The organism is Bacillus sp. AFS002410, from assembly GCF_002556365.1.
GTDB lineage: Bacteria > Bacillota > Bacilli > Bacillales > Bacillaceae_G > Gottfriedia.
Map to the genome: position 1 here is coordinate 115,344 of NZ_NUEU01000002.1, position 115,343 is coordinate 230,686.

Annotated in this window: 102 protein-coding genes and 2 pseudogenes (2 of these 104 cut by a window edge); 10 read left to right on the forward strand and 94 right to left on the reverse strand. The window is 33.7% G+C overall.

Features of this window, described 5'->3' with window-relative positions; translation table 11 throughout:
- From CN692_RS02555 to ppsA, 5 genes are all read right to left on the reverse strand, one after another.
- Window positions 1-1,529, reverse strand: partial view of a DNA translocase FtsK gene (locus CN692_RS02555; protein ID WP_098117455.1) — the 5' portion only. Its footprint begins 871 nt before the window's first position; only the first 1,529 of its 2,400 coding nucleotides appear in the window; the start codon lies at window positions 1,527-1,529; its stop codon lies off the left edge, out of view.
- A gap of 123 nt (window positions 1,530-1,652) precedes the next feature.
- On the reverse strand, window positions 1,653-1,865 hold the full coding sequence (locus tag CN692_RS02560; RefSeq protein WP_098117456.1) for a YlzJ-like family protein: 213 nt from the start codon (window positions 1,863-1,865) through the stop codon (window positions 1,653-1,655).
- A complete protein-coding gene (locus CN692_RS02565; protein ID WP_257131817.1) occupies window positions 1,862-2,545 on the reverse strand; it encodes a ClpP family protease in 684 nt (227 codons plus the stop codon). Before CN692_RS02565 ends, CN692_RS02560 begins: the two co-directional genes overlap by 4 nt.
- A 168-nt stretch (window positions 2,546-2,713) precedes the next feature.
- On the reverse strand, window positions 2,714-4,372 hold the full coding sequence (locus CN692_RS02570; RefSeq protein WP_098117765.1) for a ribonuclease J: 1,659 nt from the start codon (window positions 4,370-4,372) through the stop codon (window positions 2,714-2,716).
- A 797-nt stretch (window positions 4,373-5,169) separates the two neighbouring features.
- A complete protein-coding gene (gene ppsA, locus CN692_RS02575) occupies window positions 5,170-7,782 on the reverse strand; it encodes a phosphoenolpyruvate synthase (RefSeq protein WP_098117457.1) in 2,613 nt (870 codons plus the stop codon).
- A gap of 415 nt (window positions 7,783-8,197) precedes the next feature.
- On the opposite strand from ppsA, the gene CN692_RS02580 reads away from it, so the two are divergent.
- Window positions 8,198-9,730, forward strand: coding sequence for a multicopper oxidase family protein (locus tag CN692_RS02580; RefSeq protein WP_098117766.1), 1,533 nt, complete (start codon window positions 8,198-8,200; stop codon window positions 9,728-9,730).
- Window positions 9,731-9,787: 57 nt separating this feature from the next.
- On the opposite strand, the gene dapA is transcribed toward CN692_RS02580, so the two are convergent.
- From dapA to CN692_RS02610, 7 genes and pseudogenes are all read right to left on the reverse strand, one after another.
- Window positions 9,788-10,681 (reverse strand): 4-hydroxy-tetrahydrodipicolinate synthase, encoded by an 894-nt coding sequence (dapA, locus tag CN692_RS02585; RefSeq protein WP_098117458.1) that lies wholly within the window; start codon window positions 10,679-10,681, stop codon window positions 9,788-9,790.
- Between the two features lie 20 nt (window positions 10,682-10,701).
- On the reverse strand, window positions 10,702-11,931 hold the full coding sequence (dapG, locus tag CN692_RS02590) for an aspartate kinase (RefSeq protein WP_098117459.1): 1,230 nt from the start codon (window positions 11,929-11,931) through the stop codon (window positions 10,702-10,704).
- A gap of 25 nt (window positions 11,932-11,956) precedes the next feature.
- Window positions 11,957-13,000 carry an aspartate-semialdehyde dehydrogenase gene (asd, locus tag CN692_RS02595; RefSeq protein ID WP_098117460.1) on the reverse strand — a complete coding sequence of 348 codons (1,044 nt, stop codon included), beginning with the start codon at window positions 12,998-13,000 and terminating at the stop codon, window positions 11,957-11,959.
- Between the two features lie 183 nt (window positions 13,001-13,183).
- Window positions 13,184-13,366, reverse strand: a pseudogene (gene spoVFB / locus CN692_RS25975) (dipicolinate synthase subunit B); the annotation flags it as partial.
- A 144-nt stretch (window positions 13,367-13,510) separates the two neighbouring features.
- Complete coding sequence (locus tag CN692_RS02600) at window positions 13,511-14,044, reverse strand: hypothetical protein (protein WP_098117461.1); 534 nt, start codon at window positions 14,042-14,044, stop codon at window positions 13,511-13,513.
- A gap of 596 nt (window positions 14,045-14,640) precedes the next feature.
- Entirely contained in the window at window positions 14,641-14,832 is a 192-nt protein-coding gene (locus tag CN692_RS02605; RefSeq protein ID WP_098117462.1) for a hypothetical protein, read from the reverse strand.
- 44 nt (window positions 14,833-14,876) lie between these two features.
- On the reverse strand, window positions 14,877-15,053 hold the full coding sequence (locus CN692_RS02610) for a cell division protein FtsZ (protein ID WP_098117463.1): 177 nt from the start codon (window positions 15,051-15,053) through the stop codon (window positions 14,877-14,879).
- Between the two features lie 129 nt (window positions 15,054-15,182).
- Here CN692_RS02610 and CN692_RS02615 point away from each other — a divergent pair, with 129 nt between their 5' ends.
- Window positions 15,183-16,679, forward strand: a complete 1,497-nt coding sequence (locus CN692_RS02615) for a recombinase family protein (RefSeq protein WP_098117464.1) — start codon at window positions 15,183-15,185, stop codon at window positions 16,677-16,679.
- 30 nt (window positions 16,680-16,709) lie between these two features.
- Here the strand turns inward: CN692_RS02615 and dpaB are convergent.
- From dpaB to CN692_RS02900, 57 genes and pseudogenes are all read right to left on the reverse strand, one after another.
- A pseudogene (dpaB, locus tag CN692_RS02620) lies at window positions 16,710-17,135 on the reverse strand (dipicolinate synthase subunit B); the annotation flags it as partial.
- Window positions 17,135-18,034, reverse strand: coding sequence for a dipicolinic acid synthetase subunit A (gene dpaA, locus CN692_RS02625; protein WP_098117466.1), 900 nt, complete (start codon window positions 18,032-18,034; stop codon window positions 17,135-17,137). The pseudogene dpaB and the gene dpaA, both read right to left, overlap by 1 nt.
- Before the next feature lie 216 nt (window positions 18,035-18,250).
- Window positions 18,251-19,492, reverse strand: a complete 1,242-nt coding sequence (locus CN692_RS02630) for a M16 family metallopeptidase (protein WP_098117467.1) — start codon at window positions 19,490-19,492, stop codon at window positions 18,251-18,253.
- 99 nt (window positions 19,493-19,591) lie between these two features.
- The gene (locus CN692_RS02635; RefSeq protein WP_098117468.1) at window positions 19,592-20,572 is read right to left on the reverse strand and encodes a polysaccharide deacetylase family protein; all 981 of its coding nucleotides are present in this window, start codon (window positions 20,570-20,572) and stop codon (window positions 19,592-19,594) included.
- Window positions 20,573-20,858: 286 nt separating this feature from the next.
- A complete protein-coding gene (gene pnp, locus CN692_RS02640; protein WP_098117469.1) occupies window positions 20,859-22,973 on the reverse strand; it encodes a polyribonucleotide nucleotidyltransferase in 2,115 nt (704 codons plus the stop codon).
- Between the two features lie 231 nt (window positions 22,974-23,204).
- Window positions 23,205-23,474: a 30S ribosomal protein S15 gene (gene rpsO, locus CN692_RS02645; RefSeq protein ID WP_025568545.1), complete on the reverse strand. Its 270-nt coding sequence runs from the start codon at window positions 23,472-23,474 to the stop codon at window positions 23,205-23,207.
- A gap of 135 nt (window positions 23,475-23,609) precedes the next feature.
- Window positions 23,610-24,554 (reverse strand): bifunctional riboflavin kinase/FAD synthetase, encoded by a 945-nt coding sequence (gene ribF / locus CN692_RS02650; RefSeq protein ID WP_098117470.1) that lies wholly within the window; start codon window positions 24,552-24,554, stop codon window positions 23,610-23,612.
- 72 nt (window positions 24,555-24,626) lie between these two features.
- Window positions 24,627-25,538: a tRNA pseudouridine(55) synthase TruB gene (gene truB, locus CN692_RS02655; RefSeq protein WP_098117471.1), complete on the reverse strand. Its 912-nt coding sequence runs from the start codon at window positions 25,536-25,538 to the stop codon at window positions 24,627-24,629.
- Between the two features lie 71 nt (window positions 25,539-25,609).
- A complete protein-coding gene (gene rbfA / locus CN692_RS02660; protein ID WP_025568543.1) occupies window positions 25,610-25,957 on the reverse strand; it encodes a 30S ribosome-binding factor RbfA in 348 nt (115 codons plus the stop codon).
- Window positions 25,958-26,143: 186 nt separating this feature from the next.
- A complete protein-coding gene (gene infB, locus CN692_RS02665) occupies window positions 26,144-28,318 on the reverse strand; it encodes a translation initiation factor IF-2 (RefSeq protein ID WP_098117472.1) in 2,175 nt (724 codons plus the stop codon).
- A gap of 23 nt (window positions 28,319-28,341) precedes the next feature.
- On the reverse strand, window positions 28,342-28,641 hold the full coding sequence (locus CN692_RS02670) for a YlxQ family RNA-binding protein (RefSeq protein WP_098117473.1): 300 nt from the start codon (window positions 28,639-28,641) through the stop codon (window positions 28,342-28,344).
- On the reverse strand, window positions 28,638-28,907 hold the full coding sequence (gene rnpM, locus CN692_RS02675; RefSeq protein WP_098117474.1) for an RNase P modulator RnpM: 270 nt from the start codon (window positions 28,905-28,907) through the stop codon (window positions 28,638-28,640). The genes CN692_RS02670 and rnpM overlap by 4 nt, the downstream gene beginning before the upstream one ends.
- Window positions 28,908-28,915: 8 nt before the next feature.
- Complete coding sequence (nusA, locus tag CN692_RS02680; RefSeq protein WP_098117475.1) at window positions 28,916-30,040, reverse strand: transcription termination factor NusA; 1,125 nt, start codon at window positions 30,038-30,040, stop codon at window positions 28,916-28,918.
- Window positions 30,041-30,056: 16 nt separating this feature from the next.
- Window positions 30,057-30,530, reverse strand: coding sequence for a ribosome maturation factor RimP (rimP, locus tag CN692_RS02685; protein ID WP_098117476.1), 474 nt, complete (start codon window positions 30,528-30,530; stop codon window positions 30,057-30,059).
- Between the two features lie 233 nt (window positions 30,531-30,763).
- A complete protein-coding gene (locus tag CN692_RS02690) occupies window positions 30,764-35,071 on the reverse strand; it encodes a PolC-type DNA polymerase III (RefSeq protein WP_098117477.1) in 4,308 nt (1,435 codons plus the stop codon).
- Between the two features lie 161 nt (window positions 35,072-35,232).
- The gene (locus CN692_RS02695; RefSeq protein WP_098117478.1) at window positions 35,233-36,930 is read right to left on the reverse strand and encodes a proline--tRNA ligase; all 1,698 of its coding nucleotides are present in this window, start codon (window positions 36,928-36,930) and stop codon (window positions 35,233-35,235) included.
- 156 nt (window positions 36,931-37,086) lie between these two features.
- On the reverse strand, window positions 37,087-38,343 hold the full coding sequence (rseP, locus tag CN692_RS02700; protein WP_098117479.1) for an RIP metalloprotease RseP: 1,257 nt from the start codon (window positions 38,341-38,343) through the stop codon (window positions 37,087-37,089).
- A gap of 13 nt (window positions 38,344-38,356) precedes the next feature.
- The gene (dxr, locus tag CN692_RS02705; protein ID WP_098117480.1) at window positions 38,357-39,508 is read right to left on the reverse strand and encodes a 1-deoxy-D-xylulose-5-phosphate reductoisomerase; all 1,152 of its coding nucleotides are present in this window, start codon (window positions 39,506-39,508) and stop codon (window positions 38,357-38,359) included.
- Window positions 39,509-39,541: 33 nt separating this feature from the next.
- A complete protein-coding gene (locus CN692_RS02710) occupies window positions 39,542-40,330 on the reverse strand; it encodes a phosphatidate cytidylyltransferase (RefSeq protein ID WP_098117481.1) in 789 nt (262 codons plus the stop codon).
- A gap of 17 nt (window positions 40,331-40,347) precedes the next feature.
- The gene (locus CN692_RS02715) at window positions 40,348-41,127 is read right to left on the reverse strand and encodes an isoprenyl transferase (RefSeq protein WP_098117482.1); all 780 of its coding nucleotides are present in this window, start codon (window positions 41,125-41,127) and stop codon (window positions 40,348-40,350) included.
- A 188-nt stretch (window positions 41,128-41,315) separates the two neighbouring features.
- Window positions 41,316-41,873, reverse strand: coding sequence for a ribosome recycling factor (gene frr / locus CN692_RS02720; protein ID WP_098117483.1), 558 nt, complete (start codon window positions 41,871-41,873; stop codon window positions 41,316-41,318).
- 2 nt (window positions 41,874-41,875) lie between these two features.
- Entirely contained in the window at window positions 41,876-42,598 is a 723-nt protein-coding gene (gene pyrH, locus CN692_RS02725; RefSeq protein WP_098117484.1) for a UMP kinase, read from the reverse strand.
- A gap of 91 nt (window positions 42,599-42,689) precedes the next feature.
- Window positions 42,690-43,574 (reverse strand): translation elongation factor Ts, encoded by an 885-nt coding sequence (tsf, locus tag CN692_RS02730; protein ID WP_098117485.1) that lies wholly within the window; start codon window positions 43,572-43,574, stop codon window positions 42,690-42,692.
- 127 nt (window positions 43,575-43,701) lie between these two features.
- Window positions 43,702-44,400 carry a 30S ribosomal protein S2 gene (gene rpsB, locus CN692_RS02735; RefSeq protein WP_056470859.1) on the reverse strand — a complete coding sequence of 233 codons (699 nt, stop codon included), beginning with the start codon at window positions 44,398-44,400 and terminating at the stop codon, window positions 43,702-43,704.
- 599 nt (window positions 44,401-44,999) lie between these two features.
- Window positions 45,000-45,764 carry a FliA/WhiG family RNA polymerase sigma factor gene (locus CN692_RS02740; RefSeq protein ID WP_098117486.1) on the reverse strand — a complete coding sequence of 255 codons (765 nt, stop codon included), beginning with the start codon at window positions 45,762-45,764 and terminating at the stop codon, window positions 45,000-45,002.
- Window positions 45,765-46,802: 1,038 nt separating this feature from the next.
- Window positions 46,803-47,582, reverse strand: coding sequence for a GTP-sensing pleiotropic transcriptional regulator CodY (gene codY / locus CN692_RS02745; RefSeq protein ID WP_098117487.1), 780 nt, complete (start codon window positions 47,580-47,582; stop codon window positions 46,803-46,805).
- A gap of 34 nt (window positions 47,583-47,616) precedes the next feature.
- Window positions 47,617-49,008, reverse strand: coding sequence for an HslU--HslV peptidase ATPase subunit (gene hslU / locus CN692_RS02750; RefSeq protein WP_098117488.1), 1,392 nt, complete (start codon window positions 49,006-49,008; stop codon window positions 47,617-47,619).
- Between the two features lie 11 nt (window positions 49,009-49,019).
- On the reverse strand, window positions 49,020-49,565 hold the full coding sequence (hslV, locus tag CN692_RS02755; protein ID WP_098117489.1) for an ATP-dependent protease subunit HslV: 546 nt from the start codon (window positions 49,563-49,565) through the stop codon (window positions 49,020-49,022).
- A 47-nt stretch (window positions 49,566-49,612) separates the two neighbouring features.
- The gene (gene xerC / locus CN692_RS02760; RefSeq protein WP_098117490.1) at window positions 49,613-50,512 is read right to left on the reverse strand and encodes a tyrosine recombinase XerC; all 900 of its coding nucleotides are present in this window, start codon (window positions 50,510-50,512) and stop codon (window positions 49,613-49,615) included.
- Window positions 50,513-50,576: 64 nt separating this feature from the next.
- A complete protein-coding gene (gene trmFO / locus CN692_RS02765; protein WP_098117491.1) occupies window positions 50,577-51,881 on the reverse strand; it encodes an FADH(2)-oxidizing methylenetetrahydrofolate--tRNA-(uracil(54)-C(5))-methyltransferase TrmFO in 1,305 nt (434 codons plus the stop codon).
- Window positions 51,882-52,004: 123 nt separating this feature from the next.
- The gene (gene topA, locus CN692_RS02770) at window positions 52,005-54,080 is read right to left on the reverse strand and encodes a type I DNA topoisomerase (RefSeq protein ID WP_098117492.1); all 2,076 of its coding nucleotides are present in this window, start codon (window positions 54,078-54,080) and stop codon (window positions 52,005-52,007) included.
- Between the two features lie 239 nt (window positions 54,081-54,319).
- Window positions 54,320-55,204 carry a DNA-processing protein DprA gene (gene dprA, locus CN692_RS02775; RefSeq protein ID WP_098117493.1) on the reverse strand — a complete coding sequence of 295 codons (885 nt, stop codon included), beginning with the start codon at window positions 55,202-55,204 and terminating at the stop codon, window positions 54,320-54,322.
- 58 nt (window positions 55,205-55,262) lie between these two features.
- Window positions 55,263-56,177 carry a succinate--CoA ligase subunit alpha gene (sucD, locus tag CN692_RS02780; RefSeq protein WP_098117494.1) on the reverse strand — a complete coding sequence of 305 codons (915 nt, stop codon included), beginning with the start codon at window positions 56,175-56,177 and terminating at the stop codon, window positions 55,263-55,265.
- A gap of 16 nt (window positions 56,178-56,193) precedes the next feature.
- Complete coding sequence (gene sucC, locus CN692_RS02785) at window positions 56,194-57,354, reverse strand: ADP-forming succinate--CoA ligase subunit beta (RefSeq protein ID WP_098117495.1); 1,161 nt, start codon at window positions 57,352-57,354, stop codon at window positions 56,194-56,196.
- A gap of 1,596 nt (window positions 57,355-58,950) precedes the next feature.
- Window positions 58,951-59,727 (reverse strand): ribonuclease HII, encoded by a 777-nt coding sequence (locus CN692_RS02790; RefSeq protein WP_098117496.1) that lies wholly within the window; start codon window positions 59,725-59,727, stop codon window positions 58,951-58,953.
- Window positions 59,728-59,784: 57 nt separating this feature from the next.
- Window positions 59,785-60,684 (reverse strand): ribosome biogenesis GTPase YlqF, encoded by a 900-nt coding sequence (ylqF, locus tag CN692_RS02795; protein ID WP_098117497.1) that lies wholly within the window; start codon window positions 60,682-60,684, stop codon window positions 59,785-59,787.
- Window positions 60,685-60,730: 46 nt separating this feature from the next.
- The gene (lepB, locus tag CN692_RS02800; protein WP_098117498.1) at window positions 60,731-61,285 is read right to left on the reverse strand and encodes a signal peptidase I; all 555 of its coding nucleotides are present in this window, start codon (window positions 61,283-61,285) and stop codon (window positions 60,731-60,733) included.
- 156 nt (window positions 61,286-61,441) lie between these two features.
- Complete coding sequence (rplS, locus tag CN692_RS02805; protein ID WP_025569026.1) at window positions 61,442-61,786, reverse strand: 50S ribosomal protein L19; 345 nt, start codon at window positions 61,784-61,786, stop codon at window positions 61,442-61,444.
- A 129-nt stretch (window positions 61,787-61,915) separates the two neighbouring features.
- The gene (gene trmD / locus CN692_RS02810) at window positions 61,916-62,662 is read right to left on the reverse strand and encodes a tRNA (guanosine(37)-N1)-methyltransferase TrmD (protein WP_098117768.1); all 747 of its coding nucleotides are present in this window, start codon (window positions 62,660-62,662) and stop codon (window positions 61,916-61,918) included.
- Complete coding sequence (rimM, locus tag CN692_RS02815) at window positions 62,662-63,177, reverse strand: ribosome maturation factor RimM (RefSeq protein ID WP_098117499.1); 516 nt, start codon at window positions 63,175-63,177, stop codon at window positions 62,662-62,664. Before rimM ends, trmD begins: the two co-directional genes overlap by 1 nt.
- A 117-nt stretch (window positions 63,178-63,294) precedes the next feature.
- Window positions 63,295-63,522 (reverse strand): KH domain-containing protein, encoded by a 228-nt coding sequence (locus CN692_RS02820; RefSeq protein ID WP_025569023.1) that lies wholly within the window; start codon window positions 63,520-63,522, stop codon window positions 63,295-63,297.
- Window positions 63,523-63,536: 14 nt separating this feature from the next.
- On the reverse strand, window positions 63,537-63,809 hold the full coding sequence (rpsP, locus tag CN692_RS02825; RefSeq protein WP_025569022.1) for a 30S ribosomal protein S16: 273 nt from the start codon (window positions 63,807-63,809) through the stop codon (window positions 63,537-63,539).
- Window positions 63,810-63,944: 135 nt separating this feature from the next.
- Window positions 63,945-65,288 carry a signal recognition particle protein gene (ffh, locus tag CN692_RS02830; RefSeq protein WP_098117500.1) on the reverse strand — a complete coding sequence of 448 codons (1,344 nt, stop codon included), beginning with the start codon at window positions 65,286-65,288 and terminating at the stop codon, window positions 63,945-63,947.
- A gap of 16 nt (window positions 65,289-65,304) precedes the next feature.
- The gene (locus CN692_RS02835) at window positions 65,305-65,637 is read right to left on the reverse strand and encodes a putative DNA-binding protein (protein WP_098117769.1); all 333 of its coding nucleotides are present in this window, start codon (window positions 65,635-65,637) and stop codon (window positions 65,305-65,307) included.
- Window positions 65,638-65,820: 183 nt separating this feature from the next.
- Window positions 65,821-66,816 (reverse strand): signal recognition particle-docking protein FtsY, encoded by a 996-nt coding sequence (gene ftsY / locus CN692_RS02840; RefSeq protein ID WP_098117501.1) that lies wholly within the window; start codon window positions 66,814-66,816, stop codon window positions 65,821-65,823.
- A 14-nt stretch (window positions 66,817-66,830) separates the two neighbouring features.
- Entirely contained in the window at window positions 66,831-70,403 is a 3,573-nt protein-coding gene (gene smc, locus CN692_RS02845; RefSeq protein WP_098117503.1) for a chromosome segregation protein SMC, read from the reverse strand.
- A 240-nt stretch (window positions 70,404-70,643) separates the two neighbouring features.
- Window positions 70,644-71,387, reverse strand: coding sequence for a ribonuclease III (gene rnc, locus CN692_RS02850; protein WP_098117505.1), 744 nt, complete (start codon window positions 71,385-71,387; stop codon window positions 70,644-70,646).
- A gap of 95 nt (window positions 71,388-71,482) precedes the next feature.
- A complete protein-coding gene (gene acpP / locus CN692_RS02855) occupies window positions 71,483-71,716 on the reverse strand; it encodes an acyl carrier protein (RefSeq protein WP_025568936.1) in 234 nt (77 codons plus the stop codon).
- A 67-nt stretch (window positions 71,717-71,783) separates the two neighbouring features.
- Window positions 71,784-72,527, reverse strand: a complete 744-nt coding sequence (gene fabG / locus CN692_RS02860; protein ID WP_098117506.1) for a 3-oxoacyl-[acyl-carrier-protein] reductase — start codon at window positions 72,525-72,527, stop codon at window positions 71,784-71,786.
- Window positions 72,521-73,471: an ACP S-malonyltransferase gene (fabD, locus tag CN692_RS02865; RefSeq protein ID WP_098117508.1), complete on the reverse strand. Its 951-nt coding sequence runs from the start codon at window positions 73,469-73,471 to the stop codon at window positions 72,521-72,523. The genes fabG and fabD overlap by 7 nt, the downstream gene beginning before the upstream one ends.
- A 13-nt stretch (window positions 73,472-73,484) precedes the next feature.
- The gene (plsX, locus tag CN692_RS02870) at window positions 73,485-74,480 is read right to left on the reverse strand and encodes a phosphate acyltransferase PlsX (RefSeq protein ID WP_098117509.1); all 996 of its coding nucleotides are present in this window, start codon (window positions 74,478-74,480) and stop codon (window positions 73,485-73,487) included.
- Window positions 74,481-74,493: 13 nt separating this feature from the next.
- On the reverse strand, window positions 74,494-75,060 hold the full coding sequence (fapR, locus tag CN692_RS02875) for a transcription factor FapR (protein WP_098117511.1): 567 nt from the start codon (window positions 75,058-75,060) through the stop codon (window positions 74,494-74,496).
- Between the two features lie 103 nt (window positions 75,061-75,163).
- Window positions 75,164-77,212 (reverse strand): ATP-dependent DNA helicase RecG, encoded by a 2,049-nt coding sequence (gene recG / locus CN692_RS02880; protein ID WP_098117513.1) that lies wholly within the window; start codon window positions 77,210-77,212, stop codon window positions 75,164-75,166.
- A complete protein-coding gene (gene sdaAA / locus CN692_RS02885) occupies window positions 77,212-78,093 on the reverse strand; it encodes an L-serine ammonia-lyase, iron-sulfur-dependent, subunit alpha (protein WP_098117515.1) in 882 nt (293 codons plus the stop codon). Before sdaAA ends, recG begins: the two co-directional genes overlap by 1 nt.
- Before the next feature lie 16 nt (window positions 78,094-78,109).
- Window positions 78,110-78,772 carry an L-serine ammonia-lyase, iron-sulfur-dependent subunit beta gene (gene sdaAB / locus CN692_RS02890; protein ID WP_098117517.1) on the reverse strand — a complete coding sequence of 221 codons (663 nt, stop codon included), beginning with the start codon at window positions 78,770-78,772 and terminating at the stop codon, window positions 78,110-78,112.
- A gap of 297 nt (window positions 78,773-79,069) precedes the next feature.
- Window positions 79,070-80,758, reverse strand: coding sequence for a DAK2 domain-containing protein (locus CN692_RS02895; RefSeq protein ID WP_098117519.1), 1,689 nt, complete (start codon window positions 80,756-80,758; stop codon window positions 79,070-79,072).
- Between the two features lie 22 nt (window positions 80,759-80,780).
- On the reverse strand, window positions 80,781-81,143 hold the full coding sequence (locus tag CN692_RS02900; protein WP_088069388.1) for an Asp23/Gls24 family envelope stress response protein: 363 nt from the start codon (window positions 81,141-81,143) through the stop codon (window positions 80,781-80,783).
- Window positions 81,144-81,481: 338 nt separating this feature from the next.
- Between CN692_RS02900 and rpmB the strand changes: the two genes are divergently transcribed.
- Window positions 81,482-81,670: a 50S ribosomal protein L28 gene (gene rpmB / locus CN692_RS02905; protein WP_025568947.1), complete on the forward strand. Its 189-nt coding sequence runs from the start codon at window positions 81,482-81,484 to the stop codon at window positions 81,668-81,670.
- Between the two features lie 92 nt (window positions 81,671-81,762).
- Here the strand turns inward: rpmB and spoVM are convergent, their stop codons facing one another.
- The 16 genes from spoVM to CN692_RS02985 form a co-directional block, all read right to left on the reverse strand.
- Window positions 81,763-81,846 (reverse strand): stage V sporulation protein SpoVM, encoded by an 84-nt coding sequence (gene spoVM, locus CN692_RS02910; RefSeq protein ID WP_098117521.1) that lies wholly within the window; start codon window positions 81,844-81,846, stop codon window positions 81,763-81,765.
- A gap of 95 nt (window positions 81,847-81,941) precedes the next feature.
- The gene (locus CN692_RS02915) at window positions 81,942-82,583 is read right to left on the reverse strand and encodes a thiamine diphosphokinase (protein ID WP_179874356.1); all 642 of its coding nucleotides are present in this window, start codon (window positions 82,581-82,583) and stop codon (window positions 81,942-81,944) included.
- Between the two features lie 73 nt (window positions 82,584-82,656).
- Entirely contained in the window at window positions 82,657-83,301 is a 645-nt protein-coding gene (rpe, locus tag CN692_RS02920) for a ribulose-phosphate 3-epimerase (protein ID WP_098117525.1), read from the reverse strand.
- 2 nt (window positions 83,302-83,303) lie between these two features.
- On the reverse strand, window positions 83,304-84,185 hold the full coding sequence (rsgA, locus tag CN692_RS02925) for a ribosome small subunit-dependent GTPase A (protein ID WP_098117527.1): 882 nt from the start codon (window positions 84,183-84,185) through the stop codon (window positions 83,304-83,306).
- Between the two features lie 20 nt (window positions 84,186-84,205).
- The gene (pknB, locus tag CN692_RS02930; RefSeq protein WP_098117770.1) at window positions 84,206-86,191 is read right to left on the reverse strand and encodes a Stk1 family PASTA domain-containing Ser/Thr kinase; all 1,986 of its coding nucleotides are present in this window, start codon (window positions 86,189-86,191) and stop codon (window positions 84,206-84,208) included.
- A gap of 8 nt (window positions 86,192-86,199) precedes the next feature.
- The gene (locus CN692_RS02935; RefSeq protein WP_098117530.1) at window positions 86,200-86,952 is read right to left on the reverse strand and encodes a Stp1/IreP family PP2C-type Ser/Thr phosphatase; all 753 of its coding nucleotides are present in this window, start codon (window positions 86,950-86,952) and stop codon (window positions 86,200-86,202) included.
- 4 nt (window positions 86,953-86,956) lie between these two features.
- Window positions 86,957-88,048: a 23S rRNA (adenine(2503)-C(2))-methyltransferase RlmN gene (gene rlmN / locus CN692_RS02940; protein ID WP_172445262.1), complete on the reverse strand. Its 1,092-nt coding sequence runs from the start codon at window positions 88,046-88,048 to the stop codon at window positions 86,957-86,959.
- A gap of 2 nt (window positions 88,049-88,050) precedes the next feature.
- Window positions 88,051-89,397, reverse strand: a complete 1,347-nt coding sequence (gene rsmB, locus CN692_RS02945; protein ID WP_098117533.1) for a 16S rRNA (cytosine(967)-C(5))-methyltransferase RsmB — start codon at window positions 89,395-89,397, stop codon at window positions 88,051-88,053.
- 1 nt (window position 89,398) lies between these two features.
- Complete coding sequence (gene fmt, locus CN692_RS02950) at window positions 89,399-90,343, reverse strand: methionyl-tRNA formyltransferase (RefSeq protein ID WP_098117535.1); 945 nt, start codon at window positions 90,341-90,343, stop codon at window positions 89,399-89,401.
- Window positions 90,344-90,351: 8 nt separating this feature from the next.
- Window positions 90,352-90,825, reverse strand: coding sequence for a peptide deformylase (gene def / locus CN692_RS02955; protein WP_098117537.1), 474 nt, complete (start codon window positions 90,823-90,825; stop codon window positions 90,352-90,354).
- Between the two features lie 369 nt (window positions 90,826-91,194).
- Complete coding sequence (gene priA / locus CN692_RS02960; protein WP_098117539.1) at window positions 91,195-93,594, reverse strand: primosomal protein N'; 2,400 nt, start codon at window positions 93,592-93,594, stop codon at window positions 91,195-91,197.
- Window positions 93,591-94,796 carry a bifunctional phosphopantothenoylcysteine decarboxylase/phosphopantothenate--cysteine ligase CoaBC gene (coaBC, locus tag CN692_RS02965; RefSeq protein ID WP_098117541.1) on the reverse strand — a complete coding sequence of 402 codons (1,206 nt, stop codon included), beginning with the start codon at window positions 94,794-94,796 and terminating at the stop codon, window positions 93,591-93,593. The genes priA and coaBC overlap by 4 nt, the downstream gene beginning before the upstream one ends.
- Before the next feature lie 374 nt (window positions 94,797-95,170).
- A complete protein-coding gene (rpoZ, locus tag CN692_RS02970; RefSeq protein WP_098117543.1) occupies window positions 95,171-95,383 on the reverse strand; it encodes a DNA-directed RNA polymerase subunit omega in 213 nt (70 codons plus the stop codon).
- 3 nt (window positions 95,384-95,386) lie between these two features.
- On the reverse strand, window positions 95,387-96,004 hold the full coding sequence (gene gmk, locus CN692_RS02975; RefSeq protein WP_098117545.1) for a guanylate kinase: 618 nt from the start codon (window positions 96,002-96,004) through the stop codon (window positions 95,387-95,389).
- 151 nt (window positions 96,005-96,155) lie between these two features.
- A complete protein-coding gene (locus CN692_RS02980) occupies window positions 96,156-97,025 on the reverse strand; it encodes a YicC/YloC family endoribonuclease (RefSeq protein ID WP_098117547.1) in 870 nt (289 codons plus the stop codon).
- Window positions 97,026-97,172: 147 nt separating this feature from the next.
- Complete coding sequence (locus CN692_RS02985; protein ID WP_098117549.1) at window positions 97,173-99,842, reverse strand: calcium-translocating P-type ATPase, SERCA-type; 2,670 nt, start codon at window positions 99,840-99,842, stop codon at window positions 97,173-97,175.
- 438 nt (window positions 99,843-100,280) lie between these two features.
- Here CN692_RS02985 and CN692_RS02990 point away from each other — a divergent pair, with 438 nt between their 5' ends.
- A complete protein-coding gene (locus CN692_RS02990) occupies window positions 100,281-101,981 on the forward strand; it encodes an Rqc2 family fibronectin-binding protein (protein WP_098117551.1) in 1,701 nt (566 codons plus the stop codon).
- 701 nt (window positions 101,982-102,682) lie between these two features.
- The gene (locus tag CN692_RS02995) at window positions 102,683-102,898 is read left to right on the forward strand and encodes a hypothetical protein (protein WP_098117553.1); all 216 of its coding nucleotides are present in this window, start codon (window positions 102,683-102,685) and stop codon (window positions 102,896-102,898) included.
- Window positions 102,899-102,919: 21 nt separating this feature from the next.
- Here CN692_RS02995 and CN692_RS03000 read toward each other — a convergent pair whose 3' ends face one another.
- Window positions 102,920-103,114, reverse strand: coding sequence for a hypothetical protein (locus tag CN692_RS03000; RefSeq protein ID WP_098117554.1), 195 nt, complete (start codon window positions 103,112-103,114; stop codon window positions 102,920-102,922).
- Window positions 103,115-103,236: 122 nt separating this feature from the next.
- Window positions 103,237-104,010 carry a glutamate racemase gene (gene murI / locus CN692_RS03005; protein WP_098117556.1) on the reverse strand — a complete coding sequence of 258 codons (774 nt, stop codon included), beginning with the start codon at window positions 104,008-104,010 and terminating at the stop codon, window positions 103,237-103,239.
- A gap of 316 nt (window positions 104,011-104,326) precedes the next feature.
- Here murI and CN692_RS03010 point away from each other — a divergent pair, with 316 nt between their 5' ends.
- A complete protein-coding gene (locus tag CN692_RS03010; RefSeq protein WP_098117558.1) occupies window positions 104,327-104,956 on the forward strand; it encodes an NUDIX hydrolase in 630 nt (209 codons plus the stop codon).
- 170 nt (window positions 104,957-105,126) lie between these two features.
- On the opposite strand, the gene CN692_RS03015 is transcribed toward CN692_RS03010, so the two are convergent.
- From CN692_RS03015 to CN692_RS03025, 3 genes are all read right to left on the reverse strand, one after another.
- Complete coding sequence (locus CN692_RS03015; protein WP_098117560.1) at window positions 105,127-106,899, reverse strand: ABC transporter ATP-binding protein; 1,773 nt, start codon at window positions 106,897-106,899, stop codon at window positions 105,127-105,129.
- Window positions 106,896-108,635 (reverse strand): ABC transporter ATP-binding protein, encoded by a 1,740-nt coding sequence (locus tag CN692_RS03020; RefSeq protein ID WP_098117562.1) that lies wholly within the window; start codon window positions 108,633-108,635, stop codon window positions 106,896-106,898. Before CN692_RS03020 ends, CN692_RS03015 begins: the two co-directional genes overlap by 4 nt.
- Before the next feature lie 284 nt (window positions 108,636-108,919).
- The gene (locus tag CN692_RS03025; RefSeq protein WP_098117564.1) at window positions 108,920-109,465 is read right to left on the reverse strand and encodes a DUF1572 family protein; all 546 of its coding nucleotides are present in this window, start codon (window positions 109,463-109,465) and stop codon (window positions 108,920-108,922) included.
- 331 nt (window positions 109,466-109,796) lie between these two features.
- Here CN692_RS03025 and CN692_RS03030 point away from each other — a divergent pair, with 331 nt between their 5' ends.
- Complete coding sequence (locus tag CN692_RS03030; RefSeq protein ID WP_098117567.1) at window positions 109,797-110,132, forward strand: TM2 domain-containing protein; 336 nt, start codon at window positions 109,797-109,799, stop codon at window positions 110,130-110,132.
- Between the two features lie 5 nt (window positions 110,133-110,137).
- Window positions 110,138-110,533: a hypothetical protein gene (locus CN692_RS03035; RefSeq protein ID WP_098117569.1), complete on the forward strand. Its 396-nt coding sequence runs from the start codon at window positions 110,138-110,140 to the stop codon at window positions 110,531-110,533.
- Between the two features lie 190 nt (window positions 110,534-110,723).
- On the opposite strand, the gene CN692_RS03040 is transcribed toward CN692_RS03035, so the two are convergent.
- Window positions 110,724-111,506, reverse strand: coding sequence for a class I SAM-dependent methyltransferase (locus CN692_RS03040; protein ID WP_098117571.1), 783 nt, complete (start codon window positions 111,504-111,506; stop codon window positions 110,724-110,726).
- A gap of 371 nt (window positions 111,507-111,877) precedes the next feature.
- On the opposite strand from CN692_RS03040, the gene CN692_RS03045 reads away from it, so the two are divergent.
- Complete coding sequence (locus CN692_RS03045) at window positions 111,878-112,240, forward strand: Clp protease ClpB (RefSeq protein ID WP_098117573.1); 363 nt, start codon at window positions 111,878-111,880, stop codon at window positions 112,238-112,240.
- Window positions 112,241-112,508: 268 nt separating this feature from the next.
- Complete coding sequence (locus tag CN692_RS03050; RefSeq protein ID WP_098117575.1) at window positions 112,509-112,988, forward strand: PaaI family thioesterase; 480 nt, start codon at window positions 112,509-112,511, stop codon at window positions 112,986-112,988.
- Between the two features lie 222 nt (window positions 112,989-113,210).
- Here the strand turns inward: CN692_RS03050 and CN692_RS03055 are convergent, their stop codons facing one another.
- The 3 genes from CN692_RS03055 to pyrE all read right to left on the reverse strand — a co-directional run.
- Complete coding sequence (locus tag CN692_RS03055; RefSeq protein ID WP_098117577.1) at window positions 113,211-114,047, reverse strand: protein-glutamine gamma-glutamyltransferase; 837 nt, start codon at window positions 114,045-114,047, stop codon at window positions 113,211-113,213.
- Window positions 114,048-114,582: 535 nt separating this feature from the next.
- Entirely contained in the window at window positions 114,583-114,771 is a 189-nt protein-coding gene (locus tag CN692_RS03060) for a hypothetical protein (protein ID WP_098117579.1), read from the reverse strand.
- Between the two features lie 90 nt (window positions 114,772-114,861).
- Window positions 114,862-115,343, reverse strand: the 3' portion of a protein-coding gene (pyrE, locus tag CN692_RS03065) for an orotate phosphoribosyltransferase (protein ID WP_098117581.1). 157 nt of this gene lie beyond the right edge of the window; only the last 482 of its 639 coding nucleotides appear in the window; the start codon falls outside the window, past its right edge; the stop codon is at window positions 114,862-114,864.

Genomic DNA, 115,343 nt, shown 5'->3' on the forward strand with positions numbered 1-115,343 from the left:
TCGATTAACATAAGTTTTACTTCAGAAGGTTTCGCATTCATTAGGATACTAACTATGATTCCATTTATACATACACTTTTCCCACTACCTGTTGCTCCAGCTACTAATAAGTGCGGCATTTTATTAAGCTCTGCAAACACAGCATCACCGGCAATATCTTTACCTAGCGATACTGCTAATGGATTTTGTAATTTAGGATTTTTCGCTTCGAGAACTTCTCTTAATAAAACCGTCGTTATACTTGTGTTAGGCACTTCAATTCCAACCGCTGATTTTCCAGGAATTGGAGCTTCAATTCGGATATCTTTGGCAGCAAGCGCAAGTGCTAAATCATCACTTAAATTGACAATTCGACTAACTTTTACACCTGCTTCAGGGTATACTTCATATTTCGTAACAGCTGGTCCATGATGTACTTTTGTTACAGCTGCTTTTACGCCAAAGCTTTGAAATGTTCTTTCAAGCTTGTCCGCATTTTCCTTTAATTTTGATTCATTTTCTCGTTTTTTAACGCCTTTTGGGTATGCCAATAAATCCAATGAAGGTAAAACATAATCTACTTTATCATCCATCCCAACTTCGGCGACTGGCAAGTCTATTGATTGATCATCTTCTTCAGCAAACTGTGCTTGAATCTGATTTGAATCACTTGCTACGGTAAATTTTGGCTCTTTAGGAGGCTGATATGTAGGAGAATATTCAATTTGAATTTCTTTTTTCGGTTCAACAGCCTCATTTTCATATGTATGATCAATATGATAATTCGGAATACTATTGTTTGGAACCTCTTCCTCAGTTTCTTCATATGAATCTTTTCTCGATTTTCTTTTTTGCTTTGCTTCAGCTCGTCTACTAGTTGTTGTTTTTTGTTCCCTTCCTCGCTTCCAGAAATTTGCAAAATCCTTCCAACTATCTGAAATAGTATTTCTTACTTTTGGCATCATATATTGATATAAATAACCGCCAAGTGGTTTTCCAGTAATAAACAATATCCCAGCAACAACAGCAATTATTCCAAAGAGAATCGCACCAGTTCGATCGAATAAGAAATATAATACTGCAAAAAGTAGCGCTCCAATCATCCCTCCACCAAGATCTACCGTACTAATTTTACCTTTAGCTTCGATAAGGAATAAATCTAGTGTACTCTTTATGACAGATTGATCTTTAAATTGATTATTTTTTGCTAATAAATCAAATAGAGTAACATGACTAAACATCAATATACTAAAGAAGATTAACAATCCGCCAATCGTTATACTCGAAACAAATGGAGGTCTTTTCCGGTAAATAATACTATATGCAGATAAACCGATAATAAATAAGAAGCTAAGCATATACCATTCGCCAAAGAAAAATCTCAAGAATAATACAAAGACCTTACCGACTATCCCAAGCTTTAAGATTGTGACAATCGAAAGTGCTAAAAATATTAATCCACTAATTTCATACCATATTGAGCCATGTCCCTTTGCTTGTCCATTTGATGACTTTCGAGCTTTTGACTTTTGCTGCTTCTGCTTTGCCATGTAATTCACCCCCATCTAAATTTGCAGATTCGCCAAAGAAAGCAGCCTTTTGGCTGCTTTCTTAAATTGAATTTATTATAACATATCAGAACATATGTTTACCATGTATTGTTAATAATTACCTCAAGATGGAAAAACTAAAATTCTTTGACCTGGTGAATATTGCATATAATGCTCTGGATCGGTACTGACAATTCTTCTAATTTCAAAAGCTGTCCCCCCAACACTATCAACTAACATAGGAACACCATTGTATTCCATAAATTGCTGTGAGGCATATTCTTTTTGATCAACAGGATAAATCGATTCAAGTGGCATAATTGTATAAAGAATCAAAATTCATTCTCCTCTTTAGTTGATTTTTCTTTTCTTTCATCAATTAATTCCTGTAATTTACCAAGTGCTTGCCCAATTCCACCAACATCGTCAATTAATCCATATTTTACTGCATCTCCACCGACTACATTTGAGCCGATATCTCTAGTTAAATTACCTTTTGTGAACATTAGTTCCTTGAACCGCTCTTCAGTAATATTTGAATGCTTCGTAACAAATCGAGTTACTCTTTCCTGCATTTTATCAAGATATTCAAACGTTTGTGGTACACCAATTACGAGACCTGTTAAACGAATTGGATGAATCGTCATTGTAGCTGTCTCAGCAATATATGAAAAATCAGTACTTACTGCAATTGGTACTCCAATACTATGTCCTCCACCTAAAACGATTGAAACAGTAGGTTTTGTTAAGGATGCAATCATTTCTGAAATTGCAAGTCCTGCTTCAACATCTCCACCAACTGTATTTAATATGATTAATAATCCTTCAATTTTAGGATTTTGCTCAATCGCTACTAATTGAGGTATCAAATGCTCATATTTAGTCGTCTTATTCTGAGGTGGTAATGCAACATGTCCTTCAATTTGCCCAATGATCGTTAAACAATGTATTTTTGAATCATTACTAGTCGGAACATTTGTTTGTCCTAACTGTTGAATTTTTTCAACGATACTCATGTCCTTTTGATCATTTGGCTTTGGAGGTGCTTCTTCGTTTGGTATTGGCGTTTCATTATTTGAATATGTCACAACGGTTCCCCCTATCATTTTCATACAAGTTAGTATGTGAAAATAATAAGGAAATCATACCCATCTTTGGAATATGAAGCGCTTAACCTTTGAAATTTATACTTCCATTAAGATTGGAAGAATCATCGGTCTTCTTTTTGTTTCTTCATATAAATAAGCACTTAATCCGTCTCTAATTGAATTTTTCAATAATGTCCATTCAATTTGATCGTTTTGCAACATTTTTTCAGTAATGTTTTTTACAATTTCAGTTGATCTCGTTATTAATTTTTCTGACTCACGAACATAAACAAATCCGCGAGTAATAATTTCTGGACCAGAGATAATCACTCTTTTTTGTTTATTAAATGTGACAACTACAATCAGTATGCCATCTTGAGACAGTAGTTTACGGTCACGCAATACAATATTTCCAACGTCTCCAACACCAATTCCATCTATTAGAACGTTCCCAGCTTCAACTCTTTCTGTTCGAGTAGCTTGGCCATTGTGAAATGAGACAATGTCACCTTTTTCAACAATAAATATATTTTCTTTTGCGATTCCTACTTCTTCTGCAATATGTGAATGTGCTTTTTGCATTCTAAATTCACCGTGAACTGGTATGAAGTAAGTAGGTTTCATCAACTCTAGCATCAATTTCAATTCTTCTTCATAACCATGGCCAGATACGTGGACTTTTTTATAACCATAAATCACATTCGCTCCAGCTCTAAATAATAGATTAACAGAAGACGCTACTAACATTTCATTACCTGGAATAGGCGTTGATGCCATTATTACAGTATCACCTTTTCGTATTGAAACTTGTTTATGTGTACCTTTTGCGATTTTAGAAAGTGCTGCCATTGGCTCGCCTTGAGTTCCAGTTGTTAAGATTACAATATCTCTTTCTTTAAAATTATCAGTATCGACTACAGAAATCATTAAATCCTCTGGAATTGTTAAATAGTCTAATTCCTTCGCTATTTCAATTGACTTCATCATACTACTTCCGACAACTGCTAATTTTCGCTCAGCTGCAACACATGCATTCATAACTTGTTGAATACGATAAATATTTGAAGAAAAACAAGCTACTAATACTCTTCCCTTCGCATACATTATTTCTTTTTTAATCTCTTCGGCTACTTTCTTCTCTGAACCTGAGAATCCTTGTCTTTCTGCGTTTGTACTATCTGAAAGTAAACATAGAACTCCTTTATCCCCGATAATTGCAAGTTTACCTAAATCAGCACCAGCAAAAGGACTTTTCGATTGATCAAATTTGAAGTCCCCGGTATAAACTACCGCTCCTTGAGCTGTATTTACACAAAAACCAAATGAATCTGGAATACTATGAGTAACTCTAAAAAAGCTAATAGAACTATTCTCAAATGTAAATAAGCTATTTTCATCATATAGTTCAAATTGCTCAAGGTTCTTTATTCCTTTTTCACTTAATTTTTCTCTAATAAATAAATAAGCTAATTTATTTGTATAAAACTTTACTTGAGGAAGCTTATTCATAATATATGGAATCGCACCAATATGATCCTCATGTCCATGTGTTATAAAAACTCCAACAATTTTATGAGCATTCTTCTCTAAATAACTGACATCAGGTATAACATGATCTATTCCGTACATTTCTTGCTCAGGAAATTTCAAACCCGCATCTAGCACGTATATCAAATCTCCTACTTCGACTATATACATGTTCTTCCCGACTTCACCTACCCCACCAAGGGCAAAAACTTTTACTTGTTCTTTCATTTCGTTCACCACAACCTGTTCCTCCTACATAATTCTTTAAATTTACAGACCGTTCAAAATCTTACAATTATTATATCCTAGTCCGAACAGGTAAAACAAGATACATTCTTCCTTATATAGGAAAATCGAATTACAAATGGTATGAAAAATGAACATGATGATGATCTTTTAAAGTGTAGAAGATTGGGGTAATGAGGGATGTGGGTACGTATAACAGCATGATGGTCAAAAACACTTAAAGGGGCATTATATCAGCGTAATTCTCAAAAACTCTTACTCATAACAGCTTCATGCGTAACTATATCAGCTAAATTCTCTAAAACACTTACTCATAAAGAGTTCATGAGTAACTAAATTAGCTAATTTATCAAAAACTCTTACTCATAAAGGGGTCATGAGTTACTATATCAGCTAAATTCTCAGAAACACTTACTCATAACAGCTTCATGAGTTACTATATTAGCTAAATTATCAAAAACAATTACTCATAACAGCTTCATGAGTAACTATATCAGCTTAAATATCAAAAAACGTACTCATAACAAATGCATGAGTACGTAAAAAATACAAGATGATTAAACAAACTAACTCTTAACAGACCGTAGTGGAAGCCCACTACTACCAACATTACTTACCTATGATTATGTTTGGCCCATATTTCAACAAACTGACCCCCATAATAATGGGGGCAGGCTGTCGAAAAGGTCGAGAGCATTTTCTTTTCGTAGTTATCAAATTCTAGGGCTGAAATGACATTTACAAAATTGAAAGAACAACAAAATGAAGTAGTTCAGCCATTATAATAATTCAATATATCCATCTGTTCCATTTACTCGAATTCGTTGTCCATCTTTTATAAGTTTTGTGGCACTTTCGACACCGACAACCGCAGCTAAACCATACTCACGAGCAATCACTGCCCCATGAGTCATTAGTCCACCAACTTCGGTTACGAGGCCTTTTATGGAAACAAATAATGGTGTCCAGCTAGGGTCGGTAAATGTCGTGACTAATATATCACCATCTTCTAAATCGGCATCTTCCATGTTTAAGATCACGCGAGCGCGTCCTTCAATAACCCCTGAGGATACGGCCAGACCTGGGATGGCATCAGGTGGAAGATTTTCTCGTTTATACTCACCTGTAATAATTTCACCATCAGATGTGATTACTCTTGGTGGCGTTAGTTTATTATAAAATTTGTACTCTTCTATTCGTTTGCTAATGATTTCATAATCAAGTTTATTTGTACGCACTACTTCGCAAAGTTCTTCAAAAGTTAGATAGTAAATATCTTCTTTATTATTAATGACGCTAGCTAAGGCCAGTTTTTCGGCTTCTTTCAATAAAGCCTGTTTATAAACGAAATAGCGATTAATCATGCCGTATTTTGGATATTCACGATAACCGATAAAATTTCGAAGTATGCTGATAACTCGTTTTGTTTCTTCTGCTTTCCTTTCACCATCTGGTAATAGCATTAATCGCTCAATTAGCTCATTTTCTTTTTTTAAGGCTTTTTGTTGCCCTTGCTCAAATTTCTGTTTGCTTGCATTAGGCTCAAAATTTTTAATATTATTTAAAATCATCGGAATAAGTGTAGTTGGTTTTTCGATCCAACGCGTTTTTGTAAGATCGATTTCTCCAGCACATCGCATTCCGTACTTGTTTAAATAATGATTGATAGCGTCTTTTGTTTCCTTCCCTCCATTAAACTTAATCAGTTCATCTAAAAAGTTTTCATCTTTTACATGTTGTAGAAAATTTATGATTTCAGGATATGGACGAATTACATCTGCAACATCCATTAACGAAAGACCCATTTCCGAAGTAATATTGTTAGAAACCGATAAAGATAATGTATCTGCTACGTTTTTTTCCCCTAACCACTTACTCATATTTTCATTAATCCAAGATGAAGCATCCATCCCAGTCCTAATTACTCCTGAGCTTTGTGGGTCAAATAGGATCGCCTGTAATGTTTGGATATCTTCTAAAATAAACTCTAATAAATTTGAACCTGATTTCGATTTAATGTTTTGCTTTAGCTCTTCGATTGATGCTTGATTCTTATTAATTAACTTAGTTATAAGCGTAGGATCGTTTTCTATTTGCGGTTTAAATTCGGTAGACGATAAATCTTTATTGTTTGGTTTTGGTATCGGTGCGTTATTTTCAACTGATGTCAATTTAATAAAATCACGTTCAACAACATTTAATAACGCGCCCTTTACAAGTGGGTCTGAGTTTCCTGCTACATCAATAAGCATTTTTCTGGCGGTAGGTGAAGCAAGATTGCGTGTAATATCAACAAACAACCTCCCTCCTGCTTTACGCATTGGCGCCTTAGTCGTTAACATAAAAAAAGACAATCCCAATGGTTTCATTGGATCAGTCATCATTTGATTATGGCCAACTGAAAGATAAACGTGATTTTCTTGATCATCCGCTTCAGGAATTGGGTATAGTGTTGTAATTGGTCTGCTTTGGACAATGTAAAATGTGTCATCAACAAGACACCATTCAATATCTTGTGGTTTACCAAAATAAGATTCTATATTTCTTCCTATATTTGCTAGTTGCAGTATTTGTTCGTCAGTCAAAGTTTGATTTTTTTGCTGTGCCGGTTCGATTGGTTGTGTTATTGTTCCTCCTTCAGGTCGCCCATAGATTGCTAATTTTTTGGTTGTTACCCTTTTATCAACGATTTCACCTTCACATACTTTATAACAGTCTCCAGAAACGATCCCTGAGACAAGAGCTTCACCAAGTCCAAAACTGGCATCAATTGATACTATTTTCCGGTTTGATGTAACAGGATCAGCAGTAAATAAAATCCCTGAAGCATGTGGAAAAACCATCTTTTGAACGATGACGGATAAATAAACTTGGCTATGGTCAAATCCATTTTGAATACGGTAAATTACTGCACGGTCTGTAAACAAGGATGCCCAACATTTGACAATATGCTGTAAGATTGCTTCTTTGCCGATGATATTTAAATAAGTGTCTTGTTGGCCAGCAAAAGACGCATGTGGTAAATCTTCAGCAGTTGCACTAGATCGAATTGCAAAGGCTTGATTTTCTTCATACTCGGAAAGATAGTTTGTAATTGCTGATATAACATCAGAAGGAATTACTGCCTCGAGTATGATTTCTCGAATTTCCCTGCTGATTTCTCCAATTTTATCTCGATCTGCTACTTTTACCATGTTTAGTTGTTCTAACAAAGTATGATACAATTCATTTTTTTCTATCGCTTTTTGAAAGCTAGCTGTTGTAATACAAAAACCTTTTGGGACATTTATTCCTTGAATTTTTGATAATTCTCCTAAATTTAACCCTTTACCTCCAACATGAAAAAGCTGATTTTTTTCAATTTCTAGAAAATCGAGAATAAAAGAACTCATTACACATCTCTCCTAACCAATTTTGTTATTTGATTTTAGCAGTAGTAAGGGAGAATAAACAGTCTATTTTAACTTGATATAAAATGGTATAATTAAAGTAGGAAGAGAAAATAAAATTAATGAGCACTCTGTTAGATGACTATACAGGGTGCTCTTTTTCATTTTTAAAAAACGATTTCAACTTTTTTACTGTTTTATATTTCCCCCTCTAATGAATAGCTAATCTCTCTTTTGAACTTTTATTTATCGAATGTAATTTTTAGATAAGAAAGGAATATGAATAATTTAGGAAGGGAGGTAATGCATGAATATAAATAACAGTGAGTCACATGATTTGAATCATTTTTCCGATAAACAACGTACTAATCCTCGAATAAATAACCAATCGATCAGTAATAACGTACGTTCAAATAAAATCAGCCTCTCTAAATTTGTTGATGAACTCCCTATTCCACCTATTTTAAAACCTCTTTGGAAGGATCAGTTTTATACTTATTATGAAGTAAGAATGACGGAGTTCAAGCAATCTCTTCATAGTGAGTTAGATGATTCAACTGTTTGGGGATACGAGGGTAGTTACCCAGGACCTACAATTCAAGTTGAATCAGGTGAAATAGTGTTTATTAAATGGATCAATCATCTTCCTGATCGGCACTTATTCCCCATAGACTATACAGTTCACGGTGCACATATGGATCTACCTGAAGTCCGTACGGTAGTACATGTTCATGGTGCTTGTGTTGAATCAGATAGCGATGGTTATCCTGAAGCTTGGTTTACTAGGGACTTTATTCAAGTTGGGCGTTATTTTAAAAAGCAAGTTTATCGTTATGATAATTGCGATTGTGCCTCGACACTTTGGTACCATGATCATACACTTGGCATTACTAGACTCAATGTTTATGCTGGATTAGCAGGTTTCTATTTAATAAGTGATCAAAATGAGCATTTATTCAATTTACCTAGTGGGAAGTATGATGTTCCACTTATGATACAAGATAAAAGTTTTAATCATGATGGATCACTTTTTTATCCAAATCAACCAGATAAACCAATCAAGGAATTGCAGACGTCTATTCTCCCTGAATTTATTGGAGATACGATTGTTGTTAATGGTAAAGTGCATCCCTATTTTAATGTTGAACCAAGAAAGTATCGATTCAGATTACTAAATGCTTCGAATACACGCTTTTTTCGATTTACGCTTGATTCTGGTCAACTTATGTATCAAATCGCAACAGAAGGTGGGTTCATGCAGCACCCTATTGGAATCAATGAACTTATGTTATCTCCTGCGGAACGTACAGAAGTCATCATTGATTTTACGAATCTTGAAGGGAAATCTATTATTCTAAAGAACGATGCCCCCGCCCCATTTCCAGATGGAAATGCCGTTAATGAAAATACAGGAACTATCATGCAGTTTAGAGTTACTTTGGCTTTGTCAAATATTGATACTAGTATGATCCCAGGTTATATGATGAGTATTCCAAAAATAAATGAACGGTCTGTTTCAATGGAGCGGTATCTCACATTAAATCACGAGATGGATCAATACGGACGAGAAATTATGTTATTGGATAACAAACACTGGGATGCGCCGATTTCTGAAAACCCGAAGTTAGGCTCGACCGAAATATGGTATTTAATTAACTTAACGCCTGATGCTCATCCAATCCATCTTCACTTAATTGATTTCCAAATAGTAGACCGAAGAAATTTTGATGTAGAAAAATATAAGAAAGAAAGGATCATTCATTACACAGGACCAGCTATCCCACCAAAACCACAAGAAAATGGATGGAAGGACACTGTTCAGTCTAATCCAAACCAAGTAACTAGAATCATAATGAAGTTTGGACCTTTCACAGGATTATATGTTTGGCACTGTCATATGTTAGAGCATGAGGACTATGAAATGATGCGGCCATATATTGTTATTCAATAGTGGCACAACAAAAAACCACTTACAATCCAAATAATTGGATTAAAAGTGGTTTTAGTATTAATTATTTTGTAATGCTTCGTCTAATTTGTTAATTAGATTACTTAATGTTGTTCGCTCAGCTTCTGAAAGTGGTACAAGTGGTAAACGAACTCCACCAACATCTAAACCTTTCATTTGTAAAGCTGTTTTGATTGGACTTGGGCTTGGAGCCATGAAGAATCCATCAAATAATGGCAAAAGCTTACGGTGTAGGAATTGTGCTTTAGCCATATCTCCTGTGAAGAAGCTTTCAGCTAGTTGCTGCATTTCATTTCCTAACACGTGAGATGCTACTGAAACAGTTCCTTTTGAACCAATTGCAAATGCTGGTAACGTTAAACCGTCATCGCCACAATATAATTCAAAATCTTCAGGAGTACGATCAATAATTTCTGTCATGATACTTAAATTACCAGTCGCATCTTTAATTGCAACTACGTTTTCGATTTCTGCAAGTCTTACAACTGTGTCTACAGAAAGGCTAGCTATTGTTCTTCCTGGTACATTATATAACATTACAGGTAGTTCAGTACTTTCTGCTGCAGCTTTAAAATGTTGATATAGACCTTCTTGGTTTGGTTTATTGTAATAAGGTACAACAACCATAATTGCGTCTACGCCTAAAGCTGAAACCTTTTTAGTTAATTCTACTGTTTCACGTGTATTATTACTTCCAGTACCCGCTACTACTGGTACTCTACCATTTGCAGCTGAGACAACGTGACTGATTAACGCTAATTTCTCTTCAGTCGTTAAAGTTGGTGATTCGCCAGTTGTACCGCATACTACGATTGAATCAGTCCCATTTTCTATTAAGTAGTTCACAAGCTTTGTTGTTTTTGCGAAATCAATGTTACCTTTTGAATCAAAAGGAGTAACCATTGCTGTTGAAATTTTACCAAATCTACTCATTGTTCCACTCCGATCAAATATTAATCCACTTTAACTGAACTAAGTTCAAATGCATCATGAAGTGCCGTAACCGCTTCGACCATATCTTCATTTTTTACAAGTACCCAAATAGTCGTATGGCTGTCTGCTGATTGTAAAATTTGAATTCCTCTTTCAGCAAGTGCTGTTACAATTTTTGAAGTTACTCCAGGTACTCCAGCAATTGCAGCTCCAACGATTGATACTTTCGCGCAACCTACAGTGTATGAAGGCTCATAGCCAATTCCTTTTAGTACATCAATTGCTTTTGTAGAAACCTCATCACTCACTGTGTATACAACACCATTTGGAGAAATATTTATAAAGTCTACACTTATTCCTTTATTTGCCATCGCTTTAAATACTTGAGAATGTAAATCAAATGTATGTTCCTTTGATGTTACTCTTATTTGAGTAACATTAGGTACATGTGCGATTCCTGTAATTAATCGATCATGAATACCTTCACCAATGATTCGCTGTGTTGGATTCGATGTTACTAGTGTACCTAAACTAGTTGAATACGTTGAACGAATTCGAATAGGTACTTTTCCTTGCATTGCAATTTCGACAGCTCGAGGATGAATTACTTTTGCTCCTTGATATGCCATATTACAAATTTCTGCATACGTAACAACAGATAATGGTCTAGCTTCTTTTACAATTCTTGGGTCGGCTGTCATTACGCCTTCAACATCGGTAAAAATTTCGATTGTTTCTGCGCCTACTGCAACACCAAGAGCAGAAGCAGATGTATCACTTCCACCTCTACCTAAAGTCGTGGTATCACCATTAGATGTTGATCCTTGGAAACCTGCCACTACAACTACATCGTAGTTTTCTAATTCTTGCAATAATCGGCCACACTTCATATCTAGAATTTTCGCATTACCGAATTCATCATTTGTTCTGAAGCCAGCCGATGCCCCTGTCATTGCCATTGCGTGAATACCATTTTCATTTAATAAATTTGAAAAGACAATTGATGAAATTGTTTCTCCACATGACATTAATAAATCAAGTTCTCTTTGAGTAACTTTACTTTTTTTGGCACCAACTAAATTTAATAGTGTATCCGTTGCATAAGGCTCACCTTTACGTCCCATCGCAGATACAACTACTACTAGTTTATAACCATTTTCTAACGCTTTTTTTATATGCTTAAGTGCGTGCTTTCTACCATTTTCATCACGTACTGAAGTCCCACCAAATTTTTGGACTAATATTTTCATTCTTGCACCTCTCTAGCAGTTTTCACTAAATGATGCTTAACTCAATTAATCTTTCAGCAATTTGCACTGAATTCCAAGCAGCACCTTTTAATAGATTATCTGATACAATCCATAAATGGAATCCTAATGGATTATCTAAGTCTTTACGTATACGTCCTACAAATACTTCATTACTTCCAATACTGTAAAATGGCATTGGATATAGTTGTTGATCTGGATCATCTTGTAAAACGATTCCAGGTGCATCACTTAATAGTGATTTTAATTCTTCTACCGATACTGCTTTATCAACTTCAATATATACTGACTCTGAATGACCAGAAATTACAGGTAGTCTTACGCATGTTGCACTAATTTGTAATTCAGGTAAATGCATGATTTTTTTAGTTTCATTTATCATTTTCATTTCTTCATAAGTATATCCATTTTCAGTAAATACGTCGATTTGTGGAATTGCATTAAAAGCAATTTGATAATGTTTTTCACCACTTTTTACCGGTAATACTGATGGAGTAGCTTCTTCGCCATTTAAGAAAGCTTGAGCTTGATCCTTTAACGCTTCAATCGCTGTAACTCCAGCACCTGAAACAGCTTGGTAAGTAGAAACTACTACTTTATTTAAACCAATTGTTTGACGAATTGGCTCAAGTGCAACAACCATTTGAATTGTTGAACAGTTAGGGTTTGCAATAATACCTTTATGATTAAATAAATCTTTGTCATTTACTTCAGGTACAACTAATGGCACATCTTCAGCCATTCTAAAAGCACTAGTGTTATCTACTACAACTGCTCCTCTTTTTACTGCTTCTGGAGCTAGTTCTTTCGATACAGATCCCCCAGCACTAAATAAAGCAATATCTACACCTTCGAATGCTTCAGGAGTAGCTTCTTGTACGATAACTTCTTGCCCATTGAATGATAACTTTGTTCCTGCAGAACGTTTTGATGATAAGTATTTAATTTCTTTAATTGGAAAATTTCTATTTTCTAATGTTGCAATCATTTGTTGTCCAACTGCACCAGTCGCACCTACGACAGCTACTACATAACTTTGTTTATTCCCCACTTTTTTTGCACCATCCCTGTTTTCACTTTTATTAAATAGTTTACGTCAAATGAAGTTGATATTCAAAGGTTTTCGCTTGAATAATTCTTTTCATAGTAACGAGTATGTATCCTAATGACACATACTCAATTTTCTTCATTCTAACATAGAAAAAATAATTCAGTATTATTTTTTCTAAAATAATTATTGTAGGTCACGATATTTTTCAACTAGAACTGGTTGAAGTTGTTTTCCTTCTATAGAAGATTTAACTGTATCAAGTAACGCTTCCATTCTTGCTACTAATGAATTGGGTTTTTTTACTGGATCGTCTTGCCCAAAGGGAATAAAATATATATTTTTTGTACTCATTAAACGCATTAAATTATGACTTAGAGGATAATACCTATTTAATCAGTTTATCGTTTTATATGGGACATATAAATTGACTTAAAAGGAAGTATCATAAAGGATTTAATTGGGGGCTGAAACAAGAAAGCAGTTAAAAATTATGAATAATATAATTTCATCCTATTGATTATTGTTAACATAATAGTAGGTGTATATATAATCCAATTGTTTTTTAATGCATGTATTATAAAATGTTTGTTTGTAATCATTATAGAGTACTCTTAAAAAGCTATCTCTAATCGATTTAATTGTTAAATTATGAAACCTCAAATAACATTCAGTCCAAAAAAACATATTATTTGAAAAAGTTTCATCGTCAATTTCAAAGAATGATCGTACAGCTTTCACTCCCATATTTCCTAACAATACGGAAACATCCTCCACGTCAACATTTGCATCGAGTTCAAAAATGATAATCTGAGAATCACTTCTATGATGTTTTTGTGTACTACTTACTGAATATCCTATTAATTCACCATTTGTTAGATTTAAGGCAACGACCGCCTTGGCATAATCTAATGTCCAATTTTTATAGGCTAGCTCCAACACATCTCTAATTCTGACATTTGAAATCAAATGCTCAGCATGTTTTTGTTCAATCAGTTTTTCCACTTTATTTAGTTGTTTTTTGAATTGATATTCGATAATAACCAACATTCCTCTCTATGATGAATATTTAGACTCACTATCACCATAAATACGTTCGTTTTGTAAAAAAAATGACAGATTTTTGAATAATCTGTCCTAGACTGTTCGCCAAACGCTCGCTTCTTTCGTAATTGGTCTATCTTCGGTGCTCATTTTTCCTGTAACAAACTAGCAATACTATTCAACTACTTGTATCGTCATATTAATGTCATGGCCTTTATTATATCTTCAGAAAAAATGATTGCATATTTAGTTTTTTACCGTTGTAAAAGGATAAAAAATATATTCTAATAAGGACCATTTTTCTGGGGGCATCGTATCTAAAGGTTTGTTAAATTTAAGAGGCCGTCCAAAAATCGCAACTGACACATTAGCGATCTAGGCTGTCCTGTCTTAAAGGAAAATGGGAGGGTATCTAAGTGGGGTTTATCAATAAGAGTTGATTATACGAGCTCCATTTATGGATATTTAATGAGATTGCTTGATTTTTTTAGTTGGTTTATGAAAATGAGAGCAAAATTTGTTCGTTTTTCATTCTTTACTTTCACTTTTGAACCATTAGAAAGCTCAGATCCCCCTTACTTGTATGGGTAATATCTTGTTTATTCTCTGATTCTAGGTAATTTATTTGCAGTTTTGCTATTTTTATTTGCAGTTTGATTAATTTTTATTGCAGTTTTACTAATTTTATTTGCAGATTCACTAGTTTTATTTGCACTCCAACCTTTATCGGCAGGCTCTATTCCCTTATTAGCACTTACATTCAACTTTTTTAAAAAATTTCCTATAAACATAAAAAAGAGGATATCCCTATCACACTTTCGGGACACCCTCTAGATTAATAATCTTCCTTTTTCTCCAACTCTTGTTTAATAATTTTCCAGCCAATTAGGTGGATTTCTTCGAGGATTTTTATTTTATTTTCTTCCGATACATCAATAGGTGCAATGATATTAACTTTTGTTTTTCCAAATTGATAGGTAGCAGTAAATTCTGTTTGTTTGCTCAGTATCACCACCCCCGTAATTTATTATATGATTCGTTTTGATACGGACTAACCAATCTTTTATTAAGGTTACGAGAGCTTCGCAAATTAATTAATTTCTTAATTAGACATATACATAGTCTAAGAGGTGAAAAATAAATGGAACGTGTTGCTTTATATTTACGGAAAAGTCGTGCGGATCTAGATGCTGAAGCCCGTGGTGAAGGTGAAACTTTATCAAAACATAAAGAGCAGCTTTTAAAATTCGCACAAGATAGTCAGTTAAATATAATTTGTATTCGGCAGGAAATTGCTTCTGGTGAATCACTTGTTTATCGGCCGGAAATGCTTAAGCTCTTACAGGAGGTCGAGGAATTTAAATATGATGGTGTACTTGTAATGGATATGGATCGGCTTGGACGCGGTAATATGAAGGAACAAGGAATTATATTAGAAACCTTTAAATCTTCAAAAACAAAAATTATTACGCCTAGAAAGACTTATGATCTCCATGATGAGTTCGATGAAGAATATAGTGAATTTGAAGCTTTTATGGCTCGAAAAGAGTTAAAAATTATTACTCGTAGACTTCAACGTGGTCGTATTTTATCGGTTCAAAGAGGCAATTACATCGGAACTTTTGCTCCTTATGGCTATGATTTATATGAAACAAAAGAATTTCGCTCTTTAAGTATTAATCTTGAACAGGCAAAAGTAGTAAAAAGTATTTTCGAATGGTATACAAAAGAATTGATTGGTGCAACTGAGATTGCGAACCGTTTAAATCAAATGAATATACCTTCTTTTTCGGGTAAGAAGTGGAGCTATCATTCTATTCTTGAAATGATAAAAAATCCTACTTACATTGGTAAAGTAACCTGGAATAAAAAAAATGGCAAAGGTGTAAGAAAGCCTAAATCTGAGTGGCTTATAGTTGATGGAAAACATGATGCAATTATCGATAATGAAGTATTTAATTCGGCGCAAGAAATTTTAAGTAGTCGTTATCATGCTCCTTATAATAGTAAGTTAAGCAATCAGCTAGCTGGATTAATTTTTTGTAGTAAATGTAGTTCAAAATTACAGCAGCGCTATCCGAAAGGAAAACCTAGACAAATTGTTTGTACAAATAACCGCTGTAATACTCGGTCCTCCTATACTCATTTAGTTGAAGAGAGGATATTACAAGGTTTAGAAATTTGGTTAAAAGAATATAAATTAAGTTTTAAAAATCTATCAGAGATCAACGAATTTGAAGTTATTAATTTAAAAAAACAAGCACTTAAGCAAATCGAAAATGATTTAAAGGAAGTTGAAAAACAAAAAAATAACTTATTTAATTTTTTAGAACGAGGGGTTTATGATGAATCCATTTATATTGAACGCTCTGAGATACTCTCTAATCGTTTTAAAGAGCTCTCAAATAGTAAGACCTTAATAGTAGAAGAATTGTCAAAATATCAACAAAGAGAACAGTTTAAAGAGCAAGTGATTCCAACAGTTGAAAACGTGCTAGATTTATATTTCAAAACAACTGATATAGAGCTTAAAAATCGTCTACTAAAATCAATCCTAATTAAGGTTGAATATCAAAAAGAACCACATCAAAAATTAGATGATTTTAGTATTATTCTTTATCCGAAGCTACCAAAATAATTTTGGTGTTTGGTATTATCATCTAAGTCACATTAAATTAGTTCCATTTAAACCTAAAGCATCATTTGTAGAAATACCTAAAACAACAGGTTTTCCATTTCTCAAAGTAGCTTTAGCTGCCATTAATACAGGGCTGTCAGTTTGAGCATTTGCAAACTTACTCATTGAATTACCCGTTAAAGGTGCAATGACCATACAATCTAGTTGTACTTTTGGTCCAAATGGTTCTGCTCCTACAATTGAATCAACTGTTTTACGCCCTGTTATTTCTTCAATTTTTTTGATCCAGTCTTCTCCTACACCAAATCTTGTTGTTGTACTTTTAACTGTAAATGTAACTACAGGATATACGTCAGCTCCATCATCGACTAATTTTTGAATTTGGGGTACGACCTCTTCATAAGTACAATGAGAACCTGTAATTCCGAATCCTATTTTCTTACCTTTTAAACTCATTACGATTGCTCCTTCCTTTTCTCTAAATCTTCTTTTAATAGCTGTGTTAGTACGTTTGCGATTATTTGCCCTGCTGTTTTAGGAGCAACGATTCCTGGTAAACCTGGTGCTAATAATGCTTTAATACCTCTTTTTTCAGCATAACGAAAATCTGTTCCTCCAGGTTTTGAAGCTAAATCAATAATTAGCGCATGTGGCTGTAATTTTGAAATGACCCCTGCAGTGACAATTAAAGTAGGAACTGTATTAATAACAATATCAACATCCTTTAAGGCTTCTTCAATGTTCTTGAATTCAAATGCTTCTAAGCCCATTTCAACGATTCTTGCAATATGTTCAGATTTACGAGCGCCTACTTTTACTTTAGCACCTAAATTATGAAAGGTCCTTCCGACACTCATTCCTGTGCGACCTAAACCTAATACGGCTACTTTTGAATTATGAATCGTGTATTCAGTGTGTTGAATTACCATCATAATTGTTCCTTCAACAGTTGGAATACTATTATAAATTGCTACATCATCTCGTTCAAATAATTTTACTAATTTTCGATTTGAAGCTGCAACTATACTATCTAAGTAAGAGTTACTTATTCCGGAGTAAATCGTACAATGAGCTGGAGTACTATCTAATATTTCTTTCGTCAAAACAACTTTTTCATTTGAAAAAATTGTATCAACAACTCCTTCAATATTCGTACCTGGTACTGGTAGAAGAATTGCATCTAGATCTTCAAAATTAGCATCTGCCATTAATTCTTTTGATGCACTTGTAAAACCACTATCTAATTGTTCGAAACCTATTAATGTTACTTTTGCGTCTAACTCTGTTAACTTCCGAATAACTTCTAACTGTCTGGCGTCCCCGCCAATAACAGCAATGTGCAAGCCAGTTAACATGCAGCATTCACCTTCTTTACTTCACTATGGTAAATGGAAATTAATAATTTGTAAGCAGGACTACCGCCTAACATCTTTCTCCTAAATATCTTATGAATCTTCCTTTGCATTGGTGAAGATTCTTTCTAAAATTAAGGCCCAGTAATCAAAAAGTATTTATCAGAAAAAATAAAAGAGGGTCCTTAATCATTGTTAAGGACCCTCTCATTCATCGTCTTAATGTTTTAAATTAGATGGAATTACCCCATCTGGACTAACTAATGCAACTGCATAATCGTCTGTAAAGACAAAGTTTGCAATATCATTTACATTTTCAATCGTAACATCATCAATTAATTTGATTATTTCATCTAATGAACGATGATGACCAATCATTAATTCATTTTTACCATTACGACTCATTCTGCTATTTGTACTTTCTAAGCCTAACATTAAATTACCTTTTAATTGTTCTTTACAATTAATTAATTCTTTTTCTGATATGCCATCTGCCTTTAAAACTTTTAAAGTTTCTTGGATTGTTTCAAATAATTGGTTTACTTGGCTTTTACCAGTACCACCATATATTGCCACCATACCACTGTCTTGATATGCAGAATGATATGAGAAAACTGAGTAAGCAAGTCCTTTTTGTTCACGAACATCTTGGAATAATCGACTACTCATGCTACCGCCAAGAATATTATTTAAGGCGATTAATGGATATAAATCCTTATGTCCTAGTTCAAGACCTCTATATCCGATACAAAGATGTGCTTGTTCTGTTTCTTTTTTACGAGAAATTTCTCCATAATGAATTGTAGGAATCCCAAAGTTAACGTCTTTCTTTTTCCCTTCATAATTTCCAAATAAATCTTCAACTCGTTTAATAAAAGATTCATCAATATTACCAGCAATCGAAATAACGACTTGATCTGGTGTATAAAAATCATTCATATATTGGCGTAGTGTATCGCCATTAAAAGTTTTTAAAGTTTCTTCAGTACCTAATATTGGATACCCTAGTGGATTAGTTTCATACATAACCTTGCTTAGTAAATCATGTACTAAGTCATCTGGTGTATCATCGTACATTTTAATTTCTTCAAGTACTACATTTTTTTCTTTTTCTAATTCACCCTCGTCAAAAGTTGAATTAAAGAACATATCCCCTAGTACTTCTAAAGCGTAATCTGCATGTGTATCTAAAACTTTAGCGTAATAACAAGTATATTCTTTTGAAGTAAAAGCATTTACTTGTCCACCAATTGAATCAAAACTTTCCGCAATTTCTTTAGCATTGCGCGTTTTAGTACCTTTAAAGAACATATGCTCTAGAAAATGCGAAACGCCATTTAATTCTTTTGTTTCATTGTATGAACCAGTTTTAATCCATACACCTAGTGCAACGGAACGAACCGTTGAAATATTTTCAATAACTACTCTTACTCCATTTTTACAAGTATGTCGTACAATCATGTAATGCCTCCTATGTATACACCATCTATTTACAATTGTAATAAGATTGAAAAATTTAACTATATTTTACAATCATCTTAACAAAGCTGAATTCAATTGTCATTTGTTTTCAACTTTTTTAATTGTATCGTACCGTTTTTCATCTAATAAAGTTGAGATATTTACAACTTTCCTTCCTGATGCCTCAATTCTTGTAATCAATTCATCAAGCGCATCAGCTGTCGGTTTGGTTGGATGCATAAGAACGATCGTACCATTTTCTGCTTTCTTCATGACACGATTAATAATGACCTCTCTTGGTGGCTTTTGCCAATCAATCGTATCTGCTGTCCACATAATTGTTTTTAACCCTAAACTTGAAGCAATTTTTACCACTTCATCACGATAGCTACCGCTTGGAGGAGCAAACCATTCAACTTTATGATCGGTTGTAGCTAAAATTACAGAATTTGTTTCCACTATTTCATTTCTTATTTGTTGACTGCCTAATCTTGCCATATCAGGATGTGTATACGAATGATTACCAACCTCTTGGTCCGCAGCAGTAATTAATTGAGCAACAGTTGGGTTATTTTTTACCCATCTACCTTCTAGAAAGAAAGTTGCTTTTGCATTGTGCTTCTTTAACACTTCCAACATTCTTGGAATGTACTCATTTCCCCAAGCCACATTAATCGTAAACGCTACCATTGGTTTTTCCGGATTACCTTTATACACTGGTGATGGAGGTAAATCTTTTAAGTGAATTTTAGGAGAAACTTCTTTAAAAACTAACTTACTCTTATCGAATTTGCCTTTTGCCTTCATTTTCCTATACGATGCATCTACATCAACCGCTAATCCGTTATACCCGGGAATGGCCTTCCAAACCGAATCCAAATAAGCATCTTTAGGAGGTTTTTCATATGATGGTGCGTTTGTTTTAATTTCAGCTAGTAAATCATTTGTTTTTGCTGTTACTAGTGACGATTTTGCATTTAAGTTCCTTACGTAATGATTAGTGTAATGATTTCTAACTACTAGAGTTGCTAGAAATAATGCCACAACTAATGCTAAGACTTTTAACCTACCTCTACTCATTTCCTAAACGCCCTCCTACTAGAAGGAATATGTTATTTTTGAATAAAATAGAACAAGCTCCCTACAAAATTATGTACTTATATGGTAATTTCTAGTTCTACTTTTTTATTGTAACCAAAAAAAAATATGAAACACAAAAAAATGCAGGAAAAAATAGGAAATGCGGAATTAAGAAAAGAAGAGTCTAGAAAGAGAGGGTAAAACAAAAAAATTAAAAAAAACAACAGGTTCACCTTAAGTGCCTGTTGTTCTTTATTGGTAAGGAACGCTAAACGCCTTCCTCTTTTTAGTTTTGTTCAGCTTTTTCTTTTTGCTCTTTTAATACTGCTTTGCGAGATAAGTTAACTCGGCCTTGTTTGTCGATTTCAGTTACTTTTACAAGGATTTCGTCCCCAAGTGAAAGTACATCTTCAACTTTTGCAATACGTTCTTCTGCTATTTCAGAAATGTGTACTAAGCCGTCTTTACCTGCAAAAATTTCAACGAATGCGCCGAATTTTTCAATTCGTTTAACTTTACCCATGTATAGTTGACCTACTTCTACTTCACGAACAAGGTCTTCAATAATTTGTTTTGCACGATCGTTCATAGGTTGGTCTACAGATGAGATAAATACAGTACCATCTTGTTCAATGTCAATTTTCACGCCAGTTTCTTCAATAATTTTATTGATTTGTTTTCCACCTGGTCCGATAACGTCTTTAATTTTATCTGGATTAATTGTCATCATTAAGATTTTTGGAGCAAACTCAGATAATGCTGTTCTTGGTTCACTAATTGTTGCCAACATTGAATCAAGGATTTGCATACGTCCAATTTTCGCTTGTTCTAAAGCTTCTTTTAAAATTTGTTCTGATAATCCATCGATCTTAATGTCCATTTGAAGTGCAGTAACACCTTTTGCAGTACCTGCAACTTTAAAGTCCATATCTCCTAAGTGATCTTCCATACCTTGAATATCTGTAAGTACAGAATAATGTTCACCAGATTTAATTAATCCCATTGCAATACCTGCAACTGGTGCTTTAATTGGTACACCTGCATCCATCATTGCTAATGTACTTGCACAAATACTAGCTTGTGAAGTTGATCCATTTGATTCAAGAACTTCTGAAACAAGACGGATTGTGTATGGGAAGTCTTTTTGGTCCGGAATACTTGGCTCAAGAGCTCTTTCACCTAGTGCTCCGTGACCAATTTCACGACGACCTGGTCCACGAATTGGTCCTGTTTCCCCAACGCTAAATTGTGGGAAATTATAATGGTGCATAAATCGTTTTGATTCTTCTATACCTAATCCATCAAGGATTTGTACGTCACCTAGAGCACCAAGTGTACAAATACTTAACGCTTGAGTTTGTCCACGAGTGAATAAACCAGAACCATGCGTACGTGGTAGTAAACCAACTTGTGATGATAATGGACGAATTTCATCTAATTTTCTTCCATCTGGACGTACTTTTTCAACTGTAATTAATCGGCGAACTTCTTCTTTTACAAGCATTGAAAGAATTTCTTTAACATGTCCAATTGTTTCGTCGTCCGCTTCATTTTCTTCAAACTGAAGAACAACGCGTTCTTTTACTACATTGATCGCATCTTCACGAGCATGTTTTTCATGAACTTGGATTGCTGCGTTTAATTCTTCTTCACAAATTTCACGAATTTGTTTTTCTAAATCCGCATTAATTTCATGAAGTTTAATTTCCAATTTTTCTTTACCAATTTGAGCTACTATATCTTCTTGGAAAGCAATTAATTTTTTAATTTCTTCATGACCAAACATGATTGCTTCAAGCATTACTTCTTCTGGTACTTCGTCAGCTCCAGCTTCAACCATGTTAATTGCATCTTTTGTTCCAGCTACGGTTAAATTAATGTCACTGTTTTCAGCTTGTTCAACAGTTGGATTAATAATAAATTCGCCGTTTATACGACCGACTACTACTCCAGCAATTGGTCCATTAAAAGGAATGTCAGATACGCATAGAGCTAATGAACTACCAAACATAGCAGCCATTTCTGATGAGCAGTCTTGATCTACACTCATAACCATACTGATTACTTGTACTTCATTACGGAATCCATCTGCGAATAATGGTCGAATTGGACGGTCAATTAATCGACTCGCTAAAATTGCTTTTTCACTTGGTCTACCTTCACGTTTAATAAATCCACCAGGAATTTTACCTACTGCATATAAACGCTCTTCATAGTTTACTGTTAATGGGAAAAAGCTAACTTTTTTAGGTTCTTTTGATGCAGTTGCTGATGATAATACGACAGTATCTTCGTATCTTACTAAAACTGCTCCATTTGCTTGCTTAGCTAATTGTCCTACTTCAACTGTAAGAGTTTTACCAGCAAGCTCCGTGGAAAAAACGTGCTTTTGTTGTTCCATATGGTATAAATACCCCTCTCTAATTTACAATTCAATGTTTAGATTAAATTATGTAAAAAATCGTATATTCTCTATTATCTCCTATGTTTAGTAAAGAAATCAACTAACGAGAAAAAGAGATTAAATATTTATAAATTTAACATCGAATGAACACTTAATTTAAGTCGATATGTATAAGAAAAAGCGGGAAGAATCCCGCTTTTTCTAAAAGTATCAAATTAATACTCGAAATTAACGACGTAAACCTAATTTGTTAATTAATTCACGGTAACGAGTAATGTCTTTGTTACGTAAGTAGTTAAGTAAGTTACGACGCTTACCAACCATTTTTAATAAACCACGACGAGAGTGGTGATCTTTTTTGTGAGTACGTAAGTGCCCATTTAAAGAGTTAATGTTTTCAGTTAAAACTGCAATTTGAACTTCTGGAGAACCAGTATCGTTTGCATGAGTTTTGTAAGTGCTGATAATTTCGTTTTTACGTTCTTGAGTTAATGCCATGTTAATTCACCTCATAATATTATTGTTGAACACCTATCACCTAGCAGTCGTCGGTGAATCGAACAGCCAAGCAACGGTTTTTCAAATACTTTATTAAGTTTACATTGTTTTAACTATAAAAGCAAGTCTTGTAAATTAGTTATTTCGAAAATAACTTTTTACAGTTTCTCGATCTTTTTGTAATTGATCAATCAGTTCATTTATTCCATTAAATTTCTTTTCATCACGGATTCTTGTGTACCAGAATAATTCTACTTCATTTCCATAAATATCATCGCTAAAATCAAATATATTTACTTCAATTGTTTGTTTTTGGAATTCATGATAAAAAGTTGGTTTGTATCCTATATTACACATACCTTCATACAGTTGTCCGTTAACGATACATTTTACTGCATAAACACCAACTGAAGGTAATGCATACGGTATTGAAACAGAAATATTAGCTGTCGGAAATCCAATTGTTCTACCACGTTTGTCCCCGTCTACAACTATTCCCTTTATTTGATACTGTCTACCAAGTAAATGAGTAGCATCTTCCATTTCACCGGCTTTTATTGCTTCTCTAATGCGAGTCGAACTAACTTTTTCTTCATCTAAAACAAATTTCGTTACGGTTGATTGAGTAAATTCACCTCGAGAATGGAATGGTAATGAATCCATATTCCCTTTACCATATTTTCCAAATGAAAAATCAAATCCAGCTACAACATGTTTTGCATTTAAAGAAATAATATATTGATCGACAAATTCTTGTGGTTGGAGATTTGCAAATTCCTCTGAAAATTCAACTACAAATAATTGGTCTACACAAAGTTTCTCCATCCACTTCACTTTTAGTGCCAAAGGCGTCAAATAAGAAATCGCATCATCACGATTTCCAAGTATAGCAGATGGATGAGGATCAAATGTCATTACTGATAATAATAATCCTTTTTCATCCGCAATCTCTTTGGCTGTTTTTATGACTTGTTGATGACCTATATGTACTCCATCAAAAAAGCCAAGTGCTAAGACCGTTTCTTTACAATCTTCTTTTATTATTGAATGAGGATGGGTGATTTTTATTACTTTTGTCATTTATATCACCTTTTCTATAATCAAGTCTCTTTTCCCATTATAGAACAATGATTAAAATTTATATAGTTTTTTCTATTGGTTATGAAATACTCTTGTTGGTTTAATGACTTGATTATTTTTAGGATTTGGAGTATACATTGCAATAATTTTGTTATTTTCGTTATAGACTGCAATATATTCTTCTTCTTTACAATTCATTGTGTTAGGAAAAAATCCACCATTAAATACTCTTACTTCTTCTTCGGCAGTCACATTTAAACGAGGATACTCATTTAGTGCTTGCTCCATCGTTAGCATCACACGATCAAGAGTTGCTGCTTCAGTAGCTTCTTCTAGTTCCTCTAATGTTACACAATCATCTATTGTAAATGCACCAGCTTTTGTTCTAGTTAAATAAGACATATGTGCAGGATACCCTAACAGTTCACCCATTTGAACAGCTAACGTCCTAATATATGTACCTTTACTACAGAACACTTCAAATTTAAATGAAATTGTATCTCCTTCAAATACTTCTCGATTATCAAGTAACATCATTTCAAAAATCGTAATCGTTCTAGTTGGACGTTCTACTTCGATTCCTGCTCGCGCATATTCATATAACTTTTTACCATTTACTTTAACTGCTGAATACATTGGAGGTGTTTGCTGAATATCACCTGTTAATTGATTTAAAACAGTTAAAATTTCTTCACGAGTAATAACTCGATCAACATTCTTTTGCTCAACTATTTCACCATGTGCATCCTCAGTTGTTGTAGAAAAACCTAAAGTAATTTCACCAATATATTTTTTACGATCATCAGTTAAATATGGTATTAGCTTTGTTGCTTCACCAATACATATTGGTAAAACACCTGTTACTTCGGGATCAAGTGTACCTGTATGACCAACCTTTTTTGTCTTTAAAATTTTTCTAATTTTAAAGACACAGTCATGTGAGGTAAGACCTGCTGGTTTATTCAGTGCGATTACGCCATTCATCTTATCACCTATAATTTATTTTTTGCATGATGAAAAATGGATAGACGAATCACTCGCCTATCCATTCATTATCAGTTATTTTCTTTATTAATTTGAGTTAGCAATGTTTCAATTCGATTACCATAATCGACTGACTCATCAAATTCAAAAATTAATTCTGGAGTCTTACGTAAACGAATACGTTGACCAATTTCAGAACGAATAAATCCTTTTGCTTTCGCTAAACCAATTAATGTATTCTGACGTTGTTCATCGTCACCTAATACTGAAATATAGACTTTAGCTTGTTGAAGGTCACCAGTTACTTGAACGTCAGTAACTGTTACGAAGCCGATTCTTGGATCTTTAATTTTTCTACCAATAATTTCACCAAGCTCTTTCTTCATTTGTTCCCCAACTCGATGTGCTCTTACTTTCATACTTTCACCTCTATCTTACAAAGCAAAACATTTCGTGCTTTCATACGATTAGTTTAACTAATTGTATAAATAATTATTTATGTTGCTTACCTAATCATTTGTGACCGGTTCACTTTTTCTTACATATAGCGACTTGCCCCTCTAATTAGCTTACTACGGGGGCAATGTGAGTCGCTTCATTTTTCGTTATTTACGTTTAATTTCTTCCATTACATAAGCTTCGATTACGTCGCCTTCTTTAATATCATTGTATTTCTCGATTGTAATACCACATTCGTAGTTTGTAGCTACTTCTTTAACGTCATCTTTGAAACGTTTTAAAGTATCTAATTGACCTTCAAATACAACAATACCGTCACGAATTAAGCGAACACCGCTATCACGAGTGATTTTACCATCAGTTACATAACATCCAGCAATTGTTCCAACTTTTGATACTTTGAATACTTGGCGTACTTCCGCTTGACCGATTACTTTTTCTTCAAATTCAGGGTCTAGCATACCTTTCATCGCAGATTCAATTTCTTCGATTGCTTTGTAAATAATACGGTGTAATCGAATATCAACATTTTCTAAATCAGCAGTACGTTTTGCATTTACATCAGGACGTACATTGAAACCAATAATGATTGCATTAGATGCTGAAGCTAAGATTACATCAGACTCAGTAATTGCACCTGCGCCAGTATGAATAATTTTAACTTTTACGCCTTCAACTTCAATTTTTTGTAATGAACCTGCCATCGCTTCAACAGAACCTTGAACGTCTGCTTTTACAATTAAGTTGATTTCTTTTACATTACCTTCTTGAATTTGAGCAAATAAATCTTCAAGAGATAATTTTGAGCTTTCGCTACGTTGTTGAAGAACTGCTTTTGAAGCACGAGCTTCACCAACTTGACGTGCACGTTTCTCATCTGCAAATACCATAAAGCGGTCGCCAGCTTGAGGAACTTCATTTAAACCAGTAATTTCCACTGGAGTTGATGGGCCAGCTTCTTTAATTCGACGACCTAAGTCATTTACCATCGCACGTACACGACCAAATGAAGTACCAACTACAATTGGATCTCCTACTTTTAATGTACCATTTTGAACTAATAATGTTGCAACTGAACCTTTACCTTTATCTAATTCAGCTTCAATTACAGTTCCTAGTGCTTTACGAGTAGGATTTGCTTTATATTCTTCTACTTCACTAACTAAAAGAATCATTTCAAGTAACTGATCAACACCCTCACCATTTAATGCTGAAATTGGAACAAAGATTGTGTCTCCACCCCATGCCTCTGATACAATACCGTGTTCAGTTAATTCCTGCATTACACGATCTGGGTTTGCAGCTTCTTTATCCATTTTATTCACAGCGATGATAATAGGTACTTCTGCTGCTTTAGCGTGGTTGATTGCTTCTACTGTTTGAGGCATAACACCGTCATCAGCTGCTACAACGATAATTGTAATATCAGTAACTTGTGCTCCACGTGCACGCATTGTAGTAAATGCCGCGTGACCAGGAGTATCTAGGAATGTAATTTTCTTTCCTTCGATGTCAACTTGGTAAGCACCGATATGTTGAGTGATACCACCTGCTTCTCCAGCAGTTACTTTTGATTTACGAATATAGTCAAGTAAAGTTGTTTTACCATGGTCAACGTGACCCATAATTGTTACAACTGGTGGACGTTCTTCTAAAGAAGCTTCATCATCAGCTTCATCAATAAAGCCTTCGAATTCTGTTTCATCAACAATTACTTCTTCTTCTACTTCAACACCATAGTCACTTGCTAATAATTCTATTGTGTCTTTATCAAGGTCTTGGTTAATTGTTGCCATAATACCAAGCATGAATAATTTTTTAATTAATTCTGATGGTTCTTTACCTAATTTTTTTGCAAGCTCAGATACTTTTAAAGAACCTGAGAAAATTATTTTATTTGATGTATTATCGGTCGAGTTATTTTTATGATTCATATTTTGAATGCCTTTCTTTATCCCTGTCGTTTGTCGATCTTCATTTTGACTGCTTTGCTTTTGGCTATCAGTCTTTTTCTTTTTATTACTGTTCTTTTTTGACTTTACTTCCGTTTCTTCTAGTTGATAATCTTCTTTGAAATCAAGCTCTTCACTAACTTCTACATTAAATGCAGGAATTACCTTAAAAGAAGGTTTAGCTTTTTGGGGTTGTTTTATCTCAACAGTTTTAGGTTGAAAACTCACATTTAACTTTTCAACAATATCTTCTGCAATTGTGGCCATATGATTCTTTACTTCGATTTTTAAATCCTTGAGTCTTTCAATAATTTCCTTACTTGAAACATTTTGCTTTTTAGCATACTCATAAATTCTAATTTTCGTCATACGTTCACCCCCAGATTAGTCCATTAATTTAATAATGTCTGAAGTTTTGTTGCAAATCCTTGATCAGTAATTGCAACGACCACGCGAGCATCTTTCCCAATTGCGTGCCCTAATTCATATCGATTTTCAACATAGCAAAGCGGTGTATTGTAATAAGTTGTTTTGTCTTTTATTTTCTTCGCGGTTAAATCGGAAGCATCCTTTGACAAAATCACTAGCTTTGCTCTTTTTTGCTGGACCTCTTTTACAACTAACTCCTCGCCTGAAACCACTTTTCGAGCTCTAGCTGCAAGTCCTAATAATGACAAGCCTTTATCTATCATGTAGGATCCTTTTCAATAAAAGCAATAAGTTCATCATATAAGCTAGTATCAATTTTAGCGTTTAATTGCTGTTCTAAAGTATTTTTTTGTTGAGCTAGTTTCACAACTTCAACAGATTTTGTTAAGTACGCGCCACGACCCGATTTTTTACCACTTGGATCAATTGACACTTCTCCTTCTTTAGAACGCACAATTCTTATTAATTCTTTTTTTGGTTTCATTTCTTGTGTTACAACACACTTACGTAATGGGATTTTTCGATTCATGAGTTTACTCACTCCTCATTAAAGTCGTCAGCGTAAGCTTCAAAACCATCATTAGAAACTGTTACTTCTTGTGCTGGTGATGTATAGTCAATCCCAATTTTATCTGCATCTGACTGTGATTTAATATCAATTTTCCATCCAGTTAAACGCGCAGCTAATCTTGCATTTTGACCTCTTTTTCCAATTGCAAGAGACAATTGGTGATCCGGCACAACTACAGTAGTTGCTTTATCATCTTCATTAACTAAAACTCTAATGACTTGTGATGGACTTAATGCATTTGCTACAAATTCTACTGGATCTGAAGACCAACGTACGATGTCAATCTTTTCACCTTTTAATTCATTCACGATTGATTGAACACGTTGCCCTTTTTGACCTACACAAGCACCTACTGGATCTAAATCTGGATTTGATGTATAGACTGAAATTTTAGAGCGGTCTCCAGCTTCACGAGCTACAGAACGGATTTCTACAACTCCATCATATATTTCAGGTACTTCAGTTTCAAATAAACGTTTTAGTAATCCAGGGTGTGTACGTGATACAAAAATTTGTGGTCCTTTAGACGTTTTTTCAACTTTTGTAACAAATACTTTAATGCGGTCATGGATTTTGTATTTCTCAGTTGGAATTTGTTCTGTTACAGGAAGCACTGCTTCTATTTTACCTAAGTTAACATAGATTGCTCGAGAGTCGATACGTTGTACTGTACCTGTCATCATATCTTCTTGACGATCAATGTATTCAGAGTAAATTACACCGCGTTCTGCTTCACGAACTCTTTGTGTTACTACTTGTTTAGCAGTAGTTGCAGCAACTCGTCCAAAGTCTTTTGGAGTCACTTCTAACTCAATGACATCTCCAACCATAAAGTTTGGATTATGCGTTTGAGCTTCTTCAACAGTAATTTCTAAACGAGTATCAAACACATTGCTTACAACTTCTTTTCTTGCAAATACACGAATTGAACCATTATGTAGGTTAAAATCAACTCGAACATTTTGTGCTTGATTAAAATTACGTTTATAAGCAGAAATTAAAGCCGCTTCAATCGCTTCAATTACCACATCTTTGCTAATTCCTTTTTCTCTTTCAATTATTTCTAATGCTGTTAATAACTCCGAACTCATTAAAAGTACCCCCTACTTAGAAAAACGTAACAGCAAGTCTTGCACTTGCAATTTTTGGTGTTGGAATTGTAATCATTTTTTTTCTCGTTTTAATCGTTAATTCTAACTGAACTTCCTCTGACGTATAGGATATTAATTTTCCTTCGAATTTCTTTTCGTCAAGGATTGGCTCGTAAGTTTTGATGAAAACTTGTTTTCCAATCGCTTTGATAAAGTCCTGTTCTTTTTTTAATGGACGCTCAGCACCTGGTGATGAAACATCTAAGAAGTAAAGATTTTCAATTGGATCTTTTTCATCTAATACTTCACTAAGTTTTTCACTTACTCCGGCACATTGTTCCAAATCAATTCCATTCTCACTATCTATAAATACTCGAAGGAACCAGTCTTTTCCTTCTTTTACGTATTCTACATCAACTAATTCTAATCCTAGTTGTTCAATTATTGGTTGCGCTAATTCCGTTACAACCTCTGTGACCTTCTTACTCAAGAAGTATCCTCCTTCCAAACATAACAAGATGAAAATTCCCTGCTATTTAGCAGGGAAATTATCTTTAGTATTTCCAATTTACACAATAATCGTAACCTAAAATTAAGGTAAAAATCATCGGTAAAAGATGAATTGGGTAATAAGAAAGAGCAGGTTCCCCTGCTCTCCAAAAAAAATCCCGTGCTAAATCACATCTGTATTTACTATACCATAATTCCCAAGTTTTGCAAACTTTAAAAGCCATCGAATAGTGATAATTGATTTTGATCTGGTAAATTTTGTAAACATCCTTGTTTATCTAGATATTCTAATACTGTTTTAGAAATTTTACTTCTTTGTTGTAAATCTTCTTTTGAAAGGAATTCACCGTCTTCTCTTGATGATACAATATTTTTAGCAGCATTCGTCCCTAATCCCGGTATCGAATTGAATGGAGGTAATAACTTATTACCATTTACTAAAAATTCATCGGCACTTGATCGATATAAATCCATTTTTTCAAATGAAAAGCCTCTTTCACACATTTCTAACGCTAACTCAAGTACAGTCATTAAACTTCTTTCTTTAACTGATGCATCTAATCCCTTTATGGCAATTTCTTCAATTTTTACTTTGATCGTACTTGGACCTGCGATCATTGCTTCAATATCAAAATCTTCTGCACGTACTGTAAAATAAGCAGCATAATAAAGAATTGGATGATGTACTTTGAAATAAGCAATTCGTACTGCCATCAAAACGTATGCAGCAGCATGCGCTTTCGGGAACATGTACTTAATTTTTTTACAAGAATCAATATACCATGCAGGAACTTTATTATTTCTCATTTCCTCTTCCCACTCTGGTGGTACACCTTTACCTTTACGAACAGATTCCATTATTTTAAATGCTAATGATGGATCTAATCCTTGATAAATTAAATAAACCATAATGTCATCACGACAACCAATTACTTCAGATAGAGAACATGTTCCGCTGTTTATTAACTCAGACGCATTTCCTAACCATACATCGGTACCATGTGATAAACCTGATATTTGAACTAGTTCAGAAAATGTAGATGGCTTCGTATCTTCTAACATTTGACGAACGAATTTTGTTCCAAATTCAGGAATTCCATAAGTACCTGTTTTACAGCCAATCTGTTCTTCTGAAACACCTAATGGCTCAGGTCCCGCAAATATTTTCATTACTTCAGGATCATCAGTAGGAATTGTTTTTGGATCAATTCCACTTAAGTCTTGAAGCATACGGATAACGGTTGGATCATCGTGTCCAAGAATATCAAGTTTTAATAAATTATCATGGATTGAGTGGAAATCAAAATGAGTCGTTTTCCATTCAGACTTTACATCATCTGCTGGGAACTGAATTGGAGAAAAATCATAAATGTCCATATAATCTGGTACAACGATAATCCCCCCTGGATGTTGACCAGTTGTTCTTTTAACACCCGTACATCCCATCGCTAAGCGATCGTATTCAGCCCCTCGTAAAGTCAGATTATGATCATTTGCATAGCCTCTTACATAACCGTAAGCTGTCTTATCTGCTACGGTACCAATTGTACCAGCACGATACACGTAGTCCTCACCAAATAGTACTTTTGTGTAGTTGTGAGCAGTTGGTTGATATTCACCGCTGAAATTCAAATCGATATCAGGAACCTTATCCCCTTTAAATCCAAGGAAGGTTTCGAAAGGAATATCATGTCCATCTTTTTTAAATGCTGTTCCACATTCTGGACAATCTTTATTAGGTAAATCAAATCCCGATCCTACAGATCCATCATTGAAGAACTCTGAGAGTTTACAATTTGGACAGACATAATGTGGTGGTAGTGGATTTACTTCCGTTATTTCTGTCATCGTTGCAACTAGTGATGATCCTACAGATCCCCTTGAACCTACTAAGTAGCCATCATCTAATGATTTTTTAACAAGTTTATGTGAAATCAAGTAAATTACGGCGAATCCATGACCAATGATACTTTTCAATTCTTTTTCAAGACGCGCTTCTACAATTTCAGGTAATTGTTCCCCATAAATCGACCTTGCCATTTGATAGCTCATATCACGAACTTCATCTTCTGCGCCTTCAATTTTTGGAGTATATAAGTCATCTTTAATTGGTTTAATATCTTCAATTAAACTAGAAATTTTTTGAGTATTTGTAACGACAATCTCTTTTGCTTTTTCTTCTCCTAAAAATGCGAAAGAGGCTAGCATTTCGTCAGTTGTTCTAAAATGAACATCTGGTAAGCGATGTCGATTTAATGGATTTGCTCCGCCTTGAGAACCAACTAAGATTTTGCGATAAATCTGGTCTTCTTTTTGTAAATGATGTACGTTACCAGTACCAACAACAATTTTTTCTACTTTTTCGGCCATTTTCACTAGCTTTGAGATTACTTCTCTTAAATGTTGTTCATTTCGAACAATTTCTAATTCTATTAAATGTAATAATGTTTCTGGTGGCAATACTTCGATATAATCATAAAACTCCATTAGCTTTTCTGCTTCTTCAGGAGATTTTTGAACACTTGCCTCAAAAACTTCACCTTTATCACAAGCAGATCCAACTAGTATTCCTTCACGATGTTTTACTAATAATGATCTAGGTACCCTTGCAACTCGATGATGATAATGAAGATGGGAATATGAAACAATTTTAAACAAGTTTTTTAGACCTATCTCATTCGTTGCAAGTAAAGTCGCATGTGATGGTCTTGCTCTTTTATACGCATCGCCTTTCCCCATATTATTATTTAGCTCGTCATGATAATTCATATCCTGCTCTGCTGCATCTTTAAGCATCTTTAGAAGCAAGAAACCAGTTGCTTCAGCATCATAAATCGCTCTATGATGTTGTGTTAAGTTAATATCGAATTTTTTACATAGTGTATTTAAGCGGAAGTTTTTAAAATCTGGATACAAGTTTCTAGCTAACTCAAGCGTATCAATTACACCGTTATTCGTAATACCAATATCAAACTTTTTAAAGCCCATTTGAATAAAGCCCATGTCAAATGATGCATTATGTGCGACAAGTATATCGTCACCCATCCACTCTTTAAATTCCCGAAGAATAACGTCTACATTTGGAGCATCTTTAACCATTTCGTCTGTAATTCCGGTTAATTCGATTGTAGTTGCGCTTAAAGGGTGATGTGGATTTGCGAATCGTTCAAATCGGTCAATAATTTCACCTTTATGAATCTTAACAGCAGCTAATTCGATAATCGTATCGTAAACCGCTGATAGTCCAGTTGTCTCTACGTCAAATACAACATAGGTTGCTTCCTCTAATGAGACATGAGATGGATTATATGCTGTTGGAACACCATCATTTACTAGATTTATTTCAACACCATATAATATTTTCACACCAAGTTTTTTACCTGTTCCAAATGCTTCTGGGAAGGACTGTACAACTGCATGATCCGTGATCGCAATCGCCTCATGTCCAAACTTACTTGCTTGCTTAACTAAGTCTCCTGCTGAAACTACTGAATCCATTTGGCTCATATGAGTGTGTGCATGTAACTCGATTCTGCGCTCACCTTCTGGGGCCTTATCCTTCCGTTCTTCAGGAGTAATCTCATTAATATCATTTGCCATCATCACTAAATCACGTACAAATGTATCATTTTGTACTGATCCTCTAACTTTTAACCACATACCCTTTTTGATTCTATTTAACATCGGGATATCTTCTTTGTCTCTAGAGAACATTTTCACTAGTATTGAGCTAGTGTAATCTGTCATTTTAAACGTAATTAAGACCCTGCCACTTTTAAGTTCACGTACTTCTGAATCAAATACATAACCTTGGACTACAACACGTTTTTCTTCTTCAATGATTGATGAGATTGTATTAATTTCTGTTTCCTTAATATAATAACCGACTACTAGAGGACCTTGTGGTTCATCTCCCTCAGCCTCTTCTGCCTCTCTCTTATCTAATTCAACAAGTACTTCCATCGCTCTTTTGCGATCTTCCTCAGCCTTTTTCTCAAGAAACTCGGCTTTTTCTTCTACATTTTCAAGGATCGTATTTTCAAAAAACAATTTTGGAAAACCTACTTTTTGGTATAAGTCTTGAAGCTGAGGTACATATCTACTTGTAAATGTATTTTCTTCAATTAGACTATTTAAATTAATCGTTACTTTATTATTTTCAACTGAAGGTATTGCTCCTTCTATATGTTGTAAAATTGGAGATTTTGATTCAACTGATTGAATCATAAATGACCAATAATCGATTACTTTTTGTTCTTCAATAGTTAAGTTATCTGTTTTAATAACTACTGAAACATCTGCTATATGTTTAAACGTCCTTAATAAACTTGTAACAAAAACTTGAAACGTTGCAAAAGGTAAAACATTTTCTATTTTAAAAGTAAACTGCCATTTTTTTTCAGTTTTATTAACTTCAAGATTTACGATTTCTCCGTTTTTAAAATACAGTTCTCGCATTTCTTGAGGAAATTGAAGTTGATCTAATAATAGCTGAAAACGTTCCTCTCGAGTTTGTCCCATTCTTTCACCAACCTTTTAAAAAATTGCAATGAAAAATGCAATACATTTTTGAAATTATAAAAGTCTAGATTTTGACTAAAAATTGAAAGTACCTCTCAAAAAAGAGGTACTTTCATTATTTGTGTGCTCGTCAGCCTTTAAGAGGTCGACCCACTTTTATTTTATTTTAACATATTTATTTCATTCACAAGGTTAGAAATTTCTACTTCTTTACTAACTTGTCCATCTCTAGTTTTTAATTCTACAATTCCTTCTGCAGCTTTCTTACCAACTACTACACGTACAGGAATACCGAAAAGATCTGCATCTGCGAACTTAACGCCTACACGTTCATTTCGATCATCTAGTAATACATCTTGTCCAATTTCTTTTAATGTTTTATAGATATCATCCGCTAGAGTAACTTGCTCTTCATTCTTTGTATTTACAGTAATAACATGTACATCGAATGGTGCTAGATTTTTAGGCCATACAATACCTTTTTCATCATTATATTGCTCTACAATTGCAGCTAATGTACGAGATACACCGATTCCGTAGCATCCCATAATAATTGGATTTGATTTACCATTTTCATCAAGGAATGTTGCATTCATCGATTCAGAGTATTTTGTACCAAGCTTGAATACATGTCCTACTTCGATTCCTTTAGCAAATGAGATTGTACCATTACCGTCTGGTGATAGGTCACCTTCTTGAATAAATCTTAAATCTACAAAGTCTTTAACATTATAGTCGCGATATACAGTAACATTAATGTAGTGGTAACCTTCTTCATTTGCTCCACAGCAACCATTTACAATTCCTTTAATTGCTTGATCAGCTAAAACTAATAAATCAGATTTCACGCCGATAGGACCTAATGATCCGATTTCACAGTTCATTAGCTCTTTTACTTCTTCTTTAGAAGCAAGCTCTACCGAATGTGCACCTAAATAATTTTTCAATTTAATATCGTTGATTTCGTGATCACCACGAGCAAGAACTAAAACAAAATTTTCGTCTGCTTTAAAAATAATTGATTTAATACTTTTTTCAATCGGTAAATTTAAGAATTCAATAACTTCATCGATTGTTTTTTGATTTGGCGTTTCTACTTTTTGAACTTCTTCTAGCGGCTCGTCTGATGGTTCATAATTTGTAATAATTGGAGCCATTTCAATATTTGCTGCATAGTTAGATTCATTCGAAAACGCAATCGTATCTTCACCGATGTCAGATAACACCATAAACTCATGTGTATCTTTACCACCCATTGCACCTGAATCTGCTACAACCGCTCTGAAATTCAGACCACAGCGAGTAAATACATTACTATAAGCAGTAAATAGTCGATCATACACTTCATCTAAACTCTCTTGAGTCGCATGGAATGAATAAGCATCTTTCATTAAGAACTCACGACCACGTAGTAATCCAAATCGAGGACGTTTTTCATCTCGGAATTTAGATTGAACTTGATAAAGTGTAATCGGTAACTTTTTATACGATTTTAATTCATCGCGAATAATTGAAGTAACAACTTCTTCATGAGTTGCACCTAGAGCAAATCCTCTACCATGACGATCTCTTAATCGCATTAATTCTGGACCGAAATTTTCCCAACGACCTGATTCTTCCCATAATTCTTGTGCTTGCATTGATGGCATTAACATTTCCATCGCACCCGCATTGTTCATTTCTTCTCGAACGATATTCGCTACTTTTTGAAGAACTTTATTCCCAAGTGGTAAAAAACTATATATACCAGATGCATTCTGTCTAATAAAGCCTGCTCTTAATAATAACTGATGGCTTTTAATATCTGCATCTGATGGTACTTCGCGAAGGGTTGGACTATATACGATACTTTGTTTCAAAAGGATTCACCTCATATTTTTTCTTTTATTCTCAAATTCTTTTTTTACTAATAATGATAAGAATCCGCTCCCACTAAAAAAACGGGCTCACTAAGTCCGTTTTTTTAGCAAGTAAGACGCGGATTCTCATTACACGTTTAAATTAAACAGAGCTTCTTATAAGAATAATCTTTTAATATCGTTCCAAGTTACGATAATCATTAATAACATTAATAACGCAAAACCGATAAAGTGAACAACACCTTCTTTTTGGCGATCAATCGGTCTTCCTCTTAATGCTTCAATAGCAAAAAATGTCAGTCTACCACCATCAAGAGCTGGTAGTGGTAATAAATTCATAATACCAAGGTTGATACTTAAGAATGCTGCCCATTTCATTAAATAGAATATACCTGAATGTGCAGCTTGATCTGTCACTTGATAAATACCAACAGGACCAGAAAGATTATTAATAGAGAATTGACCAGTAACTAAATGGCCAACTGCTAAAACTATTTCTTTTGTCCAACCATACGTTTCAGTTATTCCGTATTTAATCGAAGAAAAAACATTTTTCTCAACTGGCGCATATACACCAATTAAGCCATTTACTTTATGATCAATTTCTTCTGATTTTGGCGTAACTGGAAGCGAAATCGTTTTGTTATCGCGTTTAACTTTAAATAATAATTCTTTTCCCGGGCTTTCTCTTACAACCTTAACTACTTCTGCCCATTTCGAAACTGAATGATTATCAATTGATAAAACTGCATCTCCTTCTTTTAGACCAGCCGTTTGCGCTGCACCTTTTGGAAGTAGCTTACCGATTTTTGCATCGTTAACAGGTGTTCCTTGAAGTAAACCTAGTAAGATGAAAATGACTAAAGCTAAAATAAAGTTCATCATCGGACCAGCAAAAATTGCAATCGCTCTTTTACCAACAGATTTACTATTAAATTGTCTGTTATACGGTGCAATTTGATGACCTTGTCCTTCACTATAAACGAACGCTTTTTCATTTACATTGAATTTAGAAACTTCTTCAGAACCTTCTTCTATTCCAATAATTTCAAGCTTATGCTCTAAATCAATCGAATCTACTTCAACAAAACGAAGGTCTTGGAAACGATCAAATTGATCAACAACAATCTTTGTTACTTCATTATTTGCATTAAATTGTAATCCGATATGTGAGCCAGGCTTAACTTGTACCATTTCCGGATCTTCTCCAGCATATCGAACATAGCCACCAAGTGGTAATAATCTTATTGTATATGTAGTTTCATTTCGAAAAAACGAGAAAACCTTTGGACCAAATCCAATTGCAAATTCTCTACATAATATACCAGCACGTTTTGCAAAATATAGATGACCTAGTTCATGAAAAAATACAAGTGCGCCAAAAATTACGATAAACGCGATTACTGTATTCATGTAATTACCACCCTTACTTTATTAGTGATGAAACGAATTGTCTTGTTTGATCATCAATGCTACGAATTTCTTCCAATGAAGGATTACTTATTACATTGTGTTTTTCAAGAGCATTTTCTATAAAATTCTCAATTTGTAAGAATGATATTTTCCCTTGAAGAAAAGCAGCTACTGCTTCTTCATTTGCCGCATTTAACACTGTTGGTAAACTACCACCTATTTTTCCAGCATGATAAGCAAAATCCAAACATTTAAACCTGTTAAAATCCATTTTTTCAAAATGAAGTGTCCCAAATTTAATTAAATCTAATGGTTTGTGATTTGCTACTGGTTTTCTTTCAGGATAGTTTAGTGCATATGCGATAGGGACTCTCATATCAGGTGTTCCTAATTGTGCCATTACACTACCGTCTTTAAATTCAATCATAGAGTGAATAACACTTTCTCTATGTAATACTACATCAATTTGTTCATATGGCATATTAAATAACCAATGCGCTTCAATGACTTCTAAACCTTTATTCATCATTGTAGCTGAGTCAATCGTAATTTTAGCACCCATTGACCAATTTGGATGATTTAGGGCATCTTCAATAGTAACATCTTTTAATTGATCTCTTGTCTTGTCTCTAAAACTTCCACCGGAAGCTGTGATGATTAATTTATGTATTTCATTTGGGTTTTCACCATTTAAACATTGGAAGATCGCCGAATGCTCACTATCAACTGGTAAGATTGAAACACCATATTTTGCTGCTTCTGCCATTACAATATGACCAGCCGTTACTAAAGTCTCTTTATTCGCTAGAGCGATTGTTTTACCACTTTGGATTGCTTTCATTGTAGGCACTAAGCCAACACTTCCAACGACTGCATTTACTAGAATTGTACTGTCTTCGTGGACTGCAACTTCGATTAGACCTTCTTCGCCATATAAAATTTTCGTCTTAGAAGGGATATCTAGCCCCGCTAGTCTTCTTGCTTCTTCTTTACTTGCAACTGAAACTAGTTTTGGATTAAATTCTAAAATTATCTTATATAATTCGTCAATATTTCTACCGGCAGAACATGCGACTAATTCAAAATCATTCGATTGATTTCTAATTATATCAAGTGTTTGAATACCGATTGAACCAGTTGCTCCGAGTAAGCTGATTTTCTTCATTCTCATATGTCTCCTTAAATACAAAAACTAATACTATAACGTAAATAATAAATAGACGATTGGCAATGTGAAAATGATACTATCAAATCTGTCTAAAATTCCACCATGACCAGGTAACAGGTTTCCTGAGTCCTTTACACCGTAATGTCTTTTATATGCAGATTGAACAAGATCACCTAATTGACCAAAAATAGATACTAAAACGGCTATTAGTACTAAATATAGTATATTATGATTTAAAGTTAACATAATCGATAAAATTACTGCAACAACTATGGCACAAATAATTCCACCTATTGAACCTTCAATCGTTTTATTTGGACTAATATCTGGCCAAAGTTTTGTTTTACCCATTGCTTTACCAATAAAATATGCACCCGAATCAGTTGCCCATATAACGAATAATGGGAAGAAAAAGTAAGCAATCCCCATATTTCTCATTTCGTACATATAGTGAAAACCAAAGCCTACATATAAACTACTTAATACTATGAAAGAAGCATCTTCAAAAGTAAATGTATTCTTTGTAATTACCGTATATGATAAAAGTAAGAGGATTAATACAATAGAAATTTCAGTTTTACCAATTTGATCTGGAAATACCTTATTTGACAGTTCATTAGGTATGATAGAAACCAATGTTAAAATTAATCCTAGTACCGTTTGTGCACTAGATAAATTAAACTTTTTCATTTTTATTAATTCAAAATAGCCGATTGTGCCTAAAGCAAATACAAGTATCCCAAACGGCCATTTACCAAATATTACTAATCCTAAAAATAATGCTCCAGCTATAACTCCTGTTATAATACGCTGTTTCAAATTCGTTCACCGCTTTCTTAAATACCACCATATCTTCTTGCACGATTTTGATATTCTTTCACTGCTTCAATTAAAGATTCTTCAGTGAAATCTGGCCATAATACATCAGTAAAATATAGTTCAGAATAAGCAATTTGCCAAAGCATAAAATTACTAATTCTTAATTCCCCACTAGTTCTAATTAACAAATCTGGATCTTTAAAATCACTCGTCATTAAATACGAATTAAACAATTCATCATTAATTTCTTCTTTATTTATTTTATTATCCGATACATCTGAAGAAATCTTTTTAACTGCATTTATTATTTCATCTCTAGATCCATAATTTAGGGCAAAGTTTAATACCATGCCTGTATTATTCTTTGTTTCCTCAACGGCCTTTAATATTGCTTCGGTTGTATAGCTTGGTAATTGCTCTTTATTTCCAGTCAGTCTTACTTGTACATTTTCCTCGATTAATTCAGGTAAAAATGTACCTAGAAATTCTTGTGGCAACTTCATTAAGAATTCTACTTCAGTTTTTGGTCTTTTCCAGTTTTCAGTTGAAAAAGCATATAGAGTTAAAGTCTTAATTCCTAAATTACTTGCAGTTCTTGCGATTTTTCGAACTACTTTCATTCCTTCGTAGTGACCCTTTACTCTTGGTAAACTTCTCTTTTGTGCCCATCTACCATTACCATCCATTATTATAGCAACATGCTCAGGAATTACTCCATCGACCCCATTTAATTGCGAACTTGGAGGTACATTTTTCTCTACCTTATTTCTTTTAAAAAAAGAAATTAATTTAAACATCTTTAATCCTCCGTTTAAGTATATCTAATTAAAGCATTGAGTAAAAAAACCCCCTTAAACAGAGGGTCTTTTTACTCAAAGCGCTTAGTTTATTTAATTATAATGCAATAATGAAATTATGTAATACCATAAAATGAAAAATTCATTATTTTTCTAAGCGCTAGTAAGATATACCTTGCAATGCAGTATTAAACTTCCATTATCTCTTTTTCTTTATCTTTTGAGATTCCATCGATTTTTTCGATATGTGAATCTGTCTGTTTTTGAATGTCTTCTACAAGACCACGTAATTCATCTTCAGTAATATCGCCATTTTTTTCTGCTTTCTTTAAATCATCATTTGCATCACGGCGAATGTTACGAACTGCAACTTTAGCATCTTCTGCTAATTTCTTTACACTTTTAACTAAATCGCGGCGACGCTCTTCAGTTAATGGTGGGAATGTTATTCTGATTACATTCCCGTCATTTGAAGGATTTAAACCTAAGTCAGCTTTTTGAATTGCTTTATCCATATCGTTAATTACAGTTTTATCATAAGGAGTAATTAATAATAATCTTGCCTCTGGCACTGAAATATTTGCCATTTGGTTAAGTGGTGTTGGAGCACCATAGTATTCAACTAAAACTCTATCTAAAATAGCTGGATTTGCACGACCAGCACGAACAGTCGCTAATTCTCTTGTGTAAGCTGAAACAGCTTTAGTCATTTTTTCTTTTGCTAAAGAGATGATTTGATTAGACATTTTTATTTCCCCCTTACGATTGTTCCAATATTTTCGCCAAGAACGGCACGTTTAATATTACCTTCTTCCATAATTGAGAATACAATTAGTGGAATGTCATTGTCCATACATAATGAAGATGCTGTTGAATCCATTACACCTAAACCTTCTTTTAATACGTCTAAGTATGTTAGTGTTTCGTATTTTACAGCAGTTTTATCGATTGATGGGTCAGCTGTGTACACTCCATCAACATTATTTTTTGCCATTAAAATAACATCTGCTTCGATTTCAGCAGCACGTAATGCAGCAGTAGTATCAGTTGAGAAATAAGGATTTCCTGTACCAGCAGCAAAAATGACAACACGTTTTTTCTCTAAATGACGAATTGCTTTACGACGGATATATGGCTCTGCAACTTGACGCATTTCAATTGATGATTGTACACGAGATTGTACACCAAGTGTTTCAAGACTATCTTGAAGTGCTAACGAGTTCATTACTGTACCTAACATACCCATGTAGTCTGCAGTAGCACGGTCCATGCCCATTTCGCTACCTGTTTTACCGCGCCAAATATTACCAGCACCAACAACAACTGCAACTTCAACATCTAGTTCTGCGATTTCTTTAACTTGCTCAGCAATTGATTTAATAACTGATGGATTAATTCCAAATCCTTGTCCACCAGCTAATGCTTCTCCACTAAGCTTTAATACTACGCGATTATACTTTGCTTTACTCATAATACCCTCCATTTAAGTACCTCTATGTATTTACGTTCTTTAAAAAATAGGGAACACATAGTGTCCCCTATTTTCATTCATAGTAACTAAATTAGTTACCTTTAACTTGATTCATTACTTCTTCAGCAAAGTTATCTTCACGTTTTTCTAAGCCTTCTCCAACTTCATAACGAACGAAAGATGTAACAGTTCCGTTAGCAGCTTTAACGAATTGACCTACTTTAACGTCTGGGTTTTTAACGAAAGATTGATCTAATAAGCAGATTTCTTCGAAGTATTTACCAATACGTCCTTCTACCATTTTAGCAACGATGTTTTCTGGTTTACCTTCGTTTAATGCTTGTTGAGTTAAAATTCCACGCTCATGCTCAACTTCTTCTTGAGAAACAGCATCACGAGAGATATATTTAGGGTTGATTGCAGCGATATGCATAGAAACGTCTTTAGCAACGTCTTCTTTAGTAGTTCCTTCTACAACTGAAAGAACACCGATACGTCCACCACTGTGTAAGTATGCACCAAATGCGTCAGCATCTGTTTTAGAAACTAGTTCAAAACGACGTAAAGAGATTTTCTCTCCGATTTTAGCGATTGAATGGTTGATGAAAGTTTCAACAGTTTCACCGTTTTCCATTGTTTGAGTTAAAGCTTCTTCAACTGTTGCAGGTTTGTTAGCAACAATGTGTTTAGCTAAAATAGAACCTAATTCTTTGAAACCTTCGTTTTTAGCAACGAAATCAGTTTCAGAGTTTACTTCGATTAGTACTGCATCGTTTCCAGAAACTTCAACGAAAGTTAAACCTTCAGCAGCGATACGGTCACCTTTTTTAGCAGCTTTTGCGATCCCTTTTTCACGAAGGTAGTCGATTGCTTTTTCCATGTTACCTTCAGTTTCAGTTAATGCTTTTTTACAATCCATCATACCAGCGCCAGTTTTTTCACGTAATTCTTTTACCATTTGTGCAGTGATTGCCATAGTATTCATCTCCTATATGTAAGCTTATTTTATTTAATCGTTTTATAAGGTAAACATTTTTTGATTATTTTAACCTTAAAAAAAGGTGATAAAAGGCTAAACCCTCTTATCACCTTTCAATTTCTCATTAAGCAGTTGTTTCTTCGCCTTGTTTCGCTTCAAGAATCGCATCTGCCATTTTTGATGTAAGAAGTTTTACAGCTCTAATAGCATCGTCGTTTGCTGGGATAACGTGATCGATTTCATCTGGATCACAGTTAGTGTCAACAATACCGATGATAGGAATGTTTAACTTACGAGCTTCAGCAACAGCGATACGCTCTTTACGAGGATCAACAACGAATAATGCATCAGGAAGTTGCTTCATGTCTTTGATTCCGCCTAGGAATTTTTCAAGACGTTCTAATTCTTTTTTAAGTTGAATAACTTCTTTCTTAGGTAACACTTCAAAAGTGCCATCTTCTTGCATTCTTTCGATATCTTTTAAACGTTTAACACGTTTTTGGATTGTTTGGAAGTTTGTTAATGTTCCACCTAACCAACGTTGGTTGATGAAGTACATTCCAGAACGAATTGCTTCGTCTTTAATAGCTTCTTGAGCTTGTTTTTTAGTACCAACGAAAAGGATGTTTCCACCTTCAGCAGCGATACCTTTCATTACGTTGTAACATTCTTCAACCTTTTTAACTGTTTTTTGTAGGTCGATGATGTAGATACCGTTACGCTCAGTGAAGATGTAACGTTTCATTTTTGGGTTCCAACGGCGAGTTTGGTGACCGAAGTGAACACCAGCTTCTAATAATTGCTTCATAGAAATTACTGACATTATATTTCCTCCTAATGGTTCTTTTTCCTCCGCTCGCGTCATCTTCTCCTATCACTCCCATACTGGGTAGCACCAATAAGAAAATCGGCAAGCGTGTGTATTAACACCATGGACTACTATATCATATGAAGAATTATTTATCAAGAGAAAACGAGAAATTATTGTCGAAGTTTCTACTCTCTTATTTTTGAGTTGATTAAAATTTGACGTTTCTTGACTAATTTCAAGTATAGAAAAGCCCAAGATTTTCTACAAATTATTTAATTGCTTCTATTAAAATAAATTTTTCTTTGTCACTTGAATTATTTTTTGATTGAATAAAATAACGATCAATCAAAATAGTGCAACCAACCCAATGAATGACATATTTATTTGATTCTAAAAGCAATATTATCAGTATAGGAATTTTTTGTTAATTTATTCAAAATTTATCTTCTATATTTTTTTCTTCAAAGAAAAAGCAAGAAACTTTGTCTGCTTCTCGCAAAATAGTAAAGATTACATTCTTTCATTAAAGCAAAATAATTAAATAACAATATAATAATGCCAACTACTTATTAAGAAAAAATTTAATCCATATGAAATTAAATTGAATAATACTAGTTATTACTAAAAAAATCCCTAAGTTTAAAAATTGCTTTTGCATGGATTTGAGAAACTCTAGATGTAGACAAGCTAATAATTGACCCTATTTCGGTAAATGTTAATTCTTCATGATAAAACAAGCTAATAACTATTTGTTCTTTCTCATTTAATTCAGCAACAATTGTCTCGGCTAACTGTTTAATTTGTTCGTCCTTCAGTAATTCCTCTTCTGGTGTTAATGTTTCGTTATTTCTAATCGTCTGGATAAAATTTACTTGTCCATCTCCATCATCTTTTATTTGGTCATCAAATGATAACATATTTGAAAAAAATACATCATTAATGACATTTACAACTTCTTTTGAGGAAAATCCAGTATATTGTGCAATTTCTTCTGGGGTGACTTTACGCTGAAGCGTTGGTTCTAGCTTTTCAATCGCATAATCAATTTTCTTAGCTTTATCTCTCGTAGTTCTAGGTAGCCAATCTTCTTTACGAAGACCATCCATTATATTTCCACTTATTCTAATTGAAGCATAGGTTTCAAACTTTAAATCCCTATTTGGATCGAACTTCTCTAATGCGTCATATAAGCCCATCATTGCAAAACTTCTTAAATCATCTCTACTGACATTTGAAGGTAATCTATGAGCTATACGATTAACTTGAAAATGAACTAATGGCATATAAATGCGAATTAACGCATCTCCTGCATTTACATCGCGATCCTCTATCCACGTTTTCCAATAACTTTGTGAAACATTTTTTTGAACTTGCAACACGTCTTTCACCTCAGCGAATTACCATATTATGTTGATAACTTGATTCCAATTCAACTCTTCATAGTTGAGTTTACTTACGATAATTAATTAGGCCATCAATGCATTAATAGAATTGAATCGTTGTGTTCTCACACGCCTTTTTTGTAGTCCTCTCTAAATTTATAATTAATTTTAAAGAGATTTTTTTATGTATTATAAATGCATTGCAACAATATACTGATGTCTTGTTTCATTTGTTCCATCACTTAAAATGTTATGCTAATTAAACCTTAATAAAGCGAAAAAATTATATGGTTATATCAATAACTAAATAATTTAGGTAATGAATATGAATCTATTAAAAAATTTTCGGCTTTCTTTAATAAGAATCAACTAAACCTTCAAGCTCAAACAGTATTTTAAATGCACACTACTTCTTTTAAAAAGCGATTATGTTTTCGCGTAAGTACATTACGAACTACACTTAATGTTTCACTTTTCTACTACCTTAAAAAAATTATAATATTAAATCCACCAAATTTATCCTCATAATCTTTAAGATAATGTGAAAATTTTTCTAATTTTTTTAAAACATTTCATTAAAATGAATGATACGTGTTAATTTTTTTAAAATAATTATTAAATTTTAGATTTCTATTTTAAGCACATAAAAATAATAAAATACTTAATAAAGAACTTTTTTAATCTAAATTGATTTTTCTCTTTTTTATATTTTGATTAAATTTAAATTCTAGAATGGCTTTTTCTAAAAATTGTATACGTTCAAAAGGCTAAATATTCTTTCATTATAACGTTACAATCGTGCCAATGTTTTTTCATAATAAAATAAACCGTCACAGTTTTGTATTTAATTTTTTACACAATATAAAAAATGATTTTGAAGAACTTATGTAGCTTCCAATTTTAATGAATTAGAGAATGCGATCGTATTTCCTAGATTCGCGTTCAAAGTTTTCATCTAACAATAGTTGAGTAAAAAATAAAAAACCTTTCCTCTAATGTTCCATAAGAGAAAAGGTTTTTATTTATTATTAATTAGTTAGATTTTAATTTTTCTAATTCTAATAAGAATTTATCATTTAGTACTTTAATATAAGTACCTTTCATTCCTAGTGATCTAGATTCGATAACACCAGCACTTTCTAATTTACGTAGTGCGTTTACGATCACAGATCTTGTAATTCCAACACGGTCAGCAATTTTACTTGCTACTAATAAACCTTCATAACCATTTAATTCTTCAAAAATATGCTCAATTGCTTCTAATTCGCTATAAGAAAGAGATGAAATAGCCATTTGTACAACAGCTTTACTTCTTGCTTCTTCTTCAATTTCTTCAGCTTTTTCACGTAGAATTTCCATACCTACTACTGTTGCGCCATATTCAGCTAAGATTAAATCGTCATTTTCAAAATCTTGATTAATTCGCGCTAGTACTAGAGTACCTAAACGCTCACCACCACCGATAATTGGAACAATCGTTGTTAAACCACCAGAAAATAAATCTTTATTTTCAACTGGGAAAGCAGTGTATTCACTGTTAATATCTATATTTGAAGAAGTTTCATTAATATTAAATAGGGTTTGAGTGTACTCTTCAGGGAATTGGCGATCACTGAACATTTTTTGCATACGCTCATTTTCGATTTTTTGGTGAAGACCATAACCTAATAACTTCCCTTTACGGCTTAAAATAAATACGTTTGATTCAATTACTTCTTCTAATGTATCAGCCATTTCTTTAAAGTTTACTGGTTTTCCTGCAGATTGTTGTAATAACTTATTAATCTTTCTTGTTTTTTCTAATAATTGCATCTTTCTAAATGCCTCCTATTTAATTGTACGTTTCCTATAAAATGAATTGACTTATGTCTTTATCTTTTGCAATATTTGCGAGTTTTTCATTTACGTATTGTGGTGTAATCATGATTGTTCCCATTTGAATCTCAGAAGCTTCAAACGATAAATCCTCAAGAAGTCTTTCCATAATCGTATGCAATCTTCTCGCACCAATATTGTCAGTAGTCTGATTAACATCAAATGCTATTTCTGCTATTCTACGTATAGCATCGTCAGAAAATTCGATTTGTATACCTTCTGTAGACAATAATGCTTTATATTGTTTAATAATTGAAAAATCTGGTTCAACTAAAATTCGAACAAAGTCATCAACAGATAGCTTTCCTAATTCTACACGAATTGGGAAGCGCCCTTGTAATTCAGGTATTAGATCAGAAGGTTTTGAAATATGAAATGCTCCCGCTGCAATAAATAGAATATGATCCGTTTTAATTGGTCCATACTTTGTTACAACTGTACTACCTTCAACAATTGGTAAGATATCTCTTTGTACTCCTTCTCTAGAAACATCTTGAGTAGAGTTTTGTTTACTTGCAATCTTATCAATTTCATCTATGAAAATAATACCTAATTGTTCAGCCCTATAAACTGCTTCCTGGGTTACTTCATCCATATCAATTAATTTCTGAGCTTCTTCATTTGTTAAAATTTTACGAGCTTCTTTAACGGAAAGCTTTCTTTTTTTAGTTTTCTTTGGAAATAAACTACCCAATGACTCTTGAAAGTTCATCCCCATTTGTTCCATTCCAGTTCCTTGCATGAAATCTAGCATTGGAGCTTGCTGTTGTTCTACTTCAACAGAAACAAGTTCATCTTCTAGTTTTCCAGATAAAAGTTGAAATTCTATATTTCTTCTTTTAGACGTTAATTCTGTATCATTCTCTTCTTGCTCAGCATTCGAGTTTTGTGCATCTTGATTAAAAAGCATCTCAAGTGGGTTTTTAAATGAAGCTTGTTTTTTCATACTCGGTACAAGAAGTTTTACTAATCTAGTATTAGCATTTTTTTCAGCTTGTTCTTTCACCTTATTCATACGCTCTTCTTTTACTATTCGAATGGCAGTTTGGGTTAAATCACGAATCATTGATTCAACATCTCTACCAACATAACCAACCTCAGTAAATTTAGTAGCTTCAACTTTAATGAAAGGAGCTCCAACTAATTTTGCCATCCTTCTAGCAATTTCAGTTTTACCTACACCAGTTGGGCCAATCATTAATATATTTTTTGGTGAAATCTCTTCTCGGAATGACTCTTCAAGTAAACTTCTACGATATCGATTTCTGAGTGCAATTGCTACTGCTTTTTTCGCTTGTTGCTGTCCAACAATATATTGATCTAGTTTTTCAACAATTTGACGAGGCGTGAAAGAAGTACTCATAATACACTCTCCTATTCTAATTCTTCTAATATTATATTTCCGTTCGTATAAACACAAATATCACTAGCAGTCTTTAAACTTGCATAAGCAATTTGTTTTGCTGAAAGATTGTCACCTGCGTTTTCCTTTAATGCACGGCCTGCTGCAAGGGCGTAATTCCCTCCAGAACCAATTGCAAGAATTCCATCATCAGGTTCAATTACTTCACCAGTACCAGAAATTAATAATAATGAATTATGATCCATTACAATCAGTAAGGCTTCAAGTTTATGTAATACTCGATCTGTTCTCCATTTTTTTGCTAATTCAACAGCAGCTCGTTGAATATTACCATTATATTCAACTAACTTGCCCTCAAAAAGTTCGAATAAAGTAAATGCATCTGCAACTGACCCTGCAAATCCAGCTAAAACTTTTCCATTAAAAAGCTTTCTAACCTTTCTTGCAGTATGCTTCATTACTACTGCATTTCCAAAAGTTACTTGACCATCACCTGCCATGGCACTTTTTCCATTGTGGCTAATTGCGAAAATCGTTGTAGCATGAAAATTGGACATTTGAATCCTCCTTAGAAATGTCGATTAATTTCTAAAATTGAGCTCGTCTATGCTCTAGGATGATGTAAATTGTATACTTTTTGTAATCTTTCCTTCGTTACATGTGTATAGATTTGAGTAGATGATAAGTTCTCATGTCCAAGTAATTCTTGAACACTACGAATATCAGCACCGTTATCAAGCATATGCGTAGCAAAGGTATGCCTTAACATATGTGGATAGATTTTATTAGTCAACGAAGTATCATTGATCATTTTTTCTAAAATACCACGGACGCCCCTTGCTGTAAGCCTTGTACCACGGTGATTCAAAAAAAGATCATCATTTATTTGCTTGTTAGCTACTATCAGTCTATTTCGGCCATCTTCTATATATGTATGAAGAGCTTTTTCTGCATAACTACCAAAGGGAATATACCGCTGCTTATTCCCTTTGCCCGTTACCAAAATAGTCCCAATTTGAAAATCTATGTCTTTTAATTTCAAACTACAGCATTCACTTACTCGCATACCTGTAGCATATAGCAATTCTAAAATGGCTTGATTTCTTTGTCCAAGTTCCGTATCTAGATCGCTAACCTTAAATAGTTTTTCAAGTTCTTCCTTGTATAAAAATCTTGGTATCATAGTTTCTTTTTTAGGAAGTGACGCTAGCACAAAAGGATTCTCTTTTGCCTCATTTTCTCTCATAAGAAAACGATAGAAACTTCTTAAACAAGAAATATGTTTTGAGACTGTACGTCTTGATAGCTGTTTGTCATGCAAAGTTGTTAAATAGAGACGAACATCAGAATAAGTAACTGAAGAAAATGAAATAATGGATTGTTGTTCCATAAAAACTAGAAATTGTTCAACAATTTTTTTATAACTATTTAATGTGTATTGTGAAGAGTTTTTCTCTAATTGTAAATACTGAATGAACAATTGACACAATATTTTAATATTCAAGGTATTTTCTCCTCACAAGCCACTACATACTAACATATTAAGTAGCTATTTGCAATTTATTTTCTTAACATTCTACAAAATTCATAATTGATTCTAATGCTCTATTTGCATAAGCTTCGTAGCGTTCTTGTTTTCGCTTAATTTTCATTTCAAGTCTTGGGAATAGTCCGAAATTTGCATTCATTGGCTGGAAATGTTTCTCGCTAGTAGTCGTAATATAATTTGCCATACTTCCGATTGCAGTTTCTGCTGGGAATACTACTAATTCTTTTTCCATTACATGTCTAGCTGCGTTAATTCCAGCTACTAAACCAGATGCTGCAGATTCTACATAACCTTCTACTCCAGTCATTTGGCCAGCGAAAAATAAATCATTACGTCCTTTAAATTTATAAGTTGGTTCTAATAGTTTAGGTGAATTAATAAACGTATTTCGATGCATTACTCCATAACGTACAATTTCAGCATTTTCAAGACCAGGAATTAACTGTAGTACCTCTTTTTGAGGACCCCATTTTAAATGTGTTTGGAACCCAACAATATTATATAAAGTTCCAGCACTGTCATCTTGACGTAGCTGTACGACTGCGTGTGGTATCTTTCCTGTTTTTGGGTCTTCTAACCCTACTGGTTTCATTGGACCAAACAGTAACGTCTGTTTTCCACGTTTAGCCATTACTTCAACTGGCATACATCCTTCAAAGAATATTTCCTTTTCAAACTCTTTTAAAGGTACTGTTTCTGAAGTTGTTAATGCTTCATAAAAGCGATCGAATTCTTCTTCATTCATTGGACAGTTTAAATAAGCCGCTTCGCCTTTATCGTATCTCGATTTTAAATATACTTTATTTAAATCAATACTTTCCTTTTCTACAATTGGAGCAGCTGCATCATAGAAATAAAAATAATCTTCTCCAGTCAATTCTTTTAATTGCTGTGAAAGTTCTGGTGAAGTTAAAGGTCCTGTTGCGATAACAGTTGGTCCTTCAGGTATTTTTGTCATTTCTTCGTTATGCACGGTTACATTAGGATGATTTTTTACATATTCCGTAACACGACTTGCAAATTCGTGACGGTCTACAGCAAGAGCACCACCTGCAGGAACAGCACATTCATCAGCAGATCGAATAATAACTGAATCAAGTCTTCTCATTTCCTCTTTCAAAACACCTACAGCGTTTGTTAATGTATTTGCTCTTAGTGAATTACTACAAACTAACTCAGCAAACTTATCAGTATGATGTGCAGGAGTTTGTCTTACTGGTCTCATTTCGTATAAGTGTACTTTTATTCCTCTTTTTGCAATTTGATAAGCAGCCTCACTTCCTGCTAAACCTGCTCCGATTACATTAATAAATTGTTCGTTCATTGATAACTCCTTCTACGCTGTTTAAATAAAAATTACGTAATATTATTTTATATTTTTTTTCTTAAAGTTGTCTTAATTAATAGTCGATATGAAAAGTAAAAGTGAGCAAATTAATTGCTCACATCACACTTGTTGATCCTCTTTGTAATCACAAGATACACATTGAACTTGAATTCCTTTTTTCATTTTCTTTTCGACTAATAAGTTGTCACATTTCGGACAAGGTCTTCCAATTGGCTTATCCCATGATAAGAATTCACATTCAGGATAATTCGTGCATCCAAAGAAAATTCGATTCTTTTTCGATTTACGTTCAATAATATTGCCGTCTTTACATGTAGGACATTTAACGCCAATATCTTTTACGATTGCTTTTGTATTTCGACAATCTGGGAAGTTTGAACATGCCATAAACTTACCGTATCGACCCATTTTAAATACCATAGGGCTTCCACATTGTTCACAATCTTCACCAGCAGGTTCATCTCTGATTTCAACTTTTTGCATTTCTTTTTCTGCTATTTCTAAGTGTTTTTCAAAGCCTTTATAAAATTGATCAATGATTTGAATCCAATTCACATTACCGTCTTCAATTTTATCAAGGTCACCTTCCATTTGAACTGTAAATTCAATATTAATGACTTCTGGGAAAAATTCAACGACTAAATCAAACACTATTTGACCAAGTTCAGTTGGTACAAATCGTTTATTATCTAAGGAAACATATCCACGCTTTTGAATAGTTTCTAATGTTGGTACGTAAGTTGATGGTCGACCAATTCCTACCTCTTCAAGCGTTTTTACTAGCCTTGCCTCTGTATAACGTGGAGGTGGCTGTGTGAAATGTTGTTCAGGTAAAATATCTTCCATTTTAACCTTTTCACCTTCAGCTAGCGGTGGAAGTAAGCGATCTTTTTCCTCAGTACCATCATCATTACTTTCAATATAAACCTTCATAAAGCCGGGAAATTTAACGACAGAACCATTTGCTCTAAATATTACATTATTATTAGTTAGATCAACTTTAACCGTATCAAGCACTGCTGATGACATCTGACTAGCAACAAATCGTTCCCATATTAATTTATATAGTCGATATTGATCACGGCTTACATGTGCTTTAATCGTATCTGGTGAACGCAATGTAGATGTTGGCCTAATTGCTTCGTGTGCATCTTGTACTTTATCTGATTTTTTTTCACTTTTTTTATTTGTAGCAACAAAATCAGCTCCGTATGTTTCAACAATATAAGATTTTGCTTCTTCAATTGCAACATCTGAAATACGTGTCGAGTCAGTTCTCATGTAAGTGATTAATCCGACTTGCCCTCCACTACCTAAAGATATTCCTTCATATAATTGCTGGGCAATCATCATCGTTTTCTTAGCGCGCATATTCAATTTTCTAGCCGCTTCTTGTTGAAGTAAAGAAGTAGTAAATGCAGTTGCTGGATTACGCTTACGCTCTTTTCTAGTAACACTTTGAACTTCGAAGCTATCACCTTGTATTTGTGATAAAACTTTTTCCACTTCAGCTTCTGATCCTAATTCTAATTTTTTTCCATTAACACCGTAGAAAAAAGTATCAAATGCTTCTTTCTTTGTAATCCCCTTACTCTTAATTGTCCAATATTCTTCAGGTTGGAAAATTTCAATTTCTTTTTCTCGTTCAATAATCAGTCTTAATGCGACAGATTGAACTCGACCTGCACTTAAACCTTTTTTTACTTTCTTCCATAGTAATGGACTAATGTTATATCCTACTAAACGATCTAATACGCGTCGAGCTTGTTGTGCGTCCACTAAATTCATATTGATTGGTCTAGGTTTTTTAAAAGATTCTTTAATAGCGTCTTTTGTAATTTCATTAAACACTACTCGACAATCTGAACTTGTATCGATATTAAGTGTATTAGCAATGTGCCAGGCAATTGCTTCTCCTTCACGATCTGGATCGGCCGCTAGATATATTTTCTTTGCTTTTTTGGCAGCTGATCTTAAATCCTTTAAAACTGGCCCTTTTCCGCGAATTGTTATGTATTTTGGGTTGTAATCGTTTTCTATTTCAATCCCCATCTGGCTCTTAGGTAAATCTCGAACATGTCCCATCGATGCAATTACTTTAAATTTTTTACCTAAGTACTTTTCAATTGTTTTAGCCTTTGAAGGGGACTCCACTATCACTAAATTTTCTGCCATCTTTTAAGCCTCCTGAGAGTTTACTATTCATTACTCTCTGTATTCCTTGTTTCATTCATTAATTCTAATTTATTCTCAAATAGATTCATAATAAGAAGAGTTCAATTATATTTTTAATTTTCCTTCATACAATTTCAAATTGTATAGTTTATTCTATACATTAGTCAAATTTTATTTAGATATAAAATAACACAAGTTGCAATAGTATTGTCAATTTTTTGTAATATAAACATATTTTTTTATTTTTTAGTATATTCCTTAAATTCCTCTAAAATATCATTTGTACAAGTAATTAACTTCGCTCCATCCTGAATTAAACGATGATTTCCTTTATATTCTTCCATTATAATCGGACCTGGCACAGCAAATACCTCTCGATTATATTGAATTGCAAAATTTGCTGTGATCATCGTGCCACTTTTCTCATTTGCCTCTAATACGATTAAACCTTTTGATAATCCTGCAATAATTCTATTTCTTCTAGGAAAATACCTTTTTTCTGGTTTAATATAATAGGGATATTCACTAATAATTAAATGCTTATTAGCTATTTCATCAAATAAGTTACGATTTTCCTTCGGATAAATATAGTCTAACCCACATCCTACAACTGCAACCGTCGTTCCATTATGGAAAATAGTTGATTTATGCGCAATAGAATCGCAACCAGCTGCCATTCCACTTACAATTACACAATTTTCTTTCATTAAGTCTTTTATTAATGAATGACAAATTATATTCGCAAATAATGATGGTTTTCTAGCACCTATTATACTGATCATAAATTTTTTATGTAATATATTTTGATTACCTATTAAATATAAAACATATGGAGGGTCACAAATTTCTTTTAGCAAATCAGGATACAAATCATCATAAATTGTAATAATTTTAATATTTTTTTTATAGTTTTCTTTTAAAATATCAAGAATGGAAGATGAATGAAGTTGACTATATAATTTTTCCGCAGCTTTTGAAGACATTTGAAAAGTAGTTTGAAAAATTGAAGGTGAATAATGATAGAGGTTTTCCAAGTTTGGATCATAGTGAAGAATTTTCTTGATCGCTTGATAATTTTCAAATAAGAAGTGATGCAAATGAATCAGTCGAATTTTCTTTCCCATAAACTCTCCTTCCTTTTAAGAAAAGTAGCCTCCAGATGGAGGCTACTTATTTAACATTTTATACTAAAGCTTCGTGTGTCTTACATTGTTCATATAAGCCACGCTCTTTTAATACACTAATTAAAGTTTCGCCCATTACTGCTGGAGTAAGAGCTACTTTAATGCCACAGCTTTCCATTGTAGCCATTTTTTCTTTAGCAGTACCTTTACCGCCTGCGATAATTGCACCAGCATGGCCCATACGTTTACCTTCTGGAGCTGTTTGACCGCCAATGAATCCTACTACTGGTTTCGCCATATTAGCTTGTACCCACTCAGCAGCTTCTTCTTCTGCAGTTCCACCGATTTCACCAATCATAATAACTGCATAAGTTTCTGGATCTTCATTGAATGCTTTTAAAACATCGATGAAGTTTGTTCCATTAACTGGGTCTCCACCAATACCTACAGCTGTAGATTGACCTACACCTGCTTGTGATAATTGATGTACAGCCTCATAAGTTAACGTACCAGAACGAGATACGATACCTACGTGACCTTTGTTATGGATGTAACCAGGCATGATTCCAATTTTGCACTCATCAGGAGTAATAACACCTGGGCAGTTTGGACCAACTAGTCTAGTTTTTTTGCCTTCCATATACTTTTTAACTTTTACCATGTCAAGTACAGGAATTCCTTCAGTAATACAAATAGCGATATCTAATTCAGCATCAACAGCTTCCATGATCGCATCTGCAGCAAATGCAGGTGGTACATAGATAACAGATGCGTTAGCACCAGTTGTAGCTACTGCTTCTGAAACAGTATTAAATACAGGTACGCCAGCGATGTCAGTACCACCTTTACCAGGAGTTACACCGCCAACAATTTTAGTGCCATACTCAAGCATTTGTGTAGTATGGAATAAGCCTTGAGAACCAGTAATACCTTGTACAATGACTTTAGTATCTTTATTAATAAATACGCTCATTTTTATCCTCCCTTTCTTAGCCTACAAGTGCAACGATTTTTTCAGCGCCATCAGCCATTGAATCCGCTGCAACAATGTTTAAGCCAGATTCATTAAGAATCTTCTTACCTAATTCAACATTCGTTCCTTCTAAACGAACAACTAATGGTAAGTGTAAACCAACTTGTTTAGTAGCTTCGATTACACCTTCTGCAATAACATCACATTTCATGATGCCACCGAAGATGTTAACGAAAATACCTTTAACATTTTGGTCAGAAAGGATGATTTTAAACGCTTCTGTAACTTTCTCTGCAGTAGCACCGCCCCCCACATCAAGGAAGTTAGCCGGGTCTCCTCCGTAATGTTTAATGATGTCCATTGTAGCCATTGCAAGACCTGCACCATTAACCATACAACCAATATTTCCGTATAAAGAAATATAGTTTAAGTCGTACTTAGAAGCTTCGATTTCTTTTGGATCTTCTTCTTCTAAGTCACGGTAAGCTAAAATATCAGCATGACGATATAAAGCATTTGAGTCAAAGTTTAACTTTGCATCTAATGCCATTACTTCGCCATCACCCGTTACTACTAGAGGGTTAATTTCAGCGATAGAGCAATCTTTTTCAACAAACGCACTGTATAAGCCCATCATGAACTTTACAGCTTTGTTAACTAAGTTGCTAGGGATGTTGATATTGAACGCAATACGACGAGCTTGGAAGCCTTGTAGACCTACTGCAGGATCAATATACTCTTTAAAGATTTTTTCAGGTGTTTTTTCAGCTACTTCTTCAATTTCAGTTCCACCTTCTTCAGAAGCCATTAATACAACTTGTGAAGTAGCGCGGTCTAAAACTAAACCAACATAATATTCTTTTTTAATATCGCAGCCTTCTTCGATAAGTAAGCGCTTAACTTCCTTACCTTCTGGTCCAGTTTGATGAGTAACTAATACTTTACCTAGTATCTCACTAGCATATGTATTTACTTCATCTAAATTTTTTGCTACTTTTACGCCGCCCGCTTTACCGCGACCACCAGCGTGAATTTGAGCTTTTACTACGCATACAGCTGTACCTAATTCTTTTGCTGCTTCTACTGCTTCTTCAACTGTGAATGCAACTTTACCATTTGGTACTTTTACGCCATAGCTTCGTAGGATTTCTTTCCCTTGATACTCATGGATATTCATGATCCATCCTCCCCTTTTAGAACAAGACAAATTAAAACACATCCCTATTGTATCTCTTACAGAATATACTGTAAATACTTTAGTAGAAAAGAATTAAATATTATATGTTTTTATATAGAAAACCCTTTCAGAAACAATAGATGATTCAGTTTATCATATTACAATATTAATTTTTATTTTGTTTTTTGTAAATATTAAGAAAATTCGTTCTTAATATTAAAGAAAATACGTCGATTTGCGAACACATTTGAGTAGCTACCCTAATACTTATAGATGCCAATTTATATGTGTTATTATGTAAGAAAAACCGGACAAAAAACGCCTGGTCATTTTTTGCTTAGAGTACAGCAGCAAAAATACCACAGTTTTTAGAACTGTGGCACACCTCAAAATTTATACTTTCTTATCTTTTGTAAAAAAACGAACCAAGTTACGGTTCGTTTTCAATCTGTTATACATATTCTTATCGATTAATAATCAAACTTTTGGCAAAGTTTCTCCTGGGTTTGATTTCTACTTCAGGGTGACCCCTTTATGAGTCAGATATTTGCTTCTTTTTGCTGTTTTAGTTACTCATGAGCCTTTTATGAGTAACATATTTACCTCTTTTTGCTATTTTACTTACTCATGAAACTTCTATGAGTAACACTTTTGCTTCTTTTTGCTGTTTTACTTACTCATGGGCCCTTTATGAGTAACATATTTGCTTCTTTTTGCTGTTTTACTTACTCATGAGCCTTCTATGAGTAACACTTTTGCTTCTTTTTACTGTTTTACTTACTCATGAAACTTCTATGAGTAACATATTTGCTTCTTTTTGCTATTTTACTTACTCATGGGCCCTTTATGAGTAACATATTTGCCTCTTCTCCCCTTTTGTCTCTTATAAAAAGAGGTTGTCCTAAGGGTTTTGAAAAGGGCGGTTTCTTTTTTTATATTTTTTCAGGATGTACCTGTATACGGAAAAATGGAGGGTATCTTAGAGCTGTTTCTTACTTATCGTTGATTTTAAATCTATATTTTAAATTGATCGCAGATTTCCTAAATTTTTTAGTCGGTTTAGGAAGAAATAGAGCAAATATAACATTTTCCATTTATAAATAGATATTTTTGACCAATAATTACGTTGAAACCCTCTCAATACCCCCAACCCGTATAGGTAATATCATATTTAAGTTAGGACTCACACAAATTTAATTTCAGTTTCGCTAATTTTATTTGCAGTTTGATCGCTTTTATTTGCAGATTCCCTATTTTTATTTGCAGATTCCCTATTTTTATTTGCACTTCCACTTTTATTTGCAGTTTCTATTCTCTTATTTGCACGTTCGAAAGGTTTATTTGCATGTTTTACATTTTTATTTGTACTTTCTTTAAATACTACTAATAAAAACCAGGCAAAAATAAACCTCTGTCTTTTTTTGCTTAAAGTGCAGCAGCAAAAATACCACAGTTTTTAGAACTGTGGTACACCTCAAAATTTATACTTTGTTATCTTTTTGAAAAAATCCTTCGCTGGTACTTGTTTAATTTAAAAAAGCAAAATACTTCAATTGACTAAGGATTTGCAATCGTAATTTTACTTATTCTATACTCTTATGTATTAGAATTAACTTGTTCTTTTATAGGCGCAAATGATCTCCTATGTTCATTGATTATTCCATGCTTTTCAATTGCTTGGAGATGTTCTTTCGTTCCATATCCCATATGCTTTTCAAAGCCGTAGTTTGGATGCTTTAAACTTAGTTCGCACATTAAAGAATCCCTTGTTTCTTTTGCAAGGACAGATGCTGCTGCAATACTTATACTTGTTGCATCACCTTTAATAATTGATGTTTGAGAAATTTCCATTGGTAGTTTCATTGCATCAATTAATAAATGTTCAGGCGAATGTTTAAGTTGCTCTATTGCACGTCTCATTGCTAATTTTGTTGCTTCATAAATATTGATTTCATCTATTTCGCTTGAGCTAGCCATACCAATTCCATATGAAATTGCTTCCTCTTTAATTCGTTTAACGAAATATTGTCTTTTCTCTTTTGATAATTTTTTTGAGTCATCAAGGCCGATCAGTTCAGTATCTTCTGCTAAAATTACTGCCGCTGCCACAACTGGCCCAGCTAATGGCCCTCTTCCAACCTCATCTACTCCTGCAATTAATTTTACATTTTGCATATATAGATTCTTTTCATATTCCATCATTTTTAAAAATTTCAAGCGAGCTTGCTCTTTTTTTTCTTGTTCTCTATACCATTTTGCAACTAGCTTTTGCACACCAATTCGCTGATCACTTTCAAATTCTTTTAAGAGTTCACTACTTGGGTCAATTAGTTCATTTAATTTATTTTTTATTTCGTCTATTTTCAGCGACATAAATTTTGTACTCCTTTTTTAACTTTATCCATTTCATTAAAAAAGAAGAAAGTACGCTTACTCATGCGCACTTTCTTCTAGTATTTCATCAGTCACTTCAAGCATCGAAGGATTCTCAAACGTTAATCTGCCTAATTTCCCAGCTCTTAGCTCACGTAAAAATAAATCAGATGTTTTATCATAATCTATAATTCCGCCTGACATTAAAAATCCACGTTTCTTCCCAATATGATCAAATACATCTACTACATTTTCAGAAAATAAAATTTCATCATTCATGTCGTATCGATCTTTTAATACATTTGGATAATATTCTCTTAAGAATTTAATAGCATAGATCATTACTTCTTGTAAATTAATGATACTGTCTTTTATTGCCCCTGTTGTTGCTAAGCGTAGACCAACAATTTGGTCTTCAAACTTTGGCCATAATATACCTGGTGTATCAAGCAATTCAATTTCTTTTCCTACTTTTATCCATTGTTGTGCTTGTGTTACGCCGGGGCGATCACCAGTTTTAGCAATATTTTTGCGTGCTAGCTTATTAATTAAAGTCGATTTACCTACGTTAGGTATCCCTACGATTAAAGCTCGAATAGCGCGAGGTTTAATCCCTCTCGATCTCATTTTATCGAATTTCTCTTTAACTAAAATTTCACACGAACTAATAATTGCTTTTAATCCTTGTCCAGATGCTGCATCAATTGCAATAGCCATTACTCCTTGCTTTTCATAATATGCTAACCATTGCTGCGTATTTCTTGGATCTGCTAAATCTGCTTTATTTAATAAAAGCAATCTAGGCTTATTTGAAATAATTTCATCGATCATTGGATTTCTTGAAGCTGCTGGTACTCTAGCATCCGCTAATTCAATTACAACATCAATTAATGAAAGCTTTTCAGTAACCTGCCTTCTAGCTTTTGCCATATGACCTGGAAACCATTGAATCGTCATGTTGCCACCTTCTTTATGCAATAAATATTCAAGTTTAATATGGCACTTATTTTGCCATTTTAACCTCAGAGATCGGCCAGAATACAATGCTCGCTCGACCTAAAATTTCTTTTTGACTAACCGTTCCGATAATACGACTATCTTTACTTAATCGACGATTATCCCCTAAAACGAATACTTGTCCTTTTGGTACAGTCTTTTTGCCAGTAATCTCTTCTAGCGTAAAGTCTTCCGTTAGAGGACCATCTTTCGTTTCTTTTTTATATTCATTCAAATATGGTTCTTTATACGGTTTACCGTTAACATATAGAACATCATTTCTATATTCAACTGTGTCACCTGGTAAGCCGATTACACGTTTAATATAATCTTTTTCCTTAGTAGCATGGAAGACTACAATATCAAAACGTTTTGGTTCATGAATCTTGTAAACAATTTTATTTACAATCATTCTACTTTGATCTTGTAATGTTGGCATCATTGAGATACCGTCAACTAAAACCGGTGTAAAAAGGAATGTTCGAATACCAAGTGCAAGTACAAGCGCAATAAAGATTGTTTTAACTAATTCCCAAATTCCACCACTATTGCTTTCTTTCAACCTAAATCCCTCCAATTATAACCATACGTTTTGAAGTATTAACCTTTCAAAAGTTAAAACCTTTATTTATGTATTCTATTTTACTTTTTATTATATCCATAATCTACATTTATTGGAAAAAAAGGAGCTTGTTTTATACAAGCTCCTTTCAAAAGACTATCGAAGTTCTTTAATTCTTGCTTTTTTACCAGTAAGTGCACGTAGGTAGTAAAGTTTAGCACGACGTACTTTACCGCGACGAACAACGTCTAATTTAGCAATTTTTGGAGTGTGAATTGGGAACGTACGTTCAACACCAACTCCGTAAGAAATTTTACGAACTGTGAAAGTTTCGCTAATTCCGCCACCACGACGTTTAATAACTACACCTTCGAATAATTGGATACGCTCACGAGTACCCTCAACAACTTTAACGTGAACTCGTACAGTATCACCAGGACGGAATGCTGGTAAGTCAGTTCTTAGTTGTTCTTTTGTAATTTCGTTGATTAAATTTTGCATAGTTTATGCGCTCCTTTTCCAACCGATGCTCTTACAAGATACATTGCTCGCAGCGGAACACCGAGAATAAAGGCTTAAGTATTAACTTAAGCCACAAGTTATATTAACATATTCTTTTAGTGCGTGCAACTAGTTTTCTTGTTTTAATTCTTCTTTAACTTGCTCAATCCATTTAGACTCTTTTTCAGATAAAGTGTAGTCCTTAAGTAGATCTGGACGACGTGTTAAAGTTCGTTTAAAAGATTGTTTTGTACGCCATTCCTCAATAAGAGCATGATTTCCAGATAATAATACGTCCGGCACTTTATGTCCTCTAAAATCAGCAGGTCTTGTATAATGTGGATGTTCTAATAATCCTGTACTAAATGAATCTTCTATTTTTGAAGTTGTATTTCCTAGTACACCAGGCAATAAACGAACAACGCTATCAGCAATTACCATAGCCCCAAGTTCACCACCAGTTAGTACATAATCACCGATTGAGATTTCATCTGTTACGACATGCTCACGAATTCGCTCATCATAGCCTTCATAATGACCACAAATAAAGATTAAATGTTCTTCTTTCGAAAGCTCTTCAGCTTTACGTTGATTAAATCTCTCTCCTTGAGGGCATAAAAGGACGACTCTAGGCTTATTTTCACTTTTAGATACTAATTCATCCACAGCGTCAAAAATCGGCTGAGGAGCAAGTACCATACCTGCGCCCCCGCCATAAGGATAATCATCAACATTTGAATGTTTATTAGTCGAAAAATCTCTAAAATTAACGCAACGGAATTGGACTGCTTCTTTTTCTTGCGCTTTTTTTAATATTGAGGAGTTTAATACTCCCTCAAACATTTCCGGAAAAAGTGTTAAAAAGTCTAATTTCATCATAATAGACCTTCCATTAATTCGATTTTAACTTTTTTATTCGTTACATCTACTTCTTTGACAATTTGTTCAATATATGGAATAAGCGCATCCTTTTGGCCTTTCCTTTGAATAACCCAAACATCATTCGCTCCTGGAGATAGTATTTCTTTTATCTTACCTATTTCTTCTCCATCAATTGTTTCAACTACACAACCAATAATCTCGTGGTAATAGTATTCATTTTTATCTAAATCATGTAGTTGGTCTTCAGTTATCTTTAATATTCCATTTTTCAGTGGCTCAACTGAGTTTAATGACTCATACCCTTCAAATGTAAGTAAATCAAAGTTTTTATGTACACGGTGACTCGTTACGATTAATTTAATTGGTGTAGTTTCATTTTCTTTAAATAAATAAAGTGAATTTCCTTTTTTGTAACGTTTCTCAGGAAAATCAGTTCTTGAAATAACGCGAACCTCTCCACGAATTCCATGAGTATTTACAATTTTTCCGACATTTAAATATTTTTCCATTCGATTACCTCTATATATAAAATTTCTTAAGTTTATAGTTAGTTTTACCATTCAGGTTGCATATATGTCTACTAATGTTGAAAACGGCCCTTAGCTATAGCCAAGGACCGTCTTACATTACTGAATATCTAAGTGAATACGTTTTGCGTGTTCATTACTTGCTGCGTAAACAACCGTACGAATCGCTTTAGCAATTTTACCATGTTTGCCAATCACTCTACCAGCATCTTCAGGGTTTACCTGTAAATGAAAGAATAGATTGTTCTCATCTTCTTTTACTTGAAGTGAAATATCCTCTGGATGATCTACAAGACTTGAAACAATTGCATTGATGAGTGTATTCATCTTTTTTTCCATAATTACTTGCCGTTGCGAGCGTTGTGGAATTTCTCTAAGATACCAGCTTTAGAGAATAAGTTACGAACTGTATCAGATGGTTTAGCACCTGTTCCTAACCATTTTAATGCTGCTTCTTCATTGATTTTGATTTCAGCTGGTTGAGCAACTGGATTGTAAGTTCCAATTTCCTCGATGAAGCGTCCGTCACGAGGAGAACGAGCATCTGCTACTACTACACGATAAAAAGGAGATTTTTTTGCTCCCATACGTTTTAAACGAATTTTAACTGCCATTTTTAAAGCACCTCCGAAAATATTTACAACGTTTTATATATTATCAAAAACCAATACTGTTTGTAAAGTAAAATTTCTTAACAGCATAATTTTTTATTAAATGATGTTTAAATGTTGGAAAATTATACAAAAAGATTAGAATAAGCCCGGAAATTTGAAACCCTTCTTCTTCCCTTTTTGCATACCGCCCATCATTTTCATCATTTTTTTCATCTCTTCAAACTGTTTTAATAAACGGTTTATTTCTTGAACAGGACGCCCAGAGCCTTTAGCTATTCGCTTTCTGCGACTAGAGTTAATGATATCTGGTGTAAGCTTTTCCTGTTTTGTCATCGATTGAATAATTGCCTCTACATGAGCGATTTGTTTATCGTCAATTTGCAGATCATTCAACCCTTTTATTTTGTTTGCACCTGGCATCATTTTTAAAATATCGCCAAGTGGACCCATTTTTTTAACTTGGGAAAGTTGGTCTAAGAAATCATCCAAAGTAAAAGATGCATTTCTTAATTTTTGTTCCATTTCTTTTGCTTTTTCTTGGTCTACGTTTTCTTGTGCTTTTTCAATTAGAGTAAGCACATCACCCATACCTAGAATACGTGATGCCATTCGTTCTGGATGGAACGGCTCAATTGCATCTAGTTTCTCACCAAGTCCAACAAATTTAATTGGAGTATTTGTAACTGCACGAATTGATAAAGCAGCACCACCACGAGTGTCGCCGTCAAGCTTTGTTAGAACAACTCCAGTTAAACCTAATTGTTCATTAAAACTTTGTGCCACATTGACTGCATCTTGTCCTGTCATTGCATCAACAACTAGGAAGATTTCTTCAGGTTTAGAAAGTTCTTTAATTTGTGCAAGTTCTTCCATTAAACCTTCGTCAATATGTAAACGACCGGCAGTATCAATTAGAACATAATCAAGATGTTCATCCTTTGCATGTTGAATTGCTTGTTTCGCAATTTCAACTGGACTTACTTGATCGCCTAATGAAAACACTGGCATATCTAACTGTTTACCTAAAGTTTGTAGCTGTTTAATCGCTGCAGGACGATAAATATCTGCTGCAACTAAAAGCGGATTACGATTATACTTTTTGCGAAGTAAATTAGCTAATTTACCAGTCGTAGTTGTTTTACCAGCACCTTGTAAACCAACCATCATAATAACAGTCGGCGGGCGATTTGCAACAGCAATTTTGCTTTGTTCTCCACCCATTAATGCAGTTAGTTCTTCTTGAACTACTTTAACAACATGTTGACCAGGCGTTAAGCTTTGTAATACTTCTTGTCCAACAGCTCGTTCAGAAACACGTTTCACAAAATCTTTAACAACTTTAAAGTTAACATCCGCCTCTAGTAACGCAAGACGAACTTCTCTCATCATTTCCTTGACATCAGATTCAGATACTTTACCTTTGCCTCGAACCTTTTGTAATGTCTTTTGAAGTCGGTCGGCTAATCCTTCAAATGCCATAAAACCGTCCTCCTTATTATTCTAATTTCTCTAACGCATCGATTAATCGAAGAAAATCGTTATCTACAACTTTACTCTTTTCAGCGTAAGTTTTCAATTGATTTAATATTTCATTTCGTTGTTGAAATTTTTTTAGAAGTAATAATTTCTCTTCATACTCTTCTAGCATTGCTTCAGTTCGCTTTATATTATCATAAACCGCCTGTCTACTAATGCTAAACTCTTCTGCAATCTCACCTAAAGAATAGTCATCTAAATAATATAGTGACATATAGTTTTGTTGTTTTGGAGTTAAAAGAGATTGATAAAAATCATATAGATAATTTATTCTCATCGTCTTATCTAACATGGTATGATCTGCCAAAACTATCACTCCTTTGTTAAGTGAATTGCCTTTACATATGCTAGTTTACCTAAAAGCTAAACTTCTGTCAAGTTTTTTACTTGACGTTACTTCAAGATTTAGGAAGCGCGGGATCAAGGAAAGATAAACCTCGTTTTACCGCCCTTCCAATTTGTACCTAATTTAGCATTATGCTTGTTCCTTACTAATTAAATCACCAAATAGTCCATATACGAATTGTTCTGCTTGGAATGGTTGTAGATCGTCCATTTGTTCTCCTAGCCCAACGAATTTTACTGGTACTTTTAGTTCGTTTCGGATTGCTAATACAATACCGCCTTTTGCAGTTCCGTCTAGTTTCGTTAAGACAATTCCCGTTACATTTGTTGCTTCGGAGAATGTTTTTGCTTGAACAAGGCCATTTTGACCAGTTGTTGCATCAATAACAAGTAAAACTTCATGAGGTGCTCCTGGTACTTCCCTAGCAATAACGTTACGTACTTTTTCTAGTTCTTTCATTAAGTTTACTTTGTTTTGCAATCGCCCAGCTGTATCGCAAAGTAATACATCTACTTTACGAGCTTTTGCAGCTTGTACCGCGTCAAACATTACCGCTGCAGGGTCTGAACCTTCACCTTGTTTAATTGTTTCAACACCGACACGATTTCCCCAAACTTCTAATTGATCAATTGCGCCAGCTCTAAATGTGTCACCTGCTGCAAGCAATACTTTTTTGCCATCAGATTTCAGTTTATGTGCGATTTTTCCAATCGAAGTTGTTTTACCTACACCGTTAACACCAACGAATAAAACAACTGTTAAACCATCTGGATTCATGTTGATTTCAAATGAATCCTCAGTTAAATCGTCACCTTTATACAATTCAACTAATTTTTCAGAAATTACTTCTTGAACAGCTTTTGGATCTTGAATATTTTTTCGCTTTACTTCATATTTTAATTCTTCGACTAATTCCATTACTGTGTTTACGCCAACATCAGCCATAATTAAAATTTCTTCAAGCTCTTCAAAAAAATCTTCGTCTACTTTACGGTATCTAGCAAATAAATCATTTAAACCATCTGTCAGATTATTTCTTGACTTCTCTAATCCAGATTTAAATTTTTGAGTCACTGACTCAGTTTGCTTTGAGATTGTTTCTTTTAATTTCTTAAAAAAGCTCATAATTTCAATCCTTTCTAATTACCATTCGATAGTAATGCTTCACCTTCATCTAAACGGACAGATACAAGAGTTGAAACACCGTATTCTTGCATTGTTACTCCGTATAGCACATCACATTCTTCCATCGTTCCTTTACGGTGTGTTATGACAATAAACTGCGTTTGTTCACTAAAGTATTTTAGGAATTTTGCAAATCGAGCTACATTGGCTTCGTCTAGTGCAGCTTCAACCTCATCAAGTACACAGAAAGGTACTGGACGAACTTGTAAAATGGCAAACAATAATGCGATTGCCGTAAGTGCTCTCTCACCGCCAGATAAAAGACTTAAATTTTGAAGTTTTTTACCTGGTGGCTGCGCGACTATATCAACACCTGTTAATAATAAGTTTTCTGCATCCGTCAGTATTAAATCCGCTCGGCCTCCACCAAACAGTTGTGTAAAGACGACTTGGAATTTTTCACGAATTGCGGAAAAACTTGATTCAAAGCGCTTCGTCATTTCTTCATCCATTTCACTGATTACATTGTAAAGTGTAGTTTTAGCTTCGTTTAAATCAGTTCTTTGTTCCTGTAGAAAATCATGACGCTCAGAAACTCGTTCATACTCATCAATTGCACCGATATTAACAGTACCTAGTTCTTCGATTGAACGTTTTAAAAGTTTTACTCGCTTACTTGCCTCATCAACTGTCATTTCTAATGTATATTTTACTTTTGCCGCTTCATAAGTCGTCATATACGTAACATTCAGTTGTTGTAGGCGGTTTTCTAATTCAACATCAAGTCGATTACTATTTACTTCTTGTTGCTTTAACAAATCAGAAAGTGATTTATATTGACGTTGCTTTTCACGTAAAGACTGAACATAATCTTCTAACTCTGTTTGGTAAGCAATTCGTTGCTCTCGACGTTTCGAAATGATTTCAGTTGTTTTTGAAAATTCATTTCGAGTTTCAGAAATTATTTTCTCCAATTCTTCCTTACCATTTTCATTTGTCATAAGTTCGCTTGATAAGAAAATAATTTTGTCCCTTGTTTCTTCAAGAACCTGCTTTTGTTTTAACTCATTTTCTTCAAATTGACGAATTCGTTCGATACTATAACTTAATTTTTGTTCTTCCTGTGCGAGAGAAATTTTAAAACTTGTTAACTTTGATTGTAATTCATCTTTTATTTCTTTTTGATTTAGTTTACGTTCAGTTAATTCATTAATCTTCTGCTCTTTGGTAATAATCTCTTGTTTTATATTAGCTTCTAATGTTGCTAATTCCCCTAGACGGTCTTTTACCTTTATTAAATCACTTGCTGAGCTACCCATTTCTAAATCATAGATTGCTAAAGCATCATTGATATTTTTTTCTTGAAATTCGATACTTTTTAATTGTTCCATAATCGAATCAATTACTTGCTTAACCGAATGCATTTCACCATTTAAGCTTTGGGCTTCAGTAGTTTTTTCTTGATACAACGCTTTAAGTGTTTGGACTTCACGTTCTACTGAAGTAGTCTTTTCCTGCATATCATCAAGCTTAATCGTTATTTCCTCTAACTCTCTTTGTCTCCCAATAAGTGAGGCATTTGTTGTTCGTACTGCACCACCGGTCATAGCACCACCCGGATTGACAACATCACCTTCAAGCGTGACAAAGCGATAACGATGACCAACGAGCTTAGCAAGTTCATTGGCACTCTTTAAATCTTGAGCTATTAAAACAGTCCCAAGTAAATTTTGAACTACTTGTTCATATTCATTTGAATAACTAACTAGCGATGAAGCAACGCCGATGAAAGAAGGATTTCTTTTTAAGCTATCAATTAGATTTGATGGCACAGAACGAGCTTTCACAATATTCATTGGTAAGAATGTAGCTCGACCAAGTCGTTGCTGCTTTAAAAATTGAATTGCTCTTCTAGCATGCTCATCATTTTGTACAACAATTTGTTGTGTAGCCGCACCTAGCGCAATTTCAATCGCAGTTTCATATTGTTTATTCGTTGAAATAAGTTCAGCAATTGCACCTTTAATACCTTCTAATCTCGTGCCTCTTGCTTTTAAAATTTCTTTAACGCCTTGATTAAACCCAGCAAAGTCTTCTTGAAGTTCTTCAAGAGTTTCTTTACGTGACTTTGTTTGTTGAATAAATTGATAAGCATTAGATAATAATTCTTCTTTTTCCTTTAATACATCTGTAGTTTCCTGAAGTTGAATAGTTGAAGATTCAAATTTTTCATTTAATGCTTGAAAATTAAGATCAACTTGTTGTTTCTCATTAAGCAATTCTGTTTTTCTATGTTGTAATTCTTCTCTTTGACGAATGTATTTTTCATTTTCTACATCTAATCGACTCGATTTTACAGAGAATTGTTGACTTTGTTTTTCGAGCATTGTTTTTTCATTTTTAATCGATGCTTGATTATTTAAGAGTTCGATATAATCTGATTTAATCAATTCGATTTGTTCTTCAATATCTCCCTCATAGGAAGTAATTTCATTTTGAATGTCAACAATACTCGTTTTAGTTTTATTTACATTTTGACGAGATAATTTTTCTTGTGCTTTTTCAGTTTCGATTAATATTTTAGTCACGTTAATTTGTTCAGTAACTTCATCTACTTGTTTTCTTAATTGTTCAGATTGAGTCGAAGTATTTCTTTTTCGTTCCTTCATTAACTCTTTCTGACCTTCATATTTTTCCAAGTTTTTCGTTACGGTTAATAAGACTTGTTGCAATTGATCAATCGACTCATCTAATGCAGTTAATTTGTCTTGTAATTCATGTTGCTTTGATTCATCTATTGAAATCTCCGTCGATAATGAGATTTCGATATCAGAATTTTGTGCAATTTCTTTTTTTAACTCTTCCCATTTTTGATGGAGCGATTCAATTTCGTATACTAATAGAGCAGCTTCAACCTTCTCTAACTCATCTCTATGTTCTATGTATTCTTTTGCAATTGAAGCCTGCATTCGTAGTGGTTCTATTTGGGAACCTAATTCAAATAAAATATCATCCACACGATTTAAATTTTCTTGTGTTTCAAATAATTTCGCTTCAGCTTTTTTCTTTCGAGTTTTATACTTTAAAACTCCAGCCGCTTCTTCAAAAATCCCTCTTCGATCTTCCGGCTTACTACTTAAAATTTCTTCGACCTTTCCTTGAGAGATAATAGAGAACGCTTCTCTCCCTAGTCCAGAATCCATAAATAAATCAACAATATCTTTTAATCGACATGATTGTTTATTAATATAAAAATCACTATCACCCGAACGGTAAACTCGTCTTGTTACACTTACTTCGCTATATTCAAGTGGTAATTGCTGATCTTCATTATCTAATGTGAGCGTAACCTCTGCATAATTTAAAGGCTTTCTTCCTTCACTGCCGGCAAAAATGATATCTTCCATTTTTGCTCCGCGCAATGATTTAACAGACTGCTCACCTAGAACCCATCTGATTGCATCTGTAATATTACTTTTACCACTTCCGTTTGGTCCTACTACTGCAGTAACACCTTTTACAAAATCTATCGTAACTCGCTGAGCGAATGATTTAAATCCAATTATATCTAGTCGTTTGAGGAACAACTGAATTCCCCCTTTTTGATTTAATTATATACACAAAAACTCCCCCATAAAAGGGGGAGCAGATTGCCCGCCAAACGCTCGCTTTCAATGCTTCGCCGTCTTTTGCGGTGCGCGATTACCATTAAAGATAACTTTCGCTCCTCGAAAGTATTCATGCATTTATATGTCAAGCGCTTGCAATCAATCTAAAAATCAAGTTTTATCGTTTATTTGGCAAGCTTCTACTAGATTTTAAGAAATCTATTTACTTGACTCTTTTAGTTTTATTAACGCTTCTTTAGCTGCCTGTTGCTCAGCTTCTTTTTTAGATCTTCCACTACCAATTCCTAATGTTTCTCCATTTAATAACACTTTAGAAACAAATTCGCGGTTATGAGCAGGTCCTTTTTCTTGTAGTATTTTATACTCTATTGAACCTGTAGAATCTCTTTGAACAAACTCTTGTAATTGACTTTTAAAATCCATCACATGCGAAAAAGCACCATCGTTTATTTTTGGGAATATATGAAGTGATAAGAAGTTAATAACTGTTTGTAGTCCTTGATCTAAATATAATGATCCAATGAATGCTTCAAAAACATCTGCTAAAAGTGCCGGACGTGTCCGACCACCTGTCATTTCTTCACCGCGACCAAGTAAAATAAATCGACCAAAATCTAATTCGTTCGCAAATTTTACTAACGATGGTTCACAAACGATTGCGGCACGTAACTTAGTTAACTCGCCTTCACTCATTGTGTCATATTTTTGGAATAAATATTGTGAAACTGTAAGTTCTAAAACAGCATCCCCTAAATATTCTAATCTCTCATTATCTTCATATGGTTTTTTACGATGCTCATTCACATAGGATGAATGTGTAAACGCTTGAATAAGCAAGCCTTCATTATTAAACATAATGTTAATTTGCTTTTGGAAATTTACAAAATTCTCTTTTTCATGATCAGATAGTTTAAATTCTCTTACTCTTCTTGAATGCGGCATATTTACCTCCAACTAAAAAACAGTTTGATATGCTGCTAAACCTACTAGTTAAGAAAATGATGAGAAGTCCCGCATAAAATACGGGACTTTTCTCATTACATGTTGCTCTCTATGTAGTTCACAACATCACCAACTGTGACGATTTTTTCAGCATCTTCGTCTGAAATTTCTAATTCAAACTCATCTTCTAATTGCATTACTAATTCAACAACATCTAATGAGTCTGCGTCTAAGTCTTCTTTGAAACGACTTGTAATTTGGATCTCAGATTCTTCTACACCTAAACGGTCAACAATAATCTTTGATACACGCTCTAATACGTCTTGCATTATTATTCACCTCCCCCCAAAGATTGTCTACTTAAGCATTATACATAAAATTTAGGCAAACGCCAAACTAAATCATTACAAGTCCGCCATCAACATTAATTGTTTGTCCTGTAATGTATCTACTAGCATCCATTGCTAAGAATACTACTGCATGTGCGATATCTTCTGGTTGTCCAAATGATTGCAATGGAATATTAGATAACATTTGTGTTCTAACTTGCTCATTTAATTCATTTGTCATATCAGTTTCAATAAAACCAGGTGCGATTGCATTAACTGTAATATTTCTTGAAGCTAATTCTTTTGCAGCCGTTTTTGTTAAGCCTAATACACCAGCTTTAGCTGCTACATAGTTCATTTGTCCAGGATTACCAATTTGTCCTACAACTGAACTAATATTAATGATACGGCCATTACGTTGACGAGTCATAAACTTCGCTGCTGCTTTAATACAGTTGAATACACCTTTTAGGTTCGTGTCAATTACATCGTCCCAATCAGCATCTTTCATACGTAATAAAAGACCGTCTCTAGTAATACCTGCATTGTTTACTAGTATATCAATACTTCCGAATTCATCAACAGTATTTTTTACTAATGCTGCAACTTCTTCACTATTTGATACGTTTGCTTTATATGCAATCGCTTTTACTCCAAGAGCTGTAATTTCCTCTACAACTTTAAGAGCAGCAGCCTCATTACCAGAATAGTTAACAACTACATTTGCACCATTTTTTGCTAAAGATAAGGCGATTGCTCGTCCAATACCTCTAGATCCACCAGTTACTAAAGCAACTTTACCATTTAGCATGATTTCATTTCCTCCCACTCATTTAAAAACTGGTTTAATGTTTCAACATCATAAACATTTACTAATTTAGATGATGGAGAGATTGCTTTTACTAATCCAGTTAAAACCTTACCAGGACCAATCTCAACAAATGTATCAACACCTTGGTTAACTAATTCTTGAATTGATTGATTCCATTTAACTGGTGAGTATAATTGATTAACTAATAATTCTTTAATTTCATTTGCATCTGTCACAACGTTCGCAGTAACATTTGAAATTAATGGAGTTACACAGTCATTAACATTTATTTTACCAAGTTCATTTTGGAAATCTTCACTTGCAGGTTTCATTAATGATGAATGGAAAGGTCCACTTACCTTTAATGGTAGTACACGTTTTGCTCCAGCTTCTTTAAGTAAGCCAGAAGCGATTTGAACGCCTTCTGCATCTCCTGTAATAACAACTTGTGTAGGAGAGTTATAATTCGCAATTCCTACAGAGTGACCATTTTTATTTACTTCAGAAACAACTTCTTCAATTTTTTCTGGAGCTAAAAATAATACCGCTGCCATAGCACCTTGACCTACTGGTACAGCTTTCTCCATTAATTGACCACGCTTATGAACTAATTTAACACCATCTTCAAAAGAGATCGCATCTGCCGCTACAAGTGCAGTAAATTCACCTAAACTATGTCCAGCAACGAAGTCTGGTTTAATGCCAGCTTCTTTTATTTTCTCAAGCATTGCAATTGAAGTAGTTAAAATTGCAGGTTGTGCATGATATGTAGCAGTTAACTCTTCATCTGTCCCATTGAAAATAATATTAGAAAGGCTGAACCCTAAGTGTTCATTAGCAGATTCAAATATTGCCCCACACTCATTATAGCTTTCAGCTAGATCTTTACCCATTCCTACTTTTTGTGATCCTTGTCCAGGAAAAATAAACGCCACTTTACCCAATGGAGTGACCCCCTTATGCTTTTGATTCGATTTTCTCCATGTGATCACTTACTTGTTTTATCACATCATGTTCAACCATCGTTTTAGTTTGCTTAATTGCACTAAAAATACCTAAAGCATCAGAACTACCATGCGCTTTAATAACAGGTGATTTTAAGCCAAATAATGCTGCTCCACCATATTCAGCGTAATCCATTTTCTTTTTTACGCCTTTTAAGTTTGGTTTTAATACAGCTGCTGCAAGCTTTGATGTGAAATTAGTAAGCATCGCATCTTTTATTAACGAAAACATTGCAAGCGCGGTACCTTCAATCGCTTTTAAGGCTATATTTCCAGTATACCCATCAGTAACAACAACATCTGCAACTGAGTTCATCAAGTCCCTTGCTTCAACATTTCCGATAAAATTCAAATTAGATTCTTTTAGTAACTGAAATGTTTGTTTAGTCAGTTCATTTCCTTTTTTATCTTCAGTACCGACATTTAATAAGCCAACAGTTGGATTATTAATTCCTCTTACTTTTTGGGCATAGATAGACCCCATTATCGCATATTGAAGTAAGTGATTTGCTTTTGCATCGACATTTGCTCCAACATCAAGGAAAACAAAGCCTTTGCCGTCTAAAGTAGGCATTGTAGGTGAAAGGGCAGGTCTTTCTACACCTTCCATTCGACCAACAACTAAAAGTCCTGCAGTCATTAAAGCTCCAGTATTTCCCGCGGAAATACATGCATCAGCATTACCTTCTTTTACTTGATTTGCCATTAAAACCATTGAAGCATTTTTCTTTCTTCTAACTGCTCTAACTGGCTCCTCAGTACCTTCAATCACTTCATCTGTATGGATAATTGTTATATTTTTATTATTGGTTAAGAATGGTTTTATTTTTGATTCATCACCAATCAAAGTTATATGTATATCATTTAATTTTTCAACTGCAAGCATCGCACCTTCAACGATTGCTTTTGGGGCATGATCGCCACCCATTGCATCGATTGCTAACTTCATCCTAATTCACTTCCTATTCTTCAATACTTCGGTGATACATTTCAAATAAGCCTTGGAATACATGCTCTTTTTCAACGTATCCATTGATATCAACTGTTGTACGCCTCGGATCTCCTGTTTGCGGTAAAACCTTCGCCTTAGCAATTACTCGATCATTTGTTCTTACTGGTTTAATAAAAACAAAATTTGACTTAGCAGTTAATGCTAAATCATCATGAATAACTGCAACAGCTAAAGAATTAGCTTGTGCAAATAGGTGATGACCACGTGCAATACCATTCCTACTAAAAGTATGCTCTTCCTTCACATCAAATATCGAAATCGCACTTTCGTTTAAATGGATATCAATCACTTCACCGATTATTTCATCTACAGGTAGTGATTTTACATCTTCCAATTGCTGAGTTGCAACATTTTTGATACGTTCTCTTAGCTCAGGAATTGATAATTCAAGACGATCAAGACGAATAGTTTGTATGCTCACAGATAATTGACTAGCTAAATCTTCATCTGTAATAAACGGATTTTCTTTTATAATTTTTTTTAACAATTCATGACGATCTTTTTTATTTCTTCTCATATTACATACCTCTACTACCAATTTGTGACCAGGTATTAAATACAGTTTATATTAAAAATCCATGTATTACAATAGTTTTTTGACAAACTTTTAATACCTAGTACTAATCTAATTTTTCTGAATCAAATATTCCCGTTCGTTCTAAGTACGTTCTTAACACTTGATATTTATTAGCTTTCCAAAAAACATCTGAATTAACTAATAATGTAGCATCATTTCTTGCAACCTCTAGAGCACGATAATCATGTACCATATCAGCCATTTTAAATTCAGGTACTCCACTTTGTTGTTTCCCAAAGAAATCTCCTGGTCCTCTAAGCTCTAAATCCTTTTCGCTTAGCTCAAAACCATCATTTGTTTCCGTCATGATTGTTAGTCTTTCTTTCCCTACTTCACTTTTTGGATCTCCTACTAAAACACAATACGACTGCTCAGAACCACGTCCAACTCGCCCTCTTAACTGATGTAATTGTGAAAGTCCAAATCGATCAGCGTCATAAATAACCATTACAGTTGCATTAGGAACATTTACACCTACTTCTACAACCGTAGTTGATACTAAAATTTGAACTTCATTTGCTGCAAAGTCCTTCATTACTTCATCTTTTTCAGAAGAGGAGAGCTTCCCATGCATTAATCCTACCTTTGCCATATTTTTATAATGGAATGATAGTACACTATGCAAATCTAATGCATTTTGAAGATCTAGTTTTTCAGATTCTTCAATAAGGGGGCAAATCAAATATGCTTGTCTCCCGTTTTTGATCTCTTTACCTATAAAATCTAAAACACGATCAAACATTTCTTGTTTAACCCAATACGTTTCTATTTTCTTACGTCCAGCCGGATATTCGTCAATAATCGAAACATCCATTTCTCCAAAAGCAGTGATCGCTAACGTTCTAGGGATCGGAGTCGCTGTCATAAATAAAACATCAGGGAAATAACCTTTTTCTCTTAACACTCTTCGTTGACCAACACCAAATCGATGTTGCTCATCTGTTATGACAATCCCTAATTTATTAAATTGAACCTCATCTTGAATTAAAGCATGCGTACCGACTAATATATGAACGTCTCCGTTTTTTAATCTTTCGAGAATCTCACGACGCTTTTTTCCTTTTACTGAACTAGTAAGAAGTTCAACTTTCATATCTGTATGCTGTAGCATTTTTGATAACGATTCAAAATGTTGTTCAGCTAAAATTTCTGTAGGTACCATTAATGCCCCTTGATAGCCATCAAGTGTACATGCATATAAAGCAATGGTAGCGACAACAGTTTTTCCGGAACCAACATCACCTTGTAATAAGCGATTCATGCGATACGGACTTTCTAAATCGTTGAATATTTCTTGTACAACTCTATTTTGAGCTGATGTCAGAGGAAATGGTAGGGATTGGATTAGTTGTTGAATTTTATCATTTTTTAATACTTTTGAAATGCCTTTAGACTGATTGCGTTGAATTTTTCGAAGGGCTTGCATTTTCAACTGAAATAGAAAAAACTCTTCATAAACAAAACTTCTTCTAGCTTGTTTTAAACTATTTGCATCGATCGGATGGTGAAGCAATCTCATCGTTTCTGAACGATTCAATAGTTTATAATTATGAATTAATTCTGTTGGTATTAAATCATTTATTAAATGTCCAAACTTTTTAAATGACTGGTCAACAAATTTTCTCATAGTTTTGACAGACATTTTCCCTTTAATTGAATAGACAGGTTCAATTTCATGGCTATTCGTACGAGCACCAAAAACAAGCTCAGATAAAGTAATAGATTGTTTATGTTGATCCCATTTACCAGTAATCGTTACGTGTTCATTTAAATTTAATTTCGTTTTAAAATAAGGTCGATTAAAACAAATAACAGTAATTAAGTAACGATCTACTAAGACTCTAAATGTTAAACGTGATTTGTTCTTACCAAAATATTGAAGAAGAGGAGCGCTATGAACAATCCCTTCAACTGTCACGCGCTCTTCATGTTTTACTTCTGATAACTCTTTATTTCGATAATCCTCATATCGATATGGTAAATACTCGATTAAGTCATTTATTGTAAAAATACCCATATCGTTTAGCTGTATTTCCGTTTCCTCACCAACACCACTTAATATAGATACTTTTTGTTCTAATTCAATACTCACTATTTTTTTAGCGAAACACCAAATATCTTTGCTTCTAATTCTCGTCCTGTTGGCGTTGCCGCTAGTCCTCCTTCTGCAGTTTCTCTTAGAGCAGATGGCATTGTTTGTCCAATTCGATACATAGCATCAATTACTTCATCGCATGGAATACGACTTGTAATACCAGCTAAAGCCATATCTGCAGCTACCATTGCATTTGCAGCACCCATTGCATTTCGCTTAACGCAAGGAACCTCTACTAACCCTGCAACTGGGTCACAAACTAAACCAAGCATATTCTTTAATGTAATAGCAAATGCTTGAGCACTTTGACTTGGAGAGCCTCCAGCCATTTCTACAATCGCTGCTGCAGCCATACCACTAGCAGAGCCCACTTCGGCTTGACAACCACCTGCAGCACCTGAAATAGACGCATTATTAGCTACAACAAAACCGAATGCCCCAGAAGCAAATAAGAATTCGATCATTTGCATTCGAGTAGGATTTAATTTATTTTTTACTGCAAAAAGTGTACCTGGCACTACCCCAGCAGACCCTGCTGTAGGAGTCGCACAAATTGTACCCATTGCAGCATTTACTTCATTTGTCGCAACTGCTTTACTTACGGCATCTAAAAGTAGAGTACCCGAAAGAGAATTTCCTTTGGCAATATAATTTTGAAGTAATACAGCATCTCCACCAGTTAATCCTGTTGGCGAATGCACACCTGCTAACCCTCTTTCAACTGCCTTTTCCATAACTACAAGATTTTGATCCATTTTCGCGATAATTTCTTCACGACTTCTCCCAGTAAATTGCATCTCTTGTTGGATCATTATTTCTGAAACTTTTACATTTTTAGATTCAGCTAATTCTACTAATTCTGCAACATTTTTAAACATTATTATCCCCCTCTCCTTAATCAACCATTTTCGTAACGCGAATGATATGTGGTAAAGATTCTATTTCTTGTATTACTTTTTCATCTAAGTCTTGGTCAACTTCGATTGCCATTAATGCTATTTGTCCTACTTCTTTACGTGAAACTTCCATATGACCAATATTCACAGCATACTTCATCAGTACATTTGTTACACCTGCAATTGAACCGAAGCGATCATTATGCACGACAAGTATTGCAGGGTAATTACCCGAAAGCTTAAGTTCAAATCCATTCAACTCAATAATTTCAATTTTTCCACCACCAATTGAAATTCCTACTAATTCAAATGGTTGATCGTCATCTAGTATTGTAATTTTTACTGTATTTGGATGTTCAGTAACTGCATCTTCCTCAACGAAATCAACAGACATTCCATTTCCAGTAGCAATTTTTAATGACTCTGGAATACGCTCATCAAATGTATCAAAGTCTAATAATCCACCGACTAGTGCTACATCTGTACCATGTCCTCGATAAGTTTTAGCAAAAGAACCATATAATGAAATTAAAACCTTCTTTGGTTCTTTTCCATAAAGATTTCTCGCTACACGGCCAATTTTAGCCGCTCCAGCTGTATGTGAACTTGATGGACCAATCATAATTGGACCAATAATGTCAAAAACACTTTTATATTTCATCACGTTTCCCCCATTACGTTAATTAAAAGCGTGTTAATTTAGTTTTTCTTACGTATTAACAATTCATTTATATAAAAAATTGTATTAAAGACAAAACAATGTCCACCTTATAGTGTAATACGAATTTCTACAGAGTTCTACGTTATTTTACATTAGTCGTTAAATAATGTGCAAAAAAAAAGAAGCATCTCTTCATTTCTTCCTTATGTGATTATAAAATTTGCCATTTTATACTTCTCTTTACAAAAAAAGTGTAGAGAAATTTTACAGATTTCTCTACACTTTTCTTACTTTATTTTATTCGATTGAAAAAATATACGAATACAATGGTTGATTTCCATTATGAACTTCGATTTCTAAATGATCAAAGCTTTCTTCAGCAAATTCAACTAATTTTGAAATTTCTTCGTCAGATACATCTTGACCGTATAAAATCGTTAAAATTTCAGACTCTTCATCAATCATATCTTGCAATAATTTCTTTGCAGCCTCAAATTGATTCGCATCTGTTGTTACAATCTTACTTTCAAGAATCCCCATGAAATGATCCTTCGTTATTTCCACACCATCAATTTCAGTATCTCTAACAGCATATGTTATTTGACCTGTTTTAACTGTTTTTAATGCTTCTTGCATCCCTACTTTATTTTCATCTAATGACGCCGTTGGATTAAATGATAATAATGCAGTCATTCCTTGAGGCACTGATTTACTCGTCACAACAGCAACATTACATTCTGCGACTGACGCAGCTTGTTCAGCAGCCATCACGATATTCCCGTTATTAGGAAGGACAATGACGTTTTTGGCGTTACACTGTTCGATCGCTTTTACAATGTCTTCTGTACTTGGGTTCATTGTTTGACCGCCCTCGATCACAACAGTTGCTCCAATGCTTTCAAATAATGCTTTAATGCCTGAACCCATTGCTACAGTTACAACCCCAAATTCTTGTTGCTCAGTAGTTTGGATAGACTCATTTTTAGAAGGAGACTCATTTGAAACCTCTTCATGTAGTAAGCTAGTATGTTGTTCGCGCATATTCTCTGCTTTTAATTTTAAAAAGCTTCCAAATCGTTGACCTAAATTAAAAACTTCACCAGGGTATTCAGCGTGAATATGAACTTTTACAATTTCATCATCCGCAACAACTAATAGCGAATCACCCCATGCACTTAACTCTTTACGGAAAGTATCAATGTCAAACGGTTGTTTTTTTAATTTATCTTTTTCAAAACGCACCATAAATTCAGTACAGTAGCCATAGACAATGTCCTCAGTATTTAACATACTTTGTACATTACGATGTTCTGCTTCCACAAGCTCCTCTAGTGAAAGTGTCGCTTCAGCACCTTCTAAAGAAATTTCTTCACCTTTTAAAGATGCTAAGAATCCTTCATATACAAGGACTAAACCTTGACCACCACTATCAACTACACCAACTTGTTTTAATACAGGTAATAAATCTGGAGTACGATTTAATGATGCTTTTGCTTCAACAATTGTTTCCTCAAGAAATGGAATAAACTCTTCATTAGTTTTAGCAATTACAACCGCTTTTTTAGCCGTTTCTCTTGCAACTGTTAAGATTGTACCTTCAATAGGCTTCATAACAGCCTTATAAGCAGTCTCTACACCCGCTTCTAAAGCTTGCGCAAAATCAGCTGTTGAAATTGTATCCTTAGCTTCGATTGATTTAGAAAAACCTCTAAATAATTGAGACAGGATAACACCAGAATTTCCACGCGCTCCCATTAGTAAGCCTTTTGCAAAGCTTTGTCCAACTTTTCCTACATGATGATTCGGTTTTTCTTTTACTTCTTTTGAACCAGAAGTAATCGAAAGATTCATATTTGTTCCAGTGTCACCATCAGGTACAGGAAATACATTTAATGAATCTACAAATTTTACATTTTTCGTTAAGTTATTTGCACCTTGAATCACCATATCTGCAAATAATTTACCGTCAATACGTTTTATCGACACAAATTCTCCTCCTTAATGCGTCTTACAGGTTTGCTACTTTTACACCTTGAACAAAAATATTGACTGAGTCAACAGACAAGCCTAATGTTTGATCAAGTGTATACTTCACTTTATTTTGTACGTTATTAGCAACTTCTGAAATCTTTGTACCATAGCTTACAATTATGTACATATCGATATTAACGTCTTCACCAATTTGGCGAACAATAACACCTTTTGTAAAGTTTTCTTTTTTTAGGATTTCAGTAAGACCATCCTTAATTTGTTTCTTAGAAGCCATTCCAACAATACCGTAACAATCAATGGCAGCTCCACCAGCAATTGTAGCGATTACATCTGTACCAATCTCGATTGTTCCATATTGCGTTTTCATTTCTAATGACATAATTTGGTCCCCCTTATTTGGATAATCCATGTATAGTTAGTTATACTACTTACTTATTATTGTATACCTTTTTCCAAAATAATTCTATTGACTCACTTTTATTATTAGCTTTTTAATAATATTCATGGTTAATTATAGAAAATACAATTTTTTATGAATTTCTTTTAAGGTCCCTCTTAATATTTAGTATACCATACAATTCAATGTCAAGGTTTTTTTCTTGAACAACTTACCAATAACTGTTGCATTAAGCTAAACGGTGTGATAAATTATAGTAGTATTTCTTAATGAAAATAATCATTGAAATGTTATTCCGGTTTTTGTAAGGAGGGAAATAGATGGCTCGTGTTTGTGTAATCACAGGAAGAAAATCTCGTTCTGGTAACAGTCGCTCTCACGCTATGAATGCTTCAAAACGTACTTGGGGTGCTAACCTTCAAAAAGTTCGTATTTTAGTAAACGGTAAACCAAAGCGTGTTTACGTTTCAGCGAGAGCATTAAAATCAGGTAAAATTGAGCGCGTTTAATTTATTAACGTACTAAAAAGCATAGCGAACCGCTATGCTTTTTTACTTTTTTTATGATTCCTATTGCAACTAACCAAAAACCCCTACTTCAACTATCCTTCTTTTTTAAATGTACTCAGCATGGCGCGAACAAGTCCGCCAAGAAATTTAGGTAATTTAATCGTATAAAATCTCATGCTTTCCCTCCTACAAGCTTTCTAGCATTTTTAAGGAAAAGATTAACCCTAATACATTCTACTTGCTATTAGCAAAAACTATGACATGAAAATTTTTAATCTTTGCTCCTCACTACTAAAGCTATGCCTTTTGTAAAGGAAATAGACCCTACACCCTCCACTATCTCATTGCTCACACATAACGATGAACCAATTTCCAATAAATGATTTGTAAGGGGGTATTTAAAGCCTTTTAGCGTTAAATTTTCTACTGAAGTACCTAATGAAAAAAATGATACATATTTAAACTGTTTCTGTTTATTAATCAGATGCGTGCCTTCATTTATCACATAAATCTCGTTATATTCATCAACAATCATAATGGGTACTTCCGAATTCATAAACTTTATTAATAAAGTTATACTTCCAAATTCGTGATCTAAACGTTTACCGGTTACACAATGAATGATTATTTTTTCAGGATTTTGCTTAATCGCCCATTGAATGGCAAGTTCTAGATCTGTTTCATCTTTTTCAGGAGGGTAAATAAATACATTTGGTACAAGCCTTTTTATCTTTTCTAAATTTTCATCAACCAAAGAATCGAAATCACCAAATATTGCTTCTGGAATCAATCCTTCTTCAATTATATAATGGGCTCCATTATCCACTCCAATTACGATTGAATTCTCGTCATTTTGCGGTAGGTTTGTAATTGTATTCGTTTTTGGTCCTGCACCTACTATATGTATTATCAACTTAATTTCCACCTTTAAAAAAAATGCAATCGAATCGATTGCATTTTTTGTTTCATATTTAGATTATTTAATATTAACCTCTAATTTTTTCTATTGCTTCTTTTCTGTTTTCTTTATTATATACGGCTGAGCCAGCAACTAAAACTGTAGCACCTGCTTCTTTGCACAGAATAGCTGTATGTTCATCTACACCACCGTCTATTTCAATATCAACAGATAAATTACGCTCTTTAATCAAATTAGCAACTTGCTTGATTTTAGGAACAACTGAGTGAATAAATTTCTGTCCACCAAAACCAGGATTAACCGTCATTAAAAGGACCATATCGATATCATCAATAATATGTTCAATTGTTGAAACAGGCGTAGCTGGATTAAGAACAACTCCTGCTTTTATACCGAATGATTTAATATTTTGAATCGTACGGTGTAAATGAGTACATGCCTCAACATGAACAGTAATAATATCCGCTCCTGCTTTTACAAATTGCTCTATGTATTGATCAGGTTTTTCGATCATTAAGTGTACATCAAGTGGAAGCTTCGTTATTGGTCTAATTGCTTCTACAATTAGTGGTCCAATCGTAATATTAGGTACAAAATGACCATCCATCACGTCGACGTGAATTAAATCTGCTCCTCCACGTTCTACATCTAAGATTTCGTCTCCTAATTTAGCAAAATTTGCTGATAGAATTGACGGTGCAATTTTAACCATGACTAATACCTCGGCTTTCTGTCTCTTATTTCTTCCATGAATGACACGTAATGGTCATATCGCTTAGAAGAAATTTCCCCACTTTCAACTGCAGCTTTTACAGCACATTTAGGTTCTTTTAAGTGGGTACAACCTCTAAATTTACATTCTTGACTTTTTTCTCGCATTTCAACAAAGCAATAAGATAAATCTTCAGCTTCAATTCCTAGAAAGTCTAATGAACTAAAACCAGGTGTATCGGCAACTAATCCTTCACCGATTTTAATTAATTCAACATGTCTAGTAGTATGTTTACCACGTCCTAAATGCGTCGAGATTATGCCTGTTTTTAGATCTAATTCTGGATTAATCGCATTTAGTAAAGTTGACTTACCAACGCCTGATTGACCTGCAAAGACCGAAATTTTATTTGACATATGAGGTAGTACTTTTTCTAAACCTTCCTCAGTTTTTGAAGAAGTTAAACATACTTCATATCCAATTTGGCGATAATAAGAAACATATTCATAGACTAATTTTAATTGCGTTTCTGAACATAAATCGATTTTCGTTATAACAATTAACGGTTTGATTTCATTAAATTCAATTAAAACGAGAAATCGATCTAATAATATTGGAGAAAAATCGGGCTCTACCGCTGAAAAGACTAAAATGGCTTGATCGACATTTGCAATCGGAGGTCGAACAAGTTCATTTTTTCTCTCTTTTATTTCTAATAGATAGCCTTCTCCACTCTTTTCTAAATGGTATTCTACTTCATCTCCAACTAATGGTGTGATTTTCTTATTGCGAAAATTCCCTCTACCACGACATTGAATGATCGTTTCATTTGTTTCGACATAATAGAACCCACTCAATGCTTTTACGATTTTGCCTTCTGGCATATACTCACTCCTACAGCTATTTAATTCGATGGATAAGATACATCTCTTTCTGCAATAACTTGACCATCTTTAACAATTTTATAGGAAGCTTTTTGTCCAGGATCAATTGTCACTTCTACAGGAATTGTAGTTGTTTCTGTGATCGATTTTGAAATTGCAGGTTTATCACCATTATTATTTTTATCTGTAATAAATACCTCAATTAACTGAGGGGTACTAGGATTAGTCGGTGTATATGGTACTTGTACATTAATGGTTACTTTTTTCGTCTTTTCTTTAGGTTTCCCAGAAGAAATAACTACTCTAAGTTTTCCGCCTTCCTTTATAGCAGCTGTAGCAGCTGGGCTTTGGGAAATAACATGGTCTTCAGCAATTGTTTCTGATTCTGCTTTCGTAACACTAAGAACTAAGTTATTGTCACCTGCATAGTCTTCAACATCATTTCTAGACCATCCAGTAAGGTCACGAATGATTACTGTAGCTGTACCTTTACTAATCCATACGTTTAAATCTGTTTCTGAAGGGACAACTTCGGCTCCCATATTTGGAGATTGATCAATTACTTCACCTTCAGTTTCATCACTTTCGATAAAATGCGTCGTAACCGAACGATAATCATCTTGTAATCGAGACTTTATTGTGCTGTATTGAAAACCTTTTAGATCTTCCATCTCACTACTTTTTTTTCCCTTAGATTTATAAATTGTAACTGATGAATTTTCTTTAACAGTTTCCCCAATATTAGGCGATGTTTGTACTACTTTTCCTTCATCAATTTCATTATCATAAATTTCTTTCGGATCGCTTATTTTCAATCCTTTTGAGGCAAGTAAAGTAACAGCACTTTCATATGTCATATTCTTCACATCAGGAATTTCTACATCTTCTGGTAAGAACAAAGCAGGTATTAACGTAATAGCTAATAAACCACTAATTAAAAGTGCTATAAAAGTCCCAATAATAAATTTTGCGAAAGAATTTTTCTTCTTTCGTTTTAAATTTTTATCTGGAGCTTTTTTTACATTGTCTTTCGGTTGATTTGATTGATTTGATTGATTTGATTTCATCTTTATTGGAACTACTACAGTATCATCATTTATCGATCCAGGAATATCTTTAAGGATTGGAATAATCTTCGTTTCGTCATCATTTGTAGGGATAACAAAAGGTTTTTCATTCAATCGATCGGTGTCTAAAGCCGTTTGTAAATCGAGCTTCATTTCATCCGCTGAATCATATCGATAGAAAATATCTTTCGCAGTTGCTTTTAAAACTATATTTTCAACACTTTGCGGTATTTCTGGATTATATTTTGTCGGTGGTGGAACTTCACTTTGTAAATGTTTTAATGCAACCGCAACAGCACTTTCACCCGAAAATGGTAGTTTTCCAGTTAACAGTTCAAACATTACAATACCTAAAGAATAAATGTCTGACTTTTTATTAGCTACTCCACCTCTTGCTTGTTCAGGTGAAAGATAGTGAACAGACCCAAGAACTGAATTTGTTTGAGTAATTGTAGCAGCTGTCGAAGCTGTTGCAATTCCAAAATCAGTGACTTTTACGTTACCATCTTTATTTATTAAAATGTTTTGCGGTTTTACATCTCTATGAACAATTTGAAAATGATGAGCGTGTGCTAACGCTGAAGCTAATTGCTCCATTATTCGTATCACTTCTTTTGGTCTAATAGGAGTATGGTGCTGAATATACTCCTTTAAAGTCTCACCTTCAACATATTCCATTACGATATATTGTAAACCATCCTCTTCCCCAACGTCATACGAGCTTACGATATTAGGATGAGAAAGTGATGTTACAGAATATGCTTCACGTTGAAATCTTCTTAAGAATTCAGGATCGTTTGAGAAATCAGCTTTTAGCATTTTAACTGCTACATCGCGATCTAATATCATATCACGGGCTAAATAAACGTTTGCCATACCGCCAGTACCAATTAATTTTAAAATTTTATATCGGTCGTTTAGGCGTCTACCAATCATCACGTTCATCATCACCCCTTCTCATTATTTCTAGACTCGTACTTAATAATGGCAAGTGTGATGTTATCTTCTCCACCGAGATCATTTGCTTGTGAAATCAACTGGTTTCCGATTATTTCAATTGGAAGATTTTCATTTAATTTTTCATTTAATTGTTCATTAGTAATTTTATTAGATAAACCATCTGAACATAAAAGGATTAAATCATCTTCTTCCCAAGTTAAAGTTTTAATATCAACATCAACTGTTTCCTCTGTACCAAGTGCTCGTGTAATTACATTTTTACGAGGATGTATTTCTGCATCCTCTCTAGAAATTTGTCCAAATTTAACGAGTTCGGCAACAAATGTATGATCTTCTGTTATTTGTTTAAAACCTTCGTCGTTCAATAAATAACTTCTACTATCCCCTACATGTGCTAGCGTGAAAAACAGAGGAGTACAAATGATTGCCTCAAGAGTTGTACCCATCCCATTGCACTCTTCATTTTGTTCTGAATGAACTAATAAGTTTGTATTTAATTGTCCTACAATGTTTTTTAGCCATGCTTCGGCTTCGATTGGTGTATCAAATTTACTAGTATTTTTCCATTCTGCTTCGAGGAAATTGATCGCCATCATACTGGCAACTTCGCCTGCTAAATGACCACCCATTCCATCAGCAACTACAGCTAATACGATTCCTGCATCGTTCGAAAATATGCCTACGCTATCTTCATTATGCCCACGAACTTTCCCCGTATCAGTTTGAAAAAAAGTTTGCATTGTTTCACCTCGTCTCCTCTTTACGCTCCTTTGCACGCAACTGTCCACAAGCTGCATCTATATCATGACCTTGTTCACGACGAATTGTAACATTGATATTATTATTTTTTAATACTTTTTCGAATGCAAAGATTTGTTCCTTAGGTGTTCTTACGTAATTTCTTTCTGGTACATAGTTTACTGGAATTAAATTCACATGACATTTAACTCCTTTTAGTAGTTTTGAAAGTTCTTCTGCATGCTCAACTTGATCATTCTCTCCACCGAATAGACCATATTCGAACGTAACACGTCTACCAGTCTTTTCAACATAGTAACGAACAGCGTCCATTAAATCCGGTAATTTATATGCTCTATTAATCGGCATTAATTTAGAACGTAACTCACTATTAGGAGCGTGTAATGAGATTGCAAAATTAATTTGAAGTCCTTCATCAGCAAAGTTATAGATTTTTGGAATGATTCCACTTGTTGAAACAGTAATATGTCTTGCACCAATGTTTAAACCTTTTTCACTATTTACAATTCTTAAGAAATCCATTAAACCATCGTAGTTATCAAACGGTTCACCAATACCCATAACAACAATTGAGCTTACTCTTTCTTCGACTTCATCGATTGCACGTTGTACTTCTAAAACTTGTGCAACAATTTCGCCAGCTTCTAGATTTCGTTTTAAACCGCCAAGAGTTGATGCACAAAATGTACATCCAATTCGACAACCTACTTGTGTCGTTACACATACAGAATTGCCATAATTATGTCTCATTAAAACAGTTTCAATCGAATATCCATCATGTAATTCAAATAAAAATTTCATTGTACCGTCTGAAGAGGTTTGTTTTACTAACGTTTTTAATGTAGTAATCGTAAAATTTTCTTCAAGTAAAACACGTAATTCTTTTGGAATATTTTGCATTTCTTCAAAGCTTTCAACTCGTTGCACATATAGCCAATTATAAATTTGTTTCGCGCGGAAAACCTGCTGCTTTTGAGCCTTTATCCAATCCTCTAAATCACTCACCTTTAACGAGTAAATTGAGGGTTTATGTTCCTTTTTTATTTTGACTGAATTTGTAGTATTTTCTAAATTCAACGTTACACCTTCTTCCTTAATCTTGCAATAAAAAATCCATCCGTTCCAAAATAATGTGGTAAAAGTTGTACATACCCATTTTGAACCGATTTATTTTCATTTAATTTCTCTGGTAAATGATCAACCAACGAATGATCTAACTCATATTCTTGATGTTCATCTAAAAAAGCATTTATTACATCTATATTTTCTTCATGCCCCACTGTACAAGTACTATATACTAATGATCCACCAGGTTTAACTAGTTTTGAAGCTTCATCCAAAATAGACTTTTGAACTTTTTGTAAATTTGTCACATCTGTGGCATTCTTTTTCAATAAAATATCTGGTTTACGACGAATAACCCCTAAACCTGAACAAGGAGCATCAACTAATACTTTGTCGAATAGTCTTCCTTCAAACTCAAGCGGCGCATTTCTAGCATCAAGAGCTTTTGTTTCGATATTATTTAAGCCTAAACGATTCGCTTGTTCTTTAATAAGCTTCACTTTATGCTTGTGTAAATCTAATGAAGTCACAGATCCAGAACCGTCTAACAGTTCAGCAATATGAGTCGACTTACCTCCAGGTGCTGCACAAGTATCTAATACATCGTCACCTTTTGTTACACCTAGTGCTTGGGCGACTAACATCGAACTCTCATCTTGGATTGACAGATAGCCTTCTTTAAATGCATTCGTATAAGCAACATTGCCTTTTTGTATTTCAATTGCAAATGGAGACAGTTTTCCTACGTTGGCCTGTACTCCCTCATCTTCTAACATTTTAAGAACTTCTTCTCTTGACGCCTTCATCGTATTAACTCTTGCAGTTTGAAATGGTGGTAGTATATTCTCTTCACAGATTTTTCTAGTTTCTTCTAGACCGAATTCATCTGCCCACTGTTCAATTAACCACTCCGGGTGATTCGTTTCAATTGAAAGCTTCTCAATTGGATCTTTTATTTCATCTATAGATTTCAAGCCATTTCTTTGAATATTTCTTAAAACGCCATTAACTAAAGAAGCGATTCCTTTATGGCCACGTTTTTTAGCAATTTCAACCGCTTCATTTAAAACTGCATGAGGAGGTATTCGATCTAAAAAATGCATTTGATATAAAGAAAGCTTGATTAATAAATAAACCCATTCTTCTAATTTCTTCTGATTTTTAATAAATGGTTCTAAATAAAAATCTAATAATTTATCTCTTTGGATTGTTCCATAGATAATTTCCGTTAATAGTCCCGAATCAGCAGAAGATAAATCATTCTTTTGAATATAGTTATTTACTAACAAATTACTATACGATTGATTTTTATAAACTGAAAGAAGTGCCTCTAAGGCAATCTCTCTTACATTTTTACTCATGTTATTCTCCTAACTTCATTCCACGTTCAATAAAAGAACCTGCACCGTTAATATATTGTTTTGCTTCCATTCGCTTTTTACCAGCAGGCTGTAAATCTGTAATCTTTATGGCAGTAGTATTTCCAGTTGATACTAAAATGCCATCATTTAGAACTTCAATTATTTCACCTGGAGTAACAGTTTTATTTGTAGTAGCTTTCTCTCCCCACCAAACTTTTAAAACTTCTCCGTTTAATGTAGTATAAGCTACTGGCCAAGGGTGTAAACCTCTTATATGATTATAAATCTCCTCGCCAGTTTTCGACCAATTAATTAGCTCTTCTTCACGCTTAATATTTCTTGCGAAGCTCACATTACTATCATCTTGTTTTTTAGCAGTAATTTCACCTTTTAATAAAGGTGGAATAGTTTCAGAAAGCAAGTTAGCACCTGCAATACTTAATTTATCGTGTAGCGTCCCAACATGATCACTTTCTTCAATAGGAACAACGACTCTAGATAACATATCACCAGCATCTAATTTTTCTACCATATACATGATTGTTACACCAGTTTCACTTTTACCTTGAATGATTGAATAGTGAATTGGTGCACCACCTCTTAGCTCTGGAAGTAAAGAAGCATGTACATTTATACAACCAAATTGAGGCGCCTCTAAAATATCATTTGGGAGAATTTGCCCAAAAGCTGCTGTTACGATTAAATCTGGATTTAATGCCAATACTTTTTCTGTTTCTTCTGGTAGACGTATTTTTTCAGGTTGTAATACTGGAATATTATGCTTTAGAGCCTCAACTTTAACAGGAGGTGGCGTTAATACTCTTTTTCGACCAACAGGACGATCCGGCTGCGTCACTACCCCTATAACATCATATCCATCTTCAATTAATCTTCTTAAAACGGGAACTGAAAAATCTGGAGTTCCCATAAAAACGATCTTTGTCATTCTTTTGCCTACCCTTCTAATTCACTTTCCTCATAGTATTTTGATACTTTAGAAGTGAATAAAACTCCATTTAAATGATCAATTTCATGTAAAAGTGCACGAGCTAAAAACCCACGAGCCTCAATAATAAAATATTTCCCACGTTTATTTTGCGCTTTTATTTTTGCATAGCTAGGTCTTGTAACATCCCCATAAAGGTTTGGAAAACTTAAACAACCTTCTACATCGGTTTGCTCACCCTTGGTTTCCATGACGATTGGATTAATTAAATCAATTCTTCCATTCTCATCTTCAACGTCTACTACAGCTACTTGTTGCAGAATTCCAACTTGTGGTGCTGCTAATCCAACACCATCAGCTGCAAGCATCGTCTCATACATATTATTTAAAAGTTTTACTAAATTTTTATCAAATGTCGTCACTTTTTCACAAGGTGTTTCAAGCACTTCATTTGGGTGTTCAATAATTGTTAATAAAGCCAATTTCACAACTCCTATCATGATTGTTTGTAAATTTGTGTATGTTTAATTTCTTATTTTCATCTTTATTATTTGAAGAACTGACTAAAGATTTTCCCTATAGCCCTGGGCAAACTTACTCAACTTTTTGTATTGTCCAGTTCCGCCTCCTAGCCCGCCTGAGGTCATAAGTCAAAGTCCAACAAAGGTTAAAACCCAACCTTTATCTTATGCTTTAAGAAGTTTCGATGTAAATATGTTTATTGTGGTGTCTAGTTCCGCAAGTTAGCTCTTCGGTAATATTCCATCCATCTTCGAAGTGGAAAAACCGCCACTTCTTCAGCTGTATGGAGATATTCCTTTCAGAGCTGGGCAAACTTGCTCCACTTTTCGTTACATAAACATAGTAGGTTGAAAGTCGATTGTCAGTTGTAGTTTTGATTTGTCTGTTTCATCTTGGTAATATTGTTGAATTCGGTTTAGTACGTCGTATAGTGCAGGCTCAGATTTGTATTTTATCATACATTGATAACGAAAATGGTCTTTTATTTTTGCGATTGGCGACGCGACTGGTCCAAGTATAATAGAACTTTCCGATAAATGTTCTCTTAAATAGCTTGCGATTTGTTCACTAACTTTTACTGTTTTTATTAAATCATTATGTGCTATTGAGATTAAAACTAAATAATAAAACGGTGGATATCTAAACGAGCGTCTAATTTTCATTTCTTCTTCATAAAACGCAACATAGTTTTGAGTTTGCGCTAATTCAATACTATAATGCTCTGGAGAATATGTTTGTATGACTACTTCACCAGGTTTTTCATGTCGACCAGCTCTTCCACTTACTTGTGTTAATAAGCTAAAAGTACGTTCACTTGCTCTGAAATCTGGTAAATGAAGTGAACTATCTGCTGCTAAAACACCTACCAATGTTACATTAGGAAAATCAAGTCCTTTGGCAATCATTTGGGTTCCTAATAATATGTCTGCCTCACCATTTCCGAATTGCTTAAGCATTTTTTCGTGTGCACCTTTACGGCTAGTTGTATCATTATCCATCCTGATTACTCTTGCTTCTGGATAAGCTTTTGTAATGGCTTCTTCTACTTTTTGTGTTCCTGTTCCAAAAAAACGTATATGCTCACTTTGGCAAGAAGGGCATTGCTTTGGCATATAAGTTTCATATCCGCAATAATGACATTTCAAATGATGATTATGTTTATGATAAGTTAAGGAAACCTCGCAATGGGGGCATTGAATTGTGTAACCACAATCTCTACACATTACAAATGAAGAATAGCCTCGACGGTTTAAAAATAAGATGATTTGTTCCTTTTTTTCTAATCGATCAATTATTTTTTCATGTAAAGCGGTAGAAAACATCGTACGATTACCAATTCTTAGTTGTTCTCTCATATCGACGATTTCGACTTCAGGTAAAGGACCATGATTGACCCTTTTTGACATTATATTTAGTTCGTAAACTCCCTTGCTTGCTCTAGCAAATGATTCAAGCGTAGGGGTTGCACTTCCTAATACTACTGGACAATGGTGGTATTCACCTCTCCAAATAGCAATATCTCTAGCGTGATATCTTGGATGTTCATCCTGTTTATATGTCGTTTCATGTTCTTCATCAATGATGATTATTCCAATATTTTCAAATGGAGCAAAAATAGCTGAACGGGCACCAACTACTACTTTCACTTCTTTTCTTTGAATTTTTCTCCATTCATCATATTTCTCACCAATTGATAGTCCGCTGTGTAATACTGCCACATCATTACCAAATCGGCTTTTAAAGCGACCTACAATTTGTGGGGTAAGTGAAATTTCTGGTACTAATACAATTGCTTCCTTCCCCTGCAATAGTACTTCTTGGATCGATTGCAAATAAACTTCTGTTTTTCCACTACCCGTTACACCATTTAAAAGATGGATCTTATTTTCTTTATTATTAAAGGAAGAAACAATTTGCTCAAATGCCACTTGTTGTTCTGCAAGCAGTGGTAACGGCTGAGACTTCACAATTTCTCTTCCTACATAAGGATCTCGATAAACTTCAACCGTTTTAATTGAAATAACATTGTTTTTCTCCAAAGTCTTAATCGGAGAGTCAGTGATGACAAGACATTCTTTTAACTCTTTCACACTTGCTTCGCCATTCATACGTAAATATTCAATAATGTCCATTTGCTGTGGAGAAATTTTGTTTGGAAGTTCCTCATCTAACACTTTTAAAAGTGAAGCAACACGTTCGGTTTTTTTATTTGCTTTATTTTTTACTTCATATTCAATTTCAAGCAAACCATCTTTAACAGCACGTTGAACTAAAGAAATATTACTTACAAGACTTTCTACTTCAGGCCATTCTCTTCTTTTTACTAGGGAGAATAGATTTGCTAATTCAGGAACTAGCTGCTCATAAGCTTCTTCTGTACTTACCTGAACATGTTTTTTATATACAGCTTTTATTGCTGTAGGTAGCATTGCTTGATAAGCAGAAATTAAAAAGCAAAGTGTTTTTTCAGAAATATACGAACCTAAAAGAAGAAGCTCTTCAGTTAAAACTGGCACTACATCAAGAACTTCTTCAATTTCTTTCACCTTTTCTAAACTAGTTGTTTCCTTTATGGACAAAACAAAGCCTTGAACCTTTCTTGGACCAAATGGAACAATTACTCTCATTCCCGGCTGAATTGCATCCGCCCAACTAGTTGGAACTTTATAATCAAAAGGACGGTCAGTTTGTCTGACTGATACATCAACTAAAACTGATGCGTATGTCATCTCTCTACCTCATTTAGTAAGTGATGCACTTCAAGTAATATTTCTTTAGCTACTTCTTTTTTACTCATTTTAGGTAACGGTTTACTTTCACCATTTCGCTTAAAAATTGTTACAATATTCGTATCAGACCCAAAACCCGCCCCAGCTTTTGTTACATCATTTGCAACAATCATATCAGCATTTTTCTTTATCAGTTTACTTTTTGCATACTCATCTATTTGGCTTGTTTCTGCAGCAAACCCTACTAAAATTTGATGTGTTTTATTTTGGCCTAAAGTTAAAAGTATATCTTTCGTCCGTTTAAACGAAATTGAAAGATCACCTTCAACCTTTTTTACTTTTTGGTCATACGAAATTAAAGGTGTATAATCAGCTACTGCTGCTGTTTTTATGACAACATCAGCCTCATCATACTGTGACCAGATCGCTTCAAACATTTGTTCAGCAGACTCAATTTGGATAAATGTACACCCTTCAGGTGGAGTTAAGTTAGATGGACCTGATACTAAAATTACTTCTGCACCTAATGAGACTGCAACTTCTGCAATACTATAACCCATTTTACCTGTTGAGTGATTTGAAACAAATCGAACTGGATCAATTTTTTCTACTGTCGGTCCAGCGGAGATGATTATTTTTTTTCCTTTTAATAACCCAACATCTCTTTGGAAATATTCATTTACAAATTGAACAATTTCCTCAGGCTCTGCTAATCTACCTTTCCCCACATAACCACATGCTAAATATCCTTCATTAGGTTCGATAAATCGATGTCCGATTTCTTTCAAAGTGTTCATATTTTTTTGAACAATTGGATGATTATACATATTAACATTCATAGCTGGCGCGACCCAAACTGGCTTTGTTGCAGCAAGTAAAGTTACTTGAATCATTTCATCACCAAGACCGTTTGCAAGTTTTCCAATTGTATTAGCAGTTGCAGGAGCAACAATAATTAAATCTGGCCAGTCCCCTAAATCAATATGTGCAATTTTAGAACTATCCTTTTCATCAAACGTATCTATATATACATCATTTCTTGATAAAGCTTGAAACGTTAAAGGTGTCACAAATTCAGTTGCAGATGGGCTCATCATTACTTTAACGTCATATCCTGCTTGTACTAGTTTACTTGTAAGTGCCGCTGCCTTATAGACCGCAATCCCACCTGTAACACATAGGAGAATCTTTTTCTGTACCACTCACCTTCACCCTTTCAAATCTTATACTTTCTATGTAATGTCAAAAAATAGTTCTTTTTGATGTTCTATGTCTAAGATACCACAAATATGTTTTAAATAAATCTTAAAGGCTTATATAAAGAAAACCCGCCAACTGGCGAGCCTTATCGTCGAAATCAAAGGCAAGTTGCCTTTATCTTAATTCCTAGAATGAGGAACCTTCGTCGAGAATGATCCTTGCTGCCACTTTATACTTTAAAACGTAAAAATAAGACTGTCCCCATCTGACTAGTCACCACGAAACTTTTTAAGGAAGTGTTAAAACACCACGTTGTCCTTTCAGTCATATGGATATTAGCAAATGTTTTGGGACAGCCTCATCACACAGTTAAATATTAGTCTTCTTTATATTCTTCAAGTTTTCTATAAGATAATAGTCCAGCATTAATTTCTTCTAATGCTTTTCCTACAAATTTGTCAGATACAGGTTTTTCAACACGAGTATCTTTAGTTACTTGCATTTCACGAGCACGCTTTGATGCAACTGTTACTAGTGTGTATTTTGAGTCTAATTTTGTTAATAAACGGTCAATCGAAGGATATAACATAGTTTATTCGGCCTCCATCATTCTTTTATAATAATTTGCAACTCGTTCACGTTTTAAATGTTCACTTAAAATAATTGCTTTAATACGCTCACAAGCTAATTCAACTTGGTCATTTTCAACTACATAATCGTATGCATCCATCATTTCAATTTCTTCTTTTGCTGCATTCATACGATTCATGATGATTTCTTCAGTTTCAGTACCTCTTGTTACAATTCTATTTTGTAATTCGCTCATACTTGGAGGGGCTAAGAAAATAAAGATTCCTTCTGGAAATGCTTTTTTAACTTGCAGTGCACCTTGAACTTCAATTTCTAGGAAAATGTCTTTTCCTTCTGTTAATGTTTTTTCAACATAATCAATTGGAGTTCCGTAATAATTACCTACAAATTCTGCCCACTCAAGGAATTTATTATCATTAATTTTTTGTTTAAAATCTTCTTTTGTTGTAAAGAAATAATCTACTCCATTTACTTCGCCTTCACGAGGATTTCTCGTAGTCATTGAAATACTATATTGTAGATCTAAATCCTTATTTTCAAAAATAGCTTTACGCACCGTACCTTTTCCTACTCCAGATGGACCAGAAAGTACGATTAATAAACCTCTTTCATGCCTCATTTATGACCCTACCCTTCTAATTCTTAAACAGTTTAAATAATTAAAGGTCAATCTATTTCTTTATCTTGTGTTAGAGTCAATTAATAAAATTAATTAGTCTTCTAATTCACATTGTTACCGGACCTTTGCAACTATAAACAAATCTTTTACATTATTCAATATTTTGAACTTGCTCTCTAATTTTTTCAAGATTATTTTTCATTTCAACTACTTGTTTTGAAATATCCAATGAATTTGCTTTTGAACCTATCGTATTAACTTCTCGATTCATTTCTTGTACGATGAAATCTAGTTTACGACCAATTGATTCTTTTAATTGCAAAGTTTCTTTAAATAAGTCTAAATGACTAGTTAGTCGAACTAATTCTTCAGAAATATCGCAGCGATCTGCAAATAGCATGATTTCTGTTAATAATCTTTGCTCATCTACAGTAGTTAATTCAACTTCTGCCAATTTAGATTGAAGTTTTTCTCGATATGATTTCACTACTTGAGGAGAATACTCAGCAATCTGTTTTTTACATTCTTCAATCGCTGATAATCTTTCTATTAAATCTTTTTCTAGTTGGCTACCTTCTTTACACTTAACATCAAAAAATTGTTTACATGCGTTTTCGGTAGTCGTTAATAATAATTCTTCAAAATTATCATTTATTTGTTCTACTTCACTAACTGTAGTTACTTCAGGTAACTTTAATAAATCAATTGGATTATAAGTAGATTCATTTTGTTTTTCACCTGAAAGATTTTCAATCGCATTTTTATATTGTTGAATTAAGCCTTCATCTATTTGTAATGTACGTTGTAACAAACCTTCAATTGTAACAAAAACCTCAACTCGACCTCGACTAGTATATTCAGCTACAATTTTCTTAATTGCATCTTCATATGCTAATAATTGTCTAGGCATTCGAACGATTGTCTCTAAATATCGATGATTTACTGCCTTCATTTCAATATGTATTTTGTACTGTTCATTTGACAAAATGGCTTTACCATACCCTGTCATACTTACAACCATTGTTCCACTTCCAATACACTAATTTTCTCTCTAATTTAATTACCAAATTTTATTCAATATGTAAAAGAGAAAAGGTAATAGAGCGTACCTCTACTACCTTTAGGAATTATAACATATTTTAAATTGGTTATCCATTTTGTTCTTAAATTATTTTTTCTTTGTAAATAAAGCTCCAGCAAGCATAAAAGTTGGGATCGATGAAAGTCCGCCTATTAGGAACCAATCTCTACCCACAATTGGAATCGTTTTGAAAATAGGTTGTAATGGAGGATAATAGATTACGACTAACATTAATAACATCGAAATAATAACAGCACCAATTAAATATAAATTTCCAAATACGTTTCGATGGAAAATAGAACGCTCACTTCTACAATCAAATACATGAATTAATTGTGCTAAAACTAAAGTTGAAAATGCTACTGTTTGAGCGTATTCTAATTGATTCGGATGCTGATTATAGGAGATAATGAATGCCAATAGCGTGACAAATCCAATTAAAAATCCTCTCGAAATGATTTTCCAACCTAACCCTCTTGCAAAAATCCCTTCTGATAATGAGCGAGGACTTCTTTTCATCACATCGTCTTCAGCAGAATCTACACCTAATGCCATTGCCGGTAAACCATCCGTTACTAAATTTACCCATAAAATTTGTACTGGTACTAGTGGTAATGGTAAAGCTAATAACATCGCAAACAACATTACTAAAATTTCACCGACATTCGAAGCTAATAAGTACCGTATGAATTTTCGAATATTACTATAAATATTACGTCCTTCTGTAATAGCCGATTTTATTGTCGCAAAATTATCATCGAGTAAAACTAATGACGAAGCTTCTTTGGCTACATCTGTTCCTGTAATCCCCATAGATATTCCAATATCTGCTGCCTTGATTGCTGGTGCATCATTTACACCATCGCCAGTCATTGCTACGATATGTCCATTTGCTTGAAGCGCTTTAACAATTTTTAATTTATGCTCAGGAGAAACTCGGGCAAACACCGAAGCATCTTCAACGAATTCCTGAATTTGCTCGATTGATAATGCATCTAATTCTTTTCCTTCTACTACTCTACCATTATCTCTTAATATCCCTAGTTTTCTAGCGATACTTGAAGCAGTTAATTTATGATCACCAGTAATCATAATCGTTTTAATTCCTGCTTCTTTACATTCTTGTACAGCTTGTGCAACTTCTGCTCTTGGAGGGTCAATCATCCCTTGCAAACCAATAAAAGTTAAATTATTTTCGAGCTCCCTTTCATCAATAATTGTTGCTTTTAATGGTTTAAAAGCAATCGCAATCGTACGGAGAGCATTATTTGCATAGGCTTCAATTGTACTTTCTACAGCGTTTTGTCTAAACGTATTTAATTGCTCTTCCCTTTCATGCCATAAAATTGTATTACATTTAGAAAGTAATACGTCAGGAGCACCCTTCGTAATAACAAACTGCTCGCCAGTACGATTTTTCACAACTACCGTCATCATTTTCCGTGTACTATCAAATGGGACCTCATGTACTCTAGTGAAATTCGAGTTTATATATTCTCGGTCAATCCCCGCTTTATAACCTGCAACAACAAGCGCACCTTCAGTTGGGTCCCCATCTAATACGATTTCTTTTTTCTTTTGAATTAACTCAGCGTCACTACAAATTGATCCGAATACAAGTGTTTGAAATAATTGTTTATTTAATGTCGGATTGATTGTTCGTTCTTTACTAGTAAATTCTCCATTAATTGCATATCCATTTCCAGTTACTTCATAACTCGATCCACCCGACCAAATATTTGTAACAGTCATTTTATTTTCTGTCATAGTTCCCGTTTTATCTGAACAAATGACAGAAGCACAACCTAATGTTTCAACCGCTTGAAGCTTTCGAACAATCGCTTTCTTTTTAATCATCCGTTGCACACCGAGTGATAACGCAACTGTTACAATCGCCGGTAAGCCTTCTGGAATTGCAGCAACCGCTAAAGACACACCCGCTAAAAACATATGATATAATTCATTACCTTGATAAACTCCTATAAATACGACTAAAGCTGTTAAGAACAATGCAAGTACGATTAATATTTTTCCTAATTGTTCTAGTCGTCTTTGTAACGGTGTCACAATCGTTTCTGTATTTTGAAGTAAATTCGCAATTTGACCCATTGCTGTTTTCATTCCAGTTGAAACAACAACACCTTTACCATTTCCACGCGTAACAAGCGTTCCCATAAAGCCCATATTATCTTGATCACCAATACCAATATCATCTAACTGAATTGATTCAAATCTTTTCTGAACTGGAACCGACTCACCTGTAAGCGCTGATTCTTCTATGTATAAACTTGATGCTTCGATTATGCGAATATCAGCACCAATCCGATCGCCACTTGAAAACTTAATAATATCCCCTACAACTAAATCTCTTGAAGGTAGCTTGACAAATTGCCCATTTCTCAAGACATTTACTTGTGGAGCGGCCAATTCCTTTAGCGCTTCTAATGATCTCTCTGCCTTAGCTTCCTGAAAATAACCTAAAATCCCATTAATTAACACAATCGCCAAAATTGCGACTGCATCTACAACTTCTTTCAAAAAGATTGATATAATCGTTGCGCCTAATAGTACAAATACCATAAAATCATTAAACTGATTTAAAAATAAAACGAGTTTGGAAGTTTTCTCCGATTCCTTTAATTCATTTGTACCAAAAGTTGCTCGCCTTTGCCTTACCTCCTCATCAGTTAAACCGGAGGAAACATTTGTATTTGTTACTTCTACGACTTCTTCCGCTCTCATCCGATAAAAATTCATACTATAGTTCACCCCTAATTAAACATTAGGTAAGTTGTCCCCCTTACCTCTCATAAAAGCATATTCAGACTCGTCCTAATAAATGATATAATGATGAAAATAAATCTATCTTTTAACCTTTTAAAACTGTGACAATACTAAATAAAATATTGTATGATTAATTTCTTGATAAATTTTATGATTACATAGTTTTGGGTTATGACTCTGTTAATGAATAAAGTTGAAGTGTGAACTGAAATGAATGTTGCTAATATTTTGAGGAGTACTTTTAGGGTGGTAACGTTAGGAAAAGTGAAATAAGTCTCTTGCTATATCCTAATCTTGAGTAGTTTGCACTTTCAAAAATAGAAATCAACATTCTTCTTTCATTGATATTTAGTCACATTATTTAATCAATAAAAATAAAATTAGTGTTTATAAGAGTAGGACGTGATACATATGTCTTTTGACGGACTTTTTACAGGAGCTATGACCAATGAAGTAGCTTCTAAACTAACAACTGGTAGAATATCAAAAATAGTACAACCAAGTAACTATGAAGTACTTCTAACCGTGAGAGCAAACGGGGCAAATTACAAACTTTTATTAAGTGCTCATCCTAGCTACGCAAGATTCCATTTTACAAATCATAACTACGATACCCCTTCAGAACCATCAATGTTTACAATGCTTTTAAGAAAGCATTTAAATGGTGGATTCATTGAAAGTATTACGCAATTAGAGCGCGAGCGAATTGTTAACATAAAAGTTCGTAGTAGAAATGAAATTGGTGATGAACAATACAGAACTTTAATCATTGAATTAATGGGTAGACATAGTAATATCATTTTAATTGATGAAGAAAGACAAATGATTTTGGATAGTATTAAGCATGTACCGATGGCTGTTAACCGTCATCGAATTGTACAACCAGGAGCAACTTATATTTCTCCACCTCAACAAGAAAAACTAGATCCATTCCAAGTAATATCTGAAGATGAATTTAATAAACTAATCAATCAAAATGATGAGACACCCGCACAAGCAATCGTTCAAAATTTCTCTGGAATCTCACCATTACTTGCAAATGAAATTGTCTTTTTAGGAACTACAAATGTCTATGATTCATTTAAAACAATCATGAATGAAATCCAATTGGAAAAGTTTACGCCTTCACTTTTCCGCTTAGAAACAAAAGAACTTTTTTATTTCATAAATTTATCTCACTTAAAAGCTGAGCAAACTGTTTTCCCATCTTTAAGTGAGCTCTTAGATGTTTATTACTTCGGTAAGGCTGAACGTGACCGAGTGAAACAGCAAAGCGGAGATTTAGAAAAATTATTACAAAATGAACTAACAAAAAACAAGAAAAAAATTAAAAAGCTACGTAATAGTCTTGAAGATACTGATAAAGCAGATAAAATTCAATTACAAGGCGAATTACTCACAGCAAATATGTACGCAATGCAAAAAGGCATGAAAGAAATCGAAGTAGTTAATTACTATGACGAAAACGGTGGCACAATGGTCATACCTTTATCACCATTAAAAACACCATCTGAAAATGCACAAGCTTATTTCACAAAATACACTAAGCTTAAAAATTCAGTAACACATATCGAAGAACAAATTAAACTAACAACCGAAGAAAATGACTATTTAGAAACAGTTATTCAACAAATCGAATCTGCCTCCCCACGTGATTTGGAAGAAATCCGAGAAGAACTAGTGGAGACTGGTTATATAAGAAAGAAAAAATCGAAAAAAGCACAAAAGTCGAATAAACAGAAAGTTACGTTAGATGAATACATCTCTTCTACTGGTGAACAACTATTAGTAGGGAAAAACAATAAACAAAATGAATATTTAACGAATAAACTTGCAAGTAGAGACGAACTTTGGTTTCACACAAAAGATATCCCTGGCTCACATGTAGTCATTCGTGCTAAGGATCCAAGTGAAAATGCCATAAAGGAAGCTGCTATTATCGCTGCATATTTTAGCAAAGCTCGCCAATCAAGCTCGGTACCAGTTGACTACACTGAAATTCGCCACGTAAAAAAACCAAGTGGCTCAAAACCAGGTTTTGTTATATACGAACAAAACAATACTGTGTATGTGACTCCTGATGAGGAACTCGTTTTAAAATTGAAGAAATAAAAAGTTTATACTTCTTGGGTAGAGAAAAATCGAACTTAATTATTCAAATGACAGACCAGATAGTAAACTATAGGTCTGTCATTTTTATTGTCAAATAAGTTAGGTACCGATTTATAGTGAATTCGGATGATAATACCTATGCGATTTTCTTAGTAAATTCTAAAATTAAGATAACTAACAACTATTTAAAGTATAAAAACATGGTCCACAAAAGTTTTTAAACTAAATGATTTTCGCATTTAAGATACAGTAAATCGGAGGCAAGATATGGATATTTCCGAGTATTTGGAGGAATTACAAACAGATTTAATAAAGAAATATAAAAATATCGAGAATAATAATCGCATGATGAAAAAATTCAAATGATTTGTATATAAGAAGCGATCTACCAAAATTGTCATAGATAAGAGATTTAATTTCGAATTTCGCTAAGTAAAGGTTAATTGTTAAGTTCTAAATTGTATACTTTTTTATAAAAGAAGTTGATTGGAACGAAAGGGTGCTCGACTCCTATGGGAAATGCGGGAATGCTCAGGTCTCGCCCCATGGAAAGCGAGAATCCTGTAGTGGAAATCAACCTCATTTAACTTCATTTACATTGACAGGTTCTTTTTAACAGCATGCAAAGCCAAAGTCACATTGTAATATTTCTATTAAGCTTTTAATAAAGTAAAAATAAAATTACTTTTGGAGTCTACATTATGAAATATAATAAAGATCAAATTCATTTATTAGTAGTAATTGGATTCACGATTTTGCAATTTTTCTTGCAGCTGTCAGAAAATATGTTCTTCGCTTTGATTTGCATTTATACATTAGTAGCATTAATTTTCATAGAAAAAAATTCTGTTCAATCAATTTATAAATATATTATTTTTATTATGTTTCTCTTTTTAATTCATATGTTACTTTCATAATCTAACGAAATTTAAACATATTTACTTATTTATTTGCATTTTATCATTTTTTCTAAAAAGTAATGATCCTAAAAATAGGACAAGTCCAACACAAAAACCAACAATTAAGTTTGTAAAAATTTCATCTTCTCTTATATATTTAATGATTAAATATACAGCAAAAAACAGCATCGTAATGACACCGAAATACATTAATACATCTTTTACTTTAACCATTTATTCATAGTCACTCCTTTCCAATTAGTAAAAAGATAGACAATAACAATTATTCGTTAAGTATCAACAGTAGTCCTATATTTAAAAATAGTCATTCAAAAAAAAGATAAGCTAACTAAAGCTTATCTTTCATTTTGTAAATAGTTTAACGCCTTTTGTGTCTTTTCAATATAGTCTTGATCATTGTTTGAACACATAAATTTTATATTTTTTTGACCAGATTCAGATAACTGGTCTTTTTCACCAAGTAATTGGATTAATCTTTTTACTGTACCATTACTTCCATCAACGATTTGAATATCTTCAGGTAAAATCTTTTTTAATATGTTTTTATAAAACGGATAATGGGTACAGCCTAGAACGATCGTTCCATACTGCTCAATCTTAAATAATGAAAGTTTACTTTTAAAATAATCAATCATTAGATCTTCATCAAAGTTTAATTCCTCACAATAATGAACAAGCTCTGGTAATGGAAGTGAGTCTACAATACTAAGGTCGTCCACTCTTGAAATAAGCTCATTATATTTTGTTTGCTTTAACGTTAGTGGCGTAGCAAACACTAATACTCGCTTTCCAGTTGTTCTGTTCATTTCAACGGCTGGTTTTACAGCCGGCTCCATACCGATAATTGGAAAGTCATACAATTCTCTTAATTCATTTACTGCAATACTTGTCGCCGTATTACAAGCAATCACTAGTGCTTTCACATCTTCTTTAATAATCATTTCAACTGATTTTTTTACAAATGCACTTACCTCTTCTTTAGACTTAGTCCCATATGGAACGTGAAGCGTATCTGCAAAATATAAAAATTCTTCATTTGGTAATTTTTTTAGTGCCTCATTTAAGACAGTTAACCCACCAATTCCTGAGTCAAAAAAAGCTATTCTCATTTTAATTCACCTAATAATTTTAATTTAATGAAGTCTTTTGTGAATATGTCTACAAATAATAACATTCCCTTATAAGGACAAAATTCACAAATATCTAATACTAAATTAACCTAATTATGGTAGAATGTAAACTTTTCAGAAAATAATTAACTCGACTCAATAGCACGTTTACTCGTACTGGTTGATTTTCTGTTCTTATCGTAATCAATTAAATTTCTCCCTTCAAACTATTTTTAATTAAATTATTTCAATCCTACCAAAATTATCTTTATAATAAAGTACATGGTTCAAGATCAAATACAAGGTGGTAAATTAAATGCAAGATGAATTACTTAAAATTTTTGATGAATCTGGTAAACATATAGGAGTAGCACCTCGAAGTGAAGTACATAAAAAAGGATTATGGCACGAAACTTTTCATTGTTGGTTACTTAGTGTAGAAAATGAACAAGCTTCAATCTATTTTCAAATTCGTAGCCACAACAAAAAAGATTATCCGAACTTATTTGATATTACGGCTGCTGGTCACTTATTATTTACTGAAACAGTTGAAGATGGTTTAAGAGAAGTTAAAGAGGAACTTGGAATAGAAGTAAAAATGGATGATGTGATCTCTCTTGGCATTATAAAAAATTCAATTATTTTAGAAACAATTATCGATCATGAATTAAGTCATGTATTTTTACTAAAAAGCGATAAACCTTTTACTAATTTCAATCTTCAAAAAGAAGAAGTCTCTGGGATCGTGAAAGCTGACTTTAATCATTTTTATCAGTTCGCCCATGGTTTAAGAGATACAATTTTAGTTGAAGGATTTCAAATAACTGAAGCTGATGAAAAAATTTCGATTCAAAAAGCTGTAGATAAAAATCAGTTTGTTTCCCACGAAAATAATTATCTTATTGATGTAGTTGAATTAATTAATAAACAACTTAAAAATTATTAAGTAAAAAAAGCAGTCTCAGGAAGTCTAATATAGACGATAGAGACTGCTTTTTTCATATTTTTACTAAATGTTTATAAACCGTAAAACGATGAGCACCCATTTCTTTTACAAAAAAGAAATAAAGTCTACTATTTTGTTCGGTAACCTCTTGACGCTTGCTTTCATTAGTTTTACACACTTATTACATTTTCTCCGGTTTCAGCTTCTCTTTTAAATAGTCTTGAATATACACCTTCAATTTCTAATAACGAGTGATGCGTACCTTCTTCAACTACTTTCCCGTTCTCTAGTACAACAATTCGATCGGCTGTTAATACTGTAGATAATCGATGTGAAATCACGATTACAGATTGTTTAGATTTTCGCTTTTGAATTGCTTCATTTATTTGTAATTCAGTAATTGGGTCTAAAGCTGAACTTGCTTCATCTAAAATTAGAATTGGAGAGTTTTTAACTAATGCTCTTGCTAAAGATAATCTTTGTTTTTGACCACCAGATAAAAGTGCACCACGTTCACCAATTGACGATTCTAATCCATTTGGTAAGGAACTAAGATAGTCAGATAATCCACTATCGTTCAAAGCCTGAATCATCGCTTCATTTGTCACTAAATCATTTCCTATTCGAATATTATCAGCTAAGCTTCCATTACGAAGCTGTACATCCTGGGAAACAAATGCAATCGATTCACGTAACCACTTAGCATTTGCTTTATCAATCGGTAATCCATCTACTTCGATTGTTCCATCATTTAAAGGATAGAAACCTAATAACAAGTCTACTATTGTTGATTTCCCAGCACCACTAGGTCCTACTACAGCAACTGCTTCTCCTGGTTTCACATGGAATGACAACCCATTTAACACAAATTCTTCCTTCGTAGGATAAGCAAACTTTACATCTTTAAATTCAATTAATCCATTAACAGAATTTAGACACTCTCCTTCTTGTACTTCAAATTGAGAAACTGCCTCTGCTAATAATTTTTCAGATCGATCTAATGCTGGACCGGTTCTTCTGACAGATAACCAGTTTCTTAACATTCTTTGAATTTCATTAGCTGCAATTGTTACAAGTCCCCCCGCAGTGTACATTTGACCAGTTGTTATTTGATCATTTGAAATGAGTAGTACACTTATGAAATAGACTGCCGCTAAAGCAAAGCCATTATAACTACCAATTACAACGATTGATTGCATTCTTGCTTTTAATTCAATAATCGATTCCTTTATAAAGGATTTACGAATTTCAGTCACACTTTGAATCTCATAATCTGTTGCACCTAGAATTCTTGAAAGCTGAATACCTGTTACTGATTCACGTAATCTTTCTAAATAACGTGAAGCCTCTGTTCTTGCTTTAGCGGATGCAATTCTAGTACGTGCTCCGACTTTGTTTGAAGTCCAGTAAAATAATACACCTAGTACAACACTAGTAATCATTAAATAAGGATTAATCCAAAGTAATACAATACTATAAATAAAAACGCCTTGCACGGAAGCCATAAAAGTAGAGCCTTCCCATGCTAAAAAATTGTGAAGTGTATCTGGATCGTCAGAAACTCTGGCTAATAATTCTCCAGATTTTGATTGATGAAAATATGAATAAGGCAATATTTGCAAATGTTTAAATAAGCGTAACTTTTGCCAATTCGTAACGGATTTAGCAATATGATGACAAAAGTACTCGTCAATGACCATTAAAATTAAATCAAGTATCGCCGCAATAACAAGTAACCACATTAATCCCCATAGCAGTGCATTATCGTGATTAGGAAGAATATGATCTATTAACCAGCCTGTTCCTAATGTTGGAATTAATGCCGCACAAATTTGACTTAAAGCAATGACAAACGAATCTGCAAATACCCATTTTTTATGAGGTTTTAAAAAGTTAATGACTCGTTTTCCATCGCCTATTTTTTTTGAATTATTTTGCATCATACAGCACTCTCCTTTTCAAGTTCACTGTATTGTGCCATATATAATTGATAGTACTGACCTTTTAGTGATAGTAATTCTTCATGAGTACCTTGTTCAGCAATACAACCTCGGTCTAATAACAAAATACAATCTGTCTCTTTTACTGTCACAAGTCGATGTGCGATTGTAATTGTTGTTCGACCTGGAATCAATTTTTCAAGTGATGATTGAACCTTCTCTTCCGTTTCTCCATCTAATGATGAAGTAGCCTCATCGAAAATTAAGACTGGTGGATGACGAAGAATTGCTCTAGCAAGTGCAACGCGTTGTCTCTGACCACCTGATAATTTTAACCCTCTTTCACCAACAATCGTTTCAAAACCATCCTGTAATGATTCAACTAAATCAGATAAATCTGCTGCTTCAACAGCTAAACTCAGTTCTTCATCTGTTGCATTTGGTTTCGCGTATAGTAAATTTTGTTTTAATGTATTATTTAATAGGAAAGTTTCCTGTGATACAACGCCGATATTTTTGCGTAATGATTGATAATCATGAGTAGATAAATCTTTGTTATCAACTGTAATAGTTCCTGAAGAAGGCTGATATAAACCAAGTAATAACTGAATTAACGTGCTTTTTCCCCCTCCACTAGTACCAACAATTCCAATATGTTGACCAGCTTTAATCGAGAAAGAAATATCTTTTAATACTTCATCTGTTGAGTTAGGATAAGTAAATCGAACATTTTCCACTTCGATATCCCCATTTACCTCACCAAATTTCGGTAAATCGTCAGGCTGTTCTGCAGGTAAATCAAAATACTCATAAATTCTTTGTAGTGCAGGAATAGCTTGTTGAATCGTTAATGCATTTTCTGCTAATGAGCGAACTGGCATAAACATTGTTGGTATAAATCCTAGTACAGCAATTAATGTACCAACCGTAATTTCGTGCTGCCAGATCGAATAGCCACCCATTAACATAATGACTCCTGGCGCACCGTTATTAAACACATTTCCTAAACGCCAATTTACTTTCCCTATTAAGGCCAAACGAATCGCAAACCTTTTCCAAACAGTCAGCTTATCTTCTATTTTTTTATTTTCTTTATCCTGCGTTTGGAATGTACGTACTAGACGGACAGATTCAATACTTTCCTGTGTATGATTATATAAATCAGCACTCATATCACGAGCAATAGCACCCATTTTTCGAACCTTTTTACCAATCATAAAAGAAGGAACTAAATAAATTGCAAAAACGATCAACATGACAACAGCAGCTGGCCAATACAATGGAAAAACCGCTATAAATGCTGCAATCGCCGCAATTACTTGTTGTATAAAACGAGGAATAACTGTATTATTTAAGTTCTGCACCGACTCAACATCGTGCGTCAAGCGATATAACATATCACCTCGAGGTGTAGTCGAAAAAAAAGCCATCGGAGCTTTTTGAAGCTTCGTAAATGCACGTAATTGCATATCTGTTATTACGTCTAAACCAATCTTTACTTGAATGAATTCTTGTAAAGATTCAAACCCAACTTTAAATAAGAATGAGAACATGATCCCAAGAATTAAATATAATATAACTTTAGAATCTGGACCGCCTACAATTTCATCGACTATTTTACCAGTCAAAATCGGCGGAATAATTGCAAACGCCCCAGCAATTAATGAACAAACAAATGCAACCAATAAAACTTTCCAATATGGTTTAAAATGATTAACTGTTTCGATTAATATCTTCATCTATTGCATCCCCCTAACCTGTAACATTTTACAATATTTTCGAACTATTTTCACTATTAAAATTTTTACCAGTATTAAGGTAACTTATTTTTAAAAGTAAAGGATGAGATTTTTATCGATTAGTAAGAAATCCCAGGACAATTTCCCTACTATCCTAGTGCCCCATACTTTTATTTTTAACTGACCCTACATTCATTCTAATCTTTCAATCCATCAATTTCTTCATTAAATAGACTGAATCTTCATACTCGATTAAGCTTATAAACATTAAAAAAATCTACAACTTAAGTCGTAGATTTATTCGCTTCATTTAATTTGAATTCTAAAAATTGTTGAGATTTTCCTTTTGGAATACTTAAACTAGTAAATTTCTCATTTTTTATTTGCTTAGAAATATAAACAATTTGACCAATATGGTAACCGTAATGACTTATTTGCCTATGTATTGCCTGTAACACGGTATGTTCTTCACCACGTATTTTAACCGTTTTTAGTACATCCTCTTCTTTTAAACTCTCAATTGTGTTAAAAACAACATTCCACCCTTTATTCCAATCAGTTAATAGGTCATCTTTAGATTTGTAATTGCCCTCAAATTCAACATCACGATTTCTCCATGGTTTTTCACCATCTGTCGTCATAAAATCTGTAAATCTCGAGATCATATTACCACTTAAATGCTTAACAATAATGGAAATACTATTCGATTCACTAGTTGGATGCCAATGAAGCTCCTCATTATCCAACTGATCTATAGAACGATCACCTAGCTTTTTTATTCCTTGGAATTCTTTTAAACTATTTGAAAGAAATTGTTTTGCGATTGACATACATGCCCCTCCAATTCAATAGTTTCATTCTCTTCAATTGTATGAAAAGTATAAAAACTTATTAATTAATAAATCAAATATTTTGATTTATCTATTTTAAAATAATTAGACATTTAATCCATCATCAAATGTTAATAAATCCTATTTTATTATATATAAAACAGCGTTAGTAAACTGAAATAAACCATTTGTGTTCTTTTAATACTTCATCATTAATTAGAATCTTTAAATTTTTTTGATTTATTTCCGTATTTTTAAATTAATTACAAAATGTTACATTTTTAGTGTATAATTTATATTTGTATTAAAATTTGATTAAAGGGGAAATTTTATGTCTATTTTACAAAAACAAGATCTCTCATCTGAAGATTTACAGCTTTTAAGTTCAGAAATGACTAAGAAGAAGAAGTCATCTGGAGCAACATGGATATTATGGTTATTTTTAGGCAGTATGGGTGGACACCGTTTTTATTTAGGTAAAACAGGTTCTGCTGTTGCAATGTTACTAACATTAGGTGGTTTAGGAATTTGGACATTAATTGATTTATTCTTAATCAATGGAATGATCAAGAACACAAATGAAAAAATTGAAAATGAAATCATTTCTGAAATTCGTTTAATTAAAAATGCTAAGAAAAATTCAGAAATCGCTTCTGCTAAGGAGTAATTTTCATGATTAAATTCAAAAGTAATCTTAATAAAAAAGATCTTACTTTAGAAGAACTTGGATTTTTAGAAACAGAAATGTTGAAAAAAATGAAAAACAAAGAAGCTGCTTGGGGTTTATGGGCAGGACTTCATTTTTGGGGAGCACATCGTTTCTATACTGAAGACTTTAAATATGGTAGTGCAATGTTTTTATCAATCATGTTACCTTTAACTGCAATTATTATTTTATTATACAATGATACAATTAATTTATTATTTTATATTTTTCTAGGTTTAACAGCATGCTCCTTATTGTGGAGCTGGATCGATGCATTCTTCTTGAATACAAGAATAAATGATTTCAATGAGACGGTTGAACAGTCTATTTTGGATCATATTCGAGAAACTAGAAATGCTTAAGAGTAAAAAATGAAACAAGTAAAAATTTAGTGATAGATATTTATAGGACATTACACATTTTATTTGGAATAAATGTGTAATGTCCTTTTATGTAACTAGTACATTGTGTTAGTTTCATAGTAAGAAGTCGATTAAGGTGGTCTCTAATTAGTCGTAGTAGTTAGTAAAATAAAGAATCTATTCATTTTAATTAAACAGTTGCTCTTACAATGTAACGAGAAAAAGTAATTGGTAACCCATCTTTAGTAGCATTTTGTTCAAATATTTGTTTTACTTTCGAATAATTTTCTTCAATTAAACTCTTATATATTATTGGTTTTTGTCCAAAACAGCGTAGTTTAAAAACATCATTAGGTGTGTGCAAAAATTCAATACTTTTCACAATTTGAATCTCGAAATAAGCATATCTGCCAAGATTAAGTTTTTCCTTTAAATTATCTAAAATTGGTGTTCCTTCAGAATTGGATTCAAATAGATTAGGAAATAACAAGGGTAATTCAGATCCTAAATTATCACCAGGGTGAAGCCCAAGAATTTTCCCACCATTTTTTACTACACGATTCAGTTCGAGATATGCAGTTGTAGGTCCTTTTCGATTGTATGCACAATCAAATTCACCCGATTCAAAAGGCAGGCCATCTTTAATATTACCAACCACAAAAAATACGTTTTGTTTTTTGTTCTTATTTCCATTTTTAATGAAATCCTCTGTTACATCAAAACCCACAATTTCTTTAGCAATTGAACTACAAATAAGAGTGAATTCCCCGTGTCCGCATCCGACATCTAACACCCTTTTATTAACGATCATTTGTGTAACTTCTTCTATAAAATTAGTCTCTACGTTTGGCTCTGTTAGTGTGGAATCCCAAGTATAGGAGTATTCTCCATATAAGTTAGCAAGTTGCTTATACCACTCAATAGAATGTGGTGCTACCCAATCCATATGAGTTGTAGGATCAATTAGTTTCATAAAAAGTAGACCTCCTTTATACATATACCGAATTAGATAATATTCCTTACTGTAATAGAAATACCTTCTTTTATTTAGTAAATCTAAATTGAACTAAAATGCAATATAGCGAATAGAGGATGAGCAATTAACGGTTTTCATAGAATAAGGAATTATATGTTTTATGCTACTTCACTTTAACAGAACCTAGTTTTATATTTAATAGTTCAACATGCTAGTAAGACGTTCATTTTATGCGATTATGTACGTGTTTTTAAATTGCTTAAAATTTATATTTATTATCAAGCAGGAATTTAGATTAAAAAAATCTAAGAATTATACTAAATAAACTAACAATTATTGGATATTTTTACTAGAAAAGGAGCGTTTATATGAAACAATCGACTTATATTTTTACTGCATTAATCCTTGGAATATCAATAGTATCTGCTGCAATCCTGTTTAATCATACTGTAACAACTACTGTAAAAGATATTACGTTGTTACAACAAAAAGTAATTTCACCTAATACCTTAATGACAAAAAAGGACCTATCTAAATATTTAAATATTAGTGTGGATTCAATTGACAAAATAATTGAAGAAGATGTCATTTCGAAAGCAAGAGCATCAGAAAGTGGTGCCTATGACAGGTATCAGTTTATACCTTATTTAAAAATCGATGACCAAGAAAGATTTATTAAAAGTGAGATAGACAAATGGTTAAGGTATAAGACTAATGGAAGTGAATCATAAAATTGAGGGGCTAATTAAAAAGAAAAAACTTAAATGTGTGTAAAAGACTGTTGCGTTTTTAAATACGCAAAAAAGTAAATAAAGTAAGCTATTAATCTTTAATTCTCTGAAAGCAAAAATTAAAGTTCTAATCTTATCATTTATTAGCAGGATTATCAGTAAACCGTTGTGTATTAGAAAGACCTTATATATATTTAAAGTACAACATGACAAAGCCCACGCTCATATTTCGTTGGATTTACTTATGCATTATTAAGGAGGATAAATGATGGAAGAAATAATTGAAAAAGCAATACAAGATGTTTACCCAGATGATTTCGCTTGGTGTTATGGATGCGGTCGATTAAATAAAGATGGTCACCATCTTCGAACTGGTTGGCAAGGTGATAATACGGTTACGGTCTTTACACCTGAATCAAAATACATAGGAATTCCAGGTTTTATTTATGGTGGGCTAATTGCCTCATTAATTGATTGCCACGGGTCAGGGTCTGCCGCACTTGCTTTACACCGTAAGAATGGGAATGAAATTGGTGATGGATCAATTCCACCTAGATTTGTTACTGCTAAACTCAATGTGGAATTTGTAGCTCCAACTCCACAAGATGTACCACTAAAAGCAATTGGAACTGTCGAAGAAATCCATCCTAAAAGATGGAAAGTTCATACAGAACTATTTGCAAACGATATTCTTTGTGCTCGCGGAGAGGTAGTTCTCGTTGTAATGCCTAGTACATTTATCAAATAAAAAAACTACATCTTTTCAAACCACAAATATGAAAAAGCTAAGAGAAGGCCTCTTAGCTTTTTTAAATTTAGGAAAGTGGCTTGTTAAACTAATTTTCTTAAATAACTCCTAATAAAGATCATTGTCACTGATCGAATAGATGCTTATGACTATTTTACATTTGTCCTCTCAGTTCCATAAAAAAAGACCACCGAAGTAGTCGATTCATAGACAAAATTATTATTAAATATTTGTAAACAAACTTAACAAGTACTTATAATAATCAAATGATATCGAACTTTCATTATGATGGATGACTATGCTCTTCTGTTTATTAAACGAAGAGTCTCGTTGCCAATTCGATAATTTGGCCAATTGATTAATATTAGGTCTTGTAACTGAATTTGTCAGGTAGGCTGAGCGGAATGCTCCTGGTCTTCTCATTCTATTTAGATTAAAAATTATTTGCTCAGCTGGCATGATCCCTAATCCGTGCCCGAAAAACGTACCATCTCCTAAAACAACGGCATTTTCTCCTCTCCACTCAGGGGTTAGAAAAGAAAAATCTGGATTATTAAAATATACGACATCTCCAGGAATAATAGGGGCATATTGTGCACTTATTCCTAAGTCAGGATCAGCGTGCCAGCCATATAAATAGATGTTTTGAAAAATTTGATTAAATAGGTTTTCACCAATAAGATTTAGGACCGCATTGTAAAAGATAATGACCATTGCCGTTGCGCATTCAAAAGCATAATATGGACTGTTAATGAAAATATCTTTAATCGCGTCAGAAGGTTTCACACCTTGCCTTAATAGAAACCCTCCGGTACCCATTAATTGCCAGTACATTGGATTACATCGAGATTTTGCAAATACTGCAAAATTTATCCTACTTTGATACATAGCTCTTGCACTTAAAATGATATTATTTCGCAAAATACTTTCAAACTCATTAATCGATCGATATTCATGTTCTGTTTGATCTTCATTTATCCGTTGAATTAACATTTTAACAACACTGTCTGATGGTCCTGTGTCAGTTTGTTGAATGGACGTCCCCGAAAAATGATCCATAATATACCTCTTTTCAACATCAAGTATTAATTTCCATATACACCCATCATATTCAAACAACGCTTAGAAGTGTATATTCGCCGAGGACCGTCCCAGTGGTACTTTTTTGTTTAGCACAAATTTAAATAGTAACTGAAGCTTCAATGAAAAGTTAGTCATGAATAACGTCACAGTTGCTCCTTATCATCTTGTTTAACACACGCATTCTGTTCACATAATAAGATTATTTTATTTATTATTACCGTTGAGCGACAACAGCTGCTATTTCTCCTAAGATTGTAATTTCAAATCCAAAATTATTATAAAAATGGAGCCATTTTGTGTGAGATTGTACAATTTTAATTACTTTTCCTACTGTTTATTTGTTTTCCACACATTCTTTATCAAACTATTTCATATTTCTTCGAGCTTTTCTAGAACTTATTTGCACTTTTGAACTTTTTGTTTGCAGTTTTTATGATTTTAATTGCACTTTTGATATTTTTATTTGCACTTTCACCTTTTTTATTTGCACCTCTTTTTTTATTTGCACTCCTCACTGTTTTAATTGCAGCCCCCACCATTTTATTTGCACTTTCACCTTTTTTATTTGCACCTCTTTTTTTATTTGCATTCCTCTCTCATTTAATTGCAGCCCCCACCATTTTATTTGCACTTTCGCCTTTTTTATTTGCATCTCTTGTATATTTGCACTCCTCTCAAATTTAATTGCAGCTCCCATCATTTTATTTGCACTTTCTTCCTATCTAAAATTTCAGCAAAAAACAAACAAAAAAAGATGACTTCAAAAAAGTCATCTTTCCTACTCTAAGTATTAAACTTCTACAGTCATCCAACTAGCATCTTGTGGATTTTTTCTCCATGCTGTTAGTTTTGCTACGTGTTCTTCTTCGATTGAGCCTTGTTCTTTTGCTACTTCAACTAAAGTGTCATAGTCAGTTAGTGAGTCATATGTTACGTCATTTGCAGTGAATTTTTCAACCGCTGCTGGTAGATTGTAAGTAAAGATTGATACTACTCCTAAAACTTCGCAACCTGCTTCGCGAAGAGCATCAACGCATGTAATTACGCTGCCGCCAGTTGAGATTAAGTCTTCTACTACAACTACTTTTTGTCCAGTTTGGATTGGGCCTTCGATTTGATTTCCTTTGCCGTGTCCTTTTGCTGAGCTACGTACATATACCATTGGTAATTCCATTAAATCACTTGTCCATGCTGCGTGAGGAATACCTGCAGTTGCAGTTCCTGCGATTACATCTACGTTACCAAATTTAGTTTGAATTAATTCTACTAAAC

Bases quoted from the DNA above. Each gene is read 5' to 3' on its own strand.
- CN692_RS02565 (WP_257131817.1), bottom strand. From the start codon at position 2,545: ATGAGTATCGTTGAAAAAATTCAACAGTTAGGACAAACAAATGTTCCG.
- CN692_RS02570 (WP_098117765.1), bottom strand. From the start codon at position 4,372: ATGAAAGAACAAGTAAAAGTTTTTGCCCTTGGTGGGGTAGGTGAAGTC.
- ppsA (WP_098117457.1), bottom strand. From the start codon at position 7,782: ATGAGTTCTTTTATTCTCGATTTTCTAGAAATTGAAAAAAATCAGCTT.
- dapA (WP_098117458.1), bottom strand. From the start codon at position 10,681: ATGAGTAGATTTGGTAAAATTTCAACAGCAATGGTTACTCCTTTTGAT.
- dapG (WP_098117459.1), bottom strand. From the start codon at position 11,931: ATGAAAATATTAGTCCAAAAATTTGGTGGGACTTCAGTACGTGATGAA.
- CN692_RS02605 (WP_098117462.1), bottom strand. From the start codon at position 14,832: ATGTTTATAGGAAATTTTTTAAAAAAGTTGAATGTAAGTGCTAATAAG.
- CN692_RS02615 (WP_098117464.1), top strand. From the start codon at position 15,183: ATGGAACGTGTTGCTTTATATTTACGGAAAAGTCGTGCGGATCTAGAT.
- dpaA (WP_098117466.1), bottom strand. From the start codon at position 18,034: ATGTTAACTGGCTTGCACATTGCTGTTATTGGCGGGGACGCCAGACAG.
- CN692_RS02630 (WP_098117467.1), bottom strand. From the start codon at position 19,492: ATGATTGTACGACATACTTGTAAAAATGGAGTAAGAGTAGTTATTGAA.
- CN692_RS02635 (WP_098117468.1), bottom strand. From the start codon at position 20,572: ATGAGTAGAGGTAGGTTAAAAGTCTTAGCATTAGTTGTGGCATTATTT.
- pnp (WP_098117469.1), bottom strand. From the start codon at position 22,973: ATGGAACAACAAAAGCACGTTTTTTCCACGGAGCTTGCTGGTAAAACT.
- rpsO (WP_025568545.1), bottom strand. From the start codon at position 23,474: ATGGCATTAACTCAAGAACGTAAAAACGAAATTATCAGCACTTACAAA.
- ribF (WP_098117470.1), bottom strand. From the start codon at position 24,554: ATGACAAAAGTAATAAAAATCACCCATCCTCATTCAATAATAAAAGAA.
- truB (WP_098117471.1), bottom strand. From the start codon at position 25,538: ATGAATGGCGTAATCGCACTGAATAAACCAGCAGGTCTTACCTCACAT.
- rbfA (WP_025568543.1), bottom strand. From the start codon at position 25,957: ATGAAAGTAAGAGCACATCGAGTTGGGGAACAAATGAAGAAAGAGCTT.
- infB (WP_098117472.1), bottom strand. From the start codon at position 28,318: ATGACGAAAATTAGAATTTATGAGTATGCTAAAAAGCAAAATGTTTCA.
- CN692_RS02670 (WP_098117473.1), bottom strand. From the start codon at position 28,641: ATGATAGATAAAGGCTTGTCATTATTAGGACTTGCAGCTAGAGCTCGA.
- rnpM (WP_098117474.1), bottom strand. From the start codon at position 28,907: ATGAATCGAAAAATCCCATTACGTAAGTGTGTTGTAACACAAGAAATG.
- nusA (WP_098117475.1), bottom strand. From the start codon at position 30,040: ATGAGTTCGGAGTTATTAACAGCATTAGAAATAATTGAAAGAGAAAAA.
- CN692_RS02690 (WP_098117477.1), bottom strand. From the start codon at position 35,071: ATGGGACAAACTCGAGAGGAACGTTTTCAGCTATTATTAGATCAACTT.
- rseP (WP_098117479.1), bottom strand. From the start codon at position 38,343: ATGAATACAGTAATCGCGTTTATCGTAATTTTTGGCGCACTTGTATTT.
- dxr (WP_098117480.1), bottom strand. From the start codon at position 39,508: ATGAAGAAAATCAGCTTACTCGGAGCAACTGGTTCAATCGGTATTCAA.
- CN692_RS02715 (WP_098117482.1), bottom strand. From the start codon at position 41,127: ATGTTTAAATTAATTTCTTTTTTTAAAAGAAATAAGGTAGAGAAAAAT.
- frr (WP_098117483.1), bottom strand. From the start codon at position 41,873: ATGTCTAATCAAATCATCTCTTTAGCAAAAGAAAAAATGACTAAAGCT.
- pyrH (WP_098117484.1), bottom strand. From the start codon at position 42,598: ATGAGTAAAGCAAAGTATAATCGCGTAGTATTAAAGCTTAGTGGAGAA.
- tsf (WP_098117485.1), bottom strand. From the start codon at position 43,574: ATGGCAATCACTGCACAAATGGTAAAAGAATTACGTGAAAAAACTGGC.
- rpsB (WP_056470859.1), bottom strand. From the start codon at position 44,400: ATGTCAGTAATTTCTATGAAGCAATTATTAGAAGCTGGTGTTCACTTC.
- codY (WP_098117487.1), bottom strand. From the start codon at position 47,582: ATGCAATTATTAGAAAAAACAAGAAAGATTAATAAGTTATTACAACAA.
- hslU (WP_098117488.1), bottom strand. From the start codon at position 49,008: ATGAGTACTTCTTTCACGCCTCGTCAAATTGTTGAAAAACTAGATCAA.
- hslV (WP_098117489.1), bottom strand. From the start codon at position 49,565: ATGTCCAATTTTCATGCTACAACGATTTTCGCAATTAGCCACAATGGA.
- trmFO (WP_098117491.1), bottom strand. From the start codon at position 51,881: ATGAACGAACAATTTATTAATGTAATCGGAGCAGGTTTAGCAGGAAGT.
- topA (WP_098117492.1), bottom strand. From the start codon at position 54,080: ATGGCAGAAAATTTAGTGATAGTGGAGTCCCCTTCAAAGGCTAAAACA.
- dprA (WP_098117493.1), bottom strand. From the start codon at position 55,204: ATGGGAAAGAAAATTCGACTGATTCATTTGCATCACTTCTTATTTGAA.
- sucD (WP_098117494.1), bottom strand. From the start codon at position 56,177: ATGAGCGTATTTATTAATAAAGATACTAAAGTCATTGTACAAGGTATT.
- sucC (WP_098117495.1), bottom strand. From the start codon at position 57,354: ATGAATATCCATGAGTATCAAGGGAAAGAAATCCTACGAAGCTATGGC.
- CN692_RS02790 (WP_098117496.1), bottom strand. From the start codon at position 59,727: ATGTCGCTGAAAATAGACGAAATAAAAAATAAATTAAATGAACTAATT.
- ylqF (WP_098117497.1), bottom strand. From the start codon at position 60,684: ATGACGATTCAATGGTTTCCAGGTCATATGGCAAAAGCTAGAAGGCAG.
- rplS (WP_025569026.1), bottom strand. From the start codon at position 61,786: ATGCAAAATTTAATCAACGAAATTACAAAAGAACAACTAAGAACTGAC.
- trmD (WP_098117768.1), bottom strand. From the start codon at position 62,662: ATGAAATTAGACTTTTTAACACTTTTTCCGGAAATGTTTGAGGGAGTA.
- rimM (WP_098117499.1), bottom strand. From the start codon at position 63,177: ATGGAAAAATATTTAAATGTCGGAAAAATTGTAAATACTCATGGAATT.
- CN692_RS02820 (WP_025569023.1), bottom strand. From the start codon at position 63,522: ATGAATACACTCATCAATGCAATTGTTTCAAGTCTTGTAGATCATCCA.
- rpsP (WP_025569022.1), bottom strand. From the start codon at position 63,809: ATGGCAGTTAAAATTCGTTTAAAACGTATGGGAGCAAAAAAATCTCCT.
- ffh (WP_098117500.1), bottom strand. From the start codon at position 65,288: ATGGCATTTGAAGGATTAGCCGACCGACTTCAAAAGACATTACAAAAG.
- CN692_RS02835 (WP_098117769.1), bottom strand. From the start codon at position 65,637: ATGTTAGATAAGACGATGAGAATAAATTATCTATATGATTTTTATCAA.
- ftsY (WP_098117501.1), bottom strand. From the start codon at position 66,816: ATGAGCTTTTTTAAGAAATTAAAAGAAACAATCTCAAAGCAAACTGAG.
- rnc (WP_098117505.1), bottom strand. From the start codon at position 71,387: ATGCCGCATTCAAGAAGAGTAAGAGAATTTAAACTATCTGATCATGAA.
- acpP (WP_025568936.1), bottom strand. From the start codon at position 71,716: ATGCAAGACGTATTAGAGCGTGTATCAAAGATTATTGTTGACCGTTTA.
- fabG (WP_098117506.1), bottom strand. From the start codon at position 72,527: ATGCTAAATGGTAAAGTTGCTTTAGTAACTGGTGGATCTAGAGGTATT.
- plsX (WP_098117509.1), bottom strand. From the start codon at position 74,480: ATGAAGTTAGCAATCGATGCAATGGGTGGCGATCATGCCCCAAAAGCA.
- fapR (WP_098117511.1), bottom strand. From the start codon at position 75,060: ATGAGAAGAAATAAAAAAGATCGTCATGAATTGTTAAAAAAAATTATA.
- sdaAA (WP_098117515.1), bottom strand. From the start codon at position 78,093: ATGTTTAAAAATGTTGCAGAATTAGTAGAATTAGCTGAATCTAAAAAT.
- sdaAB (WP_098117517.1), bottom strand. From the start codon at position 78,772: ATGAAATATAAAAGTGTTTTTGACATTATTGGTCCAATTATGATTGGT.
- CN692_RS02900 (WP_088069388.1), bottom strand. From the start codon at position 81,143: ATGTCATTAGAAATGAAAACGCAATATGGAACAATCGAGATTGGTACA.
- rpmB (WP_025568947.1), top strand. From the start codon at position 81,482: ATGGCTCGTGTTTGTGTAATCACAGGAAGAAAATCTCGTTCTGGTAAC.
- spoVM (WP_098117521.1), bottom strand. From the start codon at position 81,846: ATGAGATTTTATACGATTAAATTACCTAAATTTCTTGGCGGACTTGTT.
- rpe (WP_098117525.1), bottom strand. From the start codon at position 83,301: ATGGTTAAAATTGCACCGTCAATTCTATCAGCAAATTTTGCTAAATTA.
- rsgA (WP_098117527.1), bottom strand. From the start codon at position 84,185: ATGCCAGAAGGCAAAATCGTAAAAGCATTGAGTGGGTTCTATTATGTC.
- CN692_RS02935 (WP_098117530.1), bottom strand. From the start codon at position 86,952: ATGCAAACTTTTTTTCAAACTGATACGGGGAAAGTTCGTGGGCATAAT.
- rsmB (WP_098117533.1), bottom strand. From the start codon at position 89,397: ATGAGTAAAAATGTAAGAGAGATTGCCTTAGAGGCACTTCTTTCAGTT.
- fmt (WP_098117535.1), bottom strand. From the start codon at position 90,343: ATGACAAAGATCGTTTTTATGGGAACTCCAGATTTTTCAGTTCCCGTT.
- priA (WP_098117539.1), bottom strand. From the start codon at position 93,594: ATGACATACGCATCAGTTTTAGTTGATGTATCAGTCAGACAAACTGAC.
- rpoZ (WP_098117543.1), bottom strand. From the start codon at position 95,383: ATGTTATATCCTTCGATTGACCGTTTATTAACAAAATTAGACTCAAAA.
- gmk (WP_098117545.1), bottom strand. From the start codon at position 96,004: ATGAGGCATGAAAGAGGTTTATTAATCGTACTTTCTGGTCCATCTGGA.
- CN692_RS02980 (WP_098117547.1), bottom strand. From the start codon at position 97,025: ATGGTTGTAAGTATGACAGGGTATGGTAAAGCCATTTTGTCAAATGAA.
- CN692_RS02985 (WP_098117549.1), bottom strand. From the start codon at position 99,842: ATGAATTTTTATCGGATGAGAGCGGAAGAAGTCGTAGAAGTAACAAAT.
- CN692_RS02990 (WP_098117551.1), top strand. From the start codon at position 100,281: ATGTCTTTTGACGGACTTTTTACAGGAGCTATGACCAATGAAGTAGCT.
- CN692_RS02995 (WP_098117553.1), top strand. From the start codon at position 102,683: ATGAAATATAATAAAGATCAAATTCATTTATTAGTAGTAATTGGATTC.
- CN692_RS03000 (WP_098117554.1), bottom strand. From the start codon at position 103,114: ATGGTTAAAGTAAAAGATGTATTAATGTATTTCGGTGTCATTACGATG.
- murI (WP_098117556.1), bottom strand. From the start codon at position 104,010: ATGAGAATAGCTTTTTTTGACTCAGGAATTGGTGGGTTAACTGTCTTA.
- CN692_RS03010 (WP_098117558.1), top strand. From the start codon at position 104,327: ATGCAAGATGAATTACTTAAAATTTTTGATGAATCTGGTAAACATATA.
- CN692_RS03015 (WP_098117560.1), bottom strand. From the start codon at position 106,899: ATGATGCAAAATAATTCAAAAAAAATAGGCGATGGAAAACGAGTCATT.
- CN692_RS03020 (WP_098117562.1), bottom strand. From the start codon at position 108,635: ATGAAGATATTAATCGAAACAGTTAATCATTTTAAACCATATTGGAAA.
- CN692_RS03025 (WP_098117564.1), bottom strand. From the start codon at position 109,465: ATGTCAATCGCAAAACAATTTCTTTCAAATAGTTTAAAAGAATTCCAA.
- CN692_RS03030 (WP_098117567.1), top strand. From the start codon at position 109,797: ATGTCTATTTTACAAAAACAAGATCTCTCATCTGAAGATTTACAGCTT.
- CN692_RS03035 (WP_098117569.1), top strand. From the start codon at position 110,138: ATGATTAAATTCAAAAGTAATCTTAATAAAAAAGATCTTACTTTAGAA.
- CN692_RS03040 (WP_098117571.1), bottom strand. From the start codon at position 111,506: ATGAAACTAATTGATCCTACAACTCATATGGATTGGGTAGCACCACAT.
- CN692_RS03045 (WP_098117573.1), top strand. From the start codon at position 111,878: ATGAAACAATCGACTTATATTTTTACTGCATTAATCCTTGGAATATCA.
- CN692_RS03050 (WP_098117575.1), top strand. From the start codon at position 112,509: ATGGAAGAAATAATTGAAAAAGCAATACAAGATGTTTACCCAGATGAT.
- CN692_RS03055 (WP_098117577.1), bottom strand. From the start codon at position 114,047: ATGGATCATTTTTCGGGGACGTCCATTCAACAAACTGACACAGGACCA.
- CN692_RS03060 (WP_098117579.1), bottom strand. From the start codon at position 114,771: ATGATGGGAGCTGCAATTAAATTTGAGAGGAGTGCAAATATACAAGAG.